This window comes from Streptomyces sp. DF42 (genome assembly GCF_058267695.1).
This window is the reverse complement of record NZ_CM177859.1, coordinates 6,040,466-6,151,841: the sequence shown is the minus strand read 5'-3', so window position 1 is coordinate 6,151,841 and position 111,376 is coordinate 6,040,466. Positions and strand designations below refer to the sequence as shown.

Below are 111,376 nucleotides of genomic sequence, written 5' to 3'. Positions count from 1 at the left end.
ATGAGGTTGAAGGACTGGAAGACGAAGCCGATGTTCTCGCTGCGCACCTTGGTCAGCTTGGCCTCGGAGAGCCTGGCCAAGTCGGTGCCGTCGAGGACGACTTCGCCGGACGTGGGCCGGTCGAGGCCGCCGAGCATCTGGAGGAGGGTGGACTTGCCGCCGCCGGTGGGGCCCTGGATGACGAGGCGGTCGCCGTCGGCGATGGTGAGGTCCACGGCGTCCAGGGCGGTGACGGTGTCCTTGCCTCGGGTGTAGCGCTTGGTGACGTTTCTCAGTTCGTACATGGTGACTCCTGGGGAGGGTCGGTGGCGTGCATGGCGTGCGTCGCGTCCGTCGCGTGCGTCGCGTCCGTCGCGTGCGTCGCGTCAGTCGCGTGCGTCGCGTCAGTCGCGTGCGTCGCGTCCGTGGCGTGCATCGTGTGCGTCCTGTGCGTGGCGTGCGGCTTCCGGCTGGTGGGGGCTTGTCGCGCCGCGTGGCGCAGCCGCATGGCACACGCGGCCCCGCGCCCCCGGGGCGGGTGCGGTCCCTCAGCCGGTCCCTCGGCCGGCTACTCGACGCGCCTCAACGCGTCCGCCGGGCGGAGCCTCGACGCGCGCCAGCCGCCGAACGCGCCCGCGATCAGGCCGCCGGCCACGGCGAGGGCCACCGCGATCGCCACCGTCGTCACGCTGACGGGTGCCGTGAGGGCCACGTCCAGGGTCTTGGCGGCGGCCCGGCGCGGTCCGCCACCGAAGCCACCGCCACCACCGAACCCACCGCCGTCCCCGCCCAACTGGGCTTGCAGCGTGGGGCTGATGGCCGTGACGACGTACGCGCCCGCCAGACCGAGCGCGATGCCGAGCGCGCCGCCGAGCAGCCCGTTGACCATGGCCTCACCGATCACCTGCCGGGTCACCCGCCCCGACTTCCACCCGAGCGCCTTGAGCGTGCCGAACTCGCGGACGCGGCGGGAGACCGCCGAGGAGGTGAGCAGGCCGGCGACCAGGAACGCGGCGATCAGCACCGCGATCGACAGCCACTTGCCCACGTTGGTCGCGAGGCTGGACGCCGTCGAGAGCGAGCCCGACACCGTGTCGGCGAGATCCGCCGACGTCGTCACCGTCGTACCGGAGACGTTCTTCTGGATGGTCGACTTGACCGACGAGATCTTCTGCGAGTCGGTCGCCTTGACGTAGATCGTGGTGACCTTGTTCTTCGAGTCGCTGAGCGTCTGGGCCTGCTTGAGCGGGATGTACAGGTTGGCGGCCGAGTCACCGCTGTCGGCGGTCGCCACACCGATGATCTCGAACGTGGTGCCCTTGACCGTGACGGTCGAACCGACCTTGTACTTCTTCTGCTTGGCGTACGCCGAGTCGACGACCGCGACCTCGGAGTCGGTCTCCGTGGTCTTGAAGGTGCGGCCACTGGTGATCTTCGACGAGGTCAGCGGGCCGAGGGCGGGCTTGGTGACGTCGGCGCCGTAGACGGAGTAGTTGTTGACGTCGAAGTCGGCGCCTCCGCCGCGCACTTCGCCCTGCGGCTGCCCGGTGCCGCCGTTGCCCTGGCCGCGGCCGCCCTGCTCACTGGCGCCGCTCCGGTTCTGCTGGAACTGGCCGCGGGTGAACTGGCCGCTCACCTTGACGACCTGGAGGCTCAGGCCGCCGGCCGCGTCCGAAACGCCGCTCTGTGAGCCGACCTTGGTGACCGTCGAGGTCGACAGCGTCTGGAAGCCCTGCACCAGGACGCGGTCGCTGCTCTGCTTCGAGCCGGAGCCGTTGTCCTGCGCGTCGAACTGGAAGCGCGGGCGCCGCGAGGTGCTCGTGGCGGGGGCGGCCGCCTTGGTGACCGTCATGTCCGTACCCAGGCCGTACAGCGACTGCAGGACCTTGTCCTGCGCCTTGCCCATCCCGGACGACACGGAGCTGACCACGATGACGAGCGCGATACCCAGCGCGAGACCGGAGGCGACGACGAGGGCCGCCTTTCTGCGGCGGCGCAGTTCGCGCCTCAGGTAGGTGAAGAACATGGCCGCAAGGTAGGGACGCCCCGTGATGACTGAATAAGGCCGCCATAAGAGCTGCATGAGAAGGTTGGGCCGGGCCGGGAAACACCGATGCCGCCCCTGGGGGCGGCATCGGAAAGCGGTGGGCTTGCGGTGGGTCGACGGGTCAGACGGCGGAGCCGGCCTTCCAGTCGGCCCAGCTGAGGTTCCAGCCGTTGAGGCCGTTGTCCGGCTGGACCGTCTTGTCGCCGGTGTTGGAGATCACCACGACGTCGCCGACGATCGAGTTGCTGTACATCCAGTAGCCGGGCGTGCCCTTGTCGTTGGCGCCCTTGGTGTCCGACAGGCCCACGCAGCCGTGGCTGGTGTTCACGGAGCCGAAGATGGACTTGGCGCCCCAGTAGTTGCCGTGCAGGAAGGTGCCGGAGTTGGTGAGGCGGATGGCGTGCGGCACGTCCTTGATGTCGTACTCGCCCTTGCCGTCGTCGTCGGTGAAGCCCACGGTCGCGCCGTTCATGCGCGTCTCCTTGAACTTCTCGGACATCACCATGGTGCCGTTGTACGTCTTGTTGTCGGGCGAACCGGCCGAGATCGGGATGGTCTTGACCGTCTTGCCGTCCTGCGTGACCTTCATCTGCTTGGTCTTCGCGTCGACGTAGGAGACCTGGTTGCGGCCGATGTGGAAGGTGACCGTCTTCTGCTGCACGCCGGTGACACCGGAGGCGCCCTCGACGCCGTCGAGCGCGAGCTTCAGCGTGATGGTCGAGTTCTCCTTCCAGTAGTCCTCGGGGCGGAAGTCGATCCGGTTGGCGCCGAACCAGTGGCCGACGACCTCCTGGCCGCTGCTGGAGGAGACCGTGATGCCCTTCTGGACCGCGGCCTTGTTGGTGATCGCCTTGTCGAAGTTGATCGACACGGGCATGCCCACGCCGACGGTGGAACCGTCCTCCGGCGTGAAGTTGCCTATGAAGCTGTTGGACGGGGAGACCGTGGTGAACGAGCCGTTCTCGTGCGCGACGCGGCCGTCGGAGTCCTTGGCCTCCGCGGCGACCTTGTAGGTCGTCGAGCGCTGCAGCTGGGCGCTGGGCTTCCAGCTGAGCTTGTCCGCGGACAGCTGGCCCGCCACCGCCGCGCCGTCGGCGGTCGTCATCGTCACGCCCGTGAGCGTGCCCTTACTGACGGTGACGGCGGCGGAGTTGTTGATGGAGGCGTTGTCCGAGCCGTCCTTGGGCGTGATCTTGATCTCGGCCACGGAGGACTTCTTGGCCGCTGCCTCGTCGGCCTTGGCCTGCGAGGTGTCCTTGCCCCTGGTGCCGGAGGCGTCGTCGTCACCGCCGGAACAGGCCGAGAGCACCAGGACCCCGCCGAGCAGTGCGGACGCGGCCGCGAGGCCCCTGCGCCGCTTACTGTTCGTCATCACACGCTTCTCCATCGTTGCCGTATCCCCAAGAACCCCGAGAGTGCCCCGTCTGACGGACTTCAACGCTACGACCGGGTCGTCCCGTTCCACATTCCTCAGATGTGTGGGGCACGCCACGTCCGCCGGGGCGGAGGGTGCGGGTGGTGCGGATGAAGGTCGGCGCGTCTCCCGAGACGACGAAACCCCGGACGGCGGTTGCCGCCCGGGGTCACATGTCCCCGAGCCACGTCAGCCGAGGGCCGCCCCCTCGCCGTCACGGTATTCGTCGTGCACATCATCGTCGTCCAGGTCCCAGTCCGGCGAATCGGGGTCGTAGTCGATCTCCTCGCTGGACCAGGAGGCCTGGGCGAGTTCCACCCCGGGCACCTCGCTCACCAGGTCGAACGGGTCGACGAGATACGCGAGGGCTTCCGCAGTGTCTTCCGTCACAGCGTTCTCGACCTGGGCCCGCTCGCCGATCGGCAGGTCGGTGTCGTCGGCGATCCGCCGCAGCGCCGCCTTGGTCACCGCGTCGGAGTCGTCGACCTCGATGACCAGTTCCACCCGGAGGCGGACAAAACGTGATGTCTCTTCAGTGCTCATGCCCGGAGAGTACGGCCCTTGGCTCCCGTGACTTTCCCGTGACCCGCGCCTTTCACTAACATCGCACCACACGGCCAATTCGCCAGCGCCACAAGGGGATCGATATTCCGTGTCATCCGCTCGCCGTCCGTTGCTGACCGCCACCGCCGCGGGGACCCTCCTGTGCGCCCTGTGGTTCGTTCCCTCCGCCAACGCGACCGGGGACGAATCGGCGAGAACAGCGCCCTCGGCGACCCCGTCCTCGCAGATCACGACGCAGGCACGGATGACGTCGACGACCGCGGACGCCTCCGGAACCGGCACCGACAGCGAGACCCGACTCGCCGACACCGGAAGCTTCGACACGACTCCCTACGTCGTCGGCGGCACCCTCTTCCTCGGGGTCGGCGCCGGGTTCGTGGTGTACTCGGTGCGCCGCGAGCGCCTCGGTTTTTGAATTCGTTTGACGATTCCTTGACGTCGCCTTCATAGTCCGCTCATGAAGAGATCATCGAGGGTGCGCGTGAAGGCCACGGTTGCCGTGAGCGCGCTGTCGCTCGCCCTCATCACGGGTTGCGGCGGGGATTCGGGCTCCGGGGACTCCAAGGACTCCGCCGGCCAGGGCTCCTCGCCGACTGCGGCCGCCAAGGCGCTCAGTGCGGCCGAGCTGGGCAAGCGGATCATCAGCGAGCAGGACCTCGACGGCTATGAGGTCAAGTCCGCCGACAGCGGCGGCAAGTTCGCCAAGTCCAAGGACCGGGTGACGGTGGTGGACGCGAAGTGCGAGCCGCTCGCCTACGTCCTCACCGGGTTCGCGCCGGGCGACGAGAGCGCGTACGTCAACCGGATGGCCACGGAGAAGGTCGCCGAGCCGACGTCCAAGGGCACCTCCGAGGAGAGCCTCGACGACATCGAGGACAGCCTCAAGGACATCGTGGGCTCCACGATGACGGTCGTGTCGCTCTCCTCGTACGACGGCGGGGGCGCCGGGCAGACCATGAAGTCCGTCTCGGACGCGGTCGCCGGCTGCGCGAGCGGCTTCACGGTGTCGGCGAAGGGCCAGGACACCCAGAAGTTCACGAAGGTCGCCGAGGAGAAGTCCTCGGGATCCGGCGACGAGTCGGTGGCGTTCTCGGTGACCGGCAAGACCGAGGGCGACACGACGACGGTGCACGCCGAGGTGGTCCGCCACGGCTCCACGGTCGCCACGTACTACTCGGTCAGCCTGGCGGCGCTGGCCGGCAAGAAGGACAAGTACAGCATCCCCGCCGAGATCATCAAGGCGCAGGCGGCGAAGCTCGGTTGACGTTCGGGGGCCCCGTCGCAGGTGCGGCAGGGCCCCGTTGTCGTACGACTACTGCAGGGGCCCGGTGACGGTCTCCACCGCGGCGACCAGCCGTCCCTCGCGCACGAACGTGTCCGCGGCGGCGAGGTCGGGCGCGAGGAACCGGTCGGGACCGGGGCCCTCGACTCCCGCCGCCCGCACCGCCGTGATGGCCGCCTGCGAGGCGGGTGCCGGGGTCAGGCCCTCGCGCAGTTCGATCGCGCGGGTGGCGGCGTACAGCTCGACGGCGACCACGCGCGTGAGGTTGTCGACGGCGGTGCGCAGCTTGCGGGCGGCCGACCAGCCCATGGAGACGTGGTCCTCCTGCATGGCGGAGGACGGGATCGAGTCGGCGGAGGCCGGCACGGCCAGTCGCTTCATCTCGCTCACCAGCGCGGCCTGCGTGTACTGGGCGATCATGAGCCCCGAGTCGACGCCGGCGTCGTCGGCCAGGAAGGGCGGCAGGCCGTGGCTGCGGTTCTTGTCGAGCAGCCGGTCGGTGCGGCGCTCGGCGATGGAGGCGAGGTCCGCGGCCGCGATGGCGAGGAAGTCCAGGACGTACGCGACCGGGGCGCCGTGGAAGTTGCCGTTGGACTCGACGCGCCCGTCGGGCAGCACGACCGGGTTGTCGACGGCAGAGGCCAGCTCGCGCTCGGCGACGAGGCGGGCGTGCGCCATGGTGTCGCGTCCGGCGCCCGCGACCTGCGGGGCGCAGCGCACCGAGTAGGCGTCCTGGACGCGCGGGGCGTCGTCCTGGTGGTGTCCGGTGAGCTCCGAACCCTTCAGCACGGCAAGCATGTTGGCGGCGGAGGCGCCCTGCCCGGGGTGCGGGCGGATGGCGTGCAGCTCGGGGGCGAGGACCCGGTCGGTGCCGAGCAGCGCTTCCATCGAGAGGGCGGCCGTCACGTCGGCCGACTTGTAGAGCATGTCCAGGTCCGCGAGGGCCATCACGAGCATGCCGAGCATGCCGTCGGTGCCGTTGAGGAGGGCGAGGCCCTCCTTCTCGCGCAGCTCGACGGGGGCGATCCCGTGCTCGGCAAGAAGCTCACCGGCGGGGCGGACGGTGCCGTCCGGACCTTCCGCGTCACCCTCCCCCATGAGCGTCAGGGCGCAGTGGGACAGGGGCGCGAGGTCGCCGGAGCAGCCGAGGGAGCCGTACTCGTGGACGACGGGGGTGATCCCGGCGTTCAGCACGTCGGCCATGGTCTGCGCGACCTCGGGGCGGACGCCGGTGTGTCCCGAGCAGACGGTCTTGAGCCGCAGGAACATCAGGGCCCGTACGACTTCCCGCTCCACGTGCGGGCCGAGGCCGGCGGCGTGCGAGCGGACGATGTTGCGCTGCAGCTGGGCGCGCAGTTCCTGGCTGATGTGCCGGGTCGCCAGGGCGCCGAAGCCGGTGCTGACGCCGTAGACGGGCTCGGGCTTGGCCGCCAGCGCGTCCACGATCTCGCGGGCCGCGGCGAGGGCCTGCGCCGCCTCCTTCGACAGCTCGACCCGGGCGCCGTCGCGCGCCACGGCGAGAACGTCGGACGCGGTCACCCCGGACGTCCCCACCACCACAGTGTGCATATCCATATTCAGGAGCGTACGCAGTGAAGACGAAGATGTCACTACTGGTTCGCGGGTACGCCCCTTACCCATCCGGCGCGTCCCCTGCGGCCCCGCACGTCAGCTCCGCCGCCCCCGGAACCGGCGCCGCTCGGAGGCGGCCTGCTGCGGCGAAGGCGCGTCGGCCAGCCGCATGACCGGGTCGTCGGGCCCTCCCCGCCCGGCCACGACCGGCTTGTCCGCATGAAGCGCCTTCGCCCGGTACTGGGCGGCGTCCGCGAGCCGGAAGAGCCGGCGGGCGGAGCGGACCGGCCCGATCGGGTCCTCGGTGGACGCGACCCCGCAGGCAACGCCGTCGCCCAGCTCCAACTCGGCGGCGCGGCGGCACAGTTCGTCGGCCGCCTTGACCACCTCGTCGGCGGACGGCCCGACGGCGAGCAGACAGAACTCGTCCCCGCCCAGGCGCGCGGCGAGCGCACCGGGCAGCATCGCGCCGCACAGGGAGAGCACGGAGCCGAAGCGTTCGAGCAGACGGTCGCCCACGGCATGGCCACAGGTGTCGTTGACGCGCTTGAGGCCGTTGAGGTCACAGACGACCAGGCTGACGACCGTGCCGTCCGCGCGATGCGACTCGACGGCCTCGTCCAGCTTCACATCGACGGCACGCCGGTTGGCGAGACCGGTGAGGGCGTCGGTGTACGCCAGCCGTCGCGCCTCCTCCAGCCGCTCCGCCTGGGCGATCCCGGCGGCGACGACGGCGGCCAGGACGGTGGCGAAGTCGGCGTCGGCCCGCCCGAAGACGGGCGCACCGGCGGGACGCGCCACATAGAGCTCGCCCCATGCCCGCCCGTTCAGCACGATCGGGGCGACGACGCAGCAGCCGCGACCGCGGCGGCGCAGGGCGGCGACCCGCTGATGGACGTAACCGGGGCGGCCGCCCGCCGCGGGCCCCTGCGCCGTCTCCACCCACGCGTCGGGCTCACCGCCCCCGGCCCACCGCTCGTGCAGGAACTCGGTGATCTCGGGGAACTGGTGCACCGGGTACGACTCGTCCTCCGGGAACTCGTCCTCCCCCTCGCCCCGCTCCCCCACGTTCACGAGGACCCGCAGCCGGCCGCGCTCCCGCTCCCACACCGACAGCGCGGCAAAGCTCCCGCCGAGCGCCCGGCACGCCCCGGCCGCCGCCGAGCGCCACGCCTCGTGCGAGCCGTGGGCCGCCGCCATGCCCTGCGCCAACGCGACGACGGCAGCGAGCCGCTTGTCATCACCCATCACTCCAGGTTAGGGAGGTTTCTGGCGATTCGTTCTATTGATACGGCGGTGGGGTGACCGGCCCCGACCCATACCGACCGGCCCTCGGCGGCTACTGACTGCTGCTCCTCGGCCGCTACTCGCCGGGCCACTGAGGCTTCCGCTTCTCGTTGAACGCCGCCACGCCCTCCGCCCGGTCCCCGGAGAACGCCACGGACCGCCATGCCGCGTCCTCGACCTCCAGGCCGGCCCGCAGGTCGAGCCCCTGACCGAGGCGCAGCGCGCGCTTGGCCGCCCGCAGGCCGACCGGCGAGTTCGCGGCGATGCGGGACGCCAGGGCCAGCGCCCGAGCCCGGTCCCGCCCCTCCTCCACCAGCTCGTCCACGAGGCCCAACTCCCGCGCCTCGGCGGCCTCCAGACGCCGGGCCGTGAAGATGAGCTCCGCCGCCCGGGCGGCCCCCACCCGGCGCGGCAGCAGCTGCGTGCCGCCACCGCCCGGGATGACTCCCACGGACACCTCCGGCAGCCCCACCACGGCCGTGCGGTCGGCCACGATCAGGTCGCACGCCAGCGCCAGCTCGAAGCCCCCGCCGAGCGCGAACCCGTGCACCGCGGCGATCGTCGGCACCGGCAGTTCGAGCACCCCCGTGTAGGCACTGCGCGCGACCGGCCGCTGCCGGACCAGGTCGGCGTCCGAGAAGGAGTTCCGCTCCTTCAGATCCGCCCCGACGCAGAACGCCCGCTCGTGCGTGGACGTCACCACGACCGTCCGTACGTCACGGTCGGCACCCAGCGCCGCGCACGCCCCGGCGATCGAACGCGCCATCTCGCTCGACACGGCGTTCATGGCCTTGGGCCGGTCGAGGACGAGCTCCGCGACATGCGCGACGTCCCCGTCTCCGTGTCGCCGCACCACCACGAACTCCCCGAACCGCTCCTCACCCATGACACCCTCCGGTTAACGCGGGTTAACAAGTTTCGGCCCGATCATCGCAGGGTTTCCCTTCGTTGTCCCCGTTCGAGTGACATCCGGTCCGACTCCCGCCGCGCCGCCCACGGGAGCGCGTAGCGTGCGTCCGCCACGGCGCACAGGGGGCGCTTGCGCAACGGGGAGGGGTCGTGATGATCGTGACGGCGGAGACATCGGTGAGGCGGGGCCGGCACCGCAGGCCGCGGCCCCGCAAGGTGCTGTTCGCCGTCGGGGGCCTCGCGCTGGCCGCCGGCGCCCTGAGCCTCGTACGGGTCGCGCCCGAGTCGGGGGTCGGCGGGGTCGGGACCGCGGAGGCCGAGCCCCGGCAGGACCCCGGTACGGGCACCGACCGGTCGGGCGACGCCGTGGCCACCGTCAGGGCCGTGCCCCGCGTCAGTCCCTCCGCGACGTCCGTGATGGGCGGGGCGAGCGCGACACCGACGGCGGCTTCGAGCCTCGTAGCCCTGCCGTCCACGACCGCACCGCCGGACCCGGAGTCCACCGTCACCACGACGGTCCCGCAAGCCCCGAACACCCCGGCACCCACGCCCCCACCCGCAACGACGCCGCCCGCCCCCCGACCGAATCCGACCTCAGGCCGTTCCGAACCCCCGCCAACCCGACCCCCGGACAACCCGGACGGCCCCGACCTCTGCGTCCCGGTCATCGGCCTGTGCGTGGGCCCACGCACAGGCTGAACCCACGGCCCGACCAGCCCTGCCGAAACACAGCCGCCCGACCAGGTCGAACGCGGTCGAGGGGAACCCCGACGCACCGGTCGCGCCCTGCGCGCCGAGATCGTGGACGGCCCACTGCAGATGCTTCGCCGGCCGCCGGTGCGGCACCCGCACCCCCTTGGCCCTGCCGCGCGCCCAGCACGTCCGACAGACACCACCCCGGAGCGACGCCCGGACGACCGCGGGCGCGACCCTCCCCACCAAGACGACGCTGCCTCACCCCACACGGCCCCCGCGCCCATAAGGGGCACCACGCCCACACCACCCGCACGCCCCGAGCTCCATGGACCAGTACCCGGACACGCCGGGCGCTACCGCGGTCGAAGCCGACGGGGAGCCCACGCCTGACCCGGCCGCGAGACCGCCAGACCGCCAAGCCACCGGGTCACCAGGCCACGGACCGCCGGGCCAAGGAGTCCTACGGGGCCTCGCTCCGTCGGGTCAGGAGCCAGGGCTCCACGACGCCGAGGCCGCGGACCGGGCGCTGCCACATCGGCTGGAGGGCGAAGCGGTACGTCGGGGGCTCCTCGCCCTCCTTCTCCGCCGCTGCGGCGGCCTCGGCCGCCTCGGCCTCGGAGGCCGGTGCCTCTCCGGTGCGGATCAGTTCCTGGGCGAAGTCGGCGTCGACGAGGACGGCGTCGCGCGGGGCTATCGACGTCAGCCGGGAGGCGAGGTTCACCGTCGTGCCGAAGACGTCGCCCATACGGGTGGTGACCGTGCCGAAGGCTATGCCGACGCGCAGCTCGGGCATCGTCTCGTCGTTCGCCATGGTCTCGATCAGGCGCAGCGCGATCTCGGCGGCGATCCCGGCGTCGTCGGCCGCGTACAGCACCTCGTCGCCCAGCGTCTTGACCAGTCGGCCGCCGTGCGCGGCGACCAGGTCGGCGGCGGTGGTCTCGAAGGCCTCGACGAGCTCGCCGAGTTCCTCCTCCTCCATCCGGCGGGTGAGGCGGGTGAAGCCGACGAGGTCCGCGAAGCCGACGGCCAGGCGCCGGTCGACCATCTCCTCGTCGTCGGCGGCCTGCACGACCCGCCCGGCCGAGGCGGCGAGCTGCCGCCGCCACACGTAGACGAGGAACTCCTCCAGCTCGGGCAGCAGCAGCTCGACGATCGGATACGTCACCTCGGTGCGCGTCATCCCCGGCTCGGGCGGCTCGGTCAGGCCCTCCAGGAAGGAGTCGATCTGCCACTCGGCGAGCCGGGCCGTGGTCTGCCCCGTGGACCGGGCCACCTGCACCGCCATCGCCTCGCTCAGCAGTCCCGCCTCGACCAGACCGGACAGCCGCCGCAGGGCGAGCACGTCGGCCTCGGTGAGCGCCTTGGCCTGCCCGATGTCGGCGAAGCCCATCGCCCGCCAGAAGCGGGTGGCCAGTTCCACGGAGACGCCCGCGCTGCGGGCCGCCTGGAAGGGGGTGTAGCGCCGCTCGGCGCCGAGGATCAGATGTTCCAGGCGCAGGGCGAGCGGGTCCTCGCCGGATTCGGCGGCATGGGGGTCCACCCGGCCGTCCGCGTCCGCGCCGGAGCCCGTGTCGTCGACGGTCACGCCTGCTGCCCTTCCGATCTGCCACGGTCAGGTATCGACCGGCCTCAACTGTACGGCAGGTGTGCCGTACCTCACTCCCGACGTGGGTGAGGCACCCGGCGCCGGTGCGGGCGTCGCTGGGGCCTGCTGCCCCCGCACCCGCTTCACCCGAAAGGCTTCGTCCTCAAAACGCCGGACGGGCCGGATCTGCTCACGCCGGCCGCACATGGACGATGTCGCCGGCGCCCACCGGCTCCTGCACTCCGTCCTGCGTTGCGATCACCAGCCTTCCGTCGCCGTCGACCGCCACCGCCTCCCCGGTGATCGACCGGTCTCCCGGCAGCTCCGCCCGCACCACCCTCCCCAGCGTCGCGCAACCCGCCGCATACGTCTCCTGCAAGCCGCTGGCCGCCGGATCGCCGCCGGCGTCCCGCCAGCGCCCGTACCACTCCTCCAGGGAGCGCAGCATCGCCCGCAGCAGGGGGTCCCGGTCCGTGCTCACCGCTCCGGCCAGCGCCAGCGAACCCGCCTGGGGGACCGGCAGTTCGTTCTCGCGCAACGTGACGTTGACGCCGACGCCGACGACCACTGCGTCCTCGCCGGCGCGCTCGGCGAGTATCCCGCCGGCCTTGCGCTCCTCGCCGCGGATGGAAACGAGCAGGTCGTTGGGCCACTTGAGTGCCGTGTCCACGCCGGCCGACCGGGACAGCCCCGTCGCCACGGCGACCCCGGTGAGCAGCGGCAGCCAGCCCCAGCGAGCGACCGGCACCTCCGCCGGTTTCAGCAGGACGGAGAAGAACAGGCCCGAGCGGGCCGGTGCCGTCCACTGGCGGTCCAGGCGGCCCCGCCCTGCGGTCTGCTCCTCGGCGACCAGGACCGTGCCCTCGGCCGCCTTGCCCGCGCCCGCCAGGGCGACCAGGTCGGAGTTGGTGGACCCGGTGCTCCGCACCAGCTCCACCTCGCGCCACAGCCCGCCCTCGTGCACGAGTCCCCGGCGCAGCGCGGTGACGTTGAGAGGAGGCCGGTCCAGATCGGACCAACGACTGTCGTCTGAAGCATCTCGCGGCGTCATGCAAGCCACCCTAGGTGTGTGAAACGCCGCACTGCTGATTCGTAAGCCCCCCACTACTCTACGGATGAGTAACCGTCCCCCCTTTTGAGCAGGCAGGGAGCCGCGATCCCGATGTCCGAGCCGGAAGAGCGTCAAGAGATCCAAAAGCACCAAGGGATCGATGTCCACACCACCGCGGGCAAGCTCGCGGATCTCCAGCGCCGTATCGACGAGGCGACGCACGCCGGCTCCGCACGCGCCGTCGAAAAGCAGCACGCCAAGGGCAAGTTGACGGCCCGTGAGCGGATCGAGCTGCTCCTCGACGAGGGCTCCTTCGTCGAGCTCGACGAGTTCGCCCGGCACCGCTCCACCAACTTCGGCCTGGAGAGCAACCGCCCCTACGGCGACGGCGTCGTCACCGGCTACGGCACCGTCGACGGCCGTCCGGTCGCCGTGTTCTCCCAGGACTTCACCGTCTTCGGCGGCGCCCTGGGCGAGGTCTACGGCCAGAAGATCGTGAAGGTCATGGACTTCGCGCTGAAGACCGGCTGTCCGGTCATCGGCATCAACGACTCCGGCGGCGCCCGCATCCAGGAAGGTGTCGCCTCGCTCGGCGCGTACGGCGAGATCTTCCGCCGCAACACCCACGCCTCCGGCGTGATCCCGCAGATCAGCCTGGTCGTGGGCCCCTGCGCGGGCGGCGCGGTCTACTCCCCCGCGATCACCGACTTCACGGTGATGGTCGACCAGACCTCGCACATGTTCATCACCGGCCCGGACGTCATCAAGACCGTCACCGGCGAGGACGTCGGCTTCGAGGAGCTGGGCGGCGCCCGCACCCACAACTCCACCTCCGGCGTGGCCCATCACATGGCCGGGGACGAGAAGGACGCGATCGAGTACGTCAAGCAGCTGCTGTCGTACCTGCCGTCCAACAACCTCTCCGAGGCGCCGGTCTACCCGGAGGAGGCGGACCTCGCCACCAGCGGCGAGGACCTGGAGCTGGACACGCTCGTCCCGGACAGCGCGAACCAGCCGTACGACATGCACACGGTGATCGAACACATCCTGGACGACGCCGAGTTCTTCGAGACGCAGGCGCTGTTCGCGCCGAACATCCTCACCGGCTTCGGCCGCGTCGAAGGTCACCCGGTCGGCATCGTCGCCAACCAGCCGATGCAGTTCGCGGGCTGCCTGGACATCACGGCATCCGAGAAGGCCGCCCGCTTCGTGCGCACCTGCGACGCCTTCAACGTCCCGGTCATCACCTTCGTGGACGTCCCGGGCTTCCTGCCCGGCGTCGACCAGGAGCACGACGGCATCATCCGCCGCGGCGCCAAGCTGATCTACGCCTACGCCGAGGCCACCGTCCCCCTCATCACGGTCATCACCCGCAAGGCCTTCGGCGGCGCCTACGACGTCATGGGCTCCAAGCACCTGGGCGCCGACCTCAACCTCGCCTGGCCCACCGCCCAGATCGCCGTCATGGGCGCCCAGGGCGCGGTCAACATCCTGCACCGCCGCACCATCGCCGAGGCCGACGCGAACGGCGACCTCGAAGCCACCCGGGCCCGCCTCATCCAGGAGTACGAGGACGCCCTCCTCAACCCCTACATCGCGGCCGAGCGCGGCTACGTCGACTCGGTGATCATGCCGTCCGAGACGCGTCGGCACGTCGTCCGCGGCCTGCGTCAGCTGCGTACGAAGCGCGAGTCGCTGCCGCCCAAGAAGCACGGCAACATCCCCCTCTAGCCTCCAGTCCGGCAGGGAGCCGTCATGAACATCAAGGTCGTACGGGGCAACCCGACCCCGGAGGAGCTGGCCGCCGCCCTGGCGGTGGTCAGGGTCCGCGCCGCGGCGGCGGCAACCGAGCCGTCCGGCGCGCCGCGGGACAAGGACGCGTGGTCGGACCCGGCCCGCGTCGCAGCGCACCGCCTGCCCCAGCCCGGGCGCACGTCATGGACCCGCACCTACTGGCCGGGCTGAGCCTCGGGTGCGCGGGGAACTGCGCATCTTTTCAGGGGCGCGGGGAACTGCGCGGCAGGCCCCCACGGGGCCCGCAGCCGTCGACGAACGCTGCGGGCCCCAAACCTGAGTACGCATACTCAGGCGCCGCCCCGCCCCTCCGCCGCACGCTGGTGACATGCTGTGGTCCGACCCCGAGAACGAGCCGCCCAAAGAACTGCGGGACATGCAGGAGATGTTGCGGCGGCTCGGTCTCCTCATGGCATTGGCCATGCTGCTGGCGATGATCGTGATCGGCCTGAGGTGAACGCCGACACGCCCGCCGATACCCTGACCGCATGACCGATCAGCCGCTCCGCCGCCTCGTCCTCGCCTCCCAGTCCCCCGCCCGGCTGAACCTCCTGCGCCAGGCCGGTCTGGAACCGGAGGTCATCGTGAGCGGCGTCGACGAGGACGCCGTGACGGCCCCCACCCCCGCCGACCTCGCGCTCGCCCTCGCCGAGGCCAAGGCCTCCGTCGTGGCCGCCAGGCCGGAGGTGCACGGCGCCCTGGTGATCGGCTGCGACTCGGTGCTCGACCTCGACGGCCAGGCGCTCGGCAAGCCCGCGGACGCCGAAGAGGCCACCGCGCGCTGGAAGGCGATGCGGGGACGCGCCGGCACGCTGCAGACCGGCCACTGCATCTGGGACACCACGAACAAGCGGTACGTGTCGGCCACGGCTTCCACGGTCGTCCGCTTCGGCGAGCCCACCGACGAGGAGATCGCCGCCTACGTCGCCTCGGGCGAACCCCTTTACGTCGCGGGGGCGTTCACGCTCGACGGCCGCAGCGCGCCGTTCATCGACGGCATCGACGGCGACCACGGCAATGTGATCGGCATCAGCCTGCCCCTCGTCCGCCGCCTCCTCGCCCAGTTGGGCGTCGGCATCACGGAGTTGTGGGCGCCGGCGGAGAAGTGAAGGGCGAGCCCTTGTCGTCCTTCAGGCCACCGTCGTTGCCGCCGTTGCCGCCGTCGCTCTCGGGGCCGGGTGCCGCGGGCGGGACCGCGTCGGAGGGCTCGGCCGGGCTGTCGTAGGTCATCAGCAGCAGCACGATGAGCGCCAGCACCACCACCATGAACAGGAACGCCGACCAGCCCACCAGCCCCCACGCGAACGCCCCCAGCAGCCCGTGCACCACGGCCGCGCTGATCAGCAGGATGCGCCCGAAGCCGGCCGGGGGGCGGTCCCTCAGGGCCACGAGGAGCGCGACCAGGCCGCACAGGGCGAAGTAGAGGCCGAAGAGGACCCCGCCGATCTTCGAGGACGTCGCCATCATGTCGGAGTCGAGGCCGGCCAGGGACATGTCCTGCCGGTCGACGACGATCCCCAGAAACCAGTTCAGTGCCGCGACGCCGAACGCCTCCACGAAGAGCACGACCGCCACGACCCACGCCACCGGTCTGCGCACCACCGGTCCCCACCCACTCTCGAGCCGAGCTCTTGTTACCCAAAGTACGTTCAGTACATCGCGAACGCTACTAACGGGTAAACCCCGGGACAAGGGTTCTGCGGAGGGCAAAGAATCATTGGGCCATTCGTAGGGACTCCACAAAGAAACCGAGTGGCCCGCAGCACGCTCTCACAGAGACCTTGACCACATGGGAGAGCTAGGGTTTCCCGGAGGAGTCCCGCGTGCCGTGGTGCGACAAGGGATTTCGCGGGTCGAGCAAGCCTCGTATCACGCTCCGTGTGGGCAAGCTCACCATTGGGGACGGGTCGTAGTGCCGTGTAGCCAGTCCCTAAACTCGGCTTGTTTCAAGGAGGGAGCCTCAATCGTGCGCAAGGTGCTCATCGCCAACCGTGGCGAAATCGCTGTCCGGGTCGCTCGGGCCTGCCAAGACGCGGGGATCGCGAGCGTGGCCGTCTACGCGGACCCGGACCGCGACGCTCTGCATGTCCGCGCCGCAGATGAGGCGTTCGCCCTGGGCGGTGACACCCCGGCGACCAGTTACCTGGACATCGACAAGGTTCTGAACGCGGCGCGTGAGTCGGGTGCGGACGCGATCCATCCCGGCTACGGCTTCCTGTCGGAGAACGCCGACTTCGCGCAGGCCGTTCTCGATGCCGGGCTGATCTGGATCGGCCCGCCACCGGCCGCCATCCGCGACCTGGGTGACAAGGTCGCCGCCCGGCACATCGCCCAGCGCGCCGGCGCCCCGCTGGTGGCCGGCACGCCCGACCCGGTGTCGGGGGCCGAGGAGGTCGTCGCCTTCGCCCGGGAGCACGGCCTGCCCATCGCCATCAAGGCCGCCTTCGGCGGCGGGGGACGCGGCCTCAAGGTCGCCCGCACCCTCGAAGAGGTACCCGAGCTCTACGAGTCCGCCGTCCGTGAGGCGGTGGCCGCGTTCGGCCGAGGCGAGTGCTTCGTCGAGCGCTACCTCGACAAGCCGCGCCACGTGGAGACCCAGTGCCTGGCCGACACCCACGGCAACGTGGTCGTCGTCTCCACCCGCGACTGCTCGCTGCAGCGCCGCCACCAGAAGCTGGTCGAGGAGGCCCCCGCGCCCTTCCTCTCCGAGGCACAGGTCGCCGAGCTGTACGCCTCCTCCAAGGCCATCCTCAAGGAGGCCGGCTACGTCGGCGCCGGCACCGTCGAGTTCCTCGTCGGCATGGACGGCACGATCTCCTTCCTGGAGGTCAACACCCGCCTGCAGGTCGAGCACCCGGTCACCGAGGAGGTCGCCGGCATCGACCTGGTCCGCGAGATGTTCCGCATCGCCGACGGCGAGGAACTGGGCTACGGCGATCCCGAACTGCGCGGCCACTCCTTCGAGTTCCGCATCAACGGCGAGGACCCCGGCCGGGGCTTCCTGCCCGCTCCGGGCACCGTCACCGCCTTCGACGCGCCGTCCGGCCCGGGCGTGCGTCTGGACGCCGGCGTGGAATCCGGATCGGTCATCGGCCCGGCCTGGGACTCGCTGCTGGCCAAGCTGATCGTCACCGGCGCCACCCGCGCCCAGGCCCTGCAGCGCGCCGCCCGCGCCCTGGAGGAGTTCCAGGTCGAGGGCATGGCCACCGCCATCCCCTTCCACCGCAAGGTGGTCACCGACCCCGCGTTCGCCCCCGAACTCACCGGCAGCGCCGAGCCCTTCACGGTCCACACCCGCTGGATCGAGACCGAGTTCGTCAACGACATCAAGCCCTTCACCGCCACCGCGGACGCGGACACGGACGAGGAACCGGGCCGCGAGACGGTCGTCGTCGAGGTCGGCGGCAAACGCCTGGAGGTCTCCCTGCCCTCCTCCCTGGGCATGTCCCTGGCCCGCACCGGCCTCGCCGCCGGCGCCCGCCCCAAGCGCCGCGCCGCCAAGAAGTCCGGCCCGGCAGCCTCCGGCGACACCCTCGCCTCCCCCATGCAGGGCACCATCGTGAAGGTCGCCGTCGAGGAAGGCCAGGAGGTCAAGGAAGGCGACCTCGTCGTCGTCCTCGAAGCGATGAAGATGGAACAGCCCCTCAACGCCCACAAGTCCGGCACCGTCATGGGCCTGTCCGCCGAAGTCGGCGCCTCCCTCACCTCCGGCGCCCCGATCTGCGAAATCAAGGACTGAGGCAACCCAGCCCTTCCCGCACGACATCACGAGGCGCCCGGCGGACCGGAACACTCGGTCCGCCGGGCGCCTCGTTCTCCCTCACATCCCCCCGGCGCTGCTGGGCCGGATGCGGCGCCTCAGGTTCGGGCAGCCCGCTCGCGCATCCTCGATGGCATGCTGGACGCAGACGGGGGCGCAGGCGAGGGCAGGTGGGAGGCATGGTGGGCACGACGTCGGCGGAGACGGCGGTGCACGAGGACCCGGCGGCGACACCGGCGACCCCGCGTGCCATGCGTGCCGACGCCCGCCGCAACCACGAGCGGCTGCTCGCCGAGGCCCGTTCCGCCTTCGCGGCGCACGGGACGGACGCATCCCTGGAGGACGTGGCCCGGCGCGCGGGCGTGGGCATCGGCACCCTCTACCGGCATTTCCCCAACCGCCACGCCCTGTTGAGCGCGGTCTTCGAGGACGCGGTGAGTGACCTGCTGGCCCGCTCCCACGAACTCCTCGAAGCCCCCGAGCCGTGCACGGCTCTGGTGACATGGCTGCGGGAGATCGTCGCGCACGCGGGCGAGTACCGGGGCCTGGCACGGGCGTTGATGTCCGTCTCCACCGACGACACCTCCGCACTGGCCCGCTGCAGCGGGCCCCTTCGGGAGGCGGGCGGCGCCCTGCTGACACGGGCTCAGGAGGCGGGCAGAGTACGCGCCGACGTGGCAATCGGCGACCTGCTCCAGCTGACGCACGCGATCGCGCTGGCGGCGGAGGAATCCCCGGGCGACCCCGGCCTGGCGGACCGCTTGCTGACCCTCACCCTGCGGGGCTTGACGGACGGCTAGTGCTCCGACCGCCGGTCCGTGGCACGAACCGCGGCTGACCGCTGCTCTCGCGGCCGGCGAACCCCCACGGCGAAGAGGTAGGTGAGAGCCGAGGTCGCCCCTACCGCCGCCGCAGGTCCGCAACCCGCGCCCGCTCCGCCCCCGCCGAGGCCTCACCGAGCACCGCGGCCGTCCTCAGGGGCGCCCCCGGCCCGGAGACCTGTCCGCGCCGCGGCCCCGGCAGGGCGACGTCCCGGCGCGCTTGGCGCGGGGGGACCGGATCACCGGCCGAACTCCCCGACGCCCCGGCGACAGCGATCTGCACCCCTTGATCGGCGAGGGCCTGAAGCTCCGTGGCCGCACGGTCGTCGTGCGGTGGCGGCTCGTCCGTCACCAGCCGCGTGATCACATCCGTCGGCACGGTCTGGAACATGGTGTCCGTGCCGAGCTTGGTGTGATCGGAGAGCACGACGACCTCGGCGGCGGCCTGCACGAGCGCCCGGTCGACGGACGCCGACAGCATGTTGGACGTGGACAGGCCGCGCTCGGCGGTGAGCCCGCTCCCGGAGAGGAAGGCCCGAGACACCCGCAACCCCTGCAGGGACTGCTCGGCTCCGCTGCCCACCAGGGCGTAGTTGGAACCGCGCAGGGTGCCGCCGGTCATCACGACCTCCACACGGTTGGCATGGGCCAACGCCTGGGCCACCAACAGGGAGTTGGTGACGACGGTCAGCCCGGGCACCCGGGCGAGCCGGCGGGCCAGCTCCTGTGTGGTGGTGCCCGCCCCGACCACGATGGCTTCGCCCTCTTCCACGAAGCCCGCGGCGAGGTCGGCGATGGCAGTCTTCTCGGCGGTCGCGAGATGTGATTTCTGCGGAAAGCCGGACTCCCGCGTGAACCCGCCCGGCAATACCGCACCGCCGTGCCGGCGGTCGAGGAGTCCTTCTGCCTCCAGTGCGCGCACGTCCCGCCGTACGGTCACTTCGGAGGTCTGGACGACACGGGCGAGCTCACGGAGCGACACGGCCCCATTCGCTCGCACCATTTCGAGGATCAATTGGCGACGTTCTGCAGCGAACACGAAACTGACAGTAACCCCAACGACCGTCTGCTTTCAGCAGTTTGCGCCGAATAGCAGAAGTTGTTCGCACACAAGGACGGGAAGTGGTATAGGGCGTACCCGTCCCGCCTATGCCGTACGCATGCTCGACAACTCCCCGTGACCAGCGAGGAGTCGGTTTCCGCCGTCAGATCTCGCCGCCGGACTTACGCGTGTGAAGCTGGCGCGCGACCTCCGCGATCGACCCCGAAAGGGAGGGATACACGGTGAACGCGTTCGCGATCTGTTCGACCGTCAGATTGTTGTCGACGGCGATCGAGATCGGATGGATCAGTTCCGAAGCGCGCGGCGAGACGACCACACCACCGACCACGATGCCCGTGCCTGGCCGGCAGAACAGCTTCACGAAACCGTCCCTGATGCCCTGCATCTTGGCCCGCGGATTACGCAGCAACGGCAGCTTCACGACCCGGGCGTCGATCTTTCCGCCATCCACGTCCGCCTGCGTGTAACCGACGGTCGCGATCTCGGGATCGGTGAAGACATTCGACGAAACCGTCTTCAGATTCAGCGGGGCCACCGCGTCGCCGAGGAAGTGGTACATGGCGATCCGGCCCTGCATGGCGGCCACGGAGGCGAGGGCGAAGACACCGGTCACGTCACCGGCGGCGTACACACCGGGAGCCGTCGTCCGGGAGACCTTGTCGGTCCAGATGTGCCCGGACTCGCGCACCTTGACGCCGGCCTTCTCCAGCCCCAGCCCCGCACTGTTCGGAATGGCACCGACCGCCATCAGACAGTGCGAACCGCTGATGACCCGCCCGTCGGACAGCGTGACCTCGACCCGGTCGCCGACCCGCTTGGCGGCGGCGGCCCGCGACCGCGCCATGACGTTCATGCCGCGCCGCCGGAAGACGTCCTCGAGGACGGCGGCGGCATCCGGGTCCTCACCCGGCAGGACACGGTCCCGCGACGACACCAGCGTCACCTTGGACCCGAGCGCCTGATAGGCACCGGCGAACTCGGCACCGGTCACACCCGACCCCACCACGATGAGCTCCTCGGGAAGCTCGTTGAGGTCGTACACCTGGGTCCAGTTGAGGATGCGCTCGCCGTCGGGCTGGGCGTCGGGCAGCTCACGCGGATGGCCGCCGGTCGCGATGAGCACGGCATCGGCGGTGAGGGTCTCCTCGCTGCCGTCGGCGGTGGAGACGATCACCTTCCGCGAACCGTCGAGGGCCTGCATGCCCTCCAGCCGCCCGCGCCCCCGCATGACCCGGGCCCCGGCACGCGTCACGGACGCCGTGATGTCGTGCGACTGGGCCAGCGCGAGCCGCTTCACACGCCGGTTGACCTTCCCCAGGTCGACCCCCACCACCCGGGCGGCCCGCTCCAGCGGCGGGGTGTCGTCGGCGACGATGATCCCCAGCTCCTCGTACGACGAATCGAAGGTGGTCATCACCTCGGCCGTAGCAATAAGAGTCTTCGACGGCACGCAGTCGGTCAGCACCGACGCCCCGCCCAGACCGTCGCAGTCGACGACGGTCACCTCCGCGCCGAGCTGGGCGGCCACCAGGGCCGCCTCGTATCCGCCGGGTCCGCCACCGATGATCACGATCCGAGTCACGTACCCCATTGTCCCGCACCGTTCAAGGTGCTATCGCCCCGGGGGCGGGGCAATGGGTTGGCAAGGGGCCGCTGATCCCCCCGAGACGCCTGTGCCGACTGCCGTACCCTCGACCCCATGTCGCTCTACGCCGCGTACGCCGGCAACCTCGACGCGCGGCTGATGACCCGCCGCGCCCCGCACTCGCCGATGCGCGCCACCGGCTGGCTGAACGGGTGGCGGCTGACCTTCGGGGGCGAGCACATGGGCTGGGAGGGCGCGCTGGCGACGATCGTCGAGGACCCGCTCTCCCAGGTCTTCGTCGCGTTGTACGACATCGCGCCGCTCGACGAGGAGTCGATGGACCGCTGGGAGGGCGTCGGCCTGGGCGTCTACCGCCGGATGCGGGTGCGGGTGCACACCCTGGAGGGCGAGGAGTCGGCGTGGACGTACGTCCTCGACGGCTACGAGGGCGGCCTCCCGTCGGCGCGCTACCTGGGCGAGGTGGCCGACGCCGCCGAGTCTGCGGGAGCCCCGCACGACTACGTGATGGAGCTGCGCAAGCGCCCCTGCTGAGCACAGCGAACCCACAGACACCGCACAGGCCCCTCCGCCCCCACTCCACCCCCGCCCTTCGTTGGAAACGACAAGACAACGATCGCAAACCCGTGAGCTCTGTCATCTACGCGCGTAGGCCCCGACCGGCTACTCTCGACCGCGTGAACGCATCTCTTCTTCCGGACGACATCCAGGGCGACCCCCACGCCGCCGCCGACGCCGCCGCCGCACGCCTGCGCGACCTGACCGGCGCCGAGACCCACGACGTCGCCCTCGTGATGGGCTCCGGCTGGGCACCGGCGGTGGACGCCCTCGGCGCACCCGATGCCGAGTTCCAGGTCACCGAGCTGCCCGGTTTCCCGCCGCCGGCGGTGGAGGGCCACGGCGGCAAGATCCGCTCATACCGCATCGGCGCCAAGCGCGTCCTGGTCTTCCTGGGCCGCACCCACTACTACGAGGGCCGAGGCGTCGCCGCCGTGGCACACGGCGTGCGCACCGCGGTCGCCGCCGGCAGCAAGACGATCGTCCTCACCAACGGCTGCGGCGGCCTGCGCGAGGGCATGCGCCCCGGCCAGCCGGTCCTGATCAGCGATCACATCAACCTGACGGCGACGTCCCCGATCATCGGCGCGAACTTCGTCGACCTCACCGACCTCTACTCCCCCCGCCTGCGCGCCCTGTGCAAGGAGATCGACCCCACCCTGGAGGAGGGCGTCTACGCGCAGTTCCCCGGCCCTCACTACGAGACGCCGGCCGAGATCCGCATGGCGCGGGTGATCGGCGCGGACCTGGTGGGCATGTCGACGGTCCTCGAAGCGATCGCCGCACGCGAGGCGGGCGCCGAGGTGCTGGGCATCTCCCTGGTGACCAACCTCGCGGCCGGCATGACGGGCGAGCCCCTGAACCACGAAGAGGTCCTCCGGGCGGGCCGCGACTCGGCGACACGAATGGGCTCGCTGCTGGCGCAGGTCCTGGGCCGTATCTGAGCGCACCTGGCAGTCCCCGCGCCACGATGGGCCGTCAGCCGCCCACGGCGAACAGGGGCTGGGGAGTGTCCGCCCGCAGCGGCCGGCGTCCGTCACCGGGCACCACCCGGCCAACGGCACCGCCGACCGAGGACGGACACCCCCGGCCCCGACCCGCCCACCGACCCGAGGCGCGACACGCACCCCCGCCGAAGCCGCACAGGCGCCGCAGGCATCACGACCCACACGAGAGGCTGGACCGACCGTGCAAGACGATCTCATCGCCCGGGCCAAGACCTGGCTGGCCGAGGACCCCGACCCGGACACCCGTGACGAGCTCGCCAAGCTCATCGAGGCCCGAGACGTCACCGAACTCACCGCCCGCTTCAGTGGCACCCTCCAGTTCGGCACCGCGGGCCTGCGCGGCGAACTCGGCGCCGGCCCCATGCGCATGAACCGCTCGGTCGTGGTCCGGGCAGCCGCGGGCCTCGCCGCATACCTCAACGCCAAGGGCCGGCAGGGCGGCCTGGTGGTCATCGGCTACGACGCCCGCCACAAGTCAGTCGACTTCGCCCGCGACACGGCCGCCGTGATGACCGGCGCCGGCTTCCGCGCCGCCGTGCTTCCCCGGCCCCTCCCCACCCCCGTCCTCGCCTACGCCATAAGGCACCTGGGCGCGGTCGCCGGCGTGGAGGTCACCGCCAGCCACAACCCGCCCCGCGACAACGGCTACAAGGTCTACCTCGGCGACGGTTCCCAGATCGTGCCGCCCGCGGACACGGAGATCGCAGCCGAAATCCAGGCGATCACATCGCTCCACGACATCCCGCGCCCGGACACCGGCTGGGAGACCCTCGACGACAGCGTCCTCGACGCCTACCTGGCCCGCACGGACGCCGTACTCGCCGCCGGCTCCCCCCGCACCGCCCGCACCGTCTACACAGCGTTGCACGGCGTCGGCAAGGACACCCTCCTCGCCGCCTTCGCCCGCGCCGGTTTCCCCCGGCCCGCCCTCGTCGCCGAACAGGCCGAGCCCGACCCGGACTTTCCCACCGTCGCCTTCCCCAACCCGGAAGAGCCGGGCGCCATGGACCTGGCCTTCGCGAAGGCCCGCGAGACCGACCCGGACCTGATCATCGCCAACGACCCCGACGCCGACCGCTGCGCCGTCGCCGTCAAGGACCACGGGGAGTGGCGGATGCTGCGCGGCGACGAGGTCGGCGCGCTGCTCGCCGCGCATCTCGTCCGGCGCGGCGCGCAGGGGACGTTCGCCGAGTCGATCGTGTCGTCCTCCCTCCTCGGGCGGATCGCCGGAAAGGCAGGTCTGCCGTACGAGGAGACGCTCACCGGCTTCAAGTGGATCGCCCGCGTCGAGGGCCTGCGCTACGGCTACGAGGAGGCCCTCGGCTACTGCGTCGACCCCGACGGCGTACGCGACAAGGACGGGATCACGGCCGCCCTCCTGATCACGGAACTCGCCTCGCAGCTCAAGGAGGAGGGCCGCACTCTCCTCGACTTCCTCGACGACCTCGCCGTGGAGCACGGGCTGCACGCCACCGACCAGCTCTCGGTCCGGGTCGAGGATCTCTCCGTCATCGCCCGCGCCATGGAGCAGCTCCGTGAGCAGCCCCCGACCGAGCTCGCGGGCCTCGCCATCACCCGGGCCGAGGACCTCAGCCAGGGCACCGACAGGCTCCCGCCCACCGACGGCCTGCGCTACACGCTCGACGGCGCTCGCGTGATCGTCCGCCCGAGCGGCACGGAGCCCAAGCTGAAGTGCTACCTGGAGGTCGTGGTCCCCGTTCCGACCCACGCCGCCCTGCCCACGGCCCACACCACCGCGAACGAACTGCTCACGGCGATCAAGCGGGACCTGTCGGCCGCAGCGGGCATCTGACCGAGGGGGTGCCCGCGAGGGCGCCCCCTTCACGCTGCACCGCCGCTACGGCAACAGGATCAAGCCCGCCGCCCAGGCGAGAGCCGCCACCACGCCCAGCGGCCACAGCAGCCGCCCCCGCTCCCGTTCGCCCGCCTCGACGAGCGGCCGGTACCCGGGCTCCCGCCACATCGCGGCGATCTCGGCGGCCGTTCTCTCATAGGGGTGGACGAGCCCGGCCTTCCGCTCCAGCCAGGGCCACCGGAAGCCGAGCACCGACCACTCGTCGAAGGGGACCCGGCGGCTGTCGACCTAGCCCGTCGCCACCAGGATGGCCAGCAGCACGACCCCGGCCAGCACCGGACCCGCGATCTCGTACGCCCAGCGCACGGTCACCTCGCCCTGCGCCGTCTCCTCCGCCCGCTCATGCGTCTCCAGGAGCTCGCGCAGGTCGTCCATGACCTGGTCGGACTGCGCGCGAGTGGAACCCCTGGGGCCGGCGGCGCCGCCCGAGAACCCACCGGCCCCGAAGGAGCCGCCCAGACCGCCCATACGTCCCCGCCCCCCGAGGCCGCCGCGCCCGCCCCGGCCGTCCGCCTCCGCTGCCCGCTCCGCCGTCGACCTGGCCTCGCGCCGGGCCGCCCTCTTGCGGGCCCGCAGCGAGACGGGGACGGACCACAGCTGGTACGTCCCGCCGGAGTTGGTGACGACCTCGTTCGAGTAGCCGGACCGCAGGGTGGCTACCTGGCCCCACGGCACCACGACCACGCGGAACGGGTTGCGGATGCGCAGCCGCTCATTGTTGGCGTACACGGCCGGGCGGAGTGTGAAGGCGACGATCAGAGGGACGATCAGGATCAGCGTGGCGAGCGCGAGCCAGGGCGTGCGGCCGTGCCCGGAGATGATCGCGTCGATGCCGAGCCAGGCCGCGATGGCCAGCAGCAGGACACCGCCGGCGATGCCCGAGGACGACCGGTAGACCCGGTCCTTGAACTCGGAGGCCGGGGGCTGCGGCGCTGGTGACTCGTGGTCCGGGGTCGTCATGGTCCCGATTCTGCCCGACGGCCGGGGCGGTGCTCGTACGCGGTGTGACCGCACCGGACGAACAGCCGTACGAACAGCCACAGGCGCAGCCGGACAGCAGCTGAACGAGCAGCCGGGGCTGTACAGCCGCTACGCGCGTAGATATGCTCGTCTGGTGACCATGCCCACCAATGCACCCACAGCAGCTCACACACTCTCGGACGTCGCCGCGTCCGACAGCACGCTGCGCCGCTTCCTCCACGGGCTGCCCGGCGTCGACGCGGTCGGCCTGGAGGGGCGGGCCGCGTCCCTCGGCACCCGTTCCATCAAGACGACCGCGAAGGCGTACGCCATCGACCTCGCCATCTCGATGGTCGACCTGACGACGCTGGAAGGCGCGGACACCCCGGGCAAGGTCCGGGCGCTCGGCGCCAAGGCGGTCCGCCCCGACCCCACCGACCGTACGACTCCCTCGACCGCGGCCGTCTGCGTCTACCCGGACATGGTTCCCGCCGCGAAGGAGGCCGTCGCCGGCTCGACCGTGAAGGTCGCCTCGGTCGCCACCGCCTTCCCGGCGGGCCGCGCCGCGGTCGCCGTGAAGCTGGCGGACGTGCGCGAGGCCGTCGCCGCGGGCGCGGACGAGATCGACATGGTCATCGACCGCGGGGCGTTCCTCTCGGGCAACTACCTGAAGGTGTACGACGAGATCGTCGCCGTGAAGGAGACCTGCGGGGCCTCGGCCCGCCTCAAGGTCATCTTCGAGACGGGCGAGCTGTCGACGTACGACAACATCCGGCGTGCGAGCTGGCTCGGCATGCTGGCGGGCGCGGACTTCATCAAGACGTCCACCGGCAAGGTCGCCGTCAACGCCACCCCCGCGAACACCCTGTTGATGCTGGAGGCGGTCCGCGACTTCCGCGCCCAGACCGGCATCCAGGTCGGCGTGAAGCCCGCGGGTGGTATCCGCACCTCCAAGGACGCCGTCAAGTTCCTGGTCATCGTCAACGAGACGGCGGGCGAGGACTGGCTGGACAACCACTGGTTCCGCTTCGGCGCCTCCTCGCTCCTGAACGACCTGCTGATGCAGCGTCAGAAGCTGGCCACCGGCCGCTACTCCGGCCCCGACTACGTGACGGTGGACTGATCACCATGGCATCCGCATTCGATTACGCACCGGCGCCCGAGTCCCGCTCGATCGTCGACATCGCCCCCTCCTACGGCCTGTTCATCGACGGCGAGTTCACGGAGGCGGCCGACGGCAAGGTCTTCAAGACGGTCTCGCCGTCGACCGAGGAGGTCCTCTCCGAGATCGCCCAGGCGGGCGAGGCGGACGTCGACCGCGCCGTGAGGGCCGCCCGCAAGGCCTTCGGGGAGTGGTCCGCACTGCCGGGCGCCGAGCGCGCCAAGTACCTGTTCCGCATCTCCCGGATCATCCAGGAGCGAAGCCGCGAACTGGCCGTCCTGGAGACGCTGGACAACGGCAAGCCCATCAAGGAGACGCGCGACGCCGACCTCCCCCTGGTCGCCGCGCACTTCTTCTACTACGCGGGCTGGGCCGACAAGCTCGACCACGCCGGCTTCGGCGGGTCCCCCCGCCCCCTCGGCGTCGCCGGGCAGGTCATCCCCTGGAACTTCCCGCTGCTGATGCTGGCGTGGAAGATCGCCCCTGCCCTCGCGACCGGCAACACGGTGGTGCTGAAGCCCGCTGAGACGACCCCGCTCTCCGCGCTGTTCTTCGCGGACATCTGCCGCCAGGCCGGCCTGCCCAAGGGTGTCGTCAACATCCTTCCGGGATACGGCGACGCGGGCGCCGCGCTCGTGGCGCATCCGGACGTGAACAAGGTCGCCTTCACCGGCTCCACGGCCGTCGGCAAGGAGATCGCGAAGACCGTCGCGGGCACCCGTAAGAAGCTCACGCTCGAGCTGGGCGGCAAGGGCGCCAACATCGTCTTCGACGACGCCCCGATCGACCAGGCGGTGGAGGGGATCGTCAACGGCATCTTCTTCAACCAGGGCCAGGTGTGCTGCGCGGGCAGCCGTCTCCTCGTCCAGGAGTCGATCCAGGACGAGCTGCTGGAGTCCCTGAAGCGCAGGCTCTCCACCCTCCGCCTCGGCGACCCGCTGGACAAGAACACGGACATCGGCGCGATCAACTCCGAGGAGCAGCTCTCCCGTATCACCTCGCTCGTCGAGCGGGGCGAGGCGGAGGGCGCCGAGCGCTGGTCGCCGGCCTGCGAACTCCCCTCGTCCGGCTACTGGTTCGCCCCGACGCTCTTCACGAACGTCACCCAGGCGCACACCGTCGCCCGCGACGAGATCTTCGGCCCTGTGCTGTCCGTCCTCAACTTCCGCACCCCGGACGAGGCCGTGGCGAAGGCCAACAACACGCCGTACGGCCTGTCCGCGGGCATCTGGACGGAGAAGGGTTCGCGCATCCTGGCGGTCGCGGGCAAGCTCCGGGCCGGTGTCATCTGGTCCAACACGTTCAACAAGTTCGACCCGACGTCGCCGTTCGGCGGCTACAAGGAGTCGGGCTTCGGCCGCGAGGGCGGCCGTCACGGTCTGGAGGCGTACCTCGATGTCTGAGAAGTCCGAGCAGCAGCGTCTGAGCGTCTTCAAGACCTACAAGCTGTACGTCGGCGGGAAGTTCCCGCGTTCCGAGAGCGGCCGGGTGTACGAGGTGACGGACTCCAAGGACAACCGGCTGGCGAACGCGCCCCTTTCGTCCCGCAAGGACGCCCGTGACGCGGTGGTCGCCGCCCGCAAGGCGTTCGGGGCGTGGTCCGGCGCGACGGCGTACAACCGCGGGCAGATCCTCTACCGCATCGCCGAGATGCTGGAGGGCCGCAGGGAGCAGTTCGTCCGGGAGGTCGCCGACGCCGAGGGCCTGTCTCCCGCGAAGTCGAAGTCGAACACGGCGAAGGCCGCCGCGCTCGTCGACGCCGCGATCGACCGCTGGGTCTGGTACGCGGGCTGGACCGACAAGATCGCTCAGGTGGTCGGCGGCGGGAACCCGGTGGCGGGCCCGTTCTTCAACCTCTCCTCCCCGGAGCCGACGGGCGTCGTCGCCGTCCTCGCACCCCAGAAGTCGTCCTTCCTGGGCCTGGTCTCGGTCCTCGCCCCGGTGATCGCCACCGGCAACACGGCGATCGTGATCGCGAGCGAGAGGTCCCCGCTCCCGGCGCTGTCGCTGGGCGAGGTGCTCGCCACCTCCGACCTGCCCGGCGGTGTGGTCAACGTGCTGTCGGGCCGTACGGCGGAGATCGCCGCGCCGCTCGCCGCGCACCAGGACGTCAACGCGATCGACCTGGCGGGCGCCGGCACCGACGACGGCCTGGCGAAGGAATTGGAGATCGCGGCGGCGGACAACCTGAAGCGCGTCCTTCGTCCACAGCCTGTGGACGACTGGACGGCGACTCCCGGCATCGACCGCATGACGGCGTTCCTGGAGACGAAGACCGTCTGGCACCCGACGGGTTCGCTGGGCGCGTCCGGCTCGTCGTACTGACGACGGCCCCCGCAGACCGAGAGCCGCGTCCTCCCACCGTCCGGGGAGGACGCGGCTCTCTCGCGTGCGCCTCGGCCTCAGGAAAGACCTCCGCCGCCCAGCATCCCCGCGAACCCCTCCAGCGCCGGGACGGCGCCGATCGGGCCGGTCTGGGTGATCGGGCCGGTGATCCCGGACAGCGGGATGTCGACGCCCTTGTTGTGCGGGTCGCCGGCGCCCCTGAGGATCGCGAGGTCACCCCCGATGTCCTTCACCGGGGCGGCCTGCGGGGCGGCGGCGATCTTGCTGATCGCGGTCGGCGACACGGGCACCTTCAGGGCCGCGGCGGAGTCCGCGGACGCCGTCGCCGCGCCCGCGCCCAGCGCCGCGGAGGCGGTCGCGAGGGCGATCAGGGCGCGCGTGGCGGTGGAGTGGAGCGGGGAGGTGTGTCGTGCCATTGCTGAAGCCACCTTCGAGTTCACAGAGTAATCAGTTCGACACGAAGGGTAGTTGAGGTGTGACGCGCGCTCCAAAGACGACCCGCGGGGTCGGCAGGGCCTACGGAATACGTCAAACTGGTGTCCCGTGAGCATCCATCTCCCCTCCCCCGCCCGCGTCGTGCTGCTCTGCGGCCCCTCGGGCTCGGGCAAGTCCCTGGTCGCCGCCCGCTCCGGCCTCCCCGTGCTGCGCCTCGACGACTTCTACAAGGAGGCCGAGGACCCGACGCTGCCGCTGGTGGCGGGAAGCTCCGACATCGACTGGGACCACCCGGACTCCTGGGACACCGAAACGGCCGTCACCGCGATCGCCCGGCTGTGCCGCACGGGCCGTACGAACATTCCCGTGTACGACCTCGCGCTCAGCGCCCGCACCGGCGAGGAGAGCGTCGACATCGGGCGCACCCCGCTGTTCATCGCGGAGGGCATCTTCGCGGCCGAGATAGTCGAGCGCTGCCGGGAGTTGGGGCTGCTGGCCGACGCGCTGTGCCTGAACCGCGGCCCGGTCCGCACCTTCCGCCGCCGTTTCCTGCGCGACCTCAAGGAGGGCCGCAAGTCGGTCCTGTTCCTGCTCCGCCGCGGGTGGCGCCTGATGCGCCAGGAACGCTCGATCATCGCCCGCCAGACCGCCCTCGGCGCGTACGCCTGCGACCGTGACGAGGCGCTGGGCCGGTTGGCCGCGGCCGCGGTGGGCCGGCGCCCGGCGGCGACGCCGGCCGGCTGAGCGCACACGGAAAAGCGGGGGCACACGGAAAAGCGGGACTGGACGGACCCCCCGGCCCTCCGGTCCCGCTCCCCCGTTCCCCCGTTCCCCCCGTGGTGCTTCCCCCAGATCCCGTCGGGCCCCCGTTCCCCCGTTGGCCCCCCGGTTACCGCTCCCCCGTGCTTCCCCCGTTACCTGCTTCCCTCCCCAGCCCTCAGGCGACGAGCTCCCCGAAGGCGTCCTCCTCGTCACGGCCGAAGCTGAGGACCTCGTCCTCGCGCAGCCGGCGGAGCGACCGCCAGATGCTGGACTTCACCGTGCCGACACTGATGTCGAGGATCTCCGCGATCTCCGGGTCCGTGCGGCCCTCGTAGTAGCGCAGGACCAGCATGGTGCGCTGGAGTTCGGGGAGGCGGGCGAGCGCCTGCCACAGGACGGCGCGCAGTTCGGTGCCGCGCATCGCGTCCGTGTCGCCGGGCGTCTCCGGCAGTTCCTCGGTCGGGTATTCGTTCAGCTTGCGGCGGCGCCACGCGCTGATGTGCAGATTGGTCATGGTGCGGCGGAGATATCCGCCGACCGCCGCCTTGTCGCTGATCCGGTCCCACGCCTTGTACGTCGAGAACAGCGCGCTCTGCAGCAGGTCCTCGGCCTCGAAGCGGTCACCGGTCAGGTGGTAGGCGGTTGCGTACAGGGAGGCGCGGCGCTCCTGGACGTAGGCGGTGAACTCCGCTTCCGACAGCGAACGACGCTCCCCCGTGTCCTCCCTGTACGCGCTTCCCCCGTGTTCCCCCGTGACGTCAACAACCGACATGTACGCCGTGTGCTGACGCCCGGTGCCGCGAGCGCACCCCCGCCCGCTCACGGCACCGGACTTCTCGGAACCCCGGCCCCCGTTCACGTCGTGAAGACGCGTGATCACTGCGCTGGTGGTGATGCCGTGCAGCGTGTTCATCTCGCGCCCCCCGTCGTGGACTTCCGGTGTTCGGCTTGCTCAGGCGGTGCTTCCTTGCCTGTGCCGAGAAGCTTGCCAACGCACCTTCATGGCCGTGTCCGCCGACTGTCACAGACCTGTCACAGGGGTCGGCCGTATGCGGGACCCGGCGCGGTCACAGAGAAGAGCGGTATGTGCACGTAGACGTACTGGTCCGTAGCAGGAGTCGAAACCCCACCCCACCATGGGCCAGAATGAGCCCCGTGCCTTCCCTGTTGCTGATCGAAGACGACGACGCCATCCGTACGGCCCTGGAGCTGTCTCTTACGCGCCAGGGACACCGGGTTGCCACCGCTGCCACCGGAGAGGACGGTCTGAAGCTCCTGCGCGAGCAGCGGCCGGACCTGATCGTGCTGGACGTGATGCTGCCCGGCATCGACGGGTTCGAGGTGTGCCGGCGCATCCGGCGCACGGACCAGCTGCCGATCATCCTGCTGACCGCGCGCAGCGACGACATCGACATCGTCGTCGGGCTGGAGTCCGGCGCGGACGACTATGTGGTCAAGCCGATCCAGGGGCGGGTGCTGGACGCCCGGATCCGGGCCGTGCTGCGGCGCGGCGAGCGGGAGTCGACCGACGCGGCGAGCTTCGGCAGCCTGGTCATCGACCGCGCGGCGATGACTGTCACGAAGAACGGCGAGGACCTGCAGCTCACCCCGACCGAGCTGAGGCTGCTGCTGGAGCTGAGCAGGCGGCCGGGGCAGGCGCTGTCCCGGCAGCAGCTGCTGCGCCTGGTGTGGGAGCACGACTACCTCGGTGACTCCCGGCTGGTGGACGCGTGTGTCCAGCGGCTGCGCGCCAAGGTCGAGGACGTGCCGTCGTCCCCGACGCTGATCCGTACCGTGCGCGGTGTGGGCTACCGGCTGGACACGCCTCAGTGACCGAAGCACCAGGGGGGGTTCGCGGCTGGGCCGCGACGCGCAAGGGACATCTCTCACGGCTGCGGTTCACCAGCCTCCGGCTGCGTCTCGTCGTCGTGTTCGGGCTCGTGGCCCTCACCGCGGCCGTCTCCGCGTCCGGGATCGCGTACTGGCTCAACCGCGAGGCCGTGCTCACCCGCACCCAGGACGCGGTGCTCGGCGACTTCCGGCAGGCCATGCAGACGCGGGCAGGCACGCTGCGCTCGCACCCCACGCAGGACGAACTGCAGCACACCGCCGGGCAGATGACCCTCAGCAGCCAGCGCTTCAGCGTGCTGCTCGTCGCCCAGGACCCCGACGGCAAGACGGTGTACGGCAGCTCGGGCGGACTCGACGGCTTCTCGCTGCGGGACGTGCCCGAGTCGCTGCGCGCGGCCGTGACCAAGAAGCAGCAGGTCGACTCCGGCAACAAGTACGCGTACCACCTGTACTGGCAGCGGATCAGTGAGCACGGCACGCCGTACCTGGTGGCCGGCACGAGGGTGATCGACGGCGGGGCGACCGGCTACATGCTCAAGTCGCTGGAGCCGGAGGCCAAGGACCTCAACTCCCTTGCCTGGTCGCTGGGGATCGCCACCGCTCTCGCACTGGTCGGCTCGGCGCTGCTCGCGCAGGCCGCCGCCTCGACCGTGCTGAAGCCCGTGCAGCGCCTGGGAAGCGCCGCCCGCCGGCTCGGCGAGGGCAAGCTGGACACCCGGCTCAGGGTGTCCGGCACCGACGAACTCGCGGACCTGTCACGGACGTTCAACCACGCGGCCGAGGCGCTGGAGAAACGGGTCGAGGACATGGCATCGAGGGACGAGGCGTCCCGGCGGTTCGTCGCGGACATGAGCCATGAACTGCGTACCCCGCTCACCGCGATCACCGCCGTCACGGACATCCTCGAGGAGGAGCTGGAGGCGGAGTCCGGGAGCGTGGACCCGATGATCGAGCCCGCCGTCCGGCTCGTCGTCAGCGAGACCCGGCGGCTCAACGACCTCGTCGAGAACCTGATGGAGGTCACCCGCTTCGACGCGGGCACCGCGCGCCTGGTCCTGGACGACGTCGACGTGGCCGACCAGATCACGGCGTGCATCGACGCGCGGGCCTGGCTGGACGCGGTGGACCTGGACGCCGAGCGCGGTATCCACGCCCGGCTCGACCCGCGCCGCCTGGACGTGATCCTGGCGAACCTCATCGGCAACGCGCTCAAGCACGGCGGCTCGCCCGTCCGCGTCGTGGTGCGGGAGTCGGAGGCGAAGAGCGGGGAGGACGCGCGGGTCGTCATCGAGGTACGGGACCACGGGCCCGGCATCCCCGAGGACGTCCTGCCGCACGTCTTCGACCGCTTCTACAAGGCGAGCGCGTCCCGGCCCCGCTCCGAGGGCAGCGGCCTGGGCCTGTCCATCGCCATGGAGAACGCCCACATCCACGGCGGCGAGATCACCGCCGCGAACTCCCCCACCGGGGGTGCGGTGTTCACGCTGTGGCTGCCGCGGGACGCGTCGGCACTGACGGAGGAGTCCGAGAAGGACCCGGGGAAGGGCGCGAACGCCTCATGACCGTACGACGCCTGCTGGCGCTCCCCTTTTTCGTCGGCACGGCCGCGCTGCTCACCGGGTGCGGCATCCGATCCACCGAGGTGCCCACGGACTTCGGGGCGGCGCCCTCACGGGTGCAGTGCTCGCTGGCCGGCCCTGACGTCTCGACTCAGGCCTCGCGCGGGCTGCCGGTGCAGGTGTTCCTGCTGTGCGGCTCGTCGCTGGTCGCCGTCGACCGGACGGTACGGGTTCCCAACGGCACCCCGGACTCGCGGCGGCGGCTGCTGGTGGCGCAGGGGCTGCTCGACCAGCTCGCGGCGTCGCCGTCGGCCGCCGAGAAGGAGGCCGGGTACACGACCGACGTACGCGGCGGGATGAACGTGAGCGGGCCGCGCCCCGGCGACCCCGAGGACACGCTCCGTCTGAGCAGCCCGCCCGGCGGCCTCACGTCCTTCGCCCTGGCCCAGGTCGTGTGCACGTTCTCCGACTCGGCGGCGGCCGAGGGCGACGGCTCGGTCATCCTCGGCGGGCCCGGACATGACCCGCTGCACCGCTACGCGTGCACGGACGGGGTCCGATCCCGCCCCGGCACCGAGAAGCCGCCGTCCGGCGAGGTGACGGGCGGCTGACGTGCGGGTGTGGCGCAAGCCTCATCGAGGTGCGCGGGGAGCAGGCGGAACCGATCGTGCCGACGGGCGCGTCTAGAGGGGCGTGCAGCGTCAAGGCTCCATCGGCGGCAGCGCCGCGATCCGCATCCGTGTGACAGGGGGTGTCCTCCTCGTCGCACACCTCGCGTTCGTCGCCTGGCTCACGCTGCGTCCGCTGGACGTGCTGTGGGTGATGCCTCCCAACGTGCGTCCCTTCGCCGGCATCCGGGCCGACCTCGCCCTGGGCTGGCCTCAGGCGGCCCGCAGCATCGGCGAGGGCGTCGCCCTCCTCGCGCCGCTCGGCGTGCTCCTGCCGATGGCGCACGGCAGGCTCTGGGCCTTCCCGTTCGCCTCGTTCCTCCGTACGGTCGCCGCGGGCGCGCTGGTGTCGCTGGGCATCCTGCTGCTGCAGACCGGGGTGCCGGGCCGGGTCCCGGACGTCGACTCGCTGCTGCTGAACACCGTGGGCGTGGCCCTCGCCCACCTCGCCGTCGTCCCGGTGGCCCGCTGCTGGCTCCGTCGCAGGTCCGAGCGCGGGGACGGCGCGGCCGTCCGCCAGGAGGACGCGGCTCAGGGTCGCACCCCGACGTTTCCCAGGGTCGGGATCGCACCATAGAGCGACGCTTTGCCCCCTTCGTCTCCGTAGCGTTGATGGCAGATGAGGCAGTCACCGAAGGCCGCCTTGGACCGACGCTCACGAAGGAGCCGCACATGTCCGCCCTTGCCCGCCCCACGAACGGCCGCATGATCGGCGGAGTGTGCGCCGCGCTGGCCCGGCGCTTCGGCACCTCCGCGACGACGATGCGCGTGATCTTCCTGCTCTCCTGCCTGCTGCCGGGCCCGCAGTTCCTGCTCTACATAGCGCTGTGGATCCTGCTGCCCTCGGAGGACCAGGCGGCCCGTACCGCCTGGTGACCTTCGCGGATACGCCGATGGGGCGCACCCCGTGTCCAAGGGGTGCGCCCCATCGGCGCGTTCAGCGGGTGGGTCAGCCGCCGAGCGGAAGGCCCTTCACGGGAACACCGCCCTGCACCGGCAGGCCGCCGAGCAGTCCGGCGACCGGCGTGGCCGGACCGTCGGCGAGCGCGCGCGAGGCGGACGGCTGCACGGCGGCCAGACCGCGCTCGAGGGCGGGCTTGCCCTGGGTCACCGCCGCCCCGGCACCCGGCAGCGCCTGGGAGACGTTCTGCGCCGGGAGGGTGCTGGTGACGGTGTCCAGCGTCCCGGTCGCGTCCGGAACCGCCGGAGCCGCGTTCGCGGCACCCGCGCCGGCGGCGGCGAAGGCGGCACCGAGAGCGGCGACACCGAGGGTCTTGGCAGCAGACTGCTTCATGAAAATGCGTCCTCGAAATGGGGTTGGGGGAATGTGAGCGGTGTGCACGACCGTAAACACGCGAACCCGCCCGCCGCAAACATCGAAATGCGGACGGGTTGTGAATACCCGTCCGCATTCCACACACCCCGATACCTCGATTCACTCCTCCGTGGGCGCAGAACCGCTGGTGGAGGCAGTTTGCTGGAACAGCCATTCGGACTTCAGCTCGGCATATCCGGGCTTGACGACGTCATTGATCATCGCCAGTCGTTCATCGAAAGGAATGAACGCTGATTTCATCGCATTGACGGAGAACCACTGCATGTCATCGAGCGAGTAACCGAATGCGTCGACAAGATGCTCGAATTCATGACTCATACTTGTGCCAGACATGAGCCGATTGTCCGTATTCACGGTAGCTCGGAAGTGCAGCCGTCGCAGCAAACCGATCGGATGCTCGGTGTACGACGCCGCCGCCCCGGTCTGGAGGTTGGAGCTCGGGCACAGTTCGAGCGGGATGCGCTTGTCCCGTACGTACGAGGCGAGCCGGCCGAGCTTCACCGAGCCGTCGGCCCGCACCTGGATGTCGTCGATGATGCGCACGCCGTGCCCCAGCCGGTCGGCGCCGCACCACTGCAGGGCCTGCCAGATGGACGGCAGCCCGAAGGCCTCGCCGGCATGGATGGTGAAGTGGTTGTTCTCGCGCTTGAGGTACTCGAAGGCGTCGAGGTGCCGGGTGGGCGGGTAACCGGCCTCGGCGCCCGCGATGTCGAAGCCGACAACGCCCAGGTCCCGGTACCGGTTGGCGAGTTCGGCGATCTCCAGGGCGCGGGCGGCGTGCCGCATGGCGGTGAGCAGGGCGCCGACGCGGATTCGTCGGCCGTTCGCCCGCGCCAGCCGCTCCCCTTCGCGGAAGCCCTCGTTGACGGCCTCGACGACCTCTTCCAGGCCGAGCCCGCCCTCCAGGTGCTGCTCGGGGGCGTAGCGCACCTCGGCGTACACGACGCCGTCCTCGGCGAGGTCCTCGGCGCACTCGCGGGCGACCCGGACGAGCGCGTCCCGGGTCTGCATGACGCCGACGGTATGGGAGAAGGTCTCCAGGTACCGCTCCAGCGAACCGGAGTCGGCGGCCTCCCGGAACCAGACGCCGAGCTTGCCGGGGTCGGTCTCGGGGAGGCGTGAGTAGCCCGCGTCACGGGCGAGTTCGACGATCGTCCCCGGGCGGAGGCCGCCGTCGAGGTGGTCGTGCAGCAGAACCTTCGGCGCCCGGCGGATCTGATCCGGCGTCGGGGTGTTCGAGATGGTCTGGCTCGTCATTTCCGCACTCTAACTCCTACGCGCGTAGATCGCGCGGTGCGCATCTCCGTCGATACGTAACGGTGACCCCAAGGACGGGTCATGTACACCCACCCTTCTGACACTGTTCTGTCATGGCACACCAAGCGACGCCGGTTCGACGGGCCCGGCTGGGGAGGGCACTCGGCCCGGAGCCGGCGGCGGTGAGTGCAGTGGTCCTGCTGCTCCCCGGCGGGGACGAGGAGTCGGCCCGCAGACCCTCCCCCATGCTGGCGACCGCATCCGTACGCGCGTTGGGCCGCCGCCTGGTCCGCGCGGGGCGCGACGAGGGGCTGGCCACCCATGTCGTGCACTACCGCTACCGCGGCTGGAACGGCAACGAGGCACATCTGGCCCGCGACGCCTCCTGGGCCGCCGACGAGGCCGTACGGCGGTACGGGGACGTGCCCGTCTGCCTCGCCGGTCTCGACATGGGCGGCCGGGCGGCACTGCGCGCGGGCGGGCACGAGGCCGTCAACTCCGTGCTGGCGATCGCCCCTTGGCTGCCGGAGGAGGACGTCGCCGCCTCGCCGGAACCGGTGAGGCAGCTCGCGGGGCGGCGGGTGCTGATCGTGCACGGCACGAATGACGACGTCTCCGACCCCGAGCTGTCCTTCCGGCTGGCGGCGCGGGCGAAGAAGGCGAACCGGGACGTGTGCCGGTTCGAAGTGCACTCCGACGGCCACGGGTTGCATCAGTACCGGAGCGAAGTGCACGCGCTGGCCGAGGACTTCGTGATGGGGACGCTGTTCGGGCGGTCCTTCTCGCGGCCGGTGGAGGACGCGCTCGCGGCTCCGCCTCCCCTGGGGTTGCGGATGCCGTTGGCCGCCGGGTTCGGCAAGTCGTTGCGCCGGTAAGGGCTCGGGCGCGCCCCTCAGGTCGGCAGGAGATTCCCCCTTCTCGAGAGCAGGAACCTCTTGAAGGCCGCCACGGGGGGTGTGTCCGGGTGGCCCTCCCGCCAGGCGACGCCGATTTCGCGGAGTGCTCGCTGGCCGGTGATCGTCAGCTCCACAACTCCCGGGCGGGGCACCGTCGGTGGCGGCAGAAGGGCGACTCCGAGGCCTGCCGCCACCAGACCCCGCAGGGTCTCCGCCTCCTCGCCCTCGAAGGCGACCCTCGGGCGGAAGCCGGCCTCCTTGCAGAGGTCGTCGGTGATGCGGCGCAGGCCGTAACCGGGTTCGAGGGTCACGAACGTCTCGTCGGCCGCTTCGGCGAGGCGGATGCGCCGGCGGGCCGCGAGGGGATGGTCGGCGGGGACGACCAGGCGCAGTTTCTGTTCGTCCAGGCGGCGGGCGACCAGGCCCGGGGCATCCGGGACCGGGGACGTCAGGCACAGGTCCAGCTCCCCCGCGTGCAGCTTCTCCAGCATCGCCTCGCCGTAGTTCTGGACCAGGCTGAAGCGGATGCGGGGGTGGTCGACGCGGAAGGCCTGGAGCAGGCCCGGGACGGTTTCCGCGCCCATGGTGTGCAGGAAGCCGAAGGCGACCTTGCCGGTGGCCGGGTCGGCGTCGGCACGGACCTCCTCGGCGGCCCGCCCGATCTCGGCGAGGGCCCGTTCCACGGAACCGAGGAAGGTGCGGCCGGCGGGGGTGAGGGAGACGGTGCGGCCGTGGCGGGCGAACAGGTCGACGCCCAGGTCCTCCTCGAGCCGGGCCATGCCCCGGGAGAGGGTGGACTGCGGGACCTGCATCTCCTGGGCGGCGCGCGTGACGTGCTCGGTGCGGGCGACGCCGGCGAAGTGGGCGAGCCGCGGGGCGAGCAGCGTGACGATGTCGTCGGTGTCTTTTGTGTCACTGGACGGTGACAGGCGAGCTTCTGACCTCTGCTGATGCACCATGGGAACGATTATGACGATTCCATGCATTGGACGGATGAGCGGGGCCGTACGTAACTTCGAGGCATGTCTCCCGCCAGTACCGGGGCGTCCACCGTCGTGGGCGCCGTCTCGTCCGTCTCCGCTTCCGCCCCCGCCTCCGTCCCGGCCTCCGAGTCCGCTTCCGACTCCCGAATGACCCCGGGCGGGCCCGGCTACCGCCGGATGAGTTTCGCCCTCTTCCTCGCGGGGGTCGCGACCTTCGCGCTGCTCTACTCCACCCAGGCCCTGCTGCCGCTGATCTCGGGCGAGTTCGGGGTGGCGGCGAGTGAGGCGAGCTGGACGGTGGCGGCGGCCACCGGTGGTCTGGCGGTGTTCGTCCTGCCGATGAGCGCGCTCTCGGAACGGTTCGGCCGCCGTACGGTGATGACGGCCTCGCTGGCGGTCGCGGTGACCGTGGGCCTCCTCGTCCCCTTCGCTCCCTCGCTGACCTCGCTGGTCGTGCTGCGGGCGGTCCAGGGGGCGGCGCTGGCGGGTCTTCCGGCGTCGGCGACCGCGTACCTGGCGGAGGAGGTCCGGCCGAAGGCGCTGGTCACGGCGATCGGCCTGTTCGTGGCGGGCAACAGTGTCGGCGGGATGAGCGGCCGCGTCATCACCGGGTGGGTCGCGCAGGAGTGGGGCTGGCGGGCCGCGGTGGGTGTGATCGGCGCGATCGCGGTCGGGTGCGCGGTGGCGTTCCGGCTGCTGCTGCCGGCGCCGAAGCACTTCGTCGCCGGCTCGCTGAGGCCGCGCGTCCTGGCCCGGACGGTCCGCGACCACCTCTCCGACCCGCTGCTGCGTCGGCTGTACGCGATCGGCGCACTGTTCATGACGGTGTTCGGCGGCGTCTACACGGTGATCGGCTACCGCCTGACCGAGGCGCCGTTCTCGCTCCCGCAGGGCATCATCGGCTCGGTCTTCCTGGTCTATCTGGTCGGCACGGTGTCGGCGTCGACGGCGGGGCGGCTGGTCGGCCGTCTGGGCCGCCGTGGGGCGCTGTACCTGGCGGGCAGTACGACGGCGTCGGGCCTGGTCCTGTCCCTCGCGGGGTCTTTGGTGCCGGTCCTGCTGGGTCTGGTGCTGATCACCGCCGGGTTCTTCGCGGGGCACGCGGTCGCGTCGTCGGCGGTGAGCAAGACGGCGACGACGGGGCGTGCGCAGGCGTCCGCGCTGTACCAGTCGGCGTACTACGTCGGGTCGAGCGCGGGCAGCACGGTCGGGGCGCTGGCCTTCCACGCCTCGGGCTGGGCCGGGACGGTGGGCGTCGGCCTGCTGGCGGTGCTGGGTGTCGTGACGATCACGGTGTTCGGGACGCGCGCGGCGCGGGTCGCTGCGCGACGCGGCCCGGTACCGGTGCACTGACCTCTTCTCGCCCCCGCCGCCCCTACCCGTCCCGTCCTGGGGGCCGGCGCCCGGGCCCCCGCTCCTCAAACGCCGGAGGGGCTGATTCAGGTCGGTCAGGGGGCAGCGCCCCGGGGACGGCAAGCCTCATCCACCTGCACATTCCGCCGCTCGCCACGCGATTGTCAGTGGCCTGCGCTAGCTTCGGACGTGCTGGGCGCAAGGGCGCGTGACAGGGAATGCCACAGGGGTGGGTGGACGATGAGCGACGGCACGGCGACCACGACTGCAGACCTCGACGTCAGGCTGGAGAAACACCGCGTCGAGCTGACCGGCTACTGCTACCGCATGCTCGGTTCCTCCTTCGAGGCCGAGGACGCGGTGCAGGACACGATGGTCCGCGCGTGGCGCAGTTACGAGAAGTTCGAGGGCCGCTCCAGCCTCCGTTCCTGGCTGTACCGCATCGCGACGAACGTCTGCCTGGACATGCTGACCGCCGGCAACAAGCGCGCCCGCCCGATGGATCTGAGCGAGTCGACTCCGCTGGCCCAGGCCGCGCTCTCCCCCCGCCCGGACCACACCTGGCTGGAACCCATGCCGGACGCCCGCGTGCTGCCCACGACGGACGACCCGGCGGAGGCGGCCGTCGCCAAGGAGTCCGTGCGGCTCGCCTTCATGGCCGCCCTGCAGCAGCTGCCGGCCAAGCAGCGCGCGGTGCTGATCCTGCGCGAGGTCCTGGCCTGGAGGGCGAGCGAGGTCGCCGAGCTGCTCGACACCACGGTCGCGTCGGTCAACAGCGCTCTGCAGCGGGCCCGGGCGACACTCGCCGAGCGGGAGGACAAGGCGACGGGCGCGGCCGTCTCCGACCCGCTGGACGAGGAGCAGCAGAAGCTCCTGGACCGCTATGTGGCGGCCTTCGAGGGGTACGACATGACGGCGCTCACGGCCCTGCTGCACGAGGACGCCGTCATGACGATGCCGCCGTTCGACCTCTGGCTGACGGGCCACGACGACATCGCGGGCTTCATGACCACGCTGGGCTCGGCCTGCGAGGGCTCCCGCCTGGTGCCGGTCCAGGTCAACGGCCTGCCGGGCTTCGCCCAGTACAAGCCGGACCCGGACGAGAGCGGCTACGCCCCGTGGGCGGTGCAGGTGCTGGAGATCTCAGACGGCCGGCTCACCGGGTTCCACTTCTTCCTGGACACCAAGCGCTGGTTCCCGCTGTTCGGCCTGCCCCTCCATCTCGAAGCGGAGTCCGACGAGGCCGAGGAGGGCGTGTAGGGAGGGCGCGGGGTCCCGCAGCCGGATCCGGCCCCCGGCCCGCCGCGCGGCCAGCTCCAGCCGTGCCAGCAGGTCCACGGCGCCCAGCCCGGGGGGCCCGATCCCGGCGACGTCGACCACCACGGCCCCGGCTCCCGTGGCCTCCAGCAGCGCGCGCACCTCGTCGCACAGCGCCGCCACCTCGTCACGGGTGACGGGGCCGGTCAGCACGAGTACGGCGGGTGTCATGGCGTCCACGAGCGGTAGACCGGGGATGCGGGCGGAACTCATCGCGGGCCCGCACAGGTCACATTGACCTGCGTCCTGCCCTCCCCCGAGGGTTGGGTGCATGCCCCATGAATCAGTGCCTCCTGCGATACCTCACGGTTCTCCCACCGCGCAGGGGGTGCCGTGCAGGGGGTGCTGACGGGCTTCGCGGTCATCGCGGTCGTCATCGGTGTGGGCTATGTGATCGGCCGGCAGGGTCACCTCGGCGAGCACGGGCGGGAGGTGCTGACCAAGCTGGCCTTCCATGTCGCCTCCCCCGCCCTGCTCTTCACGACCCTCGCCCGCGCCGACCTGTCGGTGATCTTCTCCAGCCGGCTCCTGGTCACGGCGATGAGCACGGCCGCGGCGGCCGGAGCCTTCGTCACGGTCGGTGTCGTACGGGACTGGGGTGTGGGGCGCACCGCGATCGGCGCCCTGTGCAGCAGTTACGTCAACTCCGGCAACCTCGGTATCCCGATCGCCGTGTATGTGCTGGGCGATGCGTCGCTGGTGGCGCCGGTGCTGCTGTTCCAGATCATCGCGGTCACACCGATCGCCCTGACGGTCCTCGACCTCTCCGGCAAGGGCGAGAAGGGCCCGCTGTGGCTACGGCTGCTCACGCCGCTGCGCAACCCGATCGCCGTCGGCTCGCTGGCCGGCGTCGCGGTCGCCGCCACCGGTGTCCGGGTTCCTGATCCGGTCATGGACCCGCTGACCCTGATCGGCAACATGTCGGTGCCGGCGGTCCTGCTGGCGTTCGGTATCTCGCTGTGCGGCAGCACGATGCCGGGCAGGGGTGCCGACAGGGGGCCCGTGTTCCTGTCCGTCGCTCTGAAGTCGGTGGGCCAGCCGGTGGTGGCCTGGGCGCTGGCGGTGGGGATGTTCGGGCTGCGCGGCGCCCAACTCCTGGACGTGGTGGTCACGTCGGCGCTGCCGGCCGCGCAGAACCTGTACGCGTACGCGAGCCGCTACCGGGTGGCGGAGGGGCTGGCGCGGGACTCGATCCTGGTGTCGACGGTGCTGTCGGTTCCGGTCCTGGTGGTGGCCGCCGCCCTGCTCGGCTGAGAACGCACGAGCCGCGCGGGCCGGTCCCGAGGAACCGGCCCGCGCGGCTCGTCCCGGCGAGGTCAGGCGATCCGCTCCAGCACCACCGGCGAAGCCGTGAACTGCGCGCCCGCGGCCCCGATGTCGTACGAACCCTCCACCGCCTGCAGCGCGTACTCGAAGCGGTCGGGGGTGTCGGTGTGCAGGGTGAGCAGGGGCTGGCCGGCCGTCACCGTGTCGCCCGGCTTCGCGTGCATCTCCACGCCCGCGCCGGCCTGCACCGGGTCCTCCTTGCGGGCACGTCCCGCGCCCAGGCGCCAGGCGGCGACGCCGATGCCGTAGGCGTCGAGGCGGGTCAGGACGCCCGAGGACGGGGCCTTGATGACGTGCTGTTCGCGGGAGGTGGGCAGGGTCGCGTCCGGGTCGCCGCCCTGGGCCGCGATCATGCGGCGCCAGACGTCCATCGCCGAGCCGTCGGCCAGGGCCTTCGCCGGGTCGGCGTCCTTCACACCGGCCGCGTCCAGCATTTCGCGGGCCAGCGCGAGGGTGAGCTCCACGACGTCCGACGGGCCGCCGCCCGCCAGGACCTCCACCGACTCGCGGACCTCCAGCGCGTTGCCGGCGGTGCGGCCGAGGGGGGTGGCCATGTCCGTGAGCAGGGCGACCGTCCGCACGCCGTGGTCGGTGCCCAGGCCCACCATCGTCGAGGCGAGTTCCCGCGCGTCCTCGATCGTCTTCATGAAGGCGCCCGTGCCCACCTTCACGTCCAGGACGAGGGAGCCGGTGCCCTCGGCGATCTTCTTCGACATGATCGAGGAGGCGATCAGCGGGATCGCCTCGACCGTGCCGGTGACGTCGCGGAGCGCGTACAGCTTCTTGTCCGCCGGGGCCAGGCCGTCGCCCGCCGCGCAGATCACCGCGCCGGTGCCGTCGAGTACGGAGAGCATCTCCTCGTTGGAGAGCAGGGCGCGCCAGCCGGGGATCGACTCCAGCTTGTCGAGCGTGCCGCCCGTGTGGCCGAGGCCGCGGCCCGACAGCTGCGGGACGGCCGCTCCGCAAGCCGCGACCAGGGGGGCCAGCGGCAGGGTGATCTTGTCGCCGACGCCGCCCGTGGAGTGCTTGTCGGCCGTCGGGCGGGACAGGGACGAGAAGTCCATGCGCTCACCGGAGTTGATCATCGCGGCGGTCCAGCGGGCGATCTCGCGGCGGTTCATGCCGTTGAGCAGGATGGCCATCGCGAGCGCGGACATCTGCTCGTCGGCGACCTCCCCGCGGGTGTACGCGTCGATGACCCAGTCGATCTGCTCGTCGCTGAGTTCGCCGCGGTCCCGCTTGGTGCGGATGACGGAGATGGCATCCGCCAACAAGAGCGTCATGGCGTGGGTTCCTTCCGAGGTTCATGGAAGTGTGCGGCCCCTCTGCACAGGTCAGAGGGGCCGCAGGGGAGTTACTTGGTGAGATGGCCCGGGCCGAACGCCTGGGGCAGCATCTCCGAGAGGGGGAGGATTCCCTCCGGGGTCTCCAGGAGGAGATCCGGACCTCCGAACTCGTGCAGCAGCTGGCGGCAGCGGCCGCACGGGACCAGGATCTCGCCGCGTCCGTCGACGCAGGTGAAGTGCGTCAGCCTGCCACCGCCGGTCCGCTGCAGCTGCGAGACAAGCCCGCACTCGGCGCACAGGCCGAGACCGTAGGAGGCGTTCTCGACGTTGCAGCCGGAGACCGTACGGCCGTCGTCGACCAGGGCGGCGACCCCCACCGGGTAGCCCGAGTAGGGGGCGTACGCGTGGGACATGGCCTCGCGGGCCACCTCGCGCAGCGCCTCCCAGTCGACGTCGGCGGGCGTGGTCACTTGCCCTGGCCCTTGCGGTAGCGCATGCCGTCCGCCTTGGGCATCCGCAGGCGCTGCGCGGACAGCGACAGCACGAGCAGCGTGACGACGTACGGGGTGGCGCCCACGAAGTCGCTCGGGACCTCGTCGGTGAACAGGTACCAGAGCAGGACACCCGCGCCCACCATGAGGCTGATACCGCCCTGCCAGTGCGCCTTCTTGTACAGCTTCCAGCCGGCCAGCGCCGCGAGGAGCACGACCAGCAGGAGCAGCAGCGCGTGGACGGTCTCGCCGCCGTTGCGCAGCTGCAGCGCGTCGGAGTAGCCGAACAGGCCCGCGCCCATGGCGAGGCCGCCGGGGCGCCAGTTGCCGAAGATCATGGCGGCGAGGCCGATGTAGCCGCGCCCGCCGGTCTGGTTCTCCAGGTAGGTGTGCGAGGTGACCAGTGCGAGGAAGGCGCCGCCGAGTCCGGCCAGGCCGCCGGAGATCGCCACGGCGATGTACTTGTACCGGTAGACGTTGACGCCGAGCGACTCCGCGGCGATCGGGTTCTCACCGCAGGAGCGCAGCCGCAGGCCGAACGGGGTGCGCCACAGCAGCCACCAGCTGGCGACGAACAGGACCGCGGCCAGGATCGTCACCACGGACAGGTTGGTGACCAGGCCGCCGAGGATGCCGGCGAGGTCGGAGATCAGGAACCAGTGGTGGTTCTCGACGGAGTGGAGGGCGTCCGCGAGGCCGGGGATGTCGAAGTTGGGCAATGAGTCCACGGGCGGGGACTGCTTGGGGTTGCCGCCCGCGTCCGCCGCCTTGCCCTCCGAGAAGAAGAGCTTGGCGAGGTACTGGGTGGTGCCCAGCGCAAGCAGGTTGACCGCGACACCGGAGACGATGTGGTCGACTCCGAAGGTGATGGTCGCGACGGCGTGCACCAGGCCGCCGAGGACACCGAAGCCGACGCCGCAGACCAGGCCGAGCCAGGGGTTGGTCTGCCAGCCGATCCAGCCGGCGCCGAAGGTGCCGAGGATCATCATGCCTTCGAGGCCGATGTTGACCACACCGGACCGCTCGGACCACAGGCCCGCGAGACCGGCGAGGCCGATCGGCACGGCGAGGCCGAGGGCCGCGGAGACCTGGCCCTCGGAGGTGAGCTGGTCGGCGCCGGTGATGATGCGGACCAGGGCCACCAGGATCAGGCCGCCGGCCAGGAGGGTGAGGATCCGGCCGAAGGACGGGCCCGAGCGGGAGCGGTCGCTGTCCGCCTTGGGTGCCGCGGGGGGCGGCGTGTCGGTCATCGTGGCAGTCATCACGCCACCTCCTGCTTCGCGGTCGGGGCGGCGGCCTGGGCGGCGAGCTCGGCGCCGACCCGCTGCTGCTGGCGCTTGAGGCCGTAGCGGCGTACGAGTTCGTAGGCGATGACGACGCACAGGACGATGACGCCCTGGATGACGCCGAGGATCTCCTTGTCGTAGCCCTCGAACTCGAGGTGGTTGGTGGTGCGCTCCAGGAAGCCCCACAGGAGCGCGCCGAGGGCGATGCCGACGGGGCTGTTGCGGCCCAGCAACGCGATGGCGATGCCGGTGAAGCCGATGCCCGACGGGAAGTCGTTGCTGAACTGGTGGCTGTCGTTGAGGAGGGTCGGCATGCCGATCAGACCGGCCACGGCGCCCGAGATGAGCATGCTGGTGGCGATCATCTTCTTGACGGAGACGCCGCTCGCGGCGGCGGCGCTCTCGGACTGGCCGACGGTGCGCAGGTCGAAGCCGAAGCGGGTGCGGCCGAGCACGAACCAGTACGCGACACCGACGATCACGGCGATCACGATGAAGCCCCAGAGCTCGCCCGACGCGCCCGTGTTGAAGGAGAAGAACCACGAGTCGTTCGGCAGCGGCTTGGTCGACACCACGGTGCCGCCGCTCTGGAGTTCGGCGAGCTTCCCCGGCTGCAGCAGGTAGGCGATGATCGCGGTGGCGATGGAGTTCAGCATGATCGTCGAGATGACCTCGCTGACGCCCCGGGTCACCTTGAGGATGCCCGCGATGCCCGCCCACAGGGCGCCCACGGCCATCGCGCAGAGGATCATCAGCGGGACGGAGACGAAGCCCGGCAGGGTCAGCGCGCCGCCGAGCACCGCCGCGAAGAACGCGGCGATGCGGTACTGGCCGTCGACGCCGATGTTGAACAGGTTCATGCGGAAGCCGATGGCCACCGCGACGCCCGCCAGGTAGTACGTCGTCGCCTTGTTCAGGATGTAGACCTGGCTGTCGCTGGCGGAGCCGTAGGTCACCATGTCGCTGAAGGCGGCGCCCGGGTTCTTGCCGGTGGCGAGGATGACCAGGGCGGTGACGACGAGCGCGGCGACGATCGCCAGGAGCGGCGCCGCGATACCGAGGAGCAGCCGCTCCTTGTCGATGCGTTGGGTCAGCTTCTTCATCGCGCGTCGTCCTCTGTGTGCTCCTGGCCGGTGGCCTCTGCGTGCTCCAGGTGGCCGGTGGCCGCACCCGTCATGGCGGAGCCCAGCTCCTCGGGGGTGATCGTGGCAGGGTCGGCGTCGGCGACCAGGCGGCCGCGGTACATCACCCGCAGGGTGTCGGAGAGCCCGATGAGCTCGTCCAGGTCGGCGGAGATCAGCAGCACGGCCAGACCCTCGCGGCGGGCCTCGCGGATGTGGTCCCAGATCGCGGCCTGCGCGCCGACGTCCACGCCGCGGGTGGGGTGGGCCGCGATGAGCAGCTTGGGCGCGTGGCTCATCTCGCGGCCGACGATCAGCTTCTGCTGGTTGCCGCCGGACAGCGAGGCCGCGGTCACGTCGATGCCGGGCGTGCGGACGTCGTACGCCTGGATGATGCGCTCGGTGTCGCCGCGGGCGCCCTTGATGTCGAGGAGCTGGCCGCGCGAGTTGGGGCGCTCGGTGACATGGCCGAGGATGCGGTTCTCCCACAGCGGTGCTTCGAGGAGCAGGCCGTGGCGGTGGCGGTCCTCGGGGATGTAGCCGACGCCTGCCTCGCGGCGGCGGCGCGTGGGGGCGTGGGAGATGTCGGTGCCGTCGAGGGTGACGGCGCCGGCGTCGGGGGCGCGGATACCGACGATCGCCTCGACCAGCTCGGACTGGCCGTTGCCCTCCACACCGGCGATGCCGAGGACCTCGCCCTTGTGGATGGTGAGCGAGATGTCGTCGAGGATGGTGCGCTCGACGCCGTCGAGGTCCGTCTGGCTCAGGTGCAGCCCGTCCACCGTCAGCATCGCCACGTCCGTGACCGTTGACTCCTCGGTCTCCGGCGTGGGCAGCTGGCTGCCGACCATCAGCTCGGCGAGCTGCTTGGCGGTGGTGGACCGGGGCTCGACCGTGCCGACCGTGGTGCCGCGCCGGATGACGGTGATCTCGTCGGCCACGGACAGGACTTCGCCCAGCTTGTGGGAGATGAAGATGACCGTGAGCCCCTCGGCCTTCAGCTCGCGCAGGTTGTCGAAGAGGGCGTCGACCTCCTGCGGCACGAGGACGGCGGTGGGCTCGTCGAGGATGAGGGTCTTGGCGCCGCGGTAGAGGACCTTGAGGATCTCCACGCGCTGGCGGTCGGCGACACCGAGCTCCTCCAGGAGGACGTCGGGCCGTACGTTCAGCCCGTACGCGTCGGAGATCTCCTTGATCTTCGTGCGTGCCTTGGCGCCGATGCCGTACAGCTTCTCCGCGCCGAGGACGACGTTCTCCAGGACGGTGAGGTTGTCGGCGAGCATGAAGTGCTGGTGCACCATGCCGATGCCGCGGGCGATGGCGTCGGCGGGGTTGTTGAAGGTCACCCGCTCGCCGGCCACCGTGATCGTGCCCTCGTCCGGCTGCTGCATGCCGTAGAGGATCTTCATCAGGGTGGACTTGCCGGCGCCGTTCTCACCGCAGAGGGCGTGGACGGTGCCCGCGGCGACGGTGATGTCGATGTCGCGGTTGGCGACGACGCCGGGGAAGCGTTTGGTGATGCCGCGCAGTTCGACGGCAGCGGGAGGGCTGGACGCGTTGATGGCGCACTCTCCTGGGGGAAAGGGGCTGCGTAGGGGAGGGCAGGCGTCGGCGACGCTAGCGCGGCAACTCCACGCTACACGCGTAGAGTTGACACATTGTTATGGCTCGGCGAGGGGGTTGTCGAGAGCCCCTTCGCCGAGCCGAGGTCCGGCGGGAACCGTCAGGTCACGGAGTGGTCTTGACCTTGATGGTGCCGTCGACGATCTTCTTCTTCGCGGCGTCCAGCTGGGGCTTGATGTCGTCGATGAAGCCACCGCTGGTGGCGAGCGAGACACCGCCCTTGGCGAGCGAGTAGTTGTTGAGGCCGGTCAGCGGCTTGCCGTCGTGCACCGACTTGATGAAGTCGTAGACACCGACGTCCACGTTCTTGACCATCGAGGTCAGGATCACGTTCTTGTACTTCGACAGACCCGGGATGTTGTACTGGTCGGAGTCCACGCCGATGGCCCAGGCGCCCTTGGCACCCGCGACGGCCTCGATCGAGCCGTTGCCGGAGGAGCCGGCCGCCGAGTAGATGACGTCGACACCCTTGTCGAGCATGCCCTGCGCGGCCTCCTTGCCCTTGTCGGGGCTGGAGAAGCCGGAGAGGTCCGAGCCGTGCGTCAGGTACTGCACGTCGACCTTGACCTTGGCGTTGGTGTCCTTGACACCCTGGACGTAGCCCGCCTCGAACTTCTTGATCAGCGGGGTGTCGACGCCGCCGATGAAGCCGACGTGGTCCTTCTTCGTCTTCAGCGCCGCCGCGACACCGGCCAGGTACGAGCCCTGCTCCTCGGTGAAGGTGATGCTGTCGACGTTCTTGGCGTCCACGACCGAGTCGACGATGCCGAAGTTGACCTTCGGGTACTTCGCGGCGACCTTGGCCATCGAGGTGGCGTACGAGAAGCCGACGCCGACGATCGGGTTGTACCCGGCGTCCGCCAGGTCGGTCAGGCGCTGCTCGCGGTCGGCCTCGGTGTCGGAGGTCTTGGCGGTCAGCTCCTTGATCGAGCCGCCGAACTCGTTCTTGGCCTTGTCGGCTCCACGCGCGGCGGAGTCGTTGAAGGAACGGTCACCACGGCCGCCGACGTCGAAGGCGAGGCCGATCTTGACGCCCTTGCCGCCTCCGGCGGAGGTGGACGAGGAGCTGCCACTGTCGGAGGAGGTGCTGCCACAGGCTGTGGCAGACAGTGCGAGAGCTGCGGTCGCGATACACGCAGCGGAAAGCTTGGCTACCCGGCGCACGGGAAGGCTCCTTCACCTGACCTGAGCGCCTCGTCGGCGCTTGATGTGAGCACCATGCCAGTGCTCGAGCCGGAACGCCCCGGCGGCGTTGGCTTCGCGGCATCGTAACGCGCGTAGATGTCAGAAAAACACCCCTCACGAAGCCGTTATCGATTCGAGGCAAACACCGTCTGAACTCGGGCCCTAGTCGCTTCGCGAGGATCATTTCGATGCGTGAACGAATGGCTTACAACCGCGTTGCGCCGGACGGCGGAACGGCCCCCGAGGGGGCCGCCCGACCAGTCGTTCACCCGGATCCGCTCAGCTCAGCTCAGCCTCGGCCGCGTCCAGCAGCGCCGCCGCCGTGAACAGTTCCACGCCCACGGTGATCGCCGACTCGTCGGCGTCGAAGTCGCCCTGGTGCAGGTCGCGCACGGTGCGCTCGCCGGGGGTGCGGACGCCGAGGCGCGCCATGGCGCCGGGCACCTGCTCCAGGTACCAGGAGAAGTCCTCGCCGCCGAGGCTCTGCTCGGTGCCCTCGACGGACTGCGCGCCGCGCCGCGCGGTCATGGCGTCGCGCAGCAGGTCGGTCACGTCCGGGTCGTTGACCACGGGCGGGACTCCGCGCACGTAGTTGATCTCCGACTTGGCGCCGTGCAGGTTGGCGACCTCGTCGATGGCGGCGACGACGATGTCCGGCGACTGCCGCCAGGCGTCGAGCTCCAGGCAGCGCACGGTGCCGGAGAGCTCGGCGTGCTGCGGGATGACGTTCGGGGCGTGCCCGGACTCGATGCGGCCCCAGGTGATGGCGAGCCCGCTGCGGGTGTCCACGCGCCGGCCGACGAGGGCGGGCACGTCGATGGCGACCCGGGCGGCGGCGGTGACCAGGTCGGTGGTCAGGTGGGGCCGGGCGGTGTGCCCGCCGGGCCCGTCGAGGGAGACCTCCAGCCGGTCGCAGGCGGAGGTGATGGCGCCCTCCCGCAGCCCGATCCGCCCGGCGTCCACCCTGGGGTCGCAGTGCACGGCGATCATGCGCCCCACTCCGTCGAGCACCCCGTCCTCGATCGCGTCGGCGGCGCCGCCGGGCAGCACTTCCTCGGCCGGCTGGAAGACGAGCCGTACGGGCCGCGGCAGCCGCCCCTGCCGGTGCAGCTCGGCCAGCACCAGGCCGGCGCCCAGCACCACGGTGGTGTGGACGTCGTGTCCGCACGCATGCGCCCGGTCGGGCACGGTGGAGCGGTACGCGCACTCACTCTTCGTGTCCGGGATGGGCAGGCCGTCGATGTCGGCGCGCAGCCCGAGCATGGGGCGCGCGCCGTCCCACTCACCGATGTCACAGACGAGCCCCGTACCCGTGGCGAGCACGCGCGGCCGCAGGCCGACCCTCTCGAGCCGCTCCTTGATCGCAGCCGTCGTTCGGAACTCCTGGTTGCCGAGCTCGGGGTGCATGTGCAGGTCGCGCCGGAAGGCCACGAGCTCGGCGTACAGCGCCTCGGTGAGCGTGCCGGGGAGCTGCGCGTCCCCGGGTTGGCCGGCCTCGGACTCTGAAGACATCAGTTGGTTCACCCTCTAAAGCGTAGGACGCCGGGGTGGCCAACTGACCCTCGATCAACAAAAGTTCAACCCCAGGAGGGGAAGAAAATCTGGCCGCTCGACGCATGGGTGTGAGGTGAGATGGGTAAACATGTTCTTTCTCTACGCATACCACGCGTCGCACCGCCGCGGCGGTTCTGTTCACCTGTCGGAACCGCATCGTGGGACAACCGAGCCCGGATCCCGGAATCGTCACCACCGTGTGACGCGGTCCTGCCACGCAGCGCACACGCCTTCCGACCGTCTGCGAACTCCTGATGCAGCCCCGGTGAACCACCGGACAGCCACCCGGCGCCCGGACTAGGGTCCGGCTCCGTGAGCTTCGAAACCCCGGATTTCCTGCACGCCACCCGAGCCTCGTACGACGCGATGGCGAAGCCCTACACGGAGCGGTACCCCGACGGCCTCGGCGGCAGACCGCTGGATCTGGCCCTGGTCACCGCCTTCGCCGAGCTGGTCCGGGCCGTCGGTACGGCTCCGGTCGCGGATGTCGGCAGCGGGCCCGGTCATGTCACCGCGCGGCTCCACGCGCTCGGGGTGCCGGCCTTCGGGGTCGACGTGTCACCGGGGATGGTGGCGCTGGCCCGGCGGGCGCATCCCGGACTGCGCTTCCACGTGGGTTCGATGACCTCGCTGGACCTGCCGGACGAGACGCTGGGCGGTGTGCTCGCCCTGTACTCGATCATCCATGTCCCCGACGACCACCTGCCGACGGTCTTCGATGAGTTCCGGCGGGCCCTGGTCCCCGGTGGCCATGCCCTGCTCGGCTTCCAGAGCGGCGACGAGGAGGGGCATCTGCACCTCACGGAGCGCTTCGGCCAGGAGATCTCGCTCGACTACTACTGGCGTACCCCGGACACCGTCGCCGAGCAGCTCGCCAAGGCGGGGCTGCGGATGCGGGCCCGGGTGGTACGGGAGCCGCTGGAGGAGGAGACGCGTCCTCGGGCGTTCCTGCTGGCACAGAAGGCCTGACCGCTCCCTTCCCTTCTCGTAGCCCTGCCTCGCGCCTCCCCTTGCACCGTGCGAACCATCACGCAGATCCCAGCTGACACCACACGTACTTGCCCAGGCTCCCGAACCTGGCCGACGGCTGCCAGCCCCAGCCCTCCGCGCACGCCCTCACCAGTCCCAGCCCACGCCCATCCTCCAGGTCCGCCACCTGCTCCAGCGGACGCGGCGGATCCGGCGGCGCCGGGTCGGTGTCCCACGCCCCGATCCACACCATGCCCTCCGGGGTACGGCGGACCCTGAGCGCGGCAGGGCCCTTGGTATGCCGTACGGCGTTCGACACCAGCTCCGCGGCCAGCAGTTCGGCGGTGTCCACCAGGCCGATCAACCCGTGCAGGGTCAGGATCAGACGCAAGGTGCGGCGGCATACCGTGACCCCTCTGAGGTCGTTGGGGATAGAGATCGAGTAGTCCCAGGTTTCGGGCATGCGTCATCAACTCCGGTCGGTGGGTGGGGATTTGACGCGCAGTGGCATTGCCGCAGCCGTGGTGGCAGGACGGAGCGGTGCACTTCCGCAACGTATGCATCGCATCACTTACGGTAGGGGGAACTATTTAGATCCTGCAAGCCGATCGCGTAATCTGACCTCCGAACGAGTCGCGCTGCCGGGCATGTTGAGAGGACAAGTCGATGGCAAAGAGAACCGAGCCAACGGCACGTCAGATGCGCTTGGCGGTCGAACTGCGCAGGCTCCGCGACGCGGCAGGCCTCGCCTCACGGGAGGCAGCAGCACTGCTTGGCGTGACCGCCCCGCAGATCAGCCAGATCGAGTCCGGCCTCGCAGGCGTCAGCGAGAAGCGGCTGCGCCGCATGGCCGCGAACTACTCCTGCACAGACGATGACTTGATCGATGCCCTGGTGGCCATGGCGACCAATCGCACCCGGGGCTGGTGGGAGGAGTACCGGGAGCTGCTGCCGACGCCCTTCCTCGACCTCGCCGAACTGGAGCATCACGCGACGTACAGACGTGACGTGGAGTTCCTGTTCATCCCAGGCCTGCTCCAGACGCAGGACTACGCCCGGGCAGCCTTCTCCTCCAGGGTTCCCGAACTCCCCGAGGAAGAACTGGAGTTGCGCGTCCGTCACCGGATGCAACGCAGGGCTGTCCTCCAACGGACTGCCCCTGTCCCGTACGAGGCGGTTGTCCACGAGGCGGCCCTCCGTATCAAGGTCAGTGATCGCGCCACCTCACGAGCCCAGCTCGCCCACGTCCTGGAGTTGTCCGAGGCTGACCACATCACGGTGCGCGTCATCACCTTCGCGTTGGACGGCTTCGGCGGGGCTTGGAGCCCGATGATGCTCGCAGGAGGCGCCGTACCCAAGCTGGACACAGCCGCCCGTGACGTCCTCAACGGCACCGGTTTCATCGACTCCGAGGCTCAACTCGGCGTGCTGCGCACGCTCCTTCGTAGAGTGGAAGCAGCGTCACTCGACCCCACCAGTTCGCGTGACTTCATCCACAGACTGGCCAGAGAACTGTGAGACTCACCGTGACCACCCCCGACACCTGGCGGAAGTCGTCCTACTCCGGCGGCAACGACGGCAACAACTGCGTGGAGATATCCCCCCACCCCACCCACACAGCCGTCCGCGACTCCAAGGCCCCCGCCCTCGGCACCCTCACCTTCCCGACCGAAGCCTTCGTCTCCTTCATCCGGGCCATCCGTACCGGCGCCCGTTAGAGCGCTTGGTCACCCGATCCCCGACGTCACGCCGCGGTGATGACCGCCGACAGGCGGTGGACGTCGCGGGCCGTCCCCGTGACGCCCGACAGGAAGCCCTGGGCGCGTGGAGAGGCGTTCTCGGTCAGCCAGCCCGGGTCGATGTCGCAGACGGCGACGCGGACCTCGGTGCCGACGAGGGCGAGGGGAAGGGTGTGGACGACCGTGGAGGGGAAGCTGAGGATCGTGCGGCCGACCGGGCCCCGGCGGGCGATCAGCTCCAGCGGGAGGTCGGGGCGGACGATCTCCAGGCCTGTCTCGACGGCCAGCCGGTGGAGCTTGTCGGTGCTCTCGCGGCGGTGGGCGAAGTAGCGGGTGGCACCGTGGGCCTTGGCCAGGGTGCGGACGGCCTCCAGGTAGCGGTCGCCGTCCACGACGCCGGTCTCCACCAGGGAGGTGCCCACCATGTCGGCGCCCTTGGTGATGCGGGGCGGGCCGAAGCGGGCCCGGGTCCAGGCGAAGGCGTTGGCGGTGAGGGTCACGCCCGCGGGCTTCTCCTCCATCGGCATGGAGGAGAAGATCTCCACCTGCCGCTTCCCGCTCGGGGTGAGCCGGCGCCGGGCCGAGGACGACACCGGCGCGAAGATCAGGTCCCGTGGGCCCGGGCGGCCGCCCTTGCGGTGCCAGCGCACCAGGCGTTCACCGCGGGCGAGTTGGGCGACGAACTCCATCGTCGCTGTTCCGTCGTCGACGACCACGAGGTCACGGGCCTTCGTGATCGTCAGCAGAAGCTGTACGTAACGGGAGAACGGGTCGCCCATCACGACCCGGCGGGCCCGGCGCAGCAGCGGCGCGAGACCGCCGATGGTCTGGAAGGGCGCGCCCGGACCGCCGCGCGCCTCCTCCCAGCGGACCTGGTACCCCTCGTCCCTGGCCAGCTCGGCCATGCGGCGCAGCTGGCCGCGGGTCATGGGGTCGGTCGGTGACAGGACGACGACGGTGAGCCCCCCGCCGGGTGCCTCGGCCCCGAGGGCATGGAGGTGCGCCCACTCCAGCACATTCAGAAGCTGTACCGGGCTCTCGACGAACGCGAGAGTGTGGGGGCCGGCTGACCCGGCGCGGGGGCTCATCTACGTACGACCGTCCCGTCGTAGAGCGTTACTGGGTGGTGGGTTCGGTTCAGACCGAGACCGGCTCGCCCGCGGCCGCGGCGATCTCCGCCTCGGCGACGACGCCCGTGACGCGGCGCAGCTTCTTCATCGGGCCGAGCTCGGAGTCGTAGACCTTCTTGACGCCGTCGCCGAGGGAGGCCTCGATGGTGCGGATGTCGCGGACCAGGCGGGTCAGGCCCTGGGGCTCGACGGAGGCGGCCTGGTCGGAGCCCCACATCGCGCGGTCCAGGGTGATGTGGCGCTCGACGAAGGCGGCACCGAGGGCGACCGCGGCGAGGGTGGTCTGCAGGCCGGTCTCGTGGCCGGAGTAGCCGATCGGGACGTTCGGGTACTCGTCCTGCAGGGTGTTGATGACGCGGAGGTTGAGCTCCTCGGCCTTCGCGGGGTACGTCGAAGTGGCGTGGCAGAGAAGGATGTTGTCGCTGCCCAGGACCTCGACCGCGTGGCGGATCTGCTTCGGGGTCGACATGCCGCTGGAGAGGATGACCGTGCGGCCGGTGCCGCGCAGAGCACGGAGCAGCTCGTCGTCGGTCAGCGAGGCGGACGCGACCTTGTGGGCGGGGACGTCGAACTTCTCCAGGAAGGCGACGGCCTCGGTGTCCCACGGGGAGGCGAACCAGTCGATGTTCTTGCTCTTGGCGTACTCGTCGATCTGGCGGTACTCGTCCTCGCCGAACTCGACGCGGTGGCGGTAGTCGATGTAGGTCATCCGGCCCCAGGGGGTGTCGCGCTCGATGTCCCACTGGTCGCGCGGGGTGCAGATCTCCGGGGTGCGCTTCTGGAACTTGACGGCGTCGCAGCCGGCCTCGGCGGCGGCGTCGATGAGCTTGAACGCGTTCTCCAGCTCGCCGTTGTGGTTGATGCCGATCTCGCCGACGACGTAGACGGGCCGGCCCGGGCCGGCGGTCTTCGAACCGAAGGTGCGCAGACGGGAGTTGCTCATGACAGGAACGTTCCTTACTTGTCGAGGGAGTCGAGAGAGGGGCCGAGGATCCAGCTGGCGATCTCTCGGATCGCGCCGTCGCCACCGGGGACGGTGGTGACCGCACGGGCGGCGCCGCGTACCACGTCGTGGGCGCTCGCGACCGCCACGGGCCAGCCCACGAGGGCGAAGCACGGGAGGTCGTTGACGTCGTTGCCGACGTAGAGCACGCGCTCGGGCGCGATGCCCTGCTCCTCGCACCACTGCTTCAGTGCGAGGTCCTTCCGGTCGATGCCGTGCAGGACGGGGACCTTGAGCTTCCGGGCCCTGGCGGCGACGACCGGGTTCTGCTCCGTGGAGAGGATCAGCATCTTCAGCGCGCTCTTGCGCAGCGCCGCGATGCCGAGGCCGTCTCCGCGGTGCACGGAGACGAACTCCTTTCCATCGGCGTCGATCAGCACCCGGTCGTCCGTCTGGGTGCCGTCGAAGTCCAGTACGACCGCGTCGATGTCGTCGGCGGTCGGCAGCGAACCGGGGCGGTCCGCGTCGAAGAGGGGCGCGAGGGCGCGGGCCCGCGCGAGGTCGTGCGGGTCGTCGATCTCCAGCACGCGGGCGGGGTCCGTGCGGACCAGCTCGGTGCGGCCGAAGAAGCGGTGCTGGTGCTTGCGGAAGCCCGTCGCGGCCATCGCGTAGGCGGCGCCGGTCTCCAGGAGCTCCTGGGGGCGGTCCTGGCGGCGGGGGCGGTAGGACTTGTCGTGGTTGACGCCGTAGCCGCCGCCGGTGGCCGCGTCGGCCTCGGTGACCGTGCCGCCGGTGACCTCGTCGTCCGCGTCCCGCCAGACGAAGCCGTGGAAGGGCGCGACGGTCAACGCCGTGTCGGCGCCGTTCTCGGCGACCGCGCCGGCCACCCCGTCGATGTCCTCGCGGATGATGAACGGGCTGGTGCACTGCACGAGCAGCACCACGTCGACGGCCGCGCCGTGCAGGGCCTCGTGGGCGTCCATGGCGTGCAGGACGGCGGCCTCGGAGGTGGCGGTGTCGCCCGCGATGGCGGCGGGGCGCAGCACGACCTCGGCGCCGGCCTCACGGGCGGCGGCGGCGATCGCCTGGTCGTCGGTGGACACCACGACGTCGGTCACCAGGCGGGTCGCCAGGCACTCGTGGACGGCCCGCGACACCAGCGGCACACCGCCGACGGGGGCGAGGTTCTTCGCGGGCACACCCTTGGAGCCGCCGCGCGCGGGGATGACGGCGAGCACTCGGCGGACCGAAACGCCTTGGCCCGCTTCCGGGTTGGACATGGGTTCAGCTCCTTGAAATGGGGTCGTGCGGCTCACAGCTCGCCCATCCGCCGGATGACAGGCGCCACCCGCTGCACCCCGTGCCGGTAAGCGCCCCGAGCGGCCCGGCGCACTATCTGCCGGACGGGCCCCGGCTCCTTGTCGGCCGCGGGTGCCCCCGGCAGGACGCTGCCGTCGGGGCCGAGGTGGTGGCGGGCGAGGATGCCGGGCAGATAGCCGGGCGCCGTCGCGGGCGTGTAGTACGGGGTCAGGGGCGCCGGGCCCCCGGGCCGGTCGAGCAGCCTGGTGATGTGCTTGCGCGCTGCGTCGAAGGCGTGGGCGTAGGAACCGTCGGCGACGACGCCCTGCCGGGCCACCCACTCCTCGTCGGGCGTCGGCCGGTGCCCTTCGTCCAGCTGGTCCCAGGAGGCGAGGCACCCGGAGCCGACGAAGTGGTGGTTGCCGAGCACCTCGCGCACGCCGAGGTCGGTGAGGACGACGGTCGGGATGCGGCGGTGCAGGGACTCAAGGGCGGCCGTCGAGCTGATGGTGACCAGCAGGTCGGTGCGGTCGAGGACCTCGCCCATGTTCCCGTACACCAGGCGGAAGTTGGCCGGCGGATCGAGCCGCTGGACCAGCTTCTGGTAGGGCTGCTCCTCGATGTGCGTGGTGTGCTCGCCCGGCCTGGAGCGCAGCTTCAGCAGCACCTCGCGCTCGGGGTGCAGCCGGGCGTGCTGGACCAGCCGGTTCAGCAGGTACATACGGTCCTTGCGGCTGTCCGGGACGGACGGCTGCACGGCGAACACCACGGTGTAGGGCCTGCGCCCTTGCTCAGCGGACGGGTCGGGTTCGCCCTCGTAGGCCTTTCCGCCGAGGAACGGCAGCGCCACCTCGGTCACCGACGAGGCGTCGGCGCCCACCCCCTCGTACACGGCCCGGAAACGCTCCGCGTCCTGGCGCGAGTTGGCGAGGACGAGGTCCGCGCCGTGCCGCAGGAGGAGGCCGTCGGCGAGCTTCTCGTAGACGACACCGACGTAGCCGGTGACGACGACGGGGCGCTTCGCGCGGCCCTCCCACACACGCCCCAGGCCGTGCAGCATCGCCTGTACACCGCCGCCGACGAGCGCGAGCACGACGACGTCGTACGACTCCTCGGCCATGGCGCGCAGGAACTCGACCGAGGTGACCTCTTCGAGTGAGTCGGCGCGCACACCGACCTCCGCCAGCTGGCGGGCGGTCGGTGTCGCCCGTCCGCGCAGCAGGAATCCGCTCAGCTCGAGGCCGACTTGCGCGTCCTCGTGAGATGCGGCTTCCATGGACGGGCCCGGGGCGATACGAGCCGCGGTCAACGCACCCCATTTCCAGCGGGTGTCGGAGTCCGCGAGTACGGCGATTCGCGTGGGCTTCGAGGTACTTGGTGGCACGTGGAAGACGCTAGGAAGCAATTCCGAGGAGCGGCCCAACCGCACCTCAACAAAAAGTTAACAACACCTCGCCGCAAGCCGAACTGGCTCGCCGAAACGCAGAAAGTACAGGCGATGCACCGTTCCGACACATGGAGTTCACCCGGAGTACGGACACCGGAAAGTTCTGCAGCCGGGCACCCTCCTAGGCTTTCGGCTGTGCCAAAGCTCTCCGTGATCGTGCCGTTCTACAACGTGCAGCAATACGCCCCGGACACCCTCAGAAGCCTTCGACTGAACGCGCAACGGGATTTCGAGTTCGTACTGGTCGACGACCATTCGAAGGATGAAACTCCGGCCATTCTCGAACGCGCTGCCGAAGAACTCTCCGATGTCGCGCAGGTGCGTTATATCCGCCATGAGAAGAACGGGGGACTCGCCACCGCGCGCAACACCGGCCTGGACGCCGCGCAGGGCGAGTACCTGACGTTCCTGGACGGTGACGACTGGCTGGCTCCCGGCTACCTCGCCGAACTGGTGGGCGCCATCGAGCAGTTGGGCTGCGACTTCGTCCGTACCGACCATGTGCAGGCCACGGCCCGCGCACGCACCGTGCACCGGGTGCCGATCGGGCGGCGCTGGGAGGTGTTCAACCCGCGCGACGCGATCCTGCCCGCGGACCGCAGCACCTCCGTGGACTACGCGTACGCGTGGGCCGGCGCCTACCACCGCCGTCTGGTCGACAAGGGTCTGCTGCACTTCACCGACGGGCTGCGCACGGCCGAGGACCGGCCGTGGATCTGGAAGCTGCACCGCGAGGCGGAGTCGTTCGCCGTGGTGAGCCTGCTCGGCGTCTTCTACCGGCGCGGTGTCGCGTCCTCCCTGACGCAGATCGGCGACGTCCGCCAGCTCGACTTCATCCGCGCCTTCGACCAGGTCATCGAGGAGACCGCGAAGGACCCGGACGCGGACCGGCTGCTGCCGAAGGCGATGCGCACGTACTGCGCGATCATCGCCCACCACCTCTCGGACGAGAGCAAGTGGGAGCCCTCCGTGGCCAGGCAGCTGCGGGCCCTGAGCGCGGCCGCGATCAAGCGGATGCCGCAGGACGCGCTCGGCGACGTGCTCGAGACCATGGACATGCACCGTTCCTCCAAGCTGCGCCGGCTGCGGCGCCGGGTCACCACTGCGAAGGCGGCCGCCTGATGTCCCGTACCACCCGTATCTTCTGCGTCTCGACGCTGTACGGCGCCGCCACCCTGGCCGCCGCCCTCGACTCCGACTGCTTCAAGGAGCGGGACGGCGAGGAGCCGGCCCGCCGGCTCCTGCTGGTGTTCAACAACTCCGCGACCCCGGAGACCACCCCGCCCGTCGACGAGATGCCGGGCTTCGAACCGCTGCGCGGCCACTTCGACACCGTGCTGTCCTGGAACGAGGCCATCCGCCCGTTCCACCCCGGTTCCTGGACCCCGCGCGCGGACGACATCCCGCTCTTCGAGCGCTATCTGCGGCTGCTGTGGGACCTGGGCGACGACCGGGTGGAGCTGGTCGTGGAGTCCATCCAGGTCACCCCCGCCCTGTCCGTGGCCCAGCTGTTCACCGACGCCCCCGTCGACGTCTACGCCGACGGCCTGATGAGCTACGGCCCCACCCGCAACAAGCTGGACCCGCTGGTCGGCACGCGCGTGCGGCGGCTGCTCCACCTGGACCTGGTGCCGGGGCTCACGCCGATGCTGCTGACCGAGTTCGACGTGCCCGCGCAGCTGGTGCCGACGGCAGCCTTCCTGAAGGTGTTGGGCGAACTCACGGCCTCCCTGCCGGAGTTGCCGGTCCTGCCGGACAACGCGGCGCTGCTGCTCGGCCAGTACCTCTCCGCGCTGAACATCCTCTCCCCCGAAGAGGAGGAGGACCTGCATGTGCGGATGATGCGCGGAGCGGTCGAGCGCGGCCACCGGGCGATCGTCTTCAAGCCGCACCCCACCGCGCCGGCCCGCTACAGCCGCGCCCTGGAGACCGAGGCCGAGAAGCTCGGCATCGACCTCGTCGTCCTCGACGTGCCCGTCCTCGCCGAGGTGCTGTTCGAGAAGTCGCCCCCCGGACTGGTCGTCGGCTGCTTCTCCACGGCCCTGTTCACCGCCTCCGCGTTCTACGAGCTTCCGGTCGCCCGCATCGGCACCGAGGCGCTGCTGGACCGCCTCACGCCGTACCAGAACAGCAACCGGGTCCCGGCCGTCCTGGCCGACGCGCTGATCCCGGACCTGGAGGGCGGGAAGGGCGAGGAAGCCGTCCCCGCCGACACGCTCGACGGGCTGGTCAACGCGGTCGGCTTCAGCATGCAGCCGCAGATCTACCCGAGCCTGCGCCCGGCTGCGGAGCGGTATCTGTCCCGGCACTTCGCCGACCGCACCCGGCGCTACTTCAAGCGCAAGCGGCTCACCTCGCTCGGGCTGCCCGGCGGCATTCCGGAGCGGCTGGCCTTCCTCCCCCGCAGCTCCACGGCACGCAGGGTGGTCCGCCGCGCGCGTGCGATCAAGAAGGCCGTGAAGCGCTGAGCCGCCGAAGCACCGAGTAGGACCCGTGCCCCACCTCAACTCCTGCGCTTCATCGTGAGGCGGCTTCCGGACTCCTGGGACCCCGGAAGCCGCCTTTGCCGCTGTGCGCCGCGCAGGAGCGCGGGCAGGCGTCCGGCTCCCCTCCCCGCACGCCTCTCCTCTGAACCGTCGTCATGGCACCCCTTTTGTTTTCGCCCAGTCAATGCCGTGCTCACGGGATTTACTGCGGCGTGGGGGGGGATTCCGGGCGGACTCAGGAAGCCAAAACGACATCCAGGTGAACACACCGGGACCACACGCCAAATCGTTGGCCTGCCAACCAAGACACCACTTCGATTCGGACTAACGTGCTGTGACGCACCCGTGAGAGTGAGCGCGCCGAGGAGAATTCAGTGACCAGCACGACCGTCCGACCGGCGCCCGAAGCGCCGGTGCACCGCCGCCCGGAACGGACGGGGCCCCGGGAGACCCGGCTGCGTGCTCTGGACGGCCTGCGGCTGATCGCCGCGCTGATGGTGGCGGCGTATCACTACGGCGGCCGCGGCGGCGAGGTCACCCGAGCCTGGGGAAGTTCCGCCAAGGACCAGTTCCCCACGCTGCACAGCTATTTCTCCTACGGCTGCCTGGGCGTCCAGGTCTTTTTCGTGATCAGCGGATTCGTGATCTGCATGAGCGGCTGGGGGCGTCCCCTGAAGTCGTTCTTCGCCTCCCGCGCCTCGCGTCTGCTGCCGGCCTACTGGGCGGCGATCCTCATCGTGTCGGCGGTGTTCGCGCTGCCGATGGTCGCCTACAAGGCCCTGTCACCGAGCGACACGCTGGTGAACCTGACCATGCTTCAGCAGCCGCTGGGCGTGGACCGGGTGCTGGGGGTGTGCTGGACGCTGTGGGCGGAGATCCGCTTCTACGCGCTGTTCGCGCTGTGCGTCGTGCTGCCCGGGGCCAACCGTCGCCGCGTGATCCTCTTCTGTGCGGGCTGGACGCTGGCGGCGGCGATCGCGCAGGGCGCGCACCTGCCCCTGCTCGACATCGTGCTGATGCCCGAGTACGCGCCCTTGTTCATCGGCGGGGTCGGCCTCTACCTCGTCCACCGCGACCGGCGTGACGTCTACGCCTGGGGCATCGTGGCCGTGAGCTTCCTGATCGGCCAGCACTACGCGGTGCGCAGCCTGTGGAACGCCTCGGACCCGAACGCCTTCGCCCACCGCTCCTCACTCGGCATCACCCTCATCGTCGCCTTCGGCTTCGTCGCGGTCGCCGCGATCGCCCTGGGCTGGCTGAACTGGGCCAACTGGCGCTGGCTGACGGTGGCCGGGGCGCTGACGTACCCGTTCTACCTGGTCCACGAGCACCTGGGCTGGGTGGTGATCCGCGCCCTGCACATCGGCCTCGGTCTGCCGTCGGCGGTGACCTTCGCCCTGACGGTCGCGTCGATGCTGCTGCTGGCCTGGCTGCTGAACCGCTACGTCGAGAGGCAGCTGACGCCGAGGCTGCGGGCGGCACTGTCCGGGAAGCGCTGAGGGACGTTCACCGGACGCCGGCGCGGCGCTCAGGCGCTGCCGCAGCGCGCCTCGATCCCCGCGACGACCAGCGCGGCCGGACTCCCGGAGTACCTCGCTCGCTTCGGGAGGTGATTGTGGGAGTACGCGCCCGGCTCAGAACGCGTCGCTGGGTACATAGGTCCCCCAGACCTCCCGCAGCGCGTTGCACACCTCGCCCACCGTGGCCCGGGCCCGCAGGGCGTCCTTCATCGGGTACAGGACGTTGTCCTCGCCCGCGGCCGCCTTCTTCAGGGCCGCCAGAGCCGAGTCCACCGCCGGCCCGTCGCGCTCGGCGCGGAGCACGGCGAGGCGCTCCGCCTGCTGCGCCTCGATGGCCGGGTCGACGCGGAGCGGCTCGTAGGGGTCCTCCGCGTCCAACTGGAAGCGGTTGACGCCGACCACGACCCGCTCGCCCTCGTCGGTCTCCTGCGCGATCCGGTACGCGCTGCGCTCGATCTCCGACTTCTGGAAGCCGTGCTCGATGGCGGCCACCGCACCGCCCAGGTCCTCGACCTTCCGCATCAGCTCCAGCGCGGCCGCCTCCACGTCGTCCGTCATGTTCTCCACGACGTACGAACCCGCGAACGGGTCGACCGTCGCCGTCACGTCCGTCTCGTGGGCCAGCACCTGCTGGGTCCGCAGGGCCAGCCGCGCGCTCTTGTCCGTGGGCAGCGCGATCGCCTCGTCGAAGGAGTTGGTGTGGAGGGACTGGGTGCCGCCGAGGACGGCCGCCAGGCCCTGCACGGCGACGCGGACCAGGTTCACCTCCGGCTGCTGCGCCGTCAGCTGGACGCCGGCCGTCTGCGTGTGGAAGCGCAGCATCAGCGACTTGGGGTTCCGCGCGCCGAACTCCTCCCGCATGACCCGCGCCCAGATCCGGCGGGCGGCGCGGAACTTCGCGACCTCCTCCAGGATCGTCGTACGGGCCACGAAGAAGAAGGACAGCCGGGGCGCGAAGTCGTCCACGTCCATCCCCGCCGCGACCGCCGTACGGACGTACTCGATGCCGTCAGCCAGCGTGAAGGCGATCTCCTGCGCGGGCGACGCACCCGCCTCCGCCATGTGATAGCCGGAGATGGAGATCGTGTTCCACCTCGGGATCTCGGTCCGGCAGTACCTGAAGATGTCGGCGATCAGCCGGAGGGAGGGCTTCGGCGGGAAGATGTACGTTCCCCGGGCGATGTACTCCTTCAGCACGTCGTTCTGGATCGTGCCGGTGAGCCGGGAGGCCGGCACGCCCTGCTCCTCGCCGACCAGCTGGTACAGGAGCAGCAGCAGGGCGGCCGGTGCGTTGATCGTCATCGACGTCGACACCTGGTCCAGCGGGATCCCGCCGAACAGCACCCGCATGTCGTCGATCGAGTCGATGGCCACGCCCACCTTGCCGACCTCGCCGTGCGCGATCGGGGCGTCGGAGTCGTGGCCCATCTGGGTGGGCAGGTCGAAGGCGACCGACAGGCCCGTCGTGCCGTGCGCGATCAGCTGCTGGTAGCGGGCGTTCGACTCCGTCGCCGTACCGAAACCGGCGTACTGCCGCATGGTCCACGGGCGGCCCGTGTACATCGACGGGTAGACACCGCGGGTGTAGGGATACGCCCCGGGTTCGCCCAGCTTCTCGGCCGGATTCCAGCCGGTCAGGTCGCCGGGCCCGTAGACCGGCTCGATGGGCAGTCCGGACTCCGTCTCACGCGCCATGGTGTGATGCCTCCCGCCGGCCGACTACTCGGGCACGCTGACAACAATGCCCCGCCGTTCGCAACCAGTCATCCGCGGGGAGCATCTCAGGTGACACGCGGGTACGCCGGTGAGAACGAGGGGGTCTCGGTGCGTATGACGGGCATGGGGAGATCGATCGCCGCCACCGCCGCGCTCACGGCTCTGGCCGCCGTGTGCGGCTGCACCGTGCAGGGCGCGGACGGCAAGGGCCACTCGCCGGTGCACATCGAGCTGCCGGGCAGCAAACCCCCCGGCACCGAGGCCGACGACAAGCCGAGCTCCTCGCCCTCGAAGGCCGGGCCCGCCGTCCTGTGGTCCCCGGGCGACAGCGGCGATCACGTACGCGAACTCCAGGCCCGGCTGCGCCAGGCAGACTGGCTCTTCGACGGGCCGACCGGGACGTACGACGACCTGACGGAGAAGGCCGTCAAGGGGTTCCAGGGCAAGCGCGGGCTGCCGAGGACCGGGGAGACGGACACCGTCACCTGGCAGCGGCTGCTGAAGATGACACACGAACCGGGCAAGTGGGAGCGGTATCTGATGGGCGGCCAACCCGCCGGCGCACCCGACCCGCGGTGTCTGACCGGGCGGGTGCTGTGCATCGACAAGACGACCCGGACCCTGCGCTGGATGATCGACGGGCGGACGGTGTCGACGATGTCGGTCCGCTTCGGCGCGACGGGCACGCCGACCCGCGACGGCGTGTTCCACGTGTACTGGAAGTCCCGCCACCACTGGTCGACGCTCTACGACTCGTCCATGCCCTACGCGATGTTCTTCAGCGGCGGCCAGGCCGTGCACTTCTCCTACGACTTCGCGGCCCGCGGGTACGGCGGCGCCTCGCACGGCTGCGTCAACGTCCGGGACGAGGCGGCCGTCGCCGATCTGTACGCGCAGGTGAGGAACGGCGACAAGGTCGTCGTGCACTGGTGACGTCCCGGAAGCGGGAGAGGACGGGAGAGGTATGGGGCGCGGGCGGGACCGGGGGAACGTGTCCCGCCCGCGCCGAGGTGCACGAGCCGTAGGTACGGGGGGAACCCCGGCTCTGTGCGACGGCCGATGACCAGTCGGCTCACTCAGTACTGCGCGGACGCGGCCGAAAACGTTACTGGCGGGGCGCAAAAAGCATCCCGCGCCACAAAACCGCAGGTCAGAGCGTGCTGTACGTCGGGCTCGGAGACGGGCCGCGCGTGGGCGCCAGCCGCCTCGGCACCAGTTGCCTCGGCACGAGGGGCGAAGGGGAGGCGGACGGCACGCCGGTGCCGCCGTTCCCACCGTTCACGCCGGGGTCTATGTGATGGCCGTCGCCGTCACCGCCCCGATCACCCTGATCTCCCTGATCACCCTGGCCGCCGCCCTGGCCGTTCAGGTGGACGTGTCCGCCCCGGCCGCCGATGTCGCCCTGGCCGTCCCGGTCCTGGTTCCTGCCCCGGTAGGCCTTGCCCTCGGTGACACCGAGGACGTTCTTGCAGTACTTCCAGACGCGTCTCGGGTTGGTACCACCCGCCGCGTCCTCCAGGGCCCGCATGCGGTCGCCGCTCAGTTCCTTGCCGTGGCTCACGTCACGGCAGGCCGACGGGACTCCGAGCCACCAGCCGCCGACGTGTCCGCTGCGGTCGCCGGAGCCGGGCTCGGCGGAGGTGCCGCCACCGGCCGAGCCGCGCGGGGTCGCCGGGTCGGTGGAGCCGCCGCCGGAGTCGTCAGGGGTGGGCTCGCCCAGGGCGCTGTCCGGCGAGGGCGACAGGAGCGGGCGGTCCGCGCCCGCGCCGGCCGGGACCGAGGTGCCGGAGCTGGGCCGGTCGTGGCCGAACGGTGTCGGGAGCACTCCGGTTGACGCCGCGAACGCGACTCCGCCGACCATGCCGGCCGCCAGTACGGCGGTCAGCCCGAAGCGCGCGGACCGGCCCCGGCGGGAGGGCCGGGCGCCCGCGGCGGGGCCACCGATACGGATGAGCCCGGCATCGGAGTCCTGGCTGCTGCCGGAGTGACGGACCGCCGCCCGCTCGGCGCTCGCGTCGGACCGCGCGGCACGGAAGGCGGCCAGCGCGGCGGCCTCGCCGGGGAGTTCGGCGCTGCTCAGCGGGGGCGCGACGGTCAGGCCGTCGAGGGTTTTGGCGAGGCGTTCGGCCTGGTCGCGGGCGGCGGCATCGACTGCTTCCAGTGACTGTCCGCGCAGCAAGAGCTCCGCTGTTTCTCGGTCCAGCCACCTGTGCTGCTCGTCGGCCATCACATGTCCTTCTGCGTCCGCGGACGCATATGCGTCACACTCGCGGACGTCACCGCGCGGTCGTGCGGGTCTCTCTGGGGCGGCAGCCCGTCCAGGCCACCGGTCGATTCCGGATCCTCGCCGAGCAGTTCGGCCAGGCGCTTCAGACCGCGGTGCGCGGCCGTACGCACGGCACCGGGGCGTTTGCCGAGCGTCTCTGCGGCGGTCTTGGCGTCGAGGCCCACGACCACCCTCAGCACGACGGCCTCGGCCTGGTCCTGCGGCAGCCGGGCGATCAGGGAGAGCGTGTCGTCCGTGGCCAGGGACTCGATGGCCTCGCCCGCGGTGTCGGACTCGGCGGCCTTCCCGGTCAGCTCCGTCTCGTCGCCGCCGATCGCGGGGCGGCGGCCGCGCATGCGTATGTGGTCCAGCGCGCGGTTACGGGCTATCCGGGCGGCCCAGCCGCGGAAGCGGTCGGCGTCGCCGCTGAACCGTTCCAGGTCACGGGCGATCTGCAGCCACGCCTCGGACGCCACGTCCTCGGCGTCCGGGTCGCCGACCAGAGTCCGGACATACCCGAGCAGGCGTGGATGCACCGCCCGGTACACAGCCCGGAACGCGGTCTCGTCCCCGTCCTGTGCCGCAAGCACCGCGGCGGTCAGCTCCGCGTCGTCCCCCAGCACCCGTGGTTCCTCGTTCGATGGTCGCGGCGTCGAGGCCGCCGATCGTTGCGTTGGTCAAGCGTCTTCGGCGCCCGGCGCGAAAGGCACGTTACGACCTGAAACCGCTGCTCGTCCATGTCCGCACAATCTGCAACCACCTTGTGACGGGAAGCGATGTACCTGGGTGTGACAGAAACCGCACTCATGGCGCTGTAGAGAGTACGGGCCGCCGCGCGGCCCGTACCGCGCGACGGTCGGGGCCTCTCCTGTGGGGGGTGGCGGCTCCGGCCGTCTCCGCGGTTTACCGGTCTGACCTGTGATGATGCCGGGCATCAGGGACCGATGCGGCCAAAGGTCAGGCCCCCGCGCGGCCCAACTGCAGGCACTCGCACTCGCCTGGTCAGAAGACCGGCCGCTCTTGGTGTCAGCTGCCGTAGAGGGTGGGCAGATCGACCAGGAGCAGGTCGTCACGGCGGTCGGCCAGGTCGACCAGGTCCGGATAGAAGCCGTGCAGGGAGTACAGGGCCAGGAGAGGCCCGGTTCCGAGGCCCCGCCGCTCACGGCTGGCCTGTTCCCCGCGGCCGGACAATGCAAGATCGCGTTTAGAGGCAGATGACTCTATCAACGCCTTCTTTCTTCTCCTCATAATCCATGAACAACGCGGTTGTTTCTTCGCGCGGACGACGGCCCGTGGCCACTCGGGCGGGCCGGAATTCCGCGCACCGCCTGATCGCACTGCGTCGCGCGACAGGACCACCGCGTTCCCGGTCTCCGGCAAAAACGGGGCTTGAACGGGATATACCCACTCGTAGATTGGATTGCTGATGCGCTCTCTCAAAACCCCGAGCCGCATGGTTGCCGCCGCTTCCGCCACCGGCGCTGCGGCGCTGCTGGCCCTCGCCATCGCCGCCTCGCCGGCATCCGCGGCAACCGCTTCGCGCGTCGTCGTCAACGGCAACCTCATATCGGCCGACGCGACCTCCGTGGCCATCACCGACCTGACGAACAGCACCTCCGACTGCTTCCCCGCCTCTCGCGGTACCACCCTGTTCGCCACGTTCTCGGTGAACAGCGGTGACCGCGTCCACTTCGACATGTACCGGAAGCCCGGCTGTGGCGACTGGAACTCCGCCGCCTCGTTCAGCCAGGTCGCGCCGGACAACCTCTCCCAGGCGTGGAACGTGAACTGAGGCTTTTCACGCTCTCCGGCAACGGGAGGCACCCGGTGGTCGCGACGCGGATCGCGTCCACCGGGCGGTGCGCCTTACGGGCATCGCCCGCCCACCAGGACATGAGGCGTGCGCTCCGACCGTCGCGGACAGCCCTCCCCCGAAATCGGGGGCTGCAAGTGACCCAACCAGCGCACTATCGCCTCCGCCTGACTGTGGACATCCATCTTCGCGTAAATGCGACCGAGATAGTTTCGAACCGTCTTCTCCGTCAGGAACAGGTTCTTGGCGATGTCTCTGACTGCCGCCCCGGAGGCGAGCAGATCCATGACCTGACGTTCTCGGCCAGTGAGTAAATTCGGCCGGTTGGGCGTCCTGCGGGCTTCCCTTTCCGTACACCCGCAGTGATTCGGGCCGCCCCTTGAACTGCGGGCGATTCTGAGCTGCTCGGCGGCGATCTCAGGATCGAGGATGCTGGCGCCGACGGAAGCGCAGAAGAGCGCTTCCGTCACCAGGCAGGCGTACTCGTTCTCCAGCAGATAGCTGAGGGCTCCATGGCTCAGCGCCCTGGACACGTCACCCCAGTCAAGCTCAGGTGCTAACACGACCGCGGGAAGAACCCGGCCTCTCGACCCGGCCGAAAAGCGTCTCACTTCCTCGGCCATGCCTGATCCCTGGAAAAGCAACACCTGATCACGTACCCCGATTTCATGAGGGTGGCGAATCGGGCGACACTCGATCCCGGTGGCCAGAGGAGGTCTGGTTCCGTTGCGGCTGACGACGGCGATCGACAGTGAGTCGGCGCAGGCGAGGGAACCCCGAGATCGGAAATCGCACGGCATGAGGTACTCCGGTGCTGGAAACGTCCTGTTTCTGTGACGAGGCCACCTGTGGTGATCTCCGGGAAGTCACCCGCGCTCCGCTCCGAGGAGGTGCGGGTCGACGGTTGCCGGGAGCGCTGACGTGCTGTCACGGCGCTGCGGCGGGCAGCCGGGAGGCGACCGACGGGCACAAAGGATTCTTCGAGGAAGCGAGTTGATCATCAACCCGCATCGCGGGAGTGAACAACTCCGCGGTCACCGACTCGACGGACGCCCCGCCGGGCGCGTGGCGGTCGACCGCCGGAACCTCGGCGCGACCGTGTCACCGGTTCAAAGGCCCTTCACGCTTCTGCCGGGCCGGGAGTGGCGGCTCCGGCCGTCGCCTCGGTGGCACACGGCGGCGCGAGGCACGCCAGCGCGGCGCACGCCAGCGCGGCGCACGCCAGCGCGGCGAACAGCTGGGCCCGAAGGCCGCTTGCCCCCTGGTCGACCCCTAGTCGACCTTCTCCGCCTTCTCCGCTTTCGTCGGCTCCCCGGGCTTCGTCGGCTCCCCGGGCTTCGTCGCCTGCTCGGGCTTCTTCAGCTTCCCGGGCTGGTTCGGCTTCTTCGGCTTCGCCGCTGTTGCCGGTGTCTTTTCGGCCGTCGCCTGTCCCAACTGCTCGGTGCAGTAGGCGGTGACGTGCTCCTCGCCGCCCGCGGCCGCGATCAGCCGCTGCCAGGCCGTCGACTCCATGGCCTTGCCATGCCCCTTGGCCTTCTCGTACGCCCGGCAGTGGGCCTCGGTGTCCTTGGCCGTGTCCGGGCGGTCCGGCGTGGACGGCGCGACGGGGGCGTGGGGGACGGTCGTGGACGGGACGACCGGCGCGTGCGCCCGCTGCCGCGCCACGTGCCCGTCGTCCGACGAGCCGCCGAAGGTGCCGATCGCCGCGTACGCCACTCCGCCCAGGGTCAGTCCGGCCAGGGACAGCGTGAGGGTGGCCCGCAGCGAGCGGCGGGCCCGGCCCTGCTCGCGCGGGCGCCAGTCGTCCCGGCGGCGGGTCCGCGCACGGTGCGCCCCGATGTCCCGGGCGGCCCGGAACGCGGCCACCGCCCGCTGCTCGGCGTCGGCGTCCAGTACGCCCGAACGCAGCGCGTCGGCGAGCCGGCTCTCCAGCACCGGGCCCGCCGGCACCTCCCCGGGGGCCGGGAGAGTCCCGCCCGGGTGGACGTGCCGCCGGCCGGGGGCACTGCCGTCACTCTGCCGGTCACCCATGTCCGTATCCATCCGTGTCCGGCAGTCGGCCGTCGTCGCTCCTGCCGTCGTTGACGTTCATTTCGACTCCCCCAGCGTCCGGGGATCCTCATTCGTCACACCTGCGGCGCCGAGCCGGGCCGCGAGGCGCTTCAGCCCCCGGTGTGCGGCCGTGCGCACCGCGCCGGGGCGCTTGCCGAGGACCCGGGCCGCGGTGGGGCCGTCGAGGCCGACGACGACGCGCAGCAGCACGGCCTCGGCCTGGTCGCGCGGCAGGGTGCGGACCAGTTCCAGGGCGCGCTCGGTGGAGAGCGCCTCCAGGGCCTGGTCGTGGGTGCTGTGCGGGCCGGGCAGGTCCAGTACGTCCTGTTCGAGCGCCGAGGACCGGGGGCGTACCTTCTGCCGGCGCAGGTGGTCCAGGGCGCGGTGCCGGGCGATGGTCGCGGTCCAGCCGCGGAAGCCCGCCCCGTCGCCCTGGAAGCGTCCGAGGTCACGGGCGATCTCCAGCCAGGCGTCGGACGCCACGTCCTCGGCGTCGTCGCCGACGATCCCGCGGAGATAGCCGAGCAGACCGGGCTGCACGATGCGGTACGCGACCGCGAAGGCTGCCTCGTCGCCCTCCTGGGCCCGCGCGACGGCCGCCCCCAGCTCCCCGTCGTACGCCTGCATACGGCGGCGGGGTTCCCGTGCCTGGCCCAACCCTGTCCTCGTCGTCCGTGTGGTTCGTACAGTTCGTGCCTTCACGCTCCTCAGCGCCAGGGATCACGGAAATGTCACAGGCGGTACGTGCGATACGTGCGTACGTCGTGTCGGGGGTGGCGTGGGAGCAGTCGGTGACGTCGGCCGGAGCCCGACGCCTCACATGGCCGTGTCCACCGGTTCGGGTGTCCGCTCCTGCGCGGCCTGCGGAGTGGGCACCCGGTGCGCGTTGATGACCACGCCCGCGATCAGCGCGGCCAGCAGCAGCGCGCCCAGCGCCCAGTAGGTGGCCACGTTGAAGCCGTGCACCGTCGCCTCGGCCGCCAGCCGCCGCCGGTCGACGCCGGGACCCGCGTGCGCGGTCAGATAGGTTGCGGTGACGCTCGCGGCGATCGTGTTCAGCAGGGCCGTACCGATCGAACCGCCCACCTGCTGGGCCGTGTTGAAGGTCGCCGAGGCCGCGCCCGAGTCACGCGGCGCGACACTTCCGGTGGCCAGCGAGATGGAGGTCATCATCGCCGTACTCATGCCGAGGCCCAGCATCAGCATGCCGGGCAGCACGTGCGAGGCGTACGCCGGCTCCACGCCGACCTGCGCGATGACCGCGAGACCGCCCGCGGCCACGAGCAGCCCCGGCACGATCAGGAACCGCGGCGGCACCCTGCCCAGCAGCCGCGCCGCGATCTGCGTCGACCCGACGATCATCGCGGCCGTCATCGGCAGATACGCGAGGCCGGTCTTCAGCGGGGACCACCCGAGGACGCCCTGCAGGTAGTACGTCAGGAAGAGGAAGACGCCGAACATCCGGACGGTGACGAACAGCGTGGTCAGGAAGGCGCCGACGCGCTGCCGGTCCTTGATCACGGACATCGGCAGGAGCGGCACCCGCGCCCGGGTCTGCCACAGCGCGAACGCGGCGAGCAGGACGACCCCGGCGACCAGCAGGGTCACCACCAGGCCGTCGCCCCAACCCCTCGACTCCGCCTCGGAGAAGCCGTACACCAGTGACAGCATCCCGGCCGAGCCGAGCAGTGCGCCCGGCACGTCGAGACGGGCGTCGGGGTGCCGTTCCCCGGAGGTGAGCAGCGCCGACGCGCCGGCGAACGCGACCAGGGCGACCGGTACGTTGACGTACAGGCACCAGCGCCAGTCCAGGTACTGGGTGAGCAGGCCGCCCGCGAGCAGCCCGATCGCCGCGCCCGCTCCGACGATCGCCCCGAACACCCCGAAGGCCTTCGCCCGGTCCTTCGGATCGGTGAACGTCGTCGTGAGCAGGGACAGCGCGGAGGGCGCGAGCAGTGCGGCGAAGACACCCTGCAGGGCCCTGGCCCCGAAGAGCATCCCCTGTCCCGCAGCGGCCCCGCCGAGCGCGGACGCGGCGGCGAAGCCGAGCAGCCCGATCATGAAGGTCGTCCGGCGTCCGACGAGGTCGGCGACCCGGCCGCCGAGCAGCAACAGCCCACCGAAGGCGAGGGTGTAGGCGGTGATGACCCACTGCCGGTTCCCGTCCGACATGTTCAGGTCGGCCTGGGCGGACGGCAGGGCGATGTTCACGATGGTCATGTCGAGAACGACCATCAGCTGGGCGAGCGCGATGACGACCAGCGTCCACCAACGGCGGTTGTCGGCCATGGAGCCTCCCGAGTCGGACCGTCCCGAGGTCGCCTCCATGCTCCCTCCGGGCCCCACCATTTGGGAACGCCAGCGTCTCTTATTACGGCGATTTTGCCGCCGCCGTCACCCTCGGACGCCGTCCGTCGCGTCCCGGCACAGCAGTCGCAGGGACCCGTCGCCGGCGAAGCAGCGCCGGGCCTCGTCGAGGGGGTCCCACATCCGCCCGTCCGGGGTGCGGATCCAGTGGTCGCCACCGGTCGCCCACCACTCGGCACCGGCCTGACGGACGATCACTTCACCGGCGTAGGCCCCGAATCCGCGCAACACGCTCTCCACGGCGGCGTACGGCGCCTCCTCGCGCCGTATCCCCTCGATCATCCGGTCGACGCGCCACAGGCTCTGCGCCGAGTAGTCGAGGCGCAGCCGCGCCCCCTCACGCATCGCCGCGACGGCGTCCGCGGCCCACCGAACGGGCTTGGTCGCCGCGTTCGGCCTGGTCTCGTGGAAGGTAGTCACCTACCCAGGAGCGGGGTCGGCGCGCCGTTCGTCACGCGATTTCCGGGGGGTTCCCCAGACCGGCGCAGGACCGCCCCACCTCCACCCCAGGACTGTCACAGGACTCCCGCAGGTGCGCGTTCCGCCCGGGAGTGACGCTTCGCCCCTGCCGTGCGCTCCTTTCACTGATGAGCCCGTACTTCCATCTCCGCGCGGTGCCGCCCTCGGCCCTGCGCAACAGCGCGAACTGGCTGCAACGGCTGTTCGAGGACGACTGGGACAGCGTGCGCCGACGAATCGACCGGCACCGGGAGGAGATGCTGGACAGGAGCTACCTCGACCAGAACACCCTCTACGCGGGCGCCGACGTGGTCCTCGGCGGCCGCCCGGTGCCCCACCCCCACCCGGACGAGCCACCGTTCCTGATCCTGACCGCGGCCCAGACGGCCCGGGTCGCGGCGTTCCTCGAAGCGGCCGACTTCGAGACCCTGTGGCAGTCGGCCAGGGAGCCGCTTCTCCGCGCCTACGGCGGCCCCGACGCCGAGCCGCAACTGAACGCCCTGTTCGCAGCGACCCACCGGGACATGACGGCCTTCTACACGCGCACGGCCGAGTACGGCGACGCGGTGGTGAAGTGCCTACTGCACTGATCTACGGCACTGGCCCAGCGCACTGACCGACCTACGCACCGAGAACCCGCAGCCGCAGCCGCAGCCGCACGGCACCGTGTCACGCCCGCCGGGCCCGACGCGAGACGACCGCCCGCAGCACCCGGCGCCCCTCGGTCGACACCTCCAGCGCCCGGCGCACTCCGGCCGCGCCGTGGCCGGCGAGGAGCTCCAGCACGGTGACCTGCCGCCGCAGCTCCGCGGCCACGAGCGGCGACATTCCCTGCGTACGCCCCTCCCGGCGGGAGTCGACCGAGGACGCCCGGTCGGCGAGCGGATCGAGCAGCCGGTGTATCTGCAGCGCGGCGACGGAGCAGGCGTCGGCCCACACCCGCACCTGGGCGGCGCACCGGTCGGCGGGCGCGGCGGCCAGCATCCGGCGGGCCAGCAGTGCGGCCTCGCTCTCGCCGGGCTCCTCAAGGCCGCCGAGCTTCCCGCGCGCGTGCTCAAGGCGCTCGCCCCAGCCGCCGGCGTCACCGGCGTCGTCGGCGTCCGCGAGGCTGGCCCAGAGGGGCCGCAGAATCTCGTCGTCGCCGCCCAGCAGGGGCACGCAGCGATCCAAACAAGCCAGCCCGCTGGCGGCCAGTCCGCGTTCGTCGGCCTGAGCGATCAGTTCCACCAGGCTCATCCACGCCTCCTTCTGCGGGGTCCTCCACGAGGCCCAGCAGGGCTCTTCCCTTACGGAGCCCGCACTTCCCCTTACTGCGTGCGACGGCCCGGGAGTGTCACAGCGGCACCACGCCCAGCCGGTCCAGCAGGCGGAAGAAGAGGTTTTCGGCCAGGGAGTCCCCCCGCTCCAGCGAATTCGAGAGCGGGGGTGGATCGGCGTCGGCGGTCAGCACGTCGAGCAGCGGCTCGACGTCGACGTCGTGCCCCGCCTCGGCGGCCCAGGCGACGGCCCGGCCGGCGGCGTCACCGGGCTGGAGGAAGTAGTCCTCGATCGTGAGCCCCTCGTTCCCGGCGCCGAGGTACCCGGCCATCGCGGCCCGCGCCAGGCACGTCGTCCACGCCCCGCTCTCGGGGGCCGCCGCCTCCACGACGACCGAGGCGCTGTCCATGACGTATCCGAAGAGCGCGGGCGCGCCGGTCTCCCGGGCGAGGACGTTCATGTTCCCGACCTCGCCGTCCCCGCTCGCGTACTCCCACACCTGCCAGCCGCCGGGCGCCTCGGCCCGCAGCTCCATGCCCGTGGCCCCGGCCAGCGCGTCGAGCTCCGCGAGCGGCCGCTCACTGCGGCCCACGACCAAATACCCCCAGTAGCCCATCCCTGGCCCCCACAGCTCTGTCGGCTCCGGCCAGCCGAATACACCACAGCCGTACGCCTGTTCGCAGCCGTACGCACCAAGACGCCTCGCGCCCCTGTACCTCGGCGCCCCGGTCGCGCTCAGCCCAGCCGGCCGGCCAGCGCCTTGAACTGCGCCCAGGACAGCGCCGGGCGCCTTGGATCCCACAGCTTCTGGACCGTCGCCCGCAACGGCATCCGGATCCCGGCCGCGACCTGGTCCTGCGTCTGCGACCCCGCGAGGTCGCACCAGACCGCGAAGGTCCCGCCGAGGATCTGCCCGTCGTACCTCGCCGGCACCGCCTGGGTGCCGCGCACGACGAGCGGGGTCCACTGCTCGTAGATCCGCTGCCCGGTCGGGTAGACGAAGTTGTTCGGCTGGCCCAGGACGTAGTACAGGAACTCGTCGTTGTAGTTGATGATCTTGCGCCCGGCGCTCAGGTACTCCACCGGCGGCCGCGCCCCGATCTCCTTGCCGGTCCAGTACCCGACCTGAAGGTCCTTGGCGGGCTGCACGGACGTGCCCCGGAAGAAGCCGTCGTTCCACACCCGCATCGTCCGGTCGTGGGCCCGCATCGTGTCGGCGCGGTCGTTCAGCCACGCTGTGGTGAGGTCGGCGACGGTCCCGCCGGCCCCGTACGCGTCCTTGGCGGCCGAGGCCAGCTGCGGATAGGAGGCCGCCGGATTGGACACCATCAGCGCCTGGTACTCGTCCCCGCCGAGGTTCCACTTGCTGCCGGGGAACAGACCGGCGTACTCGTTCAGCAGGTCGTCGACGATGCCGGCGGCGCCCGGCTTGGAGATGTCGACGGCTCCCTTCGCCGCCACCCCCTGCGCGTTGCGCAACTGCAGATCGGGGTGCGCCGCGATGACGGCGCCCAGATGCCCGGGGGAGTCGATCTCGGGCACCACCGTGATGTGCCGGCTCGCGGCGAGGTCGACGATCTTCTTGACCTCGGCCTTCGTCAGATGCTGCTGCGAGACGATCTCGGGATGCGTGTCGGACGCGATCCGAAACCCCTGGTCGTCGGAGAAGTGCAGTCCCAGCTCGTTGAACTTCAGGTCCCCGAGCTCCCGCACCCGGTCCTCGATCCAGGCCGCGGTGAAGGGCTTGCGCGCGATGTCCAGCATGAACCCGCGCACCGGTTTGGCGGGCTCGTCCTTCACGACCCCCTCGGGCGCCGTGCCGCCGCGGTGCACCTCCTGCTTGAGCGTGCGCGTGCCGTAGAAGACACCCGCGTCGCTCGGCCCGCTGATGACGACACGCCCACCGCGCACGGTCATCGCGTACGACTCCGGGTCCGCGCCCTCGTCGTCGTTCAGCGCCAGCCGTACGTCCCCGGCGCGCACGTCGTCCTTCTCGCCCGCGTAACTCAGCCCCAGCTCACCGGCGATCAGACGGCCCTCGTCGGCCAGATCGGCGTCGTTCACGACCACGCGCTCACCGCGCACCGCACGCCAGCCCGGCCCGCGCGCCGCGGTGTGGGAGCGCACGGCGGGGATGGTGCGGGGAGCCTTCGAAAGGGCGTACGACCGGCTCGGCTTCGGAGTCCGGCTGGGCGAGACCTCGGGCGCGGCGGCGGACCGGTCGACGGAGGGCTGCTGCCGCTGCGCCGATCCCGCCGGGCCGCTGTCGTCGCCCGAGGCCCAGAAACCCAGGCCGATCCCGAGCGCGACCGTCCCCGCGGACACGCCCGCGACGATCATCCGCCTGCGCTTCGGGTTCTGCGCCGGAAGCCGACGCCTGTGCTGACTCACAGCGCCAACCTATGGCCCATGGACGGCGCGGCGCGTCCACCACGCGTTCCGAAACCCTCCCCTGCGGGTGAAATTCGGGCATCCGTCGGACACGTCACGCCCACACTCGATAACGTGAGGCCACACCTCTCACAGCATCCTCTGCCGAAACACACGTGACGCCCACACACCTTCCTGGCCGAGTCGCCGCAATACCGGCGCTGCCCGAGCAGATCCGCACTCCACCGTCCACGAACGGACTGGGGGAGTTCAACACCGCGCCCGCAGACGAAGCACAGCGCCTCCTTCTGACCTGCCTCCGCAGCCTCTGCTGGTCCCACCGGGTGGCGGAACACCGCCCCTACCCGGACCTCGAGTCCCTACTCGCCGCCTCCGACGAAGCGGCCTACGACCTCTCCCCCGCCGACCTGGCGGAAGCCCTGGCCGGCGAGACATTGCCGACATTGCCGGAGGGAACGTATTCAGCTGCACATACGGCAATGAGTGCCGCACATGCAGCATACGAGGCAAAGTTCGGACACGCCTTCGTCATCTGCCCGGACGGCCTCGACGCGGCCGAGACCCTGGACCACGTCCTGGCAGGCATCCGGTCACGATTGACGAACGACCCGGAGGAAGAACGCGTGGTGGCTGCGGAAGAACTACGGCGCCTGGCAAGAGGGCGCCTGCTGCGCCTCCTCAGGGGCGCGGGGCTGTGACGATTCACGGCTCCGGCGCTTGGGCGCGACCCGCCGCGACGAACCCGCCCCCGGCAGATAACAGGCCATCCCGCCCCAGAAGCCGCAACGCTCGCCCATCCGCGTGCCACTTTGATCACACCGGTAGGCCCCCCGTAAGCGCCGAGGCGCCACACAGATAGCATGCTGGGGGCCGGTGGACCGTACCCGGCCGGGCCCGACCGACAGCACAAGCCGGCGCGGCCCCAATCCCCGCTCCCGGAGGGACTTCCGTGCCGGCTGGAACGCTGTACCGCGGCCGGGAAGGAATGTGGTCCTGGGTGGCTCATCGAGTCACCGGCGTCCTCATCTTCTTCTTCCTGTTCGTTCACGTGCTGGACACCGCTCTCGTCCGTGTCTCCCCCGAGGACTACGACAAGGTCGTAGCCACGTACAAGACCCCGATCGTTGCTGTGCTGGAGTACGGCCTCGTCGCCGCCATCCTCTTCCACGCACTGAACGGCCTGCGCGTCATCGCCGTCGACTTCTGGTCGAAGGGCCCGCGCTACCAGAAGCAGATGCTCTGGTCCGTCGTAGGCCTGTGGGTCGTGCTGATGCTCGGGGCGATCTACCCCGTCCTCGGTCACGCCGCTCGTGAACTGTTCGGGAGCTGACACCGATGGCCACCACTGAATCCACCGCGTCCGGCGTCGGCCCCGTCGAGGGCGAGTCCCTCTACGACGTCGACAACCCGGCGCCCCTCATCGAGGCCCCGCGCAAGCGCACCAAGAAGTCCCCGAAGTCCACCCGGGGCAACTTCGAGATGGCCGCCTGGCTGTTCATGCGCCTGTCCGGCATCGTGCTGGTCGTCCTGGTCCTGGGGCACCTGCTGATCCAGCTCGTACTGGACGGCGGCGTGTCGAAGATCGGCTTCGCCTTCGTGGCCGGCCGCTGGGCGAGCCCCTTCTGGCAGGTCTGGGACCTGCTGATGCTGTGGCTCGCGATGCTGCACGGCGCCAACGGCCTGCGCACGGTCATCAACGACTACGCGGAGCGCGCGAACACCCGGCTGTGGCTCAAGGGCCTGCTCTACACCGCCACGGTGTTCACCATCCTGCTGGGCACGCTGGTGATCTTCACCTTCGACCCGAACATCCGCTAGGCACGGGGCTGCGAGAATCATGAAGATCCACAAGTACGACACCGTCATCGTCGGCGCCGGTGGCGCGGGCATGCGCGCCGCCATCGAGTCGACGAAGCGCAGCCGCACCGCCGTGCTGACCAAGCTCTACCCCACCCGCTCCCACACGGGCGCCGCGCAGGGCGGCATGGCCGCCGCGCTGGCCAACGTGGAGGAGGACAACTGGGAGTGGCACACCTTCGACACGATCAAGGGCGGTGACTACCTGGTCGACCAGGACGCCGCCGAGATCCTGGCGAAGGAGGCCATCGACTCGGTCCTCGACCTGGAGAAGATGGGCCTGCCGTTCAACCGGACGCCCGACGGGACGATCGACCAGCGCCGCTTCGGCGGTCACAGCCGTAACCACGGTGAGGCCCCCGTACGCCGCTCCTGCTACGCGGCCGACCGCACCGGCCACATGATCCTCCAGACGCTGTACCAGAACTGCGTCAAGGAGGGCGTGGAGTTCTACAACGAGTTCTACGTCCTCGACCAGCTGATCACCGAGGTCGACGGCGTGAAGCGCTCGGCCGGTGTCGTGGCGTACGAGCTGGCGACCGGCGAGATCCATGTCTTCCAGGCGAAGGCCGTGATCTACGCGTCCGGCGGCTGCGGCAAGTTCTTCAAGGTGACGTCGAACGCGCACACGCTGACCGGTGACGGCCAGGCCGCCGTCTACCGTCGCGGACTGCCGCTGGAGGACATGGAGTTCTTCCAGTTCCACCCGACCGGCATCTGGCGCATGGGCATCCTGCTGACGGAGGGCGCCCGTGGTGAGGGCGGCATCCTCCGCAACAAGGACGGCGAGCGCTTCATGGAGAAGTACGCGCCGGTGATGAAGGACCTCGCGTCGCGAGACGTGGTGTCGAGGTCGATCTACACGGAGATCCGTGAGGGCCGCGGCTGCGGTCCCGAGGGCGACCACGTCTACCTCGACCTCACGCACCTCCCGCCGGAGCAGCTGGACGCCAAGCTCCCGGACATCACGGAGTTCGCGCGCACCTACCTCGGTATCGAGCCGTACACGGACCCGATCCCGATCCAGCCCACCGCGCACTACGCCATGGGCGGCATCCCGACGAACGTCGAGGGTGAGGTCCTCACGGACAACACGACGGTCGTCCCGGGCCTGTACGCGGCCGGCGAGGTCGCCTGTGTCTCGGTGCACGGCGCGAACCGTCTGGGCACGAACTCCCTCCTGGACATCAACGTGTTCGGCCGCCGGGCCGGCATCGCCGCGGCGGAGTACAGCCAGAAGGCGGACTTCGTCGAGCTCCCGGAGAACCCGGCGGAGCTGGTGGTCGGCCAGGTGGAGGCGCTGCGCTCCTCCACGGGCACCGAGCGCGTGGCGGTCCTGCGCCGCGAGCTGCAGGAGACCATGGACGCGAACGTCATGGTGTTCCGCACCGAGCAGACGATCAAGACCGCGGTCGAGAAGATCGCCGAGCTGCGCGAGCGCTACAAGAACGTCGCGATCCAGGACAAGGGCAAGCGGTTCAACACCGACCTGCTGGAGGCCGTCGAGCTGGGCAACCTACTCGACCTGGCCGAGGTCATGGCGGTGTCGGCCCTGGCCCGCAAGGAGTCCCGCGGCGGTCACTACCGCGAGGACTACCCGAACCGCGACGACGTCAACTTCATGCGCCACACCATGGCGTACCGCGAGGTGGGCGACGACGGCACCGAGTCCATCCGTCTCGACTACAAGCCGGTCGTCCAGACCCGCTACCAGCCGATGGAGCGTAAGTACTGATGGCAACCCCCGTTCTGGACAAGGCGGACGCGGCCGGCGAGCCCGAGCCCGGTTTCGCCGACTCCCCGTACATCACGGTCACCGTTCGCGTCCGCCGCTTCAACTCCGAGGTCTCGGCGGAGGCCACCTGGGAAGACTTCCAGCTGGAGATCGACCCCAAGGAGCGCGTCCTCGACGCGCTCCACAAGATCAAGTGGGACATCGACGGCACGCTGACCTTCCGCCGCTCCTGCGCGCACGGCATCTGCGGCTCGGACGCGATGAGGATCAACGGCAAGAACCGTCTTGCCTGCAAGACCCTCATCAAGGACCTCAACCCCGCGAAGCCGATCACGGTCGAGCCCATCAAGGGCCTGACGGTCCTGAAGGACCTGGTCGTCGACATGGACCCGTTCTTCCAGGCGTACCGCGACGTCATGCCCTTCCTCATCACGAAGGACACGAACGAGCCGACGCGTGAGCGTCTGCAGACGGCCGAGGACCGCGAGCGCTTCGACGACACGACGAAGTGCATCCTCTGCGCCGCCTGCACGTCCTCGTGCCCGGTGTTCTGGAACGACGGCCAGTACTTCGGCCCGGCCGCCATCGTCAACGCGCACCGCTTCATCTTCGACTCGCGCGACGAGGCCGGCGAGCAGCGCCTGGAGATCCTCAACGACCGCGACGGCGTGTGGCGCTGCCGCACGACCTTCAACTGCACGGACGCCTGCCCGCGCGGCATCGAGGTCACGAAGGCGATCCAGGAGGTGAAGCGAGCGCTCATCACGCGCCGCTTCTGATCTCCGCTCCCGTACGGCTCACCGTTCTTCTACGGTGATGTGGGCCCCGTCCCCGGTTTCGCACCGGGACGGGGCTCACTCGCGTCCGCACCACTGAATCACCGATTCCGGCCGCCTCCCCACCTATTCTGACGGTATGTCAGATGACCAGTCGTACGAACTGCTCGGATTCGACAACGTCCTGCTGCCCGTCGGGGACCTCGGCACGGCGGTCGACTTCTTCGAGCGCGCCGGGTTCGCGGTGGGCTTCCGGTTCGACGAGGCCGGGATCGCGCTGCTGAAGGTCGGGGGCGAGACGCCCGGGATCCTGCTGCGGCAGGAGGAGGGGCTGGGGCATCGGCCACCGCCGTGGCCCTCACCCCGCCTGTGGATCGAGGTGACCGACGCGCGGGCGGCGGCCCGCGCGCTCACAGCGGCGGGCATCGCACCCCTGGACGAGCCCTTCTCCGTGGCCACCGGCTGGACCGTCGAGATCGCCGACCCGTGGGGGAACGTCATCGGATTCACCGACTACAGCAAGCGTCCGGAGCTGGGCCGCCGCCCCTGACGCCCTTCCGGCTTGAACGCGTTCAAAAACAGGTCTACAGTCATCCCTGTCAGCGTTTTGAACGCGTTCAAGAAGAGGTGGGGCATGGACCGCACGGTCATCGCCTACGTCATATACCTGCTGGTCAGCATCGCGCTGACGATCTGGGTGGCCCGCACGCTCAGCCGCAACGGACGAATCTTCCTCGCCGACGTGCTGCAGGGGAACGAGAAGCTCGCCGAAGCCGTCAACCACCTCCTGGTGGTCGGCTTCTACCTCGTGAACCTCGGCTTCGTCGCCCTCTACCTGAGCGGCGACGAGACCATCGAGGACACCCGCCAGATCTTCGAGGCCCTGTCGACCAAGCTCGGCGTGGTGCTGCTGGTGCTCGGCGTGATGCACCTGGGCAACGTGTACGTCCTCAACCGGATCCGGCGGCGCGGGTTGATGGAGCGGGAGCAGGTGCCCCCGGTCGCGCCGCAGGACTGGGTCGGAGCGTGAGGGACATGAGCACCCCCGCGGCGGACCGGGTCCCGGTCCGCCGGCTCACCCTCCTGTACGACGCCGAGTGCTCGCTGTGCGCCTTCCTGCGCGACTGGCTCGTACGACAGCCGCAGCTCGTGCCGTTGGAGTTCCTGCCCGCCGGATCGGAGCAGGCCCGGCGCCGCTTTCCCACGCTCGACCACCGCGCCACCCTCGACGACATCACCGTCGTCGGCGACGCGGGGCAGGTCTACCGCTCCGCCGCCGCCTGGATCGTCACCCTGTGGGCGCTGCGCGAACACCGGCCGCTCGCCCACCGGCTCAGCACACCGGCGGGGGCGAAGCTCGCCAAAGGGGCGGTGCTGGCGGCGGCGAAGTGGCGGGGCGCGCATCGGGGCGCGCAGGTGTACCGCGGTGCGGACGGGTGGACCTACGACCCGAGGCAGGGCTGGACGTACGGCGCACCCGGCTGTGACGGCAGCTCCTGCGTCACCCCGTAGGCTCTCCTTCCGTGCCTGCGAAGAACGACGGCCCCGACGGGGGCGGCAACCCGACCAAGTCCGAGCAGACCCGTGCGCTGATCCTGGAGACGGCGATGCGGCTGTTCCAGGAGCGCGGCTACGACAAGACGACGATGCGGGCCATCGCCAAGGAGGCCGGGGTCTCCGTCGGTAACGCGTACTACTACTTCGAGGGCAAGGAACACCTGATCCAGGGCTTCTACGACCGGATCGCCACCGAGCACCGGGCGGCGGTCCGGGAGGTCCTGGCCCAGGAGAGAGACCTGGAGGCGCGGCTCGCGGGGGTCCTGCGGGCGTGGCTGGACATCGCGACGCCGTACCACGAGTTCGCGGTGCAGTTCTTCAAGAACGCCGCCGATCCGGACAGCCCGCTCAGCCCCTTCTCCCCCGAGTCGGAGCACGCGCGCGTGGAGGCGATTTCCGTCCACCGCGAGGTGCTGGCCGGGGCGACGAAGACCAAGGTTCCGGACGAACTCCGGGATGTCCTGCCCGAGTTGATGTGGCTCGCCCAGATGGGGCTCGTGCTGTACTGGATCTTCGACCGCACCGAGGGGCGGGAGCGGAGCTACCGGCTGGCCGAGCGGGGGGCGCGGCTCACGGCTCGTGGTGTGTCGCTGGCGCGGTTCCGGGTGCTGCGGCCGCTGGTGCGCGAGGTGCACGAGCTGTTCACGGACTTCCTGCCGGGGATGACGAAGGTGCTGCCGGATCCGGGGGGCGAGGGGCGGGCGGGGTGATCCACTTTCGGGTGAAGCGACTCGAACGGGACACCGGCTGTCCCGCGTGCCTACGATGATGCTCTCGACACCAGCCCATGGGAGGCACCTGATGTCCGCAGCAGCTGTCGAGCGGCCGCACGAGGAACGGTCGCAGATCGCCGAGGCGAACCACATCATGGAGAGCGTTCCGGGCCTCCGCGTCGAGATCATCGGAGACCAGATCCTCGTGAGCCCACCGCCGGAGGGCCCTCACTCTGAAGCACTCATGCTGTTCGCAACCCCGTTCCTGGGCCTGGGCCTCGTGCGTGCGCTCCCCGGTATCGGCCTCTGGCTGCCGAGCGGTCCGGAGGACTACGCGATCCCGGATCTGTCGGTGGTCGACGACGACTACCGTGATCACCTGGTCGAGAACAGCTGTTACGACCCGACGTGCTTCCGCCTGGTCATGGAGGTCACCTCCAGCAACTGGAAGACAGACCTGCAGACCAAGGTCGCCTACTACGCCAAGGCCCGGGTCCCCGTCTACGCAATCGTCGACCGCAAGCACCAGCGCCTCCATGTGCTGGCCGAACCGACGGCCCGCGGCTACGCCAAACACGGGATCCACATCCCCGGGGAGCTGGTCACGCTCCCCGAGTCCGTGGGCGGCAAGGTCGTGCTGGACGTCGAGCGCCTCCTCAAGGCCGGCCTGAACTAGTTGACCGCGTCCACCTCCCCCTCCGCCAGCTCCACGTCGTACGCCAACGGCGCGTCCGCCACCACGACGTGGGCCGCGCGCGAGCCGTACGAGGTCGCCGTCGTCGCCAGCAGATAGGCCCCCGGCCCGGGTACCGACACGATGTACGAGCCGTCCGCCAGCGACGTCACCCGGTCCAGCTGACGTCCGCCCTTCGTCAGGAGGGTCACCGAGGCGCCGTCCACCGGCTCACCCTCGGCGGTGCGGATGAAGCCGTGGACCACCGAGGCAGGGCCCTCCGCGTCCGGCGACGAGGCCTCCGCGTCCTCCTTCGGCTCGACCGCCAGGTGCGGCAGCCGCTTCTCCAGCCATGCCGGCAGCCACCAGTTGGACTTCCCGAGCAGATGCATCGCGGCCGGCACCAGAGCCGTACGGAGGATGAACGCGTCCAGGGCCACGGCGGCGGCCAGTCCCACGCCCGCCGTCGCCGCCCCCGCGTCGCCGCTCAGGACGAACGCCAGGAACACGCAGACCATGATCAGGGCCGCGGAGTTGATGACCCGGCTGGTCTCCGCGAGGCCGACGCGCACCGCGCGCGCGTTGTCCCGCGTGTGCACCCACTCCTCGTGCATCCGGCTCACCAGGAACACCTGGTAGTCCATCGACAGCCCGAACAGCAACGACAGCATGATGACGGGCAGGAAGGCGTTGATCGGGCCCTCCTTGCCGAGGCCGAGCAGGTCCAGGCCCCAGCCCCACTGGAAGACCGCGACGAGGACGCCGAACGAGGCGGCCGCGGCGATCAGGTTCATCAGGGCCGCCGTCAGCGGGACCACCAGGGAGCGGAAGGCGACCAGCAGGAGCAGGAACCCGAGGCCGATGATCGTCGCGATGAACAGCGGCAGACGGTCGCCCGTCACCGACGCGAAGTCCTTCGAGACGGCTGTCACGCCGCCCACGTGCGCCTGCGCACCGGCCTTCGGGATCACCTCGTCCCGCAGAGTGTCGATCAGGTCGTCCGTCTCCTTGGACTGCGGTGACGTCTTCGGCACGACCTGGATGACCGTCACGCCCTTCGCAGGCGGCAGCGCGGCGACCCGGGCGACCCCCGGTGTCGACTGGATGCCCTTGACCAGGGTGGCGGTGTCGCCGCTCTCGGAGACCACCTGGAGCGGGCCGTTGAAGCCGGGCCCGAAGCCCTCGGCCAGCAGGTCGTACGCCTTCCTGGTGGTCGTCGACGCGTCGTCGTTGCCCTGGTCGGTGGCGCCGAGGCGGAGCGACAGCACGGGGATGGCGAGGACGGCCATCACGACCAGGGCGAGGGCGGCGATCCTGCGGGGGCGCTTCTGCACGTTGGACGACCAGCGTGCCGCCATGCCGCTCACCCCCTCCGGCTCGGGCCCACTGGCCGCGAGCCGGCGCCGCTGGCGGCGGCTGAGGACGCGGGGGCCGAGGAGGCCGAGCAGGGCCGGGAGCAGGGTGGTGGCCGCCAGCACGCTCAGCACGACCGTGATCGAGGTGCCGATGACCACGCCGTCCAGGAAGTGCAGTCGCGTCACGAGCATGCCGGCGAGTGCGATGCACACCGTGCCGCCCGCGAACAGCACCGCCCGCCCCGAGGTGTTGAGCGCCGTGACGGCCGCCTCCTCGGGGGCCATGCCGCGTTGGATGCCGCGCCGGTGCCGGGTGACGATGAACAGGGCGTAGTCGATGCCGACGCCGAGGCCGATCAGGGACGCGAGCAGCGGCGCTATGTCGGGAATGTCGGTGGCGTGGCTGATGAGTTGGGTGGAGAACAGGCCCATGCCGACGCCGAAGACGGCGATGGCGATCGGCAGCAGCATCGCGAAGAGCGAGCCGAAGGCGAGGAACAGCACGACGGCCGCCGCGACGATGCCGACCATCTCCGACAGGCCCTGCGGCGGCTCCTGGACCCGCTGGATGGCCTGCCCGCCCAGCTCGACCTGCAGTCCGCCGCGTTCGGCGTCCCGCGCGGTGTCGATGGCGTTCTGGACGAGGTCCTTGGGCACCTCGTTCGCGCGTTGGGTGAAGGTCAGCTGGGCGTACGCGATCCTGCCGTCGCCGCTGATCTGGGCCGCGCCCCGGGCTCCGGCGTAGGGGCTGGTCACCTCACCGACGCCGGGCATCTTCGCGATTCTGTCCAGGGCCGGCTGGATCCGGTCCTTCACCGCCCGGTCCTTCACCGAGCCGCCGTCGACCTTCCACACCACCGTGTCGGTGTCGCCCGAGGTGTTCGGGAAGGCCTTCTCCATCAGGTCGTACGCGCTCTTGGAGTCCGTGTCGGGGAGGGAGAACACGTTCGCGTAGTTCGTGCCCGCCGCAGAGGCCGAGAAGCCCAGCCCGAACAACGCCCCCACCCACAGCAACAGGACCACCAGCCGGTGCCGATAGCACCACCGTGCCAATGCCGCCACGTTCAACGCTCCTTTGTCGGTCGTCGGTTGGTCCCCCAGGTCCTGGGCAACAGGATTGGCGGCGGCACGCAGGCGTGGACACCGGGCGCCCATGACTCTCAAGGAACTCCAAAGACCGATCCGGCCCGACTGTCAGTGGCCCGCCCGATACTGGGGGCATGACGACGGCTCCCGGCACCGTGCTGGTGGTGGAGGACGAACCGAGCATCGCGGACGTCCTCGCCATCGCCCTGCGCTACCACCGGTTCGAGGTGATGATCGCGGGCACCGTCCGCGAGGCCCTGGCGCTCGCCGAGCGCACCCGGCCGGACGCGGCGCTGCTCGACGTCATGCTCCCGGACGGGGACGGGCGGGCCCTGGGCCGCGAACTGCGCGCGAAGCGGCCCGACCTGGCGCTGGTGTTCCTCACCGCCCGGGACTCGCCCGCGGAGGTGGTCGGCGCGCTCGGCTTCGGCGACGACTACATCACCAAGCCGTTCAACATCGACGAGGTCGTCGCCCGCGTCACCGCGGTCCTGCGGCGCACCCGCACGGCCGACGTCCTGCCGCAGCGGCCACCCCTGAGGTACGGCGACCTGGAGCTGGACGAGACGACGTACAGCGTCCACCGCGCGGGCCGCAGCGTCGAACTCACCCCCACCGAGTACGCCCTGCTGCGCTTCCTGGTGCGCAACGGCGGCCGGATCGTGCCCAAGGATCAACTCCTGCGCCACGTCTGGCAGTACGAGCACACGCCGCCCGAGTCGACCGTGGTCGAGACGTACATCAGCTATCTGCGCCGCAAGCTGGACGCCCTGGGACCACCGATGATCACCACGCGGCGCGGTGTGGGATACGGGCTCGCGTGAGGACCCCACGCATCCGCTGCAAGCGGGGCGTGCACTCCCTGCGCGCCAAGCTGACCCTGGCGAACGTCGCCCTGCTCGCCCTCGGCATCGCGGCGACCACCGCCGTCAGCCTCATGGGCATGCGGTACTACCTGCTCGGCCAGGTCGACACCCAGCTGACCCGGATGCGCGACTCGCTGGGTCAGTCGCAGCTCACGATCCGGCAGATCGACTCGCTGGGCGCCCTGGGATTCGTCCACGACCGGCTGGTCCCGGACGGCACGAACAAGGAGCGGTCGTCACCGGGCTCGATCTACACCGCCGTCGACCGCCACGGAGCTGCCGTCGGTCTTTTGGGTGTCAGGCCCACCGAGGCGCAGCTCGGCCTGGCCCACGCGGTCCACGACGCCAAGGCGCTCGCCCGGGACTCCGATCCGCACGACGTGACGGTGCACGGCGACTCGTACCGGGTCACCGCGGTCCGTCTGTCCGACGGCAAGTACGTCCTCATGGCCGCCTCGACCGAAGCCCTGCACGCGGGCATGAGCAAGGCCCTGCGGCTCGATTTCGCCGTCGGCGGGCTGCTGCTGGCGCTGCTGGCCTGTCTGACGCTGTTCAGTGTGCGGCGCCGGATGCTGCCGCTGGAGGACATGGTGGAGACGTCGTCGGCGATCGCCGAGGGCGACCTGACCCAGCGCATCCCCTCCAGCACCCATCCGACGCAGGAGGTGGAGCAGCTGCGCCTCGCTCTCAACTCCATGCTCCACCAGGTCGAGTCGGCGTACCGCACACGCGAGCACAGCGCGGCCCAGCTGCGCCGCTTCGTCGCCGACGCCTCGCACGAGCTGCGCACCCCGCTGTCGGCGATACGCGGTTATCTCCAGCTGTACGACAGGGGCATGCTCAGTGATCCCGACGAGCGCAAGCGCGCCTGGGAGCGGGTACTGGCGGAGACGGACCGGATGGGGCGGCTGGTGGACGAGCTGCTCACCCTGGCCCGGCTCGACCAGCAGCCCGAACTGCGCTTCAGGAACGTCGACCTGAGCCGTCTGGTACGGGACGCGGCCGAGGACCTGCGGGCGCAGCAACCGGAGCGGCCCATCACGGTGGGCGCCGACGGCGCCCTGCTGGTGTACGCCGACGAGTCCGGGCTCAGGCAGGTGCTGGGCAACCTGGTGGTCAACGTCCGGACGCACACGCCCGCCCACACGCCGGTGCGGCTGGACGTGGAGCGGGAGAACGGGGTCGTTCGGGTGTGCGTCGCGGACGAGGGCCCGGGGCTCGGCGGCGAGGACGCGGCGCGGATCTTCGACCGCTTCTTCCGGGCCGGCGGGGGCGCGGGCAGCGGGCTGGGGCTGGCGATCGTGCAGGGTGTGGTGCAGGCGCACGGCGGGGAGGTGGCGGTGCGCACCTCGCCGGGCGACGGTCTGGCGGTGACGGTCACGCTGCCGGCGCGGCCCGCCGCAGGGTCGGCGCTCTCCCCGTGACTTCCCTTGCCCATCTCAGGTGTTGGCGATGACGAGCGCCCACAGCGCCTTGCCGTGGCTTCCTCTGCCCCATACTCCCCAGGCCGCCGCGACGTGCTCCACCAGATGCAGCCCGCGGCCGGTCTCCTCCCCCTAGCGGACCCGCCGCAGCCGCGGCTCCGTCCGGCCCTCGTCCGACACCTCTGTGAGACAGGAGCCGTCCGCGAGCGCGGTCACGGCCACCTCGAACTCCCGCTCCAGCAGCGGCCCGTGGCGTACGACGTGGGTCACCGGCTCGGGCACCGGCAGCACCGCGTCCGCCGGCGCGGGATCGTCCGGCTGAGGTCCCCAGTCCGCCAGATGGTCCGGACCCGGCACCGGGCCAGACCGACGGAAGCCGGATGCAGGGGCAGCCGGAAGGAGTTCCGCCTCAACACGTCTACCCCTCACCCCACCACACCTCCGTCACATCGCCCTGCGTGGAGTGAGCCTTCGGCGTACTCGGGCGGATGTCGGTGCCGCGAGTTCGCGTCAGATCCAGGTGAGGCCCCAGAGCCGGAACACGCCGGTGCCGTCGTCGAGGTACTGGCCGCCACCGACGTCCTCGTTGCTGAGGACGTACTCCTTGCCCTGCCACAGCGGGATGACCGGCACATCGCGCGCCGCGTCGCGCTGCAGCGTGCTGAAGTCCGAGGCGGCGTCCTGACGGTCGGCGTACTGCCGGCTCTGCTGGATCAGCCGGTCGACGCCCTTGTCGCTGTAACCGGTTTTCATGGTGGAGCCGGTGCCGACGAGCGGGGCACCGAAGGTGTCCGCGTCCGGGTAGTCGGCGACCCAGCCGACGGCGTACGCGTCCAGCTTTCCGGAGGCCCAGCGCTCCTGGAAGTCGGTCCACTCGTAGCCCTTGAGGGTCACCTTGAACAGCCCGCCGGCCTCCAGCTGCTTCTTGAGCGCCGTGGCCTCCTCCTCGGAGGAACCGCGGTTCCTGGCGTAGCCGTAGGTGAAGCGGAGGGGCGCCGTCACACCGGCCTCGGTGAGCAGGGCCTTCGCCCTCTGCACGTCCTGCCTGGGATAGGCGTCGAAGAACGACGTGGTATGGCCGGTGATGCCCGTCGGGATCAGCGAGTACAGCGGGGCGACGGTCCCCTCGTACACCGTGGCGGCCAGTTGCTCGCGGTTGACCAGCCAGGCCATGGCCTGCCGGACCCTGACGTCGTGCAGGGGCGAGCTCGCGCGGGTGTTGAGGTAGAGGTTCCGGGTCTCGGAACTGTCGGACTCGGACAGACGCCGGCCGGGGTCGCTCGCCGAGAGCCCGGACAGGACCTTGGGCGGCAGCTGACGGGTGGCGACGTCGATCCGCTTCGCGTCCCAGGCCTTGTCGAGGGCGTCCGAGTCGACGTAGTAGAGCAGGTCGACGGGCCGGCCGGTGTCCTTGAGGGCGCCCTTGTAGCGCTCGTTCGGCGCGAGAACGGCCTTCTTGCCCTTCGTGTACGCCGTCAGCTCGTACGGTCCGGTGCCGTCCACGCCGTCGGCGCGCAGGCCGTCCTTCGGGTACTTGGTGCTGTCGACGATCGAGCCGGCCCCGGTGGCCACCTTGAACGGGAAGGTGGCGTCGGGCGAAGACAGGTGGAAGGTGACGGTCAGGCCGTGGGCGCTCACCGAGCGGAGCGTGCTGAACAGGGAGGACGGGCCGACGTCCGACTTGATCGCCTTGACCCGGTCGAAGGAGTACTTGACGTCCTCGGCGGTCATGGTGCGACCGCCGGGGAAGGTGAGCCCCGACCTCAACCTGCAGGTGTACGTGGTCAGTTGGCTGCCCCTGAAGCCGCAGCTCCGGGCCGCGTCGAGCACCGGCGAGGCGCCGCCCGGCTCGAAGGTCAGCAGTGACTGGAACACGTTGCTGAACAACGCCCAGGAGCCCGCGTCATAGGCGCCGGCCGGATCGAGTGCCGTGACCTCGTCCGTCGTGCCGACCCGGATGGTCTTTCCGGTGTCCTCCTGCGACGGCAGCAGTTGCCAGCCGCCCACTCCCACGCCCGCCAGCACGAGCAGCGTCGCGAGAATCCGCGTGCGAACCGAACGCATCGGTTGCCCTCCCCGGGCCCGATGGGCCCCGCCCCCATATGCCACTCCCCTAGTGGCGCGGCTCACCTAATCACAGGAGTTTCAGCTGAGGGAAGAGGGATTTGTTGAGTTGAGACAGAAGTTACCGCAAGGGGTTTCCAGTAGATTTCACAGGGCTCTCACAGGGCCCGCCGCGAACCGTTTCAGTCGAGGGCACGCATACGGTCACGCCTGCTTCGAGGCCAGTTCGATCACCGTGATGTCCGACGGCGCCCCCACGCGCGTGGGCGGTCCCCAGGCGCCCGCGCCGCGGCTGACGTACAACTGCGTGTCGCCGTAGCGCTCCAGGCCCGCGACGGTCGGGTTCGCGGCCGCCGCGACGAAGTTTCCGGGCCAGAGCTGGCCGCCGTGGGTGTGGCCGGAGAGCTGGAGGTCGACGCCGTGCCTGACGGCGTCGTGGATCTGGACGGGCTGGTGGGCGAGGAGCAGGCACGCGCGTGCCGTGTCCCGGTCGCCGAGCGCCTTGGCGAAGTCGGGGCCCTGGCCCTCGCTCTCGCCCGCGATGTCGTTGACACCGGCGAGGTCGAACCAGGGCAGCTCGGTACGGGCGTTCTCCAGCGGGTGCAGCCCGAGCCGCCGTACCTCCTCGACCCACTGCTCGGCGCCGGAGAAGTACTCGTGGTTGCCGGTGACGAAGTAGGAGGGCGCCTTCAACTGCGACAGTGGTGCCGCCGCCGGGCCCAGGTCCTTCACGCTGCCGTCCACCAGGTCGCCGACGACCGCGACGATGTCCGGCCGGGTGGAGTTGATCGTGTCGACGACCTTCTGCGCGAATCCCCGGCCGAGGATCGGGCCCAGGTGGATGTCACTGACCACCGCGATGCGGTAACCGTGCGCCGCGCGCGGGAGTTTGGCCAGCGGCACGGTGACGCGCTTCACGCTCGGACCGCGCAGGACGCCGTACGTGCCGTAGCCGACCGTCCCCGCGGCGGCAGCGGCGGCGGCTCCGGCGACGACCCGGGAGACGAAGAGGCGGCGCGACGGCTCCGGGGCCGGCTCCCGCCCGGTCCCGGCCGTCCGCGCGGACTCCGGCCCGGACTCGGCCGTCCGCGCCGACTCCGGCACCTTCGGGGGGACGGATCCTGCGGGCACCGGCTGCGTCTGCGGCACGGCGGCCGCCGCGGCACGCGCCCGCCGCTCCAGCAGGCGGCGCAGCACCGGCCGTACGACCTCACCCGCCACCACGCCCAGCAGCAGGTAGACCGACAGCGCGAGCCACAGGAAGCCCGGCCAGGCCAGGACCTGCTGGAGCCAGAAGGGCGCGCCGGCGCGCTCGGTGACGATGGCTCCGAGCGCGAGCAGCCAGCCGCCCGCGATCACCGCCGCACCCGCTCGACGGGCGAGGCCGGGACCCCGGGTCGTGTCGCGGAACAGACGGCGCCACAGGTACCAGTTGCCCGCGACGAGAACGCCCAGGGCCAGCACTCCGAAGACGATGACCACCGTGCTGTGCCCCCCGTGCGGGTTCCGTCGTTCTGTCCAGCTTTGTCGGTTATGGCGCCTGGCGCAAAGCGCGCAGTCCGCGCAACCCGATGCCCCCGATGACCGTCCCCAATACGAAGGAGACGACAGCGAGCGTCAGGTGCACCCAGAAGTAGGCCGTCGGGTGGCCGTCGTCGAAGGCGAGGCCGCTGCCGTCCTTGACCAGGTTCTTTACGAAAGTGACCCAGATGACCCAGCTCCACACCCCGAAGGCGAGCAGGAACCAGGAGACGGGGCGACTGAGCTTCATGCGTTCAGTATCGCCGCCGCCCGTTCCGTTCCGTGGCCGGGGTGGGGTGGGAGGCGGGACTTCACGCCGTGTGGCATGTACGTTCTCGTCCGTGCCCGCACCCAAGAAGACCGTCAGGCGATCCCTGCTGGTCACCTCCGCCGCCCTGTCCTCGCTCGCGCTGACCGCGCCCGTCGCCCTCGCGGCCCCCAGTCCCTCCACGAGTCCGTCGGCCACTCCCCCGGCGAACATGTCGAGCGTGGGCGGCACCCGTCTCGGGCAGCCGGGGACCCAGGCGGACCTCGGCAGGGGCGCACCGGTGCTCCCCAAGGACATCACCGCACGCTCCTGGGTCGTCGCGGACGCCGAGTCGGGCGAGGTGTTCGCCGCGCACAACGCGCACTGGCGGCTGCCCCCGGCGAGCACGATGAAGATGCTGTTCGCGGACACGGTGCTGCCGAAGTTCCCGAAGACCCAGAAGCACAAGGTCGTGCCCACCGACCTGGCGGGCATGGGGGCCGGCTCCAGCATGGTCGGGATGAAGGAGGGCGAGACGTACTCCGTGCGCGACCTGTGGCTCGGCGTCTTCCTGCGCTCCGGCAACGACGCGGTGCACGTCCTGTCGGCGATGAACGACGGCGTCGACAACACCGTCAAGGAGATGAACGAGCACGCCGAGGAGCTCCAGGCCCTCGACACGAACGTGGTCACGCCCGACGGCTACGACGCCCCCAAGCAGGTGTCGTCCGCCTACGACCTGACGCTGTTCGCCCGCTCCGGACTGCAGAAGAAGGACTTCCGCGACTACTGCTCGACGGTCCGGACCGCCTTCCCCGGCGAGACGAAGAAGGGCAAGAAGGGCAAGTCGGTCCGCGACTCCTTCGAGATCCAGAACACCAACCGGCTGCTGACGGGCGACTCGGACGTCGACGTCTACCCGGGCATCGCGGGCGTCAAGAACGGCAACACGACGAACGCGGGCGCGACCTTCACCGGTGTCGCCGAGCGGGGCGGCAGGGTGCTGCTCGTCACCGTCATGCACCCCGAGAAGAACGAGCACAACGAGGTCTACAGGGAGGCCGCCAAGCTCTTCGACTGGGGCTTCAAGGCGGCCGGGAAGGCGACGCCGGTGGGCGCGCTGGTGGCGCCGAAGAGCGCGGAGGCGAGCGCCCAGCCGGGGGCGAACGCGACGGCGGGCCAGGCGGGCGGGGCCGGCACCACGTCCGGCAAGCCGGTGGCGAGCGACTCGGCTCCGGGCCGCTCCGGCGGCATGGGGGTCGCCCTCGCCATAAGCGGTGGGGCGCTGGTGCTGCTCGCGGCGGCCGCGTTCCTGGTCAACCGCCGCTGGCCGCTGCCGGATCTGGTACGTCGCAGGACTCGTCCGTGAGTACCTCCTGCTCCTTGCTCTGCGTCGCCGTCCACGCGGCGCAGAACAGGACGAGTTTCGCCGTGAAGTTGATCCACAGCAGCAGCGCCACGGGCACACCGAACGCGCCGTACATGCTCTTCGCGGCCACTCCCTGCATATAGCCGCTCAGCAGCGCCTTCAGCAGTTCGAAGCCGACCGCGCCGATCAGCGCGGCGACCATCAGCCGGTGGCGCGACGGTTCGACGCCGGGCAGCAGCGTGAGGACGTACAGGAGCAGCAGGAAGTCGGCCAGCACGGCGACGGCGAAGGCGGCGACGTACAGCAGGATCCCGCCCCAGCCGCCCTTCTCGAGGCCGATCTGCCTGGTGATCCAGCCGACCATCGCGGAGGCGACGGTGGAGGTGGCGAGCGTGACCAGTACGGCGCCGCCCATACCCACGAGGATCCCGAGGTCCTTGCCCTTGCGCAGGATGGGGTTCTCCTCCTCGTCGGGCAGTTCCCACACCGCGCGCAGACAGTCGCGCGTGGAGCCCGCCCAGCCGATGCCGGTGAGCAGCAGCACGGCGCCCGCGATGAGGCCGATGGTGCCGGCGTTGTCGACCAGGTTGTGGATGTCGAGCTGGTCGGAGATGCCGGGAACCTGTTCGGCGATCTTGTCCTGCAGGTCGTTCTGCTGCTGCTTGCTGAGCGTGGCGGCGGCGATCGCGGCGGCCACGGTGAGCAGCGGGAACAGCGCGACGAAGCTGGTGAACGTCATCGCCGCGGCGAGCCTCGCCCACTTCACCCGGTCCAGACGCTCGTACGACCGCCACGCGTGCGTGAGCGTCAGGCGCGCCACCAGCGGCCCGACGACGGGGAGCTTCTTCAGCCAGTCCATGATCCGACTCTGCCCTCGGTACGGAAGACCAATGTGTGAGTACCCCCAATGCGTCCGACAGGCGCCGGGATATGGGCCGACATCCCGTTAATCACCAATTTCGGGGAGACGGGTCACGTTCCCTGCCAGTCGTCCACGCAAGGGCGAATAGAAACAAATTGGCGATACATGGGCGATACGGTCGCAAGCATGTCTGCCGACACCGTGCCCGTCACCGTGACGGACCCAGGGCCTGCCTGACCAGTCCCGCCGTCCCGCCGTCCCGCCGTCTCGCCCTCTAGCCAGACACCTAGGAGCTGCTGTCGTGAAGGACGCACTCGGTCTCCCCCAGTCCCTCCTCGTCCTCGGCGGTACGTCCGAGATCGCGCTCGCCACCGCACGCCGGCTGATCGCGCGCCGCACGCGCACGGTGTGGCTCGCGGGACGCCCCTCGGCCGCCCTGGAGCAGGCCGCCGAGCAGTTGCGCGGTCATGGTGCCGACGTGCACACCGTCGCCTTCGACGCGCTCGACCCCGACGCCCACGAGTCCGCCCTCGGCAAGGTCTTCACGGAGGGCGACGTGGACATGGTGCTGCTCGCCTTCGGGGTCCTCGGCGACCAGGCGCGCGACGAGCGCGAACCGGCCGCCGCCGTGCGCGTCGCGCAGACCAACTACACGGGTGCGGTGTCGGCGGCGCTGGTGAGCGCACGCGCGCTGCAGACGCAGGGGCACGGCTCGCTGGTGGTGCTCTCCTCCGTCGCCGGCGAGCGGGCCCGCCGCAGCGACTTCATCTACGGCTCCAGCAAGGCCGGCCTGGACGCATTCGCACAGGGGCTGGGCGACGCGCTGCACGGCACGGGCGCGCACGTCATGGTCGTACGCCCCGGGTTCGTCCGGTCGAAGATGACCGCAGGCCTTCCGCGGGCACCGTTCGCGACGACACCGGAGGCGGTCGCGACGGCCGTCGAACTCGGGCTGCGGCGGCGCTCGGAGACGGTGTGGGTGCCGGGCGTGCTCCGGGTGGTGATGTCGGCGCTGCGGCATGTGCCGCGGAACGTGTTCCGGCGGCTGGCCCTGTAGCCGATCAGCGGGTCGGCAGGGACCCGCGCTCCACGTGCCCCGCCTGCGGCGGCACCACCGAGCCCCCGAAGGCGTACTCGCGCAGCTTGCGCCACACGCCGTCGGGACCCTGCTCGTAGAGCGCGAAGCCGGTGCACGACCAGTCGGCCTCGTAGTCGGCGAGTTCCTCGAAGGCGCGGTCCATGGCCTCTTCGTCGATGCCGTGCGCGACCGTGACGTGCGGGTGGTACGGGAACTGCAGCTCGCGCGGCACGGGACCGGACGCGTCGCGGACCTGCTGCTGCAGCCAGGTGCAGGCCTCGGCGCCATCGGCGACCCGCACGAAGACGACGGGCGACAGGGGCCGGAAGGTGCCGGTGCCGGACAGCCGCATCGGGAAGGGCCGGCCGGCCGCCGCGACCTCGGTCAGGTGTGCCTCGACGGCCGACAGGTCACCGCCGTCGACCTCCGTCGGCGGCAGCAGGGTGACGTGCGTGGGGATGCCGTGAGCCGCGGCGTCGCCGAAACCCGCGCGCAGCTGTTGGAGCAGGCTGCCGTAAGGCTCCGGGACCGCGATCGACACGCCGATCGTTACGGTCCCCACGTCGTCTCCTGTCGTCGTGACGGATTTGTTCTCAGCCGTCGGCTATCGACTGTAAGGCCACGGCTGTGTCGTGGGCAGGCGCAACCGGAGTGATGTGCAGCGCTCTGCCGAGTGGTACGCGTGTGCGGTGGTGCGCGTCAGTGCTTCGCGGGCAGGAAGCCCACCCGGTCGTACGCCTGGGAAAGGGTCTCCGCGGCGACGGCGCGCGCCTTCTCCGCGCCCTTGGCCAGGATCGAGTCGAGCGTCTCCGCGTCGTCCAGGTACTGCTGGGTGCGCTCCTTGAAGGGCGTCACGAACTCGACCATCACATCGGCGAGGTCCGTCTTGAGCGCGCCGTACATCTTGCCCTCGTAGTCCCGCTCCAGCTCGGCGACCGACTTGCCCGTGAGGGTCGAGTAGATGGTGAGCAGGTTGCTGACGCCGGGCTTGTTCTCGGCGTCGTAGCGGATGACGGTGTCGGTGTCGGTGACCGCGCTCTTGACCTTCTTCGCGGTGGCCTTGGGGTCGTCGAGGAGGTTGATGAGGCCCTTCGGCGTGGAGGCCGACTTGCTCATCTTGATCGACGGGTCCTGCAGGTCGTAGATCTTCGCCGTCTCCTTGAGGATGTACGGCTTCGGGATCGTGAAGGTCTGGCCGAAGCGGCCGTTGAAGCGCTCCGCGAGGTCGCGGGTGAGCTCGACGTGCTGGCGCTGGTCCTCACCGACCGGGACCTCGTGCGCCTGGTAGAGCAGGATGTCGGCGACCTGGAGGATCGGGTACGTGAACAGGCCAACGGACGCACGGTCGGCGCCCTGCCTGGCGGCCTTGTCCTTGAACTGGGTCATGCGGGAGGCCTCGCCGAAGCCGGTGATGCAGTTCATGACCCAGGCCAGCTGGGCGTGCTCGGGGACATGGCTCTGGACGAAGAGCGTGCAGCGGTCGGGATCGAGACCGGCCGCGAGGAGCTGGGCGGCGGCGAGCCTGGTGTTGGCACGCAGGTCGGCGGGGTCCTGCGGAAGCGTGATCGCGTGCAGGTCGACGACCATGTAGAACGCGTCGTGGGTCTCCTGCAGGGCCACCCACTGGCGGACGGCGCCGAGGTAGTTGCCGAGGTGGAACGAGCCTGCGGTGGGCTGGATTCCGGAGAGCACACGAGGACTGTCAGAGGCCATGTTCACCATTCTCTCAGGTCCATCGAGCCGATCCGGAACTGGTCGGAAACAGGTGGGAACCGATCCGTCTTCTGCGGTGTAACAAGGGTGTGAGGACGCGGGAGGGGGGCCGCATCGTCGATGAGGCCGCGGTGATCGCACGCGTACGCGCCGGAGAGCCGGAGGCGTACGCGGAGCTGGTGCGGGCCCATACGGGCATCGCACTCAGGGCGGCCGCGGCACTCGGGGCGGGTGCGGACGCGGAGGACGTGGTGCAGCAGGCCTTCGTGAAGGCTTACTGCGCGCTGGGCGGGTTCCGGGACGGCGCGGCGTTCAGGCCGTGGCTGCTGTCGATCGTCGCCAATGAGACCAGGAACACAGTCCGGACGGCGGCCCGACAGCGGACGCTCGCCGGCCGGGAAGCGGCGTTGGCGGAGGCGGAGCCGCTGATACCGGAATCGGCGGACCCGGCGGTGGCGACGCTTCGGACGGAGCGCCGTACAGCCCTGCTGTCCGCCCTGGAGCAGCTGAGCGAGGAGCACCGCCTGGTCGTCACCTACCGCTATCTCCTGGAGATGGACGAGTCCGAGACGGCCCAGACCCTGGGCTGGCCTCGCGGGACGGTCAAGTCCCGCCTCAACCGCGCCCTGCGCAAACTGGGCCGGCTCCTGCCGGATTTCGAGCCTCGGGAAGGGGGTGACGAGCGTGAGTGAGGGACGGAGTGGCTACGACGACGGGGGCGGCCGTGGTCCGGAGGCCGCCGGTGGCCGGTGGCCGCGCGGGCGGCAGCACGGAGGTGGTGCTTCCCGGCTGCCCGACGAACTGCGCGCGCTGGGCAGGTCGCTGGATCCGACCGGGGCGGGCGACGACGACGGGGCCGACGCCGTCCTCGGCTCCGAGACGATGGTCGAGCGGGTGCTGGGACAGATACTGGCCGAGCACATGCCGGCTCCGGTGGCCGAGGCCCGGGGTGCCCGTGAGCGGTTGCGTACGGTCCGGCGCTGGGCGCGGCTGCGGTGGCGCTCGCTGACCGCGACCCTCTGCGGACTGCTGACAGTGCTCGCGCTCACACCCTCGGTGCGGGCCGCGGTCCTGGACTGGTTCGACTTCGGTGGCGTCGAGGTGCGGTACGACCCGTCGGCGGTGCCGTCACCCGGCGCCGAGGTGCCCGGCTGCGGCCGGTCCCTGTCACTCGGGCAGGCCGAGCGCCGCGTCGGCTTCGAGCCTCTGGTCCCGGACGCGCTCGGTGTGCCGGACACGGTGACGGTCAGCGACGAGCCGCAGGGGCGGTTCCTGGTGAGCCTGTGCTGGCGGGAGGGCGGGCGCACGGTCCGGCTGGACGAGTTCCCGGCCTCGCTGGACCTCGGCTTCACCAAGACGCTGCGGGAGCAGCCGGAGTGGCTCGCGCTGAGCGGGGAGCCTTCCGCGGACGGCGTGCAGGACTACGCCCTGTGGTTCCCTCGCCCCCACCTGCTGAGCTTCTGGCTCGTGGACGAGGACGGGCACCGCTTCGCCCGGAAGGAGCGGACCGCCGGGCCGACGCTGCTGTGGACCCATGAGGCCGGGGCCGGGGCCAGGGGCGGGGGCGGCGACGGGCCCGGGGGCGGGGATCTGACGCTCAGGCTGGAGGGCGTGGCGTCGAAGGGCCGGGCCGTGGACGTCGCGGAGTCGCTCGGCAAGTCGGCCCAGAAGTCTTCGGGGTCCTCCAAGGCCCTCAAGTCCTCGGATTCCTCGGGCTCCTGGGACTCCTCGGATTCCTCGGAATAGTTCGCAGGTTGTGGGAACCCCGGCGGGTCGGGCGGTGTACCAGAGGTGACACGCGGCTCGGGGAGGGCCGGACGGGAGCGAGTGGTTGGGGGACGGCATGCGTGGATGCAGGCGCGGAGCGCGTGAACGGAGGGCAGGCCGACGCATGTCGATGGCGGCGAGGCTTGCGGCACTTCTGCCGACGGCGGCAGCGCTGGTCCTGAGCGGGATGCCGAGCGGTGCGGCGGCGGTTGCACAGCACGGGGCCCGAGCCGACGGCCGGACACACACCGCCGCGCGGATGGAGAGACAGACCCAGGCGCGGGTGGGGGTGCCGGCACCGGTGGGAGCACAGGCACAGGCACAGATGCGGGACTTTCCGGATCTGGCGGTGATCATCGCGGGCGGCACGGGTCGGACGACGGTGCTGAAAGCGGGGCAGCCCGCCTTCGCCCACCTCCGGCAGCTGCTGAGGCCGGACTACACGGGGACGGAGCGGGTGCCGGAGGCCTGGACGGAGGGCCGCTGTCCGCCGGTGGACTTCACCGTGGTCTGGGGCCTGACGGGGGTCGGCGGCTATCCGCAGACGGACCGCGCGCCGGGCGGTGACGTGGCGGTCGAGCGGCAGGACCAGCTGTTGCTGGCGGCGGACGGCACGCCCTGGATACGCAGCGATCCGGCGCCGGACATCGAGGACGACGACATCCGCTGGCACCGGGCGCCGCGCTCGATCCTCGTGGATCTGGACCGGGAGAAGGTGCTCGCCGGGCTCGGCGGCAGCGCGACAGCGGCCCGGACCACCGGCGCCGCGGCCGCCCGGTCCGGGGCCCGCAGGGGCGGTTTCTGGTGGGCGGTGCCGGGGCTGGCCGTGGGGCTCGTGGTCGGCGCCGGCGGCACCTCGCTGATACGCCGCGCGGCGGCCCGGCCGGGAGCCGGACCGCCGCGCGAGGAGCCACGACAGGAACTCATCGATCTTTGACCGTCGTCGGTTGTGCCGCGACGGTCTCGGACCTTGGAGCCCCCGGTCCTTGACAACTCAAGAGGGCGTTTGCCAAAGCGTTTGCCAAAGCGTTCGCCAGGGCGTTTGCCACTCCGGAGGGGCCGTGTGTCAGCCCAGGTCGATCTCGGGGTACAGCGGGAAGCCGGCCACGAGGTCGGTGGCACGGTGGGAGATCTCGTCCGCGATCTTCGGGTCCAGGATGTGCTGGGCCTTTGAAGTCGCGCCGGACTTGGTGGTGCCCGGCTCGGCCGTGGTGAGGACACGGTCGATCAGGCCGGCCACCTCGTCCATCTCGGCGGTGCCCAGGCCGCGGGTGGTGAGAGCGGGGGTGCCGATGCGGATGCCGGAGGTGTACCAGGCGCCGTTGGGGTCGGCCGGGATGGCGTTGCGGTTGGTGACGATGCCCGAGTCGAGCAGGGCCGCCTCGGCCTGGCGGCCGGTGAGGCCGTAGGAGGTGGCGACGTCGATCAGGTTGAGGTGGTTGTCGGTGCCGCCGGTCACCAGGGTCGCGCCCCGGCGCATGAGACCGTCCGCGAGGGCACGCGAGTTGTCGACGATGCGCTGGGCGTAGTCCTGGAACGAGGGCTGCCGGGCCTCGGCGAGGGCGACGGCCTTGGCGGCCATGACGTGCGGGAGCGGGCCGCCGAGGACCATCGGGCAGCCGCGGTCGACCTGGTCCTTGAGGGAGTCGTCGCACAGGACCATGCCCCCGCGCGGGCCGCGCAGCGACTTGTGCGTGGTGGTGGTGACGATCTGGGCGTGCGGGACCGGGTCGAAGTCACCGGTGAGGACCTTGCCGGCGACGAGACCGGCGAAGTGCGCCATGTCCACCATGAGCGTGGCGCCGACCTCGTCGGCGATCTCGCGCATGATCCGGAAGTTCACGAGGCGGGGGTAGGCGGAGTAGCCGGCGACGATGATCAGCGGCTTGAACTCGCGGGCGGAGACGCGCAGGGCCTCGTAGTCGATGAGGCCGGTGCCGGGGTCGGTGCCGTAGGAGCGCTGGTCGAACATCTTGCCGGAGATGTTCGGGCGGAAGCCGTGGGTGAGGTGGCCGCCCGCGTCCAGGGACATGCCGAGCATGCGCTGGTTGCCGAAGGCCTGGCGGAGCTCGGCCCAGTCGGCTTCGGAGAGGTCGTTGACCTGGCGGACACCGGCCTTCTCCAGGGCGGGGGTCTCCACGCGCTGGGCGAGGACCGACCAGAAGGCGACCAGGTTGGCGTCGATGCCGGAGTGCGGCTGGACGTAGGCGTGGCGGGCGCCGAAGAGCTCCTTGGCGTGCTCGGCGGCAAGCGACTCGACGGTGTCGACGTTGCGGCAGCCGGCGTAGAAGCGGCGGCCGACGGTGCCCTCGGCGTACTTGTCGCTGAACCAGTTGCCCATCGTGAGAAGGGTGGCCGGGGAGGCGTAGTTCTCGGAGGCGATCAGCTTCAGCATCTCGCGCTGGTCGTGGACCTCCTGGCCAATGGCGTCGGCGACCCGCGGCTCCACGGCACGGATCACGTCAAGGGCGGCGCGGAAGGCGGTGGACTCGGTGGACAGGGGCTGCTGCTCTGGCATGTCGTCGGCCTCCGGGTGGCGTGGCTTGAAGCATTCACGGTTCACGGTTGGCCCAGGCGCACGGCACTCGCTCACTCGCAGGCCGCTCCCCGATGGTCGATCCCATCCCAGCGCGCCAGTCACGGCCCGCCGGTCAGACTACCGGGCGCGCCGGAAGGCGGAGGTCCCGCGTCCACCATGCGAGCGACGATAAGAAGGGGCACACCCTCAGCTTCCGGCACCCCCTGGAGATCCCGTGACCGCTACGGAGAGCCTCATCGCCGCCGCCGACGCGCACAGTGCGCCCACCTACCACCCGCTGCCCGTGGTCGTCGCGTCCGCGGACGGGGCGTGGATGACGGATGTCGAGGGGAGGCGGTATCTGGACCTGCTGGCCGGCTACTCGGCGCTCAACTTCGGCCATCGCAACCGGCGGCTCGTGGAGGCGGCGAAGGCGCAGCTGGAGCGGGTGACGCTGACGTCGCGGGCGTTCCACCACGACCGGTTCGCGGCATTCTGCTCCGAGCTCGCCGAACTGTGCGGGATGGAGATGGTGCTGCCGATGAACACGGGCGCTGAGGCGGTGGAGACCGCGGTGAAGACAGCCCGGAAGTGGGGGTACCGGGTCAAGGGCGTGCCCTCGGAGATGGCGAAGATCGTGGTCGCGGGCAACAACTTCCACGGCCGTACGACGACGGTCATCAGCTTCTCCACCGACGCCGAGGCGCGGGCGGACTTCGGGCCGTACACGCCGGGCTTCGAGATCGTGCCGTACGGCGATCTGACGGCGATGCGGGCGGCGATGACGGAGAACACGGTCGCCGTGCTGCTCGAACCGATCCAGGGCGAGGCGGGTGTGCTGGTGCCGCCGGCCGGTTATCTGCCGGCGGTGCGGGAGTTGACGCGCGAGCGGAACGTGCTGTTCGTCGCGGACGAGATCCAGTCGGGGCTGGGGCGGACCGGCGCGACCTTCGCGTGCGAGCAGGAGGGGGTCGTCCCCGATGTGTATGTGCTCGGGAAGGCGCTGGGCGGCGGGATCGTGCCGGTGTCCGCGGTGGTGTCGAGTGCCGAGGTGCTCGGGGTGTTCCGGCCCGGGGAGCACGGATCGACGTTCGGCGGGAATCCGCTGGCCTGTGCGGTGGCGCTGGAGGTGATCGCGATGCTGCGGACAGGCGAGTTCCAGGCGCGGTCGGCCGAGCTGGGCGGCCATCTGCACCGGGAGCTGGGCGCGTTGACCGGCACCGGGCGGGTGACGGCGGTGCGGGGCCGGGGACTGTGGGCGGGCGTCGACATCAGTCCGGCGTTGGGGACGGGGCGGGAGGTGTCGGAGAAGCTGATGGAGCGGGGGGTGCTGGTGAAGGACACGCACGGGTCGACGGTGCGGATCGCGCCCCCGCTGGTGATCGGGAAGGAGGATCTGGACTGGGGACTCGGTCAGCTGCGAGGTGTGCTCGGCGTGTGAGATCCCGTACCGGTTCGGTCCGTGACTCCCGTTGGCGCGGCTGTCCCGCGGCGTTCGGGGCAGCCTAAAGATCGCTGAGAGCGCACGCCGAAGCACTCCCGACCGTCGCCCGCCTCCCCTACAGTCACTTTGTGATCTTTGGGATGGTGTGCGCTCTCGGCGCGGCGGTTTGCTTCGGTACGGCGACGGTGTTGCAGGCGGTCGCCGCACGGGCGGCGACCGCGGGCGGGGGCGGAGAGGCGGCGCTGCTGCTGCGGGCGCTGCGGCAGTGGCGGTACATGGCAGGGCTTGGGCTGGACGGGCTGGGGTTCGTGCTGCAGATCGCGGCGCTGCGGTCGATTCCGATCTACGCGGTCGCGGCGGCCCTTGCGTCAAGCCTCGCGGTCACCGGCGTGGTCGCGGCGCGGCTGCTGCATGTGCGGTTGAGCGGGGTGGAGTGGGGTGCCGTCGGCGTGGTGTGTGCCGGGCTGGCGATGCTGGGTCTGGCGTCCGGGGAGCAGGGTGATCGCGCGGGGTCGACCGCGCTGAAGTGGGCGATGCTCGCAGTCTCCGTGGCCGTGCTGCTGCTCGGACTGGTCGGTGGGCGGTGGTCCGGGCGGGGGCGGGCGCTGATGCTCGGGTCGGGGGCCGGGTTCGGGTTCGGGGTGGTGGAGGTGTCGGTTCGGCTGATCGACTCACTCGCGCCGTCGGAACTGTTCACCAATCCGGCGACGTACGCCCTCCTTCTCGGCGGAGGTGCCGCCTTCCTGCTGCTGACCACCGCCCTGCAGCGTGGATCGGTCACCACGGCGACGGCCGGGTTGGTGATCGGCGAGACGATCGGACCCGCGGCGGTGGGCGTGGTGTGGCTCGGGGACCGTACCCGGGAGGGGCTCGCCTGGCTGGCGGTGCTGGGATTCGTCATCGCGATCGCGGGGGCGCTGGCGCTGGCGCGATTCGGGGAGGCGCCGGCGGAGGAAGAGGCGACCGAGGAAGAGGCGACGGTCTGACCTGCCGCCCATTCCATTGCCGCCGATCGCGGCCCATCGCGCCGTAATAGCTGCCATGGCTGCCGTTGTCGCCCATCGCTGATCTTGTTTCGGTCGCGTACATCAAGACCCTCACAGCAGCGTGATGACCGCCGGTCCATTCATTCAGGCAGCGCCGCGCACAGTGCGTCCAGGGCCCCCGACCAGGCGCTGTCCGGGGGCGTTCCGTAGCCCACCACCAGCGCGTCGGAGGGCTCGGCGGTCGCCTCCGGGTGCCGGTAGCGGTGCAGGCCGTGCACCGCGAGTCCCTGCCAGGCCGCCGATCTCAGGGCCTCCTGTTCGGTGCCCGGCGGGAGGCGGAGCACCACGTGCAGGCCCGCCGCGATGCCGGTGGCACGGACCTGCGGGGCCCGCCGCACGAGTTCCGCGACCAGCGCGTCACGGCGGCGGCGGTAGCGCAGGCGGGCGGCGCGCACATGGCGGTCGTAGGCGCCGGAGGTGAGGAACTCGGCGAGCGTCAACTGGTCCAGGGCCCCACAGGAGTCGATGCCGCCCTTCGCTTTAGCCGCCTCCTGGACGAGGTGCGGCGGCAGCACCAGCCAGGCCAGTCTGAGGCCGGGGGCGAGGGACTTGCTGGCGGTGCCCGCGTACACGACGTGGTCCGGTTCCAGGCCCTGGAGGGCGCCGACGGGCTGGCGGTCGTAGCGGAACTCGCCGTCGTAGTCGTCCTCGACGACCAGGCCGCCGGTGCGACGCGCCCAGTCGACGACGGCAGCGCGCCGGTCGCGGTGCAGGGTGCCGCCCATCGGGAACTGGTGCGCAGGGGTGAGCAGAACCGCGGCCTCGTCCGTCAACTCCCCGGGATTCGTGCCCCGTTCGTCGAACGGCAGCGGGACGGTACCGAGGCCGGCGGCGGCCAGCAGTTTCCAGTGCACGTCGAGGCCGTACGACTCGACAGCGACGGTGCGTGCCCCGCGCGCCCGCAGCACTGCGCCGAGGATGCGCAGGCCGTGTGAGATGCCGGCGCACACAAGGATGCGTTCGGGGTCGACGCGCACGCCCCGGGCCCGGGCGAGATAGCCGGCGAGCGCGGTGCGCAGTTCGACGCGGCCGCGCGGGTCGCCGTAGTCGAGGGCCTGGTACGGGGCCGTGGCGAGGGCGCGGCGGCAGGCCTTGAGCCACTCGGCGCGCGGGAAGGAGGCGAGGTCGGGAACGCCGGGGATCAGGTCGTAGGCGGGCCGGGTGCGGGCGCGCGGGCGGGGTGCGGCGGCCAAGGGCCGACCGACCGGGCGATCGGCCACCCGGGTGCCCGAGCCCTGCCGCGCGGTGAGCCAGCCCTCCGCGACCAGGTCGGCGTAGGCGTCGGCGACCGTGTTGCGGGCGATGCCCAGGTCGGCTGCGAGGGAGCGCGAGGAGGGCAGCCGGGTGCCGGGGGCCAGGCGGCCGGTGCGGACGGCCTCGCGCAGGGCGTCCGTCAGGCCCCGGCGCACCCCCGGGCCCGTCGGCTCGAGATGCAGGTCGACGCCGAGAGTGGCCCATGTTTTCGCCATGGAAATGGACCATACCCCTGGGCTGCCTCGCTTCTAGGGTCGAGGACATGACGACAGCAGGGGAAGCCGCCGAGTACGCACCCGAACAGCCCGCCCGTCTGCGCTGGACCCAGCACGCCCCCGAGGTCTACAAGGCGATGGTCCGCCTCGACGCGGCCGCCCGGCAGGGCCTGGACCCGAAGCTGCTGGAGCTGGTGAAGATCCGCGCCTCACAGCTCAACCACTGCGCGTTCTGCCTGGACATGCACACCAAGGACGCGCTCGCGGCGGGCGAGAGCGTCGAGCGGATCATCCAGCTCGGCGCGTGGGAGGAGTCGAAGCACTTCTACACGGAGAGGGAGCTGGCCGCCCTCGAACTGACCGAGGCGGGTCACCGTGCTGACCCAGGGCTTCGTCACGGACGAGGTGTACGACCACGCGGCCAAGCACTTCGAGGAGGTCGAGCTGACGCAGCTGATCGCCGCGATCACGGTGATCAACGCGTGGAACCGGTTCGGCGTGACCTGCCGTCTGACCCCGGGCCACTACGAGGCGGGGCAGCACAAGTGAGCCGTACGAAACACCTCGACCGCGAGGTCGGCCGGGCCCTGTCCGCCGTCAGTGCGGCCGCGAAGCGCGGGCTCGGCGACCCCGCCCTCGCGGAGCTTGTCGTGATCAGGGCCTCGCAGCTCAACCACTGCGCGTTCTGCCTGGACATGCACCTCGCGGTCGCCCGCGAGCACGGGGTGAGCGAGGAGAAGCTGGACCTGCTCGCCGCCTGGGAGGAGGCCGAGGACGTCTTCGACGAGCGGGAGCGGGCCGCGCTCGCGCTGACGGAGGCCGTCACCGTTCTGACTGGGGGCACCTCCCGGACGAAGTCGGGGGGAGGATTCGTGCCGGACGCGGTGTACGAGCGGGCGGCCGCCCACTTCGACGACGGCCGGCTCGCCCACCTCGTCGGGCTGATCGTCGCGATCAACAACTGGAACCGGATGATGGTCAGCCGCCGTACCCCGCCGGGGGGTTACACGCCATGAGCAAGGTCGAGGTCTTTCGCGCGCTGCACCGGGGCCGCCTCCCGGGTGATCCGCTCGTGCTGCCCGGCCCGTGGGACGCGGTGAGCGCCCAGGTGTTCGCCGAGGCCGGTTTCCCCGCGCTCGCGACGCCCAGTGCGGGGGTCGCCGCCTCCCTCGGGTACGAGGACGGGTCGACACACCCCGACGAGATGTTCGCCGCGGTGGCGCGCATCGTACGGGCCGTGGACGTGCCGGTGTCGGCGGACATCGAGGACGGATACGAGCTCGCGCCGCGGGAGCTGGTGGAGCGGCTGCTGGCGACGGGGGCCGTCGGCTGCAACCTTGAGGACTCGCACGGGGGTGTGCTCAAGGACCGGCACAAACATGCGGACTGGCTCGCGGAGGTGCGGGCCGCGGCCGGTGACGAACTCTTCGTCAACGCCCGCGTCGACACCTTCGTCCGTGGGGTCTTTGACCCCGACCGGGCCATCGAGCGGGCCGCGTTGTACGTCGCCGCGGGCGCCGACTGCGTCTATCCGATCGGCGCCCCGGTGAGTGTCCTGCCGCTTCTGCGGTCCGGGATCCAGGGGCCGGTCAACGTGCACGGCACCCTGGACGGCAGGGGCCCCTCGCCCACCGAACTCGGTGAACTCGGGGCCACCCGCATCACGTTCGGGCCGCTGCTGCAACGCCGGGCTGCACTGGCGCTGCAGGAGATGACCGACGAGCTGAAGCAGCGGCGGTGATCAGGACAGCCACGCCTTCCACGTGGAGGCGTGGCGGTCCACCCACTTCTTCGCCGCCTGTTCGGGCGACAGCTTCTGGTCGGCGATCAGCAGGGAGACCTCGTTCTGGTCCTCGGTCGTCCACCTGAACTTCCTGAGGAAGGCCGCCGCCTTGCCGCCCTTCTTCGAGAAGTCGGCGTTGAGGTACTTCTGCAGCGGAGTGTGCGGATAGGCGCAGGCCACCTTCGCCGGGTCCGTGTCGCAGCCCTCCTTGTACGGCGGCAGCTTCACCTCGGTCATGGGGACCTTCTTGAACAGCCACTGCGGCGCGTACCAGTACGTCAGGAAGGGCTTCTTCTCCTTCGCGAACTGCTTCATCTGCGTGATCTGGGCGGCCTCCGAACCCGCGAACACCACCTGGTAGTTCAGCTTCAGGTTCTTCACCAGCGCCTTGTCATTGGTGACGTACGACGGTGAGCCGTCCATCAGCTGGCCCTTGCCGCCGCTCTCCGCGGTGCGGAACGACGACGAGTACTTGTTGAGGTTCTTCCAGTTCGTGATGTCGGGGTGCTGCTTGACCAGGTAGGTGGGCACGTACCAGCCGATGTGGCCGGTGACGCCCAGGCCGCCGCCGCGCGCGATCGTCTTCTTGTCGTCGACGTAGCGTTTCTCCTGGTCGGGGTGGCCCCAGTCCTCCAGGATCGCGTCGACCCGGCCCTGGCTGAGCGCGTCCCAGGCGGGGACCTCGTCGACCTGGACGGTGTCGACGCGGTAGCCGAGCTTGTGCTCCAGCAGGTACTGGGCGACGGCGACGTTGGACTGCGCGCCGACCCAGGACTGGACGGACAGGGTCACGGTCCTGGCTCCCTGCGCGTTGGCGAAGGGCGAGGCCTGCTTGGTCATGTCGGCGGCACCGCAGCCGGTGAGCAGCAGGAGCGAGGACCCCACGGCCACCGCGGTCGTCGTACGAAGTCGCATGTCACGCTCCCTTCTTGGTGCGGCGTTCCGTCGGCTGTGTGACCCGGTCGAGCATCAGGCCGAGGCAGACGATCGCGGCGCCCGCGACCAGGCCGGTGGCCAGGTCGCCCTGTGCGAGGCCGAAGACGGTGTCGTAGCCGAGGGCGCCTCCGCCGACCAGGCCGCCGATGACGACGACGGCGAGGACGAGGACCACGCCCTGGTTGAGGGCGAGCTGCAACGCCGGCCGGGCGAGCGGGAGTTGGACCTGGCGCAACTGCTGAGCGGGGGTCGCGCCGAGCGAGCGGGCCGACTCCAGGGCGGCCGGGTCGACCTGGCGCAGGCCCTGTGTGGTGATGCGGACGACGGCGGGAAGCGCGTAGACGACGGCCGCCGCCGCGGCGGGCGCGCGGCCCACTCCGAACAGGGCGACCACCGGGATCAGGTACACGAACTGCGGCATCGTCTGGAAGACGTCCAGGACGGGGCGCAGCAGTCGCTCGAAGCGGTCGCTGCGGGCCGCCGCGATGCCGGTCGCGAAGCCCAGGACGAGGGTGACGGCGACGGCGGCGAGGACCTGGGAGAGCGTGTCGAGGGACGGCTGCCACACGCCGAGCACGCCGATCGCGGCCATGGCGAGGACGGCGGTGAGCGCGGTGCGCCAGGTGCCGATCAGCCAGGCGAGCGCCGCCACCAGCAGCAGGACCGACCACCAGGGCAGCCACTGCAGGCCGCTGCGGACAGGGTCCAGCACCCAGGTGGTGAAGTGGCCCGCCCACTCGGCGGTGCCGCCCACGACGGGCACGCCCGAGTACAGGTGCGCGGTCATCCAGTCGACGGCCCGGTTGACCGGTTCGGCGATGTTCACGATCCAGGCCTCGGGCCAGTCCAGGCGGCCTGCCAGCCGGCCGGCGACCGCCGCCACCACGGCGGCGAGAAGGGCGTACGCCCACGCGTCACCCGGCCACCGCCCCACCACGAGGCGCCGCACGCCGCCCCTGTTGCTCGCCGCGCGCCGGGGCTCTCCGGTGCCGCCGCCGGCCGCGCCGGTGATCCGGTCCAGTACGACGGCCAGCAGCACGATCGGGATGCCTGCCGCGAGCGCCGCGCCCACGTCGACGGAGGCCAGCGCCTGGTAGACCCGGTCACCGAGGCCGCCCGCGCCGATGACGGAGGCGATGACGGCCATCGACAGCGCCATCATGATCGTCTGGTTCAGGCCGAGGAGGAGTTCCTTGCGGGCCAGTGGGATGCGGGCGGTGAGCAGCCGCTGGGGTGCGGTGGCGCCGAGCGACTCGACCGCCTCCAGGACCTCCTTGTCGGCGCCGCGCAGACCGAGGGAGGTGAGGCGGGCCATGGGCGGGGCGGCGTAGACGACGGTGGCGAGGACCGCCGCGGGGACGCCGATGCCGAAGACCAGCACGACCGGCAGCAGATACGCGAAGGCCGGCAGCACCTGCATGGTGTCGAGGACCGGGCGCAGGATCCGGTCGAGACGGTCGGAGAGACCGGCGCCGAGGCCGAGCAGGGCTCCCACGACGACCGACACGAGGACGGCGACCACCATCAGCGCGAGGGTCTGCATGGTCGGCACCCACATGCCGAGCAGCCCGCAGGCGAGGAAGGCGGCGGCCGTGCCGATCGCGAGCCGCGCTCCGGCGACGCGCCAGGCCACGAGCGCCCCGAGGGCCGTGACGCCGGCCCAGCCCGCGGCGAGGAGCACCAGATACACGGCGCGTACGGAGAGCACGACCGCGTTGCTGATGTAGCCGAAGAAGTAGAGGAACAGGGGGTGGCTGTCCCGGTTGTCGATGATCCAGTTGCTGGTGCTGGTGAGCGGCTTGGTGAGGTCGACGGTGAGGGCGTCGGGCCAACTGCCGCTCGCCCAGCGGGCGTTGGCCAGCGGCACGAGGATCGCCGCGGCGAGCGTGAGGAGCAGCAGCTTGCGGGCCGCGGGGTGTTTCAGCACACCGGGGAGGCCGATGCGCGGGGCGGATGCGGTGACCGTGGCCATCAGACCGCCTCCTTCTGCGGCTCCGTTCCGGCGACGACGCCGAGGAGCCTTTCGTGGTCGACGACG

General features: G+C 70.8%; 111 protein-coding genes, 2 pseudogenes and 1 riboswitch (2 of these 114 cut by a window edge). Of the genes and pseudogenes, 56 read left to right on the top strand and 57 right to left on the bottom strand.

Annotation, left to right across the window (positions count from 1 at the left end):
• The 4 genes from ACYUED_RS28340 to ACYUED_RS28325 form a co-directional block, all read right to left on the bottom strand.
• Positions 1–284: the 5' end (the start) of an ABC transporter ATP-binding protein gene (locus ACYUED_RS28340; RefSeq protein WP_491286331.1), read on the bottom strand. The gene continues 400 nt to the left of window position 1, outside the view; only the first 284 of its 684 coding nucleotides appear in the window; the start codon lies at positions 282–284; its stop codon lies beyond the left edge, outside the window.
• A 263-nt stretch (positions 285–547) separates the two neighbouring features.
• Positions 548–2,005 (bottom strand): ABC transporter permease, encoded by a 1,458-nt coding sequence (locus tag ACYUED_RS28335; RefSeq protein ID WP_491286329.1) that lies wholly within the window; start codon positions 2,003–2,005, stop codon positions 548–550.
• A 142-nt stretch (positions 2,006–2,147) separates the two neighbouring features.
• Positions 2,148–3,413, bottom strand: coding sequence for a L,D-transpeptidase (locus tag ACYUED_RS28330; protein ID WP_491286327.1), 1,266 nt, complete (start codon positions 3,411–3,413; stop codon positions 2,148–2,150).
• 216 nt (positions 3,414–3,629) lie between these two features.
• Complete coding sequence (locus ACYUED_RS28325; protein WP_491286325.1) at positions 3,630–3,983, bottom strand: hypothetical protein; 354 nt, start codon at positions 3,981–3,983, stop codon at positions 3,630–3,632.
• 109 nt (positions 3,984–4,092) lie between these two features.
• Here ACYUED_RS28325 and ACYUED_RS28320 point away from each other — a divergent pair, with 109 nt between their 5' ends.
• Together ACYUED_RS28320 and ACYUED_RS28315 are read left to right on the top strand one after the other, a co-directional pair.
• Positions 4,093–4,419, top strand: coding sequence for a hypothetical protein (locus ACYUED_RS28320; protein WP_491286323.1), 327 nt, complete (start codon positions 4,093–4,095; stop codon positions 4,417–4,419).
• Positions 4,420–4,461: 42 nt separating this feature from the next.
• Positions 4,462–5,268 (top strand): hypothetical protein, encoded by an 807-nt coding sequence (locus tag ACYUED_RS28315; RefSeq protein ID WP_491286321.1) that lies wholly within the window; start codon positions 4,462–4,464, stop codon positions 5,266–5,268.
• 48 nt (positions 5,269–5,316) lie between these two features.
• Here ACYUED_RS28315 and hutH read toward each other — a convergent pair whose 3' ends face one another.
• From hutH to ACYUED_RS28300, 3 genes are all read right to left on the bottom strand, one after another.
• Positions 5,317–6,855 (bottom strand): histidine ammonia-lyase, encoded by a 1,539-nt coding sequence (hutH, locus tag ACYUED_RS28310; RefSeq protein ID WP_491294472.1) that lies wholly within the window; start codon positions 6,853–6,855, stop codon positions 5,317–5,319.
• 99 nt (positions 6,856–6,954) lie between these two features.
• Complete coding sequence (locus ACYUED_RS28305; protein ID WP_491286319.1) at positions 6,955–8,106, bottom strand: GGDEF domain-containing protein; 1,152 nt, start codon at positions 8,104–8,106, stop codon at positions 6,955–6,957.
• Positions 8,107–8,221: 115 nt separating this feature from the next.
• The gene (locus ACYUED_RS28300) at positions 8,222–9,031 is read right to left on the bottom strand and encodes an enoyl-CoA hydratase/isomerase family protein (RefSeq protein WP_491286317.1); all 810 of its coding nucleotides are present in this window, start codon (positions 9,029–9,031) and stop codon (positions 8,222–8,224) included.
• A 176-nt stretch (positions 9,032–9,207) separates the two neighbouring features.
• Here ACYUED_RS28300 and ACYUED_RS28295 point away from each other — a divergent pair, with 176 nt between their 5' ends.
• On the top strand, positions 9,208–9,753 hold the full coding sequence (locus ACYUED_RS28295) for a hypothetical protein (protein ID WP_491294471.1): 546 nt from the start codon (positions 9,208–9,210) through the stop codon (positions 9,751–9,753).
• A 457-nt stretch (positions 9,754–10,210) separates the two neighbouring features.
• Here ACYUED_RS28295 and ACYUED_RS28290 read toward each other — a convergent pair whose 3' ends face one another.
• Complete coding sequence (locus ACYUED_RS28290; protein WP_266520730.1) at positions 10,211–11,335, bottom strand: adenylate/guanylate cyclase domain-containing protein; 1,125 nt, start codon at positions 11,333–11,335, stop codon at positions 10,211–10,213.
• A gap of 190 nt (positions 11,336–11,525) precedes the next feature.
• Positions 11,526–12,386 carry a biotin--[acetyl-CoA-carboxylase] ligase gene (locus ACYUED_RS28285; protein WP_491286314.1) on the bottom strand — a complete coding sequence of 287 codons (861 nt, stop codon included), beginning with the start codon at positions 12,384–12,386 and terminating at the stop codon, positions 11,526–11,528.
• A 111-nt stretch (positions 12,387–12,497) separates the two neighbouring features.
• On the opposite strand from ACYUED_RS28285, the gene ACYUED_RS28280 reads away from it, so the two are divergent.
• The 4 genes from ACYUED_RS28280 to ACYUED_RS28265 all read left to right on the top strand — a co-directional run bounded on the left by ACYUED_RS28280 (position 12,498) and on the right by ACYUED_RS28265 (position 15,289).
• The gene (locus tag ACYUED_RS28280; RefSeq protein WP_491286312.1) at positions 12,498–14,117 is read left to right on the top strand and encodes an acyl-CoA carboxylase subunit beta; all 1,620 of its coding nucleotides are present in this window, start codon (positions 12,498–12,500) and stop codon (positions 14,115–14,117) included.
• A 24-nt stretch (positions 14,118–14,141) separates the two neighbouring features.
• Positions 14,142–14,351 (top strand): acyl-CoA carboxylase epsilon subunit, encoded by a 210-nt coding sequence (locus ACYUED_RS28275; protein WP_491286310.1) that lies wholly within the window; start codon positions 14,142–14,144, stop codon positions 14,349–14,351.
• 157 nt (positions 14,352–14,508) lie between these two features.
• Complete coding sequence (mmpB, locus tag ACYUED_RS28270) at positions 14,509–14,637, top strand: morphogenic membrane protein MmpB (RefSeq protein ID WP_266520724.1); 129 nt, start codon at positions 14,509–14,511, stop codon at positions 14,635–14,637.
• Between the two features lie 31 nt (positions 14,638–14,668).
• On the top strand, positions 14,669–15,289 hold the full coding sequence (locus tag ACYUED_RS28265) for a Maf family protein (protein WP_491286307.1): 621 nt from the start codon (positions 14,669–14,671) through the stop codon (positions 15,287–15,289).
• On the opposite strand, the gene ACYUED_RS28260 is transcribed toward ACYUED_RS28265, so the two are convergent.
• Positions 15,258–15,782 (bottom strand): hypothetical protein, encoded by a 525-nt coding sequence (locus tag ACYUED_RS28260; protein WP_491286305.1) that lies wholly within the window; start codon positions 15,780–15,782, stop codon positions 15,258–15,260. The genes ACYUED_RS28265 and ACYUED_RS28260 overlap by 32 nt on opposite strands.
• 364 nt (positions 15,783–16,146) lie before the next feature.
• Between ACYUED_RS28260 and ACYUED_RS28255 the strand changes: the two genes are divergently transcribed.
• Positions 16,147–17,919 (top strand): acetyl/propionyl/methylcrotonyl-CoA carboxylase subunit alpha, encoded by a 1,773-nt coding sequence (locus tag ACYUED_RS28255; protein WP_491286303.1) that lies wholly within the window; start codon positions 16,147–16,149, stop codon positions 17,917–17,919.
• Positions 17,920–18,191: 272 nt separating this feature from the next.
• The gene (locus ACYUED_RS28250) at positions 18,192–18,740 is read left to right on the top strand and encodes a TetR/AcrR family transcriptional regulator (RefSeq protein WP_491294470.1); all 549 of its coding nucleotides are present in this window, start codon (positions 18,192–18,194) and stop codon (positions 18,738–18,740) included.
• Between the two features lie 100 nt (positions 18,741–18,840).
• On the opposite strand, the gene ACYUED_RS28245 is transcribed toward ACYUED_RS28250, so the two are convergent.
• Complete coding sequence (locus ACYUED_RS28245) at positions 18,841–19,800, bottom strand: DeoR/GlpR family DNA-binding transcription regulator (RefSeq protein ID WP_491286301.1); 960 nt, start codon at positions 19,798–19,800, stop codon at positions 18,841–18,843.
• 166 nt (positions 19,801–19,966) lie between these two features.
• Positions 19,967–21,415, bottom strand: coding sequence for an NAD(P)H-quinone dehydrogenase (locus tag ACYUED_RS28240; protein WP_491286299.1), 1,449 nt, complete (start codon positions 21,413–21,415; stop codon positions 19,967–19,969).
• Between the two features lie 108 nt (positions 21,416–21,523).
• On the opposite strand from ACYUED_RS28240, the gene ACYUED_RS28235 reads away from it, so the two are divergent.
• The 3 genes from ACYUED_RS28235 (at position 21,524) to ACYUED_RS28225 (ending at position 24,805) form a co-directional block, all read left to right on the top strand.
• Positions 21,524–21,961, top strand: a complete 438-nt coding sequence (locus ACYUED_RS28235) for a gamma-glutamylcyclotransferase family protein (RefSeq protein ID WP_266589557.1) — start codon at positions 21,524–21,526, stop codon at positions 21,959–21,961.
• Positions 21,962–22,104: 143 nt separating this feature from the next.
• Positions 22,105–22,929: a purine-nucleoside phosphorylase gene (locus ACYUED_RS28230; RefSeq protein WP_491286296.1), complete on the top strand. Its 825-nt coding sequence runs from the start codon at positions 22,105–22,107 to the stop codon at positions 22,927–22,929.
• Between the two features lie 244 nt (positions 22,930–23,173).
• Positions 23,174–24,805, top strand: a complete 1,632-nt coding sequence (locus ACYUED_RS28225; RefSeq protein WP_491286294.1) for a phospho-sugar mutase — start codon at positions 23,174–23,176, stop codon at positions 24,803–24,805.
• Positions 24,806–24,850: 45 nt separating this feature from the next.
• Here ACYUED_RS28225 and ACYUED_RS28220 read toward each other — a convergent pair whose 3' ends face one another.
• Together ACYUED_RS28220 and ACYUED_RS28215 are read right to left on the bottom strand one after the other, a co-directional pair.
• Positions 24,851–25,060 carry a hypothetical protein gene (locus ACYUED_RS28220; protein WP_491286292.1) on the bottom strand — a complete coding sequence of 70 codons (210 nt, stop codon included), beginning with the start codon at positions 25,058–25,060 and terminating at the stop codon, positions 24,851–24,853.
• Between the two features lie 36 nt (positions 25,061–25,096).
• On the bottom strand, positions 25,097–25,828 hold the full coding sequence (locus ACYUED_RS28215; protein WP_491286289.1) for a PH domain-containing protein: 732 nt from the start codon (positions 25,826–25,828) through the stop codon (positions 25,097–25,099).
• A 160-nt stretch (positions 25,829–25,988) separates the two neighbouring features.
• Here ACYUED_RS28215 and deoC point away from each other — a divergent pair, with 160 nt between their 5' ends.
• From deoC to ACYUED_RS28200, 3 genes are read left to right on the top strand one after another with little or no spacing between them, the layout of a single operon-like run.
• Positions 25,989–26,951 (top strand): deoxyribose-phosphate aldolase, encoded by a 963-nt coding sequence (gene deoC / locus ACYUED_RS28210; protein WP_491294468.1) that lies wholly within the window; start codon positions 25,989–25,991, stop codon positions 26,949–26,951.
• 5 nt (positions 26,952–26,956) lie between these two features.
• Positions 26,957–28,393 carry an aldehyde dehydrogenase family protein gene (locus ACYUED_RS28205; protein WP_491286287.1) on the top strand — a complete coding sequence of 479 codons (1,437 nt, stop codon included), beginning with the start codon at positions 26,957–26,959 and terminating at the stop codon, positions 28,391–28,393.
• Positions 28,386–29,315: an aldehyde dehydrogenase family protein gene (locus tag ACYUED_RS28200; protein WP_491286285.1), complete on the top strand. Its 930-nt coding sequence runs from the start codon at positions 28,386–28,388 to the stop codon at positions 29,313–29,315. Before ACYUED_RS28205 ends, ACYUED_RS28200 begins: the two co-directional genes overlap by 8 nt.
• 77 nt (positions 29,316–29,392) lie before the next feature.
• On the opposite strand, the gene ACYUED_RS28195 is transcribed toward ACYUED_RS28200, so the two are convergent.
• Positions 29,393–29,752: a hypothetical protein gene (locus ACYUED_RS28195; RefSeq protein WP_491286283.1), complete on the bottom strand. Its 360-nt coding sequence runs from the start codon at positions 29,750–29,752 to the stop codon at positions 29,393–29,395.
• A 127-nt stretch (positions 29,753–29,879) separates the two neighbouring features.
• Between ACYUED_RS28195 and ACYUED_RS28190 the strand changes: the two genes are divergently transcribed.
• On the top strand, positions 29,880–30,515 hold the full coding sequence (locus tag ACYUED_RS28190; RefSeq protein WP_491286282.1) for a uridine kinase family protein: 636 nt from the start codon (positions 29,880–29,882) through the stop codon (positions 30,513–30,515).
• A gap of 193 nt (positions 30,516–30,708) precedes the next feature.
• Here ACYUED_RS28190 and ACYUED_RS28185 read toward each other — a convergent pair whose 3' ends face one another.
• Positions 30,709–31,446 (bottom strand): SigE family RNA polymerase sigma factor, encoded by a 738-nt coding sequence (locus ACYUED_RS28185; RefSeq protein WP_491286280.1) that lies wholly within the window; start codon positions 31,444–31,446, stop codon positions 30,709–30,711.
• A 242-nt stretch (positions 31,447–31,688) separates the two neighbouring features.
• On the opposite strand from ACYUED_RS28185, the gene afsQ1 reads away from it, so the two are divergent.
• From afsQ1 to ACYUED_RS28160, 5 genes are all read left to right on the top strand, one after another.
• Positions 31,689–32,366 carry a two-component system response regulator AfsQ1 gene (gene afsQ1 / locus ACYUED_RS28180; protein ID WP_046261189.1) on the top strand — a complete coding sequence of 226 codons (678 nt, stop codon included), beginning with the start codon at positions 31,689–31,691 and terminating at the stop codon, positions 32,364–32,366.
• On the top strand, positions 32,363–33,946 hold the full coding sequence (locus tag ACYUED_RS28175; RefSeq protein ID WP_491286278.1) for an ATP-binding protein: 1,584 nt from the start codon (positions 32,363–32,365) through the stop codon (positions 33,944–33,946). The genes afsQ1 and ACYUED_RS28175 overlap by 4 nt, the downstream gene beginning before the upstream one ends.
• The gene (locus ACYUED_RS28170) at positions 33,943–34,554 is read left to right on the top strand and encodes a hypothetical protein (protein ID WP_491286276.1); all 612 of its coding nucleotides are present in this window, start codon (positions 33,943–33,945) and stop codon (positions 34,552–34,554) included. The genes ACYUED_RS28175 and ACYUED_RS28170 overlap by 4 nt, the downstream gene beginning before the upstream one ends.
• Positions 34,555–34,636: 82 nt before the next feature.
• Positions 34,637–35,188, top strand: a complete 552-nt coding sequence (locus tag ACYUED_RS28165) for a VanZ family protein (RefSeq protein WP_491286274.1) — start codon at positions 34,637–34,639, stop codon at positions 35,186–35,188.
• Positions 35,189–35,283: 95 nt separating this feature from the next.
• A complete protein-coding gene (locus tag ACYUED_RS28160) occupies positions 35,284–35,487 on the top strand; it encodes a PspC domain-containing protein (protein ID WP_491286271.1) in 204 nt (67 codons plus the stop codon).
• 73 nt (positions 35,488–35,560) lie between these two features.
• Here ACYUED_RS28160 and ACYUED_RS28155 read toward each other — a convergent pair whose 3' ends face one another.
• Together ACYUED_RS28155 and ACYUED_RS28150 are read right to left on the bottom strand one after the other, a co-directional pair.
• Entirely contained in the window at positions 35,561–35,905 is a 345-nt protein-coding gene (locus tag ACYUED_RS28155) for an ATP-binding protein (protein WP_266520685.1), read from the bottom strand.
• Between the two features lie 141 nt (positions 35,906–36,046).
• Entirely contained in the window at positions 36,047–37,204 is a 1,158-nt protein-coding gene (locus ACYUED_RS28150; RefSeq protein ID WP_491286269.1) for an adenosine deaminase, read from the bottom strand.
• A gap of 113 nt (positions 37,205–37,317) precedes the next feature.
• Between ACYUED_RS28150 and ACYUED_RS28145 the strand changes: the two genes are divergently transcribed.
• Entirely contained in the window at positions 37,318–38,079 is a 762-nt protein-coding gene (locus tag ACYUED_RS28145; RefSeq protein ID WP_491286267.1) for an alpha/beta hydrolase, read from the top strand.
• A 17-nt stretch (positions 38,080–38,096) separates the two neighbouring features.
• On the opposite strand, the gene ACYUED_RS28140 is transcribed toward ACYUED_RS28145, so the two are convergent.
• The gene (locus tag ACYUED_RS28140) at positions 38,097–39,059 is read right to left on the bottom strand and encodes a LysR family transcriptional regulator (protein ID WP_491286265.1); all 963 of its coding nucleotides are present in this window, start codon (positions 39,057–39,059) and stop codon (positions 38,097–38,099) included.
• 63 nt (positions 39,060–39,122) lie between these two features.
• On the opposite strand from ACYUED_RS28140, the gene ACYUED_RS28135 reads away from it, so the two are divergent.
• The gene (locus ACYUED_RS28135; RefSeq protein WP_491286263.1) at positions 39,123–40,436 is read left to right on the top strand and encodes an MFS transporter; all 1,314 of its coding nucleotides are present in this window, start codon (positions 39,123–39,125) and stop codon (positions 40,434–40,436) included.
• Positions 40,437–40,676: 240 nt separating this feature from the next.
• Positions 40,677–41,696, top strand: a complete 1,020-nt coding sequence (locus tag ACYUED_RS28130) for a sigma-70 family RNA polymerase sigma factor (protein ID WP_491286261.1) — start codon at positions 40,677–40,679, stop codon at positions 41,694–41,696.
• Here ACYUED_RS28130 and ACYUED_RS28125 read toward each other — a convergent pair.
• Positions 41,580–41,966 carry an STAS domain-containing protein gene (locus ACYUED_RS28125; protein ID WP_491286259.1) on the bottom strand — a complete coding sequence of 129 codons (387 nt, stop codon included), beginning with the start codon at positions 41,964–41,966 and terminating at the stop codon, positions 41,580–41,582. The two genes, ACYUED_RS28130 and ACYUED_RS28125, sit on opposite strands and share 117 nt — an antisense overlap.
• Positions 41,967–42,086: 120 nt before the next feature.
• On the opposite strand from ACYUED_RS28125, the gene ACYUED_RS28120 reads away from it, so the two are divergent.
• Positions 42,087–43,007 carry an AEC family transporter gene (locus tag ACYUED_RS28120; protein ID WP_491286257.1) on the top strand — a complete coding sequence of 307 codons (921 nt, stop codon included), beginning with the start codon at positions 42,087–42,089 and terminating at the stop codon, positions 43,005–43,007.
• 62 nt (positions 43,008–43,069) lie between these two features.
• Here ACYUED_RS28120 and ACYUED_RS28115 read toward each other — a convergent pair whose 3' ends face one another.
• The 7 genes from ACYUED_RS28115 to ACYUED_RS28085 all read right to left on the bottom strand — a co-directional run bounded on the left by ACYUED_RS28115 (position 43,070) and on the right by ACYUED_RS28085 (position 51,583).
• The gene (locus ACYUED_RS28115; protein ID WP_491286255.1) at positions 43,070–44,362 is read right to left on the bottom strand and encodes a thymidine phosphorylase; all 1,293 of its coding nucleotides are present in this window, start codon (positions 44,360–44,362) and stop codon (positions 43,070–43,072) included.
• A gap of 71 nt (positions 44,363–44,433) precedes the next feature.
• Positions 44,434–44,835 (bottom strand): cytidine deaminase, encoded by a 402-nt coding sequence (locus ACYUED_RS28110; RefSeq protein ID WP_491286253.1) that lies wholly within the window; start codon positions 44,833–44,835, stop codon positions 44,434–44,436.
• On the bottom strand, positions 44,832–46,118 hold the full coding sequence (locus ACYUED_RS28105; RefSeq protein WP_491286251.1) for an ABC transporter permease: 1,287 nt from the start codon (positions 46,116–46,118) through the stop codon (positions 44,832–44,834). Before ACYUED_RS28105 ends, ACYUED_RS28110 begins: the two co-directional genes overlap by 4 nt.
• Complete coding sequence (locus ACYUED_RS28100) at positions 46,118–47,245, bottom strand: ABC transporter permease (RefSeq protein WP_491286249.1); 1,128 nt, start codon at positions 47,243–47,245, stop codon at positions 46,118–46,120. The genes ACYUED_RS28105 and ACYUED_RS28100 overlap by 1 nt, the downstream gene beginning before the upstream one ends.
• Entirely contained in the window at positions 47,242–48,792 is a 1,551-nt protein-coding gene (locus tag ACYUED_RS28095; protein WP_491294467.1) for an ABC transporter ATP-binding protein, read from the bottom strand. The genes ACYUED_RS28100 and ACYUED_RS28095 overlap by 4 nt, the downstream gene beginning before the upstream one ends.
• A 199-nt stretch (positions 48,793–48,991) precedes the next feature.
• Complete coding sequence (locus ACYUED_RS28090; RefSeq protein WP_491286247.1) at positions 48,992–50,050, bottom strand: BMP family lipoprotein; 1,059 nt, start codon at positions 50,048–50,050, stop codon at positions 48,992–48,994.
• Positions 50,051–50,350: 300 nt separating this feature from the next.
• Positions 50,351–51,583, bottom strand: a complete 1,233-nt coding sequence (locus ACYUED_RS28085) for an amidohydrolase (RefSeq protein WP_491286245.1) — start codon at positions 51,581–51,583, stop codon at positions 50,351–50,353.
• Between the two features lie 354 nt (positions 51,584–51,937).
• On the opposite strand from ACYUED_RS28085, the gene ACYUED_RS28080 reads away from it, so the two are divergent.
• A complete protein-coding gene (locus ACYUED_RS28080) occupies positions 51,938–52,594 on the top strand; it encodes a class I SAM-dependent DNA methyltransferase (protein WP_491286243.1) in 657 nt (218 codons plus the stop codon).
• A gap of 58 nt (positions 52,595–52,652) precedes the next feature.
• On the opposite strand, the gene ACYUED_RS28075 is transcribed toward ACYUED_RS28080, so the two are convergent.
• Positions 52,653–53,057: an ATP-binding protein gene (locus ACYUED_RS28075; protein WP_491286241.1), complete on the bottom strand. Its 405-nt coding sequence runs from the start codon at positions 53,055–53,057 to the stop codon at positions 52,653–52,655.
• A gap of 203 nt (positions 53,058–53,260) precedes the next feature.
• Here ACYUED_RS28075 and ACYUED_RS28070 point away from each other — a divergent pair, with 203 nt between their 5' ends.
• On the top strand, positions 53,261–54,112 hold the full coding sequence (locus tag ACYUED_RS28070) for a helix-turn-helix domain-containing protein (RefSeq protein WP_491286239.1): 852 nt from the start codon (positions 53,261–53,263) through the stop codon (positions 54,110–54,112).
• Positions 54,113–54,120: 8 nt separating this feature from the next.
• Positions 54,121–54,312 carry a DUF397 domain-containing protein gene (locus ACYUED_RS28065; protein WP_491286237.1) on the top strand — a complete coding sequence of 64 codons (192 nt, stop codon included), beginning with the start codon at positions 54,121–54,123 and terminating at the stop codon, positions 54,310–54,312.
• A 26-nt stretch (positions 54,313–54,338) separates the two neighbouring features.
• Here ACYUED_RS28065 and ACYUED_RS28060 read toward each other — a convergent pair whose 3' ends face one another.
• Genes ACYUED_RS28060 through ACYUED_RS28045 form a run of 4 tightly spaced genes read right to left on the bottom strand, consistent with a single transcriptional unit; the run spans position 54,339 to position 59,089 of the window.
• The gene (locus tag ACYUED_RS28060; protein WP_491286236.1) at positions 54,339–55,421 is read right to left on the bottom strand and encodes a hypothetical protein; all 1,083 of its coding nucleotides are present in this window, start codon (positions 55,419–55,421) and stop codon (positions 54,339–54,341) included.
• Positions 55,422–55,470: 49 nt separating this feature from the next.
• Complete coding sequence (locus ACYUED_RS28055) at positions 55,471–56,406, bottom strand: N-acetylneuraminate synthase family protein (RefSeq protein WP_491286234.1); 936 nt, start codon at positions 56,404–56,406, stop codon at positions 55,471–55,473.
• A 14-nt stretch (positions 56,407–56,420) separates the two neighbouring features.
• Positions 56,421–57,686 carry a cytidylyltransferase domain-containing protein gene (locus ACYUED_RS28050; RefSeq protein WP_491286233.1) on the bottom strand — a complete coding sequence of 422 codons (1,266 nt, stop codon included), beginning with the start codon at positions 57,684–57,686 and terminating at the stop codon, positions 56,421–56,423.
• 32 nt (positions 57,687–57,718) lie between these two features.
• Entirely contained in the window at positions 57,719–59,089 is a 1,371-nt protein-coding gene (locus ACYUED_RS28045) for a DUF6716 putative glycosyltransferase (protein WP_491286231.1), read from the bottom strand.
• Between the two features lie 198 nt (positions 59,090–59,287).
• Between ACYUED_RS28045 and ACYUED_RS28040 the strand changes: the two genes are divergently transcribed.
• The 3 genes from ACYUED_RS28040 (at position 59,288) to ACYUED_RS28030 (ending at position 63,137) form a co-directional block, all read left to right on the top strand.
• A complete protein-coding gene (locus ACYUED_RS28040; protein ID WP_491286229.1) occupies positions 59,288–60,274 on the top strand; it encodes a glycosyltransferase family 2 protein in 987 nt (328 codons plus the stop codon).
• On the top strand, positions 60,274–61,620 hold the full coding sequence (locus ACYUED_RS28035) for an alpha-2,8-polysialyltransferase family protein (RefSeq protein ID WP_491286227.1): 1,347 nt from the start codon (positions 60,274–60,276) through the stop codon (positions 61,618–61,620). The genes ACYUED_RS28040 and ACYUED_RS28035 overlap by 1 nt, the downstream gene beginning before the upstream one ends.
• A gap of 392 nt (positions 61,621–62,012) precedes the next feature.
• The gene (locus ACYUED_RS28030) at positions 62,013–63,137 is read left to right on the top strand and encodes an acyltransferase family protein (RefSeq protein WP_491286225.1); all 1,125 of its coding nucleotides are present in this window, start codon (positions 62,013–62,015) and stop codon (positions 63,135–63,137) included.
• A 135-nt stretch (positions 63,138–63,272) separates the two neighbouring features.
• On the opposite strand, the gene ACYUED_RS28025 is transcribed toward ACYUED_RS28030, so the two are convergent.
• Positions 63,273–64,853, bottom strand: coding sequence for an acyl-CoA mutase large subunit family protein (locus tag ACYUED_RS28025; protein ID WP_491286223.1), 1,581 nt, complete (start codon positions 64,851–64,853; stop codon positions 63,273–63,275).
• Positions 64,854–64,997: 144 nt separating this feature from the next.
• Between ACYUED_RS28025 and ACYUED_RS28020 the strand changes: the two genes are divergently transcribed.
• Positions 64,998–65,807, top strand: a complete 810-nt coding sequence (locus tag ACYUED_RS28020; RefSeq protein WP_491294465.1) for a L,D-transpeptidase family protein — start codon at positions 64,998–65,000, stop codon at positions 65,805–65,807.
• Positions 65,808–66,024: 217 nt separating this feature from the next.
• Here ACYUED_RS28020 and ACYUED_RS28015 read toward each other — a convergent pair whose 3' ends face one another.
• The 3 genes from ACYUED_RS28015 to ACYUED_RS28005 all read right to left on the bottom strand — a co-directional run bounded on the left by ACYUED_RS28015 (position 66,025) and on the right by ACYUED_RS28005 (position 68,331).
• Positions 66,025–67,101, bottom strand: a complete 1,077-nt coding sequence (locus ACYUED_RS28015) for a coiled-coil domain-containing protein (protein ID WP_491286221.1) — start codon at positions 67,099–67,101, stop codon at positions 66,025–66,027.
• Positions 67,101–67,763, bottom strand: a complete 663-nt coding sequence (locus ACYUED_RS28010; RefSeq protein ID WP_266589520.1) for an RNA polymerase sigma factor — start codon at positions 67,761–67,763, stop codon at positions 67,101–67,103. Before ACYUED_RS28010 ends, ACYUED_RS28015 begins: the two co-directional genes overlap by 1 nt.
• 403 nt (positions 67,764–68,166) lie before the next feature.
• Positions 68,167–68,331, bottom strand: a complete 165-nt coding sequence (locus ACYUED_RS28005) for a hypothetical protein (RefSeq protein WP_491294838.1) — start codon at positions 68,329–68,331, stop codon at positions 68,167–68,169.
• Positions 68,332–68,593: 262 nt separating this feature from the next.
• Here ACYUED_RS28005 and ACYUED_RS28000 point away from each other — a divergent pair, with 262 nt between their 5' ends.
• Entirely contained in the window at positions 68,594–68,932 is a 339-nt protein-coding gene (locus ACYUED_RS28000) for a hypothetical protein (RefSeq protein ID WP_491286219.1), read from the top strand.
• 74 nt (positions 68,933–69,006) lie between these two features.
• Here the strand turns inward: ACYUED_RS28000 and ACYUED_RS27995 are convergent, their stop codons facing one another.
• From ACYUED_RS27995 to ACYUED_RS27975, 5 genes are all read right to left on the bottom strand, one after another.
• Entirely contained in the window at positions 69,007–69,576 is a 570-nt protein-coding gene (locus tag ACYUED_RS27995; RefSeq protein ID WP_491286217.1) for a response regulator transcription factor, read from the bottom strand.
• A gap of 649 nt (positions 69,577–70,225) precedes the next feature.
• On the bottom strand, positions 70,226–70,984 hold the full coding sequence (locus ACYUED_RS27990) for a hypothetical protein (RefSeq protein ID WP_491286215.1): 759 nt from the start codon (positions 70,982–70,984) through the stop codon (positions 70,226–70,228).
• Positions 70,985–71,041: 57 nt separating this feature from the next.
• Positions 71,042–71,662: an RNA polymerase sigma factor gene (locus tag ACYUED_RS27985; protein WP_491286213.1), complete on the bottom strand. Its 621-nt coding sequence runs from the start codon at positions 71,660–71,662 to the stop codon at positions 71,042–71,044.
• 159 nt (positions 71,663–71,821) lie between these two features.
• The gene (locus ACYUED_RS27980; RefSeq protein WP_491286211.1) at positions 71,822–73,294 is read right to left on the bottom strand and encodes an MFS transporter; all 1,473 of its coding nucleotides are present in this window, start codon (positions 73,292–73,294) and stop codon (positions 71,822–71,824) included.
• Between the two features lie 105 nt (positions 73,295–73,399).
• Entirely contained in the window at positions 73,400–73,792 is a 393-nt protein-coding gene (locus ACYUED_RS27975; RefSeq protein WP_491286209.1) for a hypothetical protein, read from the bottom strand.
• 167 nt (positions 73,793–73,959) lie between these two features.
• Between ACYUED_RS27975 and ACYUED_RS27970 the strand changes: the two genes are divergently transcribed.
• Complete coding sequence (locus ACYUED_RS27970) at positions 73,960–74,421, top strand: DUF1877 family protein (protein WP_491286207.1); 462 nt, start codon at positions 73,960–73,962, stop codon at positions 74,419–74,421.
• 79 nt (positions 74,422–74,500) lie between these two features.
• On the opposite strand, the gene ACYUED_RS27965 is transcribed toward ACYUED_RS27970, so the two are convergent.
• The 3 genes from ACYUED_RS27965 to ACYUED_RS27955 all read right to left on the bottom strand — a co-directional run bounded on the left by ACYUED_RS27965 (position 74,501) and on the right by ACYUED_RS27955 (position 77,428).
• Positions 74,501–75,067: a hypothetical protein gene (locus tag ACYUED_RS27965; RefSeq protein ID WP_491286205.1), complete on the bottom strand. Its 567-nt coding sequence runs from the start codon at positions 75,065–75,067 to the stop codon at positions 74,501–74,503.
• Positions 75,068–75,164: 97 nt separating this feature from the next.
• Positions 75,165–75,704: a hypothetical protein gene (locus ACYUED_RS27960; protein WP_491286204.1), complete on the bottom strand. Its 540-nt coding sequence runs from the start codon at positions 75,702–75,704 to the stop codon at positions 75,165–75,167.
• 119 nt (positions 75,705–75,823) lie between these two features.
• The gene (locus ACYUED_RS27955) at positions 75,824–77,428 is read right to left on the bottom strand and encodes a beta-N-acetylhexosaminidase (RefSeq protein WP_491294463.1); all 1,605 of its coding nucleotides are present in this window, start codon (positions 77,426–77,428) and stop codon (positions 75,824–75,826) included.
• Positions 77,429–77,634: 206 nt separating this feature from the next.
• Here ACYUED_RS27955 and ACYUED_RS27950 point away from each other — a divergent pair, with 206 nt between their 5' ends.
• The 10 genes from ACYUED_RS27950 (at position 77,635) to ACYUED_RS27905 (ending at position 84,793) form a co-directional block, all read left to right on the top strand.
• On the top strand, positions 77,635–78,177 hold the full coding sequence (locus tag ACYUED_RS27950; protein ID WP_491286202.1) for a 2-oxo-4-hydroxy-4-carboxy-5-ureidoimidazoline decarboxylase: 543 nt from the start codon (positions 77,635–77,637) through the stop codon (positions 78,175–78,177).
• A 251-nt stretch (positions 78,178–78,428) separates the two neighbouring features.
• Positions 78,429–78,809: a succinate dehydrogenase, cytochrome b556 subunit gene (gene sdhC, locus ACYUED_RS27945; RefSeq protein WP_037884595.1), complete on the top strand. Its 381-nt coding sequence runs from the start codon at positions 78,429–78,431 to the stop codon at positions 78,807–78,809.
• A gap of 5 nt (positions 78,810–78,814) precedes the next feature.
• On the top strand, positions 78,815–79,297 hold the full coding sequence (locus tag ACYUED_RS27940) for a succinate dehydrogenase hydrophobic membrane anchor subunit (protein WP_266520027.1): 483 nt from the start codon (positions 78,815–78,817) through the stop codon (positions 79,295–79,297).
• 19 nt (positions 79,298–79,316) lie between these two features.
• Positions 79,317–81,071: a succinate dehydrogenase flavoprotein subunit gene (sdhA, locus tag ACYUED_RS27935; protein ID WP_491286198.1), complete on the top strand. Its 1,755-nt coding sequence runs from the start codon at positions 79,317–79,319 to the stop codon at positions 81,069–81,071.
• A complete protein-coding gene (locus ACYUED_RS27930; protein ID WP_491286196.1) occupies positions 81,071–81,850 on the top strand; it encodes a succinate dehydrogenase iron-sulfur subunit in 780 nt (259 codons plus the stop codon). The genes sdhA and ACYUED_RS27930 overlap by 1 nt, the downstream gene beginning before the upstream one ends.
• 136 nt (positions 81,851–81,986) lie before the next feature.
• Positions 81,987–82,397, top strand: a complete 411-nt coding sequence (locus ACYUED_RS27925) for a VOC family protein (RefSeq protein WP_491286194.1) — start codon at positions 81,987–81,989, stop codon at positions 82,395–82,397.
• Positions 82,398–82,481: 84 nt separating this feature from the next.
• Positions 82,482–82,877 carry a hypothetical protein gene (locus ACYUED_RS27920; protein WP_491286192.1) on the top strand — a complete coding sequence of 132 codons (396 nt, stop codon included), beginning with the start codon at positions 82,482–82,484 and terminating at the stop codon, positions 82,875–82,877.
• 5 nt (positions 82,878–82,882) lie between these two features.
• Complete coding sequence (locus ACYUED_RS27915; protein WP_491286190.1) at positions 82,883–83,359, top strand: thiol-disulfide oxidoreductase DCC family protein; 477 nt, start codon at positions 82,883–82,885, stop codon at positions 83,357–83,359.
• 11 nt (positions 83,360–83,370) lie between these two features.
• A complete protein-coding gene (locus ACYUED_RS27910) occupies positions 83,371–84,114 on the top strand; it encodes a TetR/AcrR family transcriptional regulator (RefSeq protein ID WP_491286188.1) in 744 nt (247 codons plus the stop codon).
• Positions 84,115–84,205: 91 nt separating this feature from the next.
• Complete coding sequence (locus tag ACYUED_RS27905; RefSeq protein WP_491286186.1) at positions 84,206–84,793, top strand: Uma2 family endonuclease; 588 nt, start codon at positions 84,206–84,208, stop codon at positions 84,791–84,793.
• Here ACYUED_RS27905 and ACYUED_RS27900 read toward each other — a convergent pair.
• Positions 84,790–87,198, bottom strand: coding sequence for an MMPL family transporter (locus tag ACYUED_RS27900; RefSeq protein ID WP_491294462.1), 2,409 nt, complete (start codon positions 87,196–87,198; stop codon positions 84,790–84,792). The genes ACYUED_RS27905 and ACYUED_RS27900 overlap by 4 nt on opposite strands.
• A gap of 167 nt (positions 87,199–87,365) precedes the next feature.
• Between ACYUED_RS27900 and ACYUED_RS27895 the strand changes: the two genes are divergently transcribed.
• Both ACYUED_RS27895 and ACYUED_RS27890 read left to right on the top strand, forming a co-directional pair.
• On the top strand, positions 87,366–88,055 hold the full coding sequence (locus ACYUED_RS27895) for a response regulator transcription factor (protein ID WP_491286184.1): 690 nt from the start codon (positions 87,366–87,368) through the stop codon (positions 88,053–88,055).
• Positions 88,052–89,521 carry a sensor histidine kinase gene (locus ACYUED_RS27890; protein ID WP_491286183.1) on the top strand — a complete coding sequence of 490 codons (1,470 nt, stop codon included), beginning with the start codon at positions 88,052–88,054 and terminating at the stop codon, positions 89,519–89,521. The genes ACYUED_RS27895 and ACYUED_RS27890 overlap by 4 nt, the downstream gene beginning before the upstream one ends.
• 15 nt (positions 89,522–89,536) lie before the next feature.
• Here the strand turns inward: ACYUED_RS27890 and ACYUED_RS27885 are convergent.
• From ACYUED_RS27885 to ACYUED_RS27870, 4 genes and pseudogenes are all read right to left on the bottom strand, one after another.
• Positions 89,537–89,937 (bottom strand): annotated as a pseudogene (locus ACYUED_RS27885) (ATP-binding protein).
• A 94-nt stretch (positions 89,938–90,031) separates the two neighbouring features.
• A complete protein-coding gene (locus ACYUED_RS27880; protein ID WP_491286181.1) occupies positions 90,032–91,585 on the bottom strand; it encodes an ABC transporter substrate-binding protein in 1,554 nt (517 codons plus the stop codon).
• 204 nt (positions 91,586–91,789) lie between these two features.
• Entirely contained in the window at positions 91,790–93,067 is a 1,278-nt protein-coding gene (locus tag ACYUED_RS27875; RefSeq protein ID WP_491286179.1) for a metallophosphoesterase, read from the bottom strand.
• A gap of 49 nt (positions 93,068–93,116) precedes the next feature.
• Positions 93,117–93,356, bottom strand: a complete 240-nt coding sequence (locus ACYUED_RS27870) for an SCO4848 family membrane protein (protein ID WP_491286178.1) — start codon at positions 93,354–93,356, stop codon at positions 93,117–93,119.
• 91 nt (positions 93,357–93,447) lie between these two features.
• Between ACYUED_RS27870 and ACYUED_RS27865 the strand changes: the two genes are divergently transcribed.
• The gene (locus ACYUED_RS27865; RefSeq protein ID WP_491286176.1) at positions 93,448–94,722 is read left to right on the top strand and encodes a D-alanyl-D-alanine carboxypeptidase family protein; all 1,275 of its coding nucleotides are present in this window, start codon (positions 93,448–93,450) and stop codon (positions 94,720–94,722) included.
• On the opposite strand, the gene ACYUED_RS27860 is transcribed toward ACYUED_RS27865, so the two are convergent.
• Positions 94,670–95,581, bottom strand: coding sequence for a YihY/virulence factor BrkB family protein (locus tag ACYUED_RS27860; RefSeq protein WP_491286174.1), 912 nt, complete (start codon positions 95,579–95,581; stop codon positions 94,670–94,672). The genes ACYUED_RS27865 and ACYUED_RS27860 overlap by 53 nt on opposite strands.
• 304 nt (positions 95,582–95,885) lie before the next feature.
• On the opposite strand from ACYUED_RS27860, the gene dprE2 reads away from it, so the two are divergent.
• Positions 95,886–96,641, top strand: a complete 756-nt coding sequence (dprE2, locus tag ACYUED_RS27855; RefSeq protein WP_491286172.1) for a decaprenylphospho-beta-D-erythro-pentofuranosid-2-ulose 2-reductase — start codon at positions 95,886–95,888, stop codon at positions 96,639–96,641.
• Positions 96,642–96,645: 4 nt separating this feature from the next.
• Here the strand turns inward: dprE2 and ACYUED_RS27850 are convergent, their stop codons facing one another.
• Entirely contained in the window at positions 96,646–97,224 is a 579-nt protein-coding gene (locus tag ACYUED_RS27850) for a 2'-5' RNA ligase family protein (protein WP_491286170.1), read from the bottom strand.
• Positions 97,225–97,361: 137 nt separating this feature from the next.
• Complete coding sequence (gene trpS / locus ACYUED_RS27845; RefSeq protein WP_491286169.1) at positions 97,362–98,375, bottom strand: tryptophan--tRNA ligase; 1,014 nt, start codon at positions 98,373–98,375, stop codon at positions 97,362–97,364.
• Between the two features lie 131 nt (positions 98,376–98,506).
• Here trpS and ACYUED_RS27840 point away from each other — a divergent pair, with 131 nt between their 5' ends.
• The 3 genes from ACYUED_RS27840 to ACYUED_RS27830 all read left to right on the top strand — a co-directional run bounded on the left by ACYUED_RS27840 (position 98,507) and on the right by ACYUED_RS27830 (position 101,079).
• Positions 98,507–99,067, top strand: coding sequence for an RNA polymerase sigma factor (locus ACYUED_RS27840; protein WP_491286167.1), 561 nt, complete (start codon positions 98,507–98,509; stop codon positions 99,065–99,067).
• Entirely contained in the window at positions 99,060–100,121 is a 1,062-nt protein-coding gene (locus tag ACYUED_RS27835; RefSeq protein WP_491286165.1) for a hypothetical protein, read from the top strand. Before ACYUED_RS27840 ends, ACYUED_RS27835 begins: the two co-directional genes overlap by 8 nt.
• Positions 100,122–100,401: 280 nt before the next feature.
• Complete coding sequence (locus ACYUED_RS27830) at positions 100,402–101,079, top strand: hypothetical protein (protein WP_491286163.1); 678 nt, start codon at positions 100,402–100,404, stop codon at positions 101,077–101,079.
• 129 nt (positions 101,080–101,208) lie between these two features.
• On the opposite strand, the gene ACYUED_RS27825 is transcribed toward ACYUED_RS27830, so the two are convergent.
• Positions 101,209–102,660: a glycine hydroxymethyltransferase gene (locus ACYUED_RS27825; RefSeq protein ID WP_491286161.1), complete on the bottom strand. Its 1,452-nt coding sequence runs from the start codon at positions 102,658–102,660 to the stop codon at positions 101,209–101,211.
• 43 nt (positions 102,661–102,703) lie between these two features.
• A riboswitch (ZMP/ZTP riboswitch) is annotated at positions 102,704–102,793 on the bottom strand.
• Positions 102,794–102,895: 102 nt separating this feature from the next.
• On the opposite strand from ACYUED_RS27825, the gene rocD reads away from it, so the two are divergent.
• Positions 102,896–104,101, top strand: a complete 1,206-nt coding sequence (rocD, locus tag ACYUED_RS27820; RefSeq protein ID WP_491286160.1) for an ornithine--oxo-acid transaminase — start codon at positions 102,896–102,898, stop codon at positions 104,099–104,101.
• A 143-nt stretch (positions 104,102–104,244) separates the two neighbouring features.
• Complete coding sequence (locus ACYUED_RS27815) at positions 104,245–105,090, top strand: DMT family protein (protein ID WP_491294461.1); 846 nt, start codon at positions 104,245–104,247, stop codon at positions 105,088–105,090.
• Positions 105,091–105,230: 140 nt separating this feature from the next.
• Here the strand turns inward: ACYUED_RS27815 and pdxR are convergent, their stop codons facing one another.
• Entirely contained in the window at positions 105,231–106,619 is a 1,389-nt protein-coding gene (gene pdxR / locus ACYUED_RS27810; protein ID WP_491286159.1) for a MocR-like pyridoxine biosynthesis transcription factor PdxR, read from the bottom strand.
• 47 nt (positions 106,620–106,666) lie between these two features.
• Here pdxR and ACYUED_RS27805 point away from each other — a divergent pair.
• From ACYUED_RS27805 to ACYUED_RS27795, 3 genes and pseudogenes are all read left to right on the top strand, one after another.
• Positions 106,667–107,168 (top strand): annotated as a pseudogene (locus tag ACYUED_RS27805) (carboxymuconolactone decarboxylase family protein).
• Complete coding sequence (locus ACYUED_RS27800; protein WP_491286157.1) at positions 107,165–107,635, top strand: carboxymuconolactone decarboxylase family protein; 471 nt, start codon at positions 107,165–107,167, stop codon at positions 107,633–107,635. Before ACYUED_RS27805 ends, ACYUED_RS27800 begins: the two are co-directional and overlap by 4 nt.
• On the top strand, positions 107,632–108,360 hold the full coding sequence (locus ACYUED_RS27795; RefSeq protein ID WP_491286155.1) for an isocitrate lyase/PEP mutase family protein: 729 nt from the start codon (positions 107,632–107,634) through the stop codon (positions 108,358–108,360). Before ACYUED_RS27800 ends, ACYUED_RS27795 begins: the two co-directional genes overlap by 4 nt.
• Here ACYUED_RS27795 and ACYUED_RS27790 read toward each other — a convergent pair whose 3' ends face one another.
• The 3 genes in view from ACYUED_RS27790 to ACYUED_RS27780 are tightly spaced (at most 1 nt apart) and all read right to left on the bottom strand, a layout consistent with a single transcriptional unit that may run on beyond the window.
• Positions 108,361–109,317: an ABC transporter substrate-binding protein gene (locus ACYUED_RS27790; protein ID WP_491286153.1), complete on the bottom strand. Its 957-nt coding sequence runs from the start codon at positions 109,315–109,317 to the stop codon at positions 108,361–108,363.
• Between the two features lies 1 nt (position 109,318).
• Positions 109,319–111,310 (bottom strand): ABC transporter permease, encoded by a 1,992-nt coding sequence (locus ACYUED_RS27785; RefSeq protein ID WP_491286151.1) that lies wholly within the window; start codon positions 111,308–111,310, stop codon positions 109,319–109,321.
• Positions 111,310–111,376 carry the end of a quaternary amine ABC transporter ATP-binding protein gene (locus ACYUED_RS27780; protein WP_491286149.1) on the bottom strand. The gene runs 977 nt beyond the window's last position, so 67 of the gene's 1,044 nt are visible here — the last part of the coding sequence; its start codon lies beyond the right edge, outside the window; it ends in the stop codon at positions 111,310–111,312. The genes ACYUED_RS27785 and ACYUED_RS27780 overlap by 1 nt, the downstream gene beginning before the upstream one ends.

What these genes read in the sequence shown, in the direction of transcription:
- ACYUED_RS27980 (WP_491286211.1), bottom strand. Translation starts at nt 73,294, where the DNA reads ATGGCCGACAACCGCCGTTGGTGGACGCTGGTCGTCATCGCGCTCGCC.
- ACYUED_RS27960 (WP_491286204.1), bottom strand. Translation starts at nt 75,704, where the DNA reads ATGGGCTACTGGGGGTATTTGGTCGTGGGCCGCAGTGAGCGGCCGCTC.
- ACYUED_RS28335 (WP_491286329.1), bottom strand. Translation starts at nt 2,005, where the DNA reads ATGTTCTTCACCTACCTGAGGCGCGAACTGCGCCGCCGCAGAAAGGCG.
- ACYUED_RS28280 (WP_491286312.1), top strand. Translation starts at nt 12,498, where the DNA reads ATGTCCGAGCCGGAAGAGCGTCAAGAGATCCAAAAGCACCAAGGGATC.
- ACYUED_RS28275 (WP_491286310.1), top strand. Translation starts at nt 14,142, where the DNA reads ATGAACATCAAGGTCGTACGGGGCAACCCGACCCCGGAGGAGCTGGCC.
- ACYUED_RS28330 (WP_491286327.1), bottom strand. Translation starts at nt 3,413, where the DNA reads ATGGAGAAGCGTGTGATGACGAACAGTAAGCGGCGCAGGGGCCTCGCG.
- ACYUED_RS27955 (WP_491294463.1), bottom strand. Translation starts at nt 77,428, where the DNA reads ATGATCGTCGCGGGCGTGTCCGCGGGGACGGTCGCGCTCGGGATCGGC.
- ACYUED_RS27830 (WP_491286163.1), top strand. Translation starts at nt 100,402, where the DNA reads ATGGAGAGACAGACCCAGGCGCGGGTGGGGGTGCCGGCACCGGTGGGA.
- ACYUED_RS28145 (WP_491286267.1), top strand. Translation starts at nt 37,318, where the DNA reads ATGGCACACCAAGCGACGCCGGTTCGACGGGCCCGGCTGGGGAGGGCA.
- ACYUED_RS28205 (WP_491286287.1), top strand. Translation starts at nt 26,957, where the DNA reads ATGGCATCCGCATTCGATTACGCACCGGCGCCCGAGTCCCGCTCGATC.
- ACYUED_RS28125 (WP_491286259.1), bottom strand. Translation starts at nt 41,966, where the DNA reads ATGAGTTCCGCCCGCATCCCCGGTCTACCGCTCGTGGACGCCATGACA.
- ACYUED_RS28305 (WP_491286319.1), bottom strand. Translation starts at nt 8,106, where the DNA reads ATGGGTGATGACAAGCGGCTCGCTGCCGTCGTCGCGTTGGCGCAGGGC.
- ACYUED_RS27970 (WP_491286207.1), top strand. Translation starts at nt 73,960, where the DNA reads ATGAGCCCGTACTTCCATCTCCGCGCGGTGCCGCCCTCGGCCCTGCGC.
- ACYUED_RS28075 (WP_491286241.1), bottom strand. Translation starts at nt 53,057, where the DNA reads ATGCCCGAAACCTGGGACTACTCGATCTCTATCCCCAACGACCTCAGA.
- ACYUED_RS28235 (WP_266589557.1), top strand. Translation starts at nt 21,524, where the DNA reads ATGTCGCTCTACGCCGCGTACGCCGGCAACCTCGACGCGCGGCTGATG.
- ACYUED_RS27860 (WP_491286174.1), bottom strand. Translation starts at nt 95,581, where the DNA reads ATGGACTGGCTGAAGAAGCTCCCCGTCGTCGGGCCGCTGGTGGCGCGC.
- ACYUED_RS28215 (WP_491286289.1), bottom strand. Translation starts at nt 25,828, where the DNA reads ATGACGACCCCGGACCACGAGTCACCAGCGCCGCAGCCCCCGGCCTCC.
- ACYUED_RS28240 (WP_491286299.1), bottom strand. Translation starts at nt 21,415, where the DNA reads ATGGGGTACGTGACTCGGATCGTGATCATCGGTGGCGGACCCGGCGGA.
- ACYUED_RS28285 (WP_491286314.1), bottom strand. Translation starts at nt 12,386, where the DNA reads ATGACGCCGCGAGATGCTTCAGACGACAGTCGTTGGTCCGATCTGGAC.
- ACYUED_RS28200 (WP_491286285.1), top strand. Translation starts at nt 28,386, where the DNA reads ATGTCTGAGAAGTCCGAGCAGCAGCGTCTGAGCGTCTTCAAGACCTAC.
- deoC (WP_491294468.1), top strand. Translation starts at nt 25,989, where the DNA reads ATGCCCACCAATGCACCCACAGCAGCTCACACACTCTCGGACGTCGCC.
- ACYUED_RS27990 (WP_491286215.1), bottom strand. Translation starts at nt 70,984, where the DNA reads ATGGGTGACCGGCAGAGTGACGGCAGTGCCCCCGGCCGGCGGCACGTC.
- ACYUED_RS28015 (WP_491286221.1), bottom strand. Translation starts at nt 67,101, where the DNA reads ATGGCCGACGAGCAGCACAGGTGGCTGGACCGAGAAACAGCGGAGCTC.
- mmpB (WP_266520724.1), top strand. Translation starts at nt 14,509, where the DNA reads ATGCTGTGGTCCGACCCCGAGAACGAGCCGCCCAAAGAACTGCGGGAC.
- ACYUED_RS28150 (WP_491286269.1), bottom strand. Translation starts at nt 37,204, where the DNA reads ATGACGAGCCAGACCATCTCGAACACCCCGACGCCGGATCAGATCCGC.
- ACYUED_RS27790 (WP_491286153.1), bottom strand. Translation starts at nt 109,317, where the DNA reads ATGCGACTTCGTACGACGACCGCGGTGGCCGTGGGGTCCTCGCTCCTG.
- ACYUED_RS28135 (WP_491286263.1), top strand. Translation starts at nt 39,123, where the DNA reads ATGTCTCCCGCCAGTACCGGGGCGTCCACCGTCGTGGGCGCCGTCTCG.
- ACYUED_RS28155 (WP_266520685.1), bottom strand. Translation starts at nt 35,905, where the DNA reads ATGAAGCAGTCTGCTGCCAAGACCCTCGGTGTCGCCGCTCTCGGTGCC.
- ACYUED_RS28025 (WP_491286223.1), bottom strand. Translation starts at nt 64,853, where the DNA reads ATGGCGCGTGAGACGGAGTCCGGACTGCCCATCGAGCCGGTCTACGGG.
- ACYUED_RS28130 (WP_491286261.1), top strand. Translation starts at nt 40,677, where the DNA reads ATGAGCGACGGCACGGCGACCACGACTGCAGACCTCGACGTCAGGCTG.
- ACYUED_RS28195 (WP_491286283.1), bottom strand. Translation starts at nt 29,752, where the DNA reads ATGGCACGACACACCTCCCCGCTCCACTCCACCGCCACGCGCGCCCTG.
- ACYUED_RS28070 (WP_491286239.1), top strand. Translation starts at nt 53,261, where the DNA reads ATGGCAAAGAGAACCGAGCCAACGGCACGTCAGATGCGCTTGGCGGTC.
- ACYUED_RS28035 (WP_491286227.1), top strand. Translation starts at nt 60,274, where the DNA reads ATGTCCCGTACCACCCGTATCTTCTGCGTCTCGACGCTGTACGGCGCC.
- ACYUED_RS28315 (WP_491286321.1), top strand. Translation starts at nt 4,462, where the DNA reads ATGAAGAGATCATCGAGGGTGCGCGTGAAGGCCACGGTTGCCGTGAGC.
- ACYUED_RS28115 (WP_491286255.1), bottom strand. Translation starts at nt 44,362, where the DNA reads ATGACGCTCTTGTTGGCGGATGCCATCTCCGTCATCCGCACCAAGCGG.
- ACYUED_RS27920 (WP_491286192.1), top strand. Translation starts at nt 82,482, where the DNA reads ATGGACCGCACGGTCATCGCCTACGTCATATACCTGCTGGTCAGCATC.
- ACYUED_RS27925 (WP_491286194.1), top strand. Translation starts at nt 81,987, where the DNA reads ATGTCAGATGACCAGTCGTACGAACTGCTCGGATTCGACAACGTCCTG.
- trpS (WP_491286169.1), bottom strand. Translation starts at nt 98,375, where the DNA reads ATGGCCTCTGACAGTCCTCGTGTGCTCTCCGGAATCCAGCCCACCGCA.
- ACYUED_RS27870 (WP_491286178.1), bottom strand. Translation starts at nt 93,356, where the DNA reads ATGAAGCTCAGTCGCCCCGTCTCCTGGTTCCTGCTCGCCTTCGGGGTG.
- ACYUED_RS28325 (WP_491286325.1), bottom strand. Translation starts at nt 3,983, where the DNA reads ATGAGCACTGAAGAGACATCACGTTTTGTCCGCCTCCGGGTGGAACTG.
- ACYUED_RS27905 (WP_491286186.1), top strand. Translation starts at nt 84,206, where the DNA reads ATGTCCGCAGCAGCTGTCGAGCGGCCGCACGAGGAACGGTCGCAGATC.
- ACYUED_RS27825 (WP_491286161.1), bottom strand. Translation starts at nt 102,660, where the DNA reads ATGCCAGAGCAGCAGCCCCTGTCCACCGAGTCCACCGCCTTCCGCGCC.
- ACYUED_RS27915 (WP_491286190.1), top strand. Translation starts at nt 82,883, where the DNA reads ATGAGCACCCCCGCGGCGGACCGGGTCCCGGTCCGCCGGCTCACCCTC.
- ACYUED_RS28295 (WP_491294471.1), top strand. Translation starts at nt 9,208, where the DNA reads ATGATCGTGACGGCGGAGACATCGGTGAGGCGGGGCCGGCACCGCAGG.
- ACYUED_RS27880 (WP_491286181.1), bottom strand. Translation starts at nt 91,585, where the DNA reads ATGCGTTCGGTTCGCACGCGGATTCTCGCGACGCTGCTCGTGCTGGCG.
- sdhA (WP_491286198.1), top strand. Translation starts at nt 79,317, where the DNA reads ATGAAGATCCACAAGTACGACACCGTCATCGTCGGCGCCGGTGGCGCG.
- hutH (WP_491294472.1), bottom strand. Translation starts at nt 6,855, where the DNA reads ATGCACACTGTGGTGGTGGGGACGTCCGGGGTGACCGCGTCCGACGTT.
- ACYUED_RS27795 (WP_491286155.1), top strand. Translation starts at nt 107,632, where the DNA reads ATGAGCAAGGTCGAGGTCTTTCGCGCGCTGCACCGGGGCCGCCTCCCG.
- ACYUED_RS27785 (WP_491286151.1), bottom strand. Translation starts at nt 111,310, where the DNA reads ATGGCCACGGTCACCGCATCCGCCCCGCGCATCGGCCTCCCCGGTGTG.
- ACYUED_RS28020 (WP_491294465.1), top strand. Translation starts at nt 64,998, where the DNA reads ATGGGGAGATCGATCGCCGCCACCGCCGCGCTCACGGCTCTGGCCGCC.
- ACYUED_RS27965 (WP_491286205.1), bottom strand. Translation starts at nt 75,067, where the DNA reads ATGAGCCTGGTGGAACTGATCGCTCAGGCCGACGAACGCGGACTGGCC.
- ACYUED_RS28250 (WP_491294470.1), top strand. Translation starts at nt 18,192, where the DNA reads ATGCGTGCCGACGCCCGCCGCAACCACGAGCGGCTGCTCGCCGAGGCC.
- ACYUED_RS28160 (WP_491286271.1), top strand. Translation starts at nt 35,284, where the DNA reads ATGTCCGCCCTTGCCCGCCCCACGAACGGCCGCATGATCGGCGGAGTG.
- ACYUED_RS28185 (WP_491286280.1), bottom strand. Translation starts at nt 31,446, where the DNA reads ATGAACACGCTGCACGGCATCACCACCAGCGCAGTGATCACGCGTCTT.
- ACYUED_RS28105 (WP_491286251.1), bottom strand. Translation starts at nt 46,118, where the DNA reads ATGACTGCCACGATGACCGACACGCCGCCCCCCGCGGCACCCAAGGCG.
- ACYUED_RS28170 (WP_491286276.1), top strand. Translation starts at nt 33,943, where the DNA reads ATGACCGTACGACGCCTGCTGGCGCTCCCCTTTTTCGTCGGCACGGCC.
- ACYUED_RS28055 (WP_491286234.1), bottom strand. Translation starts at nt 56,406, where the DNA reads ATGAGCAACTCCCGTCTGCGCACCTTCGGTTCGAAGACCGCCGGCCCG.
- ACYUED_RS28300 (WP_491286317.1), bottom strand. Translation starts at nt 9,031, where the DNA reads ATGGGTGAGGAGCGGTTCGGGGAGTTCGTGGTGGTGCGGCGACACGGA.
- ACYUED_RS28060 (WP_491286236.1), bottom strand. Translation starts at nt 55,421, where the DNA reads ATGAGCCCCCGCGCCGGGTCAGCCGGCCCCCACACTCTCGCGTTCGTC.
- ACYUED_RS27895 (WP_491286184.1), top strand. Translation starts at nt 87,366, where the DNA reads ATGACGACGGCTCCCGGCACCGTGCTGGTGGTGGAGGACGAACCGAGC.
- ACYUED_RS27930 (WP_491286196.1), top strand. Translation starts at nt 81,071, where the DNA reads ATGGCAACCCCCGTTCTGGACAAGGCGGACGCGGCCGGCGAGCCCGAG.
- ACYUED_RS28265 (WP_491286307.1), top strand. Translation starts at nt 14,669, where the DNA reads ATGACCGATCAGCCGCTCCGCCGCCTCGTCCTCGCCTCCCAGTCCCCC.
- pdxR (WP_491286159.1), bottom strand. Translation starts at nt 106,619, where the DNA reads ATGGCGAAAACATGGGCCACTCTCGGCGTCGACCTGCATCTCGAGCCG.
- ACYUED_RS28140 (WP_491286265.1), bottom strand. Translation starts at nt 39,059, where the DNA reads ATGGTGCATCAGCAGAGGTCAGAAGCTCGCCTGTCACCGTCCAGTGAC.
- ACYUED_RS28085 (WP_491286245.1), bottom strand. Translation starts at nt 51,583, where the DNA reads ATGTCTTCAGAGTCCGAGGCCGGCCAACCCGGGGACGCGCAGCTCCCC.
- ACYUED_RS27995 (WP_491286217.1), bottom strand. Translation starts at nt 69,576, where the DNA reads ATGGCCGAGGAAGTGAGACGCTTTTCGGCCGGGTCGAGAGGCCGGGTT.
- ACYUED_RS28050 (WP_491286233.1), bottom strand. Translation starts at nt 57,686, where the DNA reads ATGTCCAACCCGGAAGCGGGCCAAGGCGTTTCGGTCCGCCGAGTGCTC.
- ACYUED_RS28100 (WP_491286249.1), bottom strand. Translation starts at nt 47,245, where the DNA reads ATGAAGAAGCTGACCCAACGCATCGACAAGGAGCGGCTGCTCCTCGGT.
- ACYUED_RS28000 (WP_491286219.1), top strand. Translation starts at nt 68,594, where the DNA reads ATGGTTGCCGCCGCTTCCGCCACCGGCGCTGCGGCGCTGCTGGCCCTC.
- ACYUED_RS27940 (WP_266520027.1), top strand. Translation starts at nt 78,815, where the DNA reads ATGGCCACCACTGAATCCACCGCGTCCGGCGTCGGCCCCGTCGAGGGC.
- ACYUED_RS27815 (WP_491294461.1), top strand. Translation starts at nt 104,245, where the DNA reads ATGGTGTGCGCTCTCGGCGCGGCGGTTTGCTTCGGTACGGCGACGGTG.